General features: G+C 26.2%; 106 protein-coding genes, 9 tRNA genes, 2 pseudogenes and 2 riboswitches (1 of these 119 only partly in view). Of the genes and pseudogenes, 95 read left to right on the top strand and 22 right to left on the bottom strand.

The annotated features are described in order from the left end of the window. Positions 1 to 127: 127 nt before the first annotated feature. From murA to KYD98_RS02155, 5 genes are all read left to right on the top strand, one after another. On the top strand, positions 128 to 1,390 hold the full coding sequence (gene murA, locus KYD98_RS02175; protein ID WP_219777936.1) for a UDP-N-acetylglucosamine 1-carboxyvinyltransferase: 1,263 nt from the start codon (positions 128 to 130) through the stop codon (positions 1,388 to 1,390). 117 nt (positions 1,391 to 1,507) lie between these two features. Continuing rightward, positions 1,508 to 2,542, top strand: a complete 1,035-nt coding sequence (gene spoIID / locus KYD98_RS02170) for a stage II sporulation protein D (RefSeq protein ID WP_219777935.1) — start codon at positions 1,508 to 1,510, stop codon at positions 2,540 to 2,542. Positions 2,543 to 2,784: 242 nt separating this feature from the next. Beyond that, positions 2,785 to 3,528 carry a M23 family metallopeptidase gene (locus KYD98_RS02165; protein WP_219777934.1) on the top strand — a complete coding sequence of 248 codons (744 nt, stop codon included), beginning with the start codon at positions 2,785 to 2,787 and terminating at the stop codon, positions 3,526 to 3,528. 122 nt (positions 3,529 to 3,650) lie between these two features. Beyond that, positions 3,651 to 3,902 carry a sporulation transcriptional regulator SpoIIID gene (gene spoIIID, locus KYD98_RS02160; protein WP_219777933.1) on the top strand — a complete coding sequence of 84 codons (252 nt, stop codon included), beginning with the start codon at positions 3,651 to 3,653 and terminating at the stop codon, positions 3,900 to 3,902. Between the two features lie 82 nt (positions 3,903 to 3,984). Then, positions 3,985 to 5,019, top strand: a complete 1,035-nt coding sequence (locus KYD98_RS02155) for a rod shape-determining protein (RefSeq protein ID WP_219777932.1) — start codon at positions 3,985 to 3,987, stop codon at positions 5,017 to 5,019. 48 nt (positions 5,020 to 5,067) lie between these two features. Here the strand turns inward: KYD98_RS02155 and yyaC are convergent, their stop codons facing one another. Continuing rightward, positions 5,068 to 5,616 carry a spore protease YyaC gene (yyaC, locus tag KYD98_RS02150; protein WP_258049578.1) on the bottom strand — a complete coding sequence of 183 codons (549 nt, stop codon included), beginning with the start codon at positions 5,614 to 5,616 and terminating at the stop codon, positions 5,068 to 5,070. A 108-nt stretch (positions 5,617 to 5,724) separates the two neighbouring features. Between yyaC and KYD98_RS02145 the strand changes: the two genes are divergently transcribed. The 15 genes from KYD98_RS02145 to prfB all read left to right on the top strand — a co-directional run bounded on the left by KYD98_RS02145 (position 5,725) and on the right by prfB (position 17,909). Next, positions 5,725 to 6,135: a hypothetical protein gene (locus KYD98_RS02145; protein ID WP_219777930.1), complete on the top strand. Its 411-nt coding sequence runs from the start codon at positions 5,725 to 5,727 to the stop codon at positions 6,133 to 6,135. A gap of 158 nt (positions 6,136 to 6,293) precedes the next feature. Then, positions 6,294 to 6,378 (top strand) — tRNA-Tyr (locus tag KYD98_RS02140). A 6-nt stretch (positions 6,379 to 6,384) separates the two neighbouring features. Further along, positions 6,385 to 6,460, top strand: a tRNA-Val gene (locus tag KYD98_RS02135). A 24-nt stretch (positions 6,461 to 6,484) separates the two neighbouring features. Beyond that, positions 6,485 to 6,559 (top strand) — tRNA-Thr (locus tag KYD98_RS02130). Between the two features lie 8 nt (positions 6,560 to 6,567). Further along, a tRNA-Tyr gene (locus tag KYD98_RS02125) sits at positions 6,568 to 6,652 on the top strand. A 6-nt stretch (positions 6,653 to 6,658) separates the two neighbouring features. Then, positions 6,659 to 6,734: transfer RNA gene (locus KYD98_RS02120), tRNA-Val, on the top strand. A 24-nt stretch (positions 6,735 to 6,758) separates the two neighbouring features. Beyond that, a tRNA-Thr gene (locus KYD98_RS02115) sits at positions 6,759 to 6,833 on the top strand. 8 nt (positions 6,834 to 6,841) lie between these two features. Then, positions 6,842 to 6,926 (top strand) — tRNA-Tyr (locus KYD98_RS02110). A 215-nt stretch (positions 6,927 to 7,141) separates the two neighbouring features. Beyond that, positions 7,142 to 7,243, top strand: a riboswitch (SAM riboswitch). A 123-nt stretch (positions 7,244 to 7,366) separates the two neighbouring features. Further along, entirely contained in the window at positions 7,367 to 8,542 is a 1,176-nt protein-coding gene (gene metK / locus KYD98_RS02105; protein WP_219777929.1) for a methionine adenosyltransferase, read from the top strand. Between the two features lie 474 nt (positions 8,543 to 9,016). After that, the gene (recD2, locus tag KYD98_RS02100; protein WP_219777928.1) at positions 9,017 to 11,245 is read left to right on the top strand and encodes an SF1B family DNA helicase RecD2; all 2,229 of its coding nucleotides are present in this window, start codon (positions 9,017 to 9,019) and stop codon (positions 11,243 to 11,245) included. 95 nt (positions 11,246 to 11,340) lie between these two features. After that, on the top strand, positions 11,341 to 12,357 hold the full coding sequence (locus tag KYD98_RS02095; protein WP_219777927.1) for a hypothetical protein: 1,017 nt from the start codon (positions 11,341 to 11,343) through the stop codon (positions 12,355 to 12,357). After that, positions 12,330 to 12,986, top strand: a complete 657-nt coding sequence (locus KYD98_RS02090) for a ComF family protein (RefSeq protein WP_219777926.1) — start codon at positions 12,330 to 12,332, stop codon at positions 12,984 to 12,986. Before KYD98_RS02095 ends, KYD98_RS02090 begins: the two co-directional genes overlap by 28 nt. A 403-nt stretch (positions 12,987 to 13,389) precedes the next feature. Further along, complete coding sequence (gene hpf / locus KYD98_RS02085) at positions 13,390 to 13,917, top strand: ribosome hibernation-promoting factor, HPF/YfiA family (protein ID WP_219777925.1); 528 nt, start codon at positions 13,390 to 13,392, stop codon at positions 13,915 to 13,917. A 259-nt stretch (positions 13,918 to 14,176) separates the two neighbouring features. Beyond that, positions 14,177 to 16,687: a preprotein translocase subunit SecA gene (secA, locus tag KYD98_RS02080; RefSeq protein ID WP_219777924.1), complete on the top strand. Its 2,511-nt coding sequence runs from the start codon at positions 14,177 to 14,179 to the stop codon at positions 16,685 to 16,687. 126 nt (positions 16,688 to 16,813) lie between these two features. Then, positions 16,814 to 17,909, top strand: a protein-coding gene (gene prfB / locus KYD98_RS02075; protein ID WP_219777923.1) for a peptide chain release factor 2 whose coding sequence is annotated in 2 segments (ribosomal slippage) — positions 16,814 to 16,891 and positions 16,893 to 17,909 — 1,095 coding nt in all. Because the reading frame shifts where the segments join, the coding sequence is not laid out codon by codon here. A 236-nt stretch (positions 17,910 to 18,145) separates the two neighbouring features. Here prfB and KYD98_RS02070 read toward each other — a convergent pair. Together KYD98_RS02070 and KYD98_RS02065 are read right to left on the bottom strand one after the other, a co-directional pair. Further along, positions 18,146 to 19,513, bottom strand: a complete 1,368-nt coding sequence (locus KYD98_RS02070; RefSeq protein WP_219777922.1) for a M28 family metallopeptidase — start codon at positions 19,511 to 19,513, stop codon at positions 18,146 to 18,148. A gap of 172 nt (positions 19,514 to 19,685) precedes the next feature. Then, positions 19,686 to 20,018 carry a hypothetical protein gene (locus KYD98_RS02065; RefSeq protein WP_219777921.1) on the bottom strand — a complete coding sequence of 111 codons (333 nt, stop codon included), beginning with the start codon at positions 20,016 to 20,018 and terminating at the stop codon, positions 19,686 to 19,688. 517 nt (positions 20,019 to 20,535) lie between these two features. On the opposite strand from KYD98_RS02065, the gene KYD98_RS02060 reads away from it, so the two are divergent. Next, positions 20,536 to 22,713: a Tex family protein gene (locus KYD98_RS02060; protein WP_219777920.1), complete on the top strand. Its 2,178-nt coding sequence runs from the start codon at positions 20,536 to 20,538 to the stop codon at positions 22,711 to 22,713. A gap of 96 nt (positions 22,714 to 22,809) precedes the next feature. Here KYD98_RS02060 and KYD98_RS02055 read toward each other — a convergent pair whose 3' ends face one another. Beyond that, positions 22,810 to 23,190: a CBS domain-containing protein gene (locus tag KYD98_RS02055; RefSeq protein ID WP_219777919.1), complete on the bottom strand. Its 381-nt coding sequence runs from the start codon at positions 23,188 to 23,190 to the stop codon at positions 22,810 to 22,812. Between the two features lie 181 nt (positions 23,191 to 23,371). Here KYD98_RS02055 and KYD98_RS02050 point away from each other — a divergent pair, with 181 nt between their 5' ends. The 3 genes from KYD98_RS02050 to KYD98_RS02040 all read left to right on the top strand — a co-directional run bounded on the left by KYD98_RS02050 (position 23,372) and on the right by KYD98_RS02040 (position 27,092). Then, the gene (locus KYD98_RS02050) at positions 23,372 to 24,322 is read left to right on the top strand and encodes a DMT family transporter (protein WP_219777918.1); all 951 of its coding nucleotides are present in this window, start codon (positions 23,372 to 23,374) and stop codon (positions 24,320 to 24,322) included. Positions 24,323 to 24,583: 261 nt separating this feature from the next. Next, positions 24,584 to 25,939 (top strand): MATE family efflux transporter, encoded by a 1,356-nt coding sequence (locus KYD98_RS02045; RefSeq protein WP_219777917.1) that lies wholly within the window; start codon positions 24,584 to 24,586, stop codon positions 25,937 to 25,939. A 174-nt stretch (positions 25,940 to 26,113) separates the two neighbouring features. Next, positions 26,114 to 26,230: riboswitch (FMN riboswitch) on the top strand. A gap of 271 nt (positions 26,231 to 26,501) precedes the next feature. After that, on the top strand, positions 26,502 to 27,092 hold the full coding sequence (locus tag KYD98_RS02040; protein WP_219777916.1) for an ECF transporter S component: 591 nt from the start codon (positions 26,502 to 26,504) through the stop codon (positions 27,090 to 27,092). Positions 27,093 to 27,191: 99 nt separating this feature from the next. On the opposite strand, the gene rimI is transcribed toward KYD98_RS02040, so the two are convergent. The 3 genes from rimI to tsaE are packed head-to-tail and all read right to left on the bottom strand — an operon-like array spanning position 27,192 to position 28,799. After that, complete coding sequence (rimI, locus tag KYD98_RS02035; protein WP_219777915.1) at positions 27,192 to 27,641, bottom strand: ribosomal protein S18-alanine N-acetyltransferase; 450 nt, start codon at positions 27,639 to 27,641, stop codon at positions 27,192 to 27,194. Further along, positions 27,625 to 28,341, bottom strand: coding sequence for a tRNA (adenosine(37)-N6)-threonylcarbamoyltransferase complex dimerization subunit type 1 TsaB (tsaB, locus tag KYD98_RS02030; RefSeq protein WP_219777914.1), 717 nt, complete (start codon positions 28,339 to 28,341; stop codon positions 27,625 to 27,627). Before tsaB ends, rimI begins: the two co-directional genes overlap by 17 nt. Further along, positions 28,338 to 28,799 (bottom strand): tRNA (adenosine(37)-N6)-threonylcarbamoyltransferase complex ATPase subunit type 1 TsaE, encoded by a 462-nt coding sequence (gene tsaE, locus KYD98_RS02025; protein WP_219777913.1) that lies wholly within the window; start codon positions 28,797 to 28,799, stop codon positions 28,338 to 28,340. Before tsaE ends, tsaB begins: the two co-directional genes overlap by 4 nt. A 427-nt stretch (positions 28,800 to 29,226) precedes the next feature. Here tsaE and KYD98_RS02020 point away from each other — a divergent pair, with 427 nt between their 5' ends. Beyond that, a complete protein-coding gene (locus KYD98_RS02020; RefSeq protein ID WP_219777912.1) occupies positions 29,227 to 30,105 on the top strand; it encodes a metal ABC transporter substrate-binding protein in 879 nt (292 codons plus the stop codon). 40 nt (positions 30,106 to 30,145) lie between these two features. Continuing rightward, positions 30,146 to 30,220, top strand: a tRNA-Trp gene (locus KYD98_RS02015). A 168-nt stretch (positions 30,221 to 30,388) separates the two neighbouring features. On the opposite strand, the gene KYD98_RS02010 is transcribed toward KYD98_RS02015, so the two are convergent. Both KYD98_RS02010 and KYD98_RS02005 read right to left on the bottom strand, forming a co-directional pair. Then, entirely contained in the window at positions 30,389 to 31,246 is an 858-nt protein-coding gene (locus KYD98_RS02010) for a CsxC family protein (RefSeq protein ID WP_219777911.1), read from the bottom strand. A 128-nt stretch (positions 31,247 to 31,374) separates the two neighbouring features. After that, complete coding sequence (locus KYD98_RS02005) at positions 31,375 to 32,169, bottom strand: CsxC family protein (RefSeq protein WP_373368717.1); 795 nt, start codon at positions 32,167 to 32,169, stop codon at positions 31,375 to 31,377. 269 nt (positions 32,170 to 32,438) lie between these two features. Here KYD98_RS02005 and KYD98_RS02000 point away from each other — a divergent pair, with 269 nt between their 5' ends. The 7 genes and pseudogenes from KYD98_RS02000 (at position 32,439) to KYD98_RS01980 (ending at position 37,565) form a co-directional block, all read left to right on the top strand. Next, complete coding sequence (locus KYD98_RS02000) at positions 32,439 to 33,566, top strand: ROK family transcriptional regulator (protein ID WP_219777909.1); 1,128 nt, start codon at positions 32,439 to 32,441, stop codon at positions 33,564 to 33,566. A gap of 244 nt (positions 33,567 to 33,810) precedes the next feature. Then, a complete protein-coding gene (locus KYD98_RS01995; protein WP_258049576.1) occupies positions 33,811 to 34,620 on the top strand; it encodes a PTS transporter subunit EIIC in 810 nt (269 codons plus the stop codon). After that, positions 34,568 to 34,687: pseudogene (locus KYD98_RS18060) on the top strand (hypothetical protein); the annotation flags it as partial. The gene KYD98_RS01995 and the pseudogene KYD98_RS18060, both read left to right, overlap by 53 nt. 24 nt (positions 34,688 to 34,711) lie before the next feature. Next, complete coding sequence (locus tag KYD98_RS18055; protein ID WP_258049575.1) at positions 34,712 to 34,939, top strand: hypothetical protein; 228 nt, start codon at positions 34,712 to 34,714, stop codon at positions 34,937 to 34,939. Between the two features lie 149 nt (positions 34,940 to 35,088). Then, positions 35,089 to 36,138 (top strand): NAD(P)-dependent alcohol dehydrogenase, encoded by a 1,050-nt coding sequence (locus KYD98_RS01990; protein ID WP_219777908.1) that lies wholly within the window; start codon positions 35,089 to 35,091, stop codon positions 36,136 to 36,138. A 37-nt stretch (positions 36,139 to 36,175) separates the two neighbouring features. Next, complete coding sequence (locus KYD98_RS01985) at positions 36,176 to 36,562, top strand: VOC family protein (protein WP_444546594.1); 387 nt, start codon at positions 36,176 to 36,178, stop codon at positions 36,560 to 36,562. A 49-nt stretch (positions 36,563 to 36,611) separates the two neighbouring features. Beyond that, positions 36,612 to 37,565, top strand: coding sequence for a carbohydrate kinase family protein (locus KYD98_RS01980; protein WP_219777907.1), 954 nt, complete (start codon positions 36,612 to 36,614; stop codon positions 37,563 to 37,565). A gap of 152 nt (positions 37,566 to 37,717) precedes the next feature. Here KYD98_RS01980 and KYD98_RS01975 read toward each other — a convergent pair whose 3' ends face one another. Continuing rightward, a complete protein-coding gene (locus tag KYD98_RS01975; RefSeq protein WP_258049574.1) occupies positions 37,718 to 38,374 on the bottom strand; it encodes an HAD family hydrolase in 657 nt (218 codons plus the stop codon). Positions 38,375 to 38,866: 492 nt separating this feature from the next. Here KYD98_RS01975 and KYD98_RS01970 point away from each other — a divergent pair, with 492 nt between their 5' ends. The 5 genes from KYD98_RS01970 to KYD98_RS01950 all read left to right on the top strand — a co-directional run bounded on the left by KYD98_RS01970 (position 38,867) and on the right by KYD98_RS01950 (position 47,044). Next, positions 38,867 to 40,759 (top strand): endonuclease MutS2, encoded by a 1,893-nt coding sequence (locus KYD98_RS01970; protein ID WP_219777906.1) that lies wholly within the window; start codon positions 38,867 to 38,869, stop codon positions 40,757 to 40,759. Positions 40,760 to 41,179: 420 nt separating this feature from the next. Continuing rightward, positions 41,180 to 42,556 carry an NCS2 family permease gene (locus KYD98_RS01965; RefSeq protein ID WP_373368716.1) on the top strand — a complete coding sequence of 459 codons (1,377 nt, stop codon included), beginning with the start codon at positions 41,180 to 41,182 and terminating at the stop codon, positions 42,554 to 42,556. A 225-nt stretch (positions 42,557 to 42,781) separates the two neighbouring features. Continuing rightward, a complete protein-coding gene (gene ade, locus KYD98_RS01960) occupies positions 42,782 to 44,479 on the top strand; it encodes an adenine deaminase (RefSeq protein ID WP_219777905.1) in 1,698 nt (565 codons plus the stop codon). Positions 44,480 to 44,701: 222 nt separating this feature from the next. Beyond that, positions 44,702 to 45,535 carry a MerR family transcriptional regulator gene (locus KYD98_RS01955; protein ID WP_219777904.1) on the top strand — a complete coding sequence of 278 codons (834 nt, stop codon included), beginning with the start codon at positions 44,702 to 44,704 and terminating at the stop codon, positions 45,533 to 45,535. 213 nt (positions 45,536 to 45,748) lie between these two features. Continuing rightward, the gene (locus tag KYD98_RS01950; RefSeq protein ID WP_219777903.1) at positions 45,749 to 47,044 is read left to right on the top strand and encodes an MATE family efflux transporter; all 1,296 of its coding nucleotides are present in this window, start codon (positions 45,749 to 45,751) and stop codon (positions 47,042 to 47,044) included. A 98-nt stretch (positions 47,045 to 47,142) separates the two neighbouring features. On the opposite strand, the gene KYD98_RS01945 is transcribed toward KYD98_RS01950, so the two are convergent. Further along, positions 47,143 to 48,210, bottom strand: a complete 1,068-nt coding sequence (locus tag KYD98_RS01945) for an NAD(P)H-dependent flavin oxidoreductase (RefSeq protein WP_219777902.1) — start codon at positions 48,208 to 48,210, stop codon at positions 47,143 to 47,145. Positions 48,211 to 48,389: 179 nt separating this feature from the next. Here KYD98_RS01945 and KYD98_RS01940 point away from each other — a divergent pair. From KYD98_RS01940 to KYD98_RS01905, 8 genes are all read left to right on the top strand, one after another. After that, positions 48,390 to 48,464 (top strand) — tRNA-Trp (locus KYD98_RS01940). 403 nt (positions 48,465 to 48,867) lie between these two features. Next, positions 48,868 to 49,053, top strand: a complete 186-nt coding sequence (locus KYD98_RS01935; protein WP_219777901.1) for an alpha/beta-type small acid-soluble spore protein — start codon at positions 48,868 to 48,870, stop codon at positions 49,051 to 49,053. Positions 49,054 to 49,208: 155 nt separating this feature from the next. Next, positions 49,209 to 50,342 carry a metallophosphoesterase family protein gene (locus KYD98_RS01930; RefSeq protein WP_219777900.1) on the top strand — a complete coding sequence of 378 codons (1,134 nt, stop codon included), beginning with the start codon at positions 49,209 to 49,211 and terminating at the stop codon, positions 50,340 to 50,342. Further along, the gene (locus KYD98_RS01925) at positions 50,332 to 53,070 is read left to right on the top strand and encodes an AAA family ATPase (RefSeq protein ID WP_219778011.1); all 2,739 of its coding nucleotides are present in this window, start codon (positions 50,332 to 50,334) and stop codon (positions 53,068 to 53,070) included. Before KYD98_RS01930 ends, KYD98_RS01925 begins: the two co-directional genes overlap by 11 nt. Before the next feature lie 127 nt (positions 53,071 to 53,197). Then, positions 53,198 to 54,100 (top strand): metal ABC transporter solute-binding protein, Zn/Mn family, encoded by a 903-nt coding sequence (locus KYD98_RS01920; protein WP_219777899.1) that lies wholly within the window; start codon positions 53,198 to 53,200, stop codon positions 54,098 to 54,100. A gap of 379 nt (positions 54,101 to 54,479) precedes the next feature. Further along, entirely contained in the window at positions 54,480 to 56,273 is a 1,794-nt protein-coding gene (locus KYD98_RS01915; RefSeq protein WP_219777898.1) for a MutS-related protein, read from the top strand. A 50-nt stretch (positions 56,274 to 56,323) separates the two neighbouring features. Further along, positions 56,324 to 57,235 (top strand): 3'-5' exonuclease, encoded by a 912-nt coding sequence (locus KYD98_RS01910; protein ID WP_219777897.1) that lies wholly within the window; start codon positions 56,324 to 56,326, stop codon positions 57,233 to 57,235. Positions 57,236 to 57,320: 85 nt separating this feature from the next. After that, on the top strand, positions 57,321 to 57,743 hold the full coding sequence (locus KYD98_RS01905; RefSeq protein ID WP_219777896.1) for a CBS domain-containing protein: 423 nt from the start codon (positions 57,321 to 57,323) through the stop codon (positions 57,741 to 57,743). Between the two features lie 59 nt (positions 57,744 to 57,802). Here the strand turns inward: KYD98_RS01905 and KYD98_RS01900 are convergent, their stop codons facing one another. From KYD98_RS01900 to KYD98_RS01890, 3 genes are read right to left on the bottom strand one after another with little or no spacing between them, the layout of a single operon-like run. Continuing rightward, complete coding sequence (locus KYD98_RS01900; RefSeq protein ID WP_219777895.1) at positions 57,803 to 58,459, bottom strand: DUF1292 domain-containing protein; 657 nt, start codon at positions 58,457 to 58,459, stop codon at positions 57,803 to 57,805. Positions 58,460 to 58,467: 8 nt separating this feature from the next. Further along, on the bottom strand, positions 58,468 to 59,118 hold the full coding sequence (locus KYD98_RS01895) for a PspA/IM30 family protein (RefSeq protein WP_219777894.1): 651 nt from the start codon (positions 59,116 to 59,118) through the stop codon (positions 58,468 to 58,470). A 24-nt stretch (positions 59,119 to 59,142) separates the two neighbouring features. Beyond that, positions 59,143 to 59,964 carry a hypothetical protein gene (locus KYD98_RS01890; RefSeq protein ID WP_219777893.1) on the bottom strand — a complete coding sequence of 274 codons (822 nt, stop codon included), beginning with the start codon at positions 59,962 to 59,964 and terminating at the stop codon, positions 59,143 to 59,145. A 622-nt stretch (positions 59,965 to 60,586) separates the two neighbouring features. On the opposite strand from KYD98_RS01890, the gene rpsA reads away from it, so the two are divergent. Next, complete coding sequence (gene rpsA / locus KYD98_RS01885; RefSeq protein WP_219777892.1) at positions 60,587 to 61,735, top strand: 30S ribosomal protein S1; 1,149 nt, start codon at positions 60,587 to 60,589, stop codon at positions 61,733 to 61,735. Between the two features lie 252 nt (positions 61,736 to 61,987). On the opposite strand, the gene pyk is transcribed toward rpsA, so the two are convergent. Further along, positions 61,988 to 63,406: a pyruvate kinase gene (gene pyk, locus KYD98_RS01880; RefSeq protein WP_219777891.1), complete on the bottom strand. Its 1,419-nt coding sequence runs from the start codon at positions 63,404 to 63,406 to the stop codon at positions 61,988 to 61,990. A 202-nt stretch (positions 63,407 to 63,608) separates the two neighbouring features. Here pyk and KYD98_RS01875 point away from each other — a divergent pair, with 202 nt between their 5' ends. From KYD98_RS01875 to KYD98_RS01710, 35 genes and pseudogenes are all read left to right on the top strand, one after another. After that, positions 63,609 to 65,063, top strand: coding sequence for an aminoacyl-histidine dipeptidase (locus KYD98_RS01875; protein WP_219777890.1), 1,455 nt, complete (start codon positions 63,609 to 63,611; stop codon positions 65,061 to 65,063). Between the two features lie 158 nt (positions 65,064 to 65,221). Further along, positions 65,222 to 65,734, top strand: coding sequence for a GNAT family N-acetyltransferase (locus KYD98_RS01870; protein ID WP_219777889.1), 513 nt, complete (start codon positions 65,222 to 65,224; stop codon positions 65,732 to 65,734). 126 nt (positions 65,735 to 65,860) lie between these two features. Next, positions 65,861 to 66,520, top strand: a complete 660-nt coding sequence (locus KYD98_RS01865; RefSeq protein ID WP_219777888.1) for an SPOR domain-containing protein — start codon at positions 65,861 to 65,863, stop codon at positions 66,518 to 66,520. Positions 66,521 to 66,756: 236 nt separating this feature from the next. Then, positions 66,757 to 67,323: a Maf-like protein gene (locus KYD98_RS01860; RefSeq protein ID WP_219777887.1), complete on the top strand. Its 567-nt coding sequence runs from the start codon at positions 66,757 to 66,759 to the stop codon at positions 67,321 to 67,323. 38 nt (positions 67,324 to 67,361) lie between these two features. Then, positions 67,362 to 68,051: a RadC family protein gene (gene radC, locus KYD98_RS01855; protein WP_219777886.1), complete on the top strand. Its 690-nt coding sequence runs from the start codon at positions 67,362 to 67,364 to the stop codon at positions 68,049 to 68,051. Between the two features lie 20 nt (positions 68,052 to 68,071). Next, a complete protein-coding gene (locus KYD98_RS01850) occupies positions 68,072 to 69,166 on the top strand; it encodes a rod shape-determining protein (protein ID WP_219777885.1) in 1,095 nt (364 codons plus the stop codon). A gap of 3 nt (positions 69,167 to 69,169) precedes the next feature. After that, positions 69,170 to 70,015 carry a rod shape-determining protein MreC gene (mreC, locus tag KYD98_RS01845; RefSeq protein ID WP_219777884.1) on the top strand — a complete coding sequence of 282 codons (846 nt, stop codon included), beginning with the start codon at positions 69,170 to 69,172 and terminating at the stop codon, positions 70,013 to 70,015. A gap of 11 nt (positions 70,016 to 70,026) precedes the next feature. Further along, positions 70,027 to 70,518 carry a rod shape-determining protein MreD gene (gene mreD / locus KYD98_RS01840; RefSeq protein ID WP_219777883.1) on the top strand — a complete coding sequence of 164 codons (492 nt, stop codon included), beginning with the start codon at positions 70,027 to 70,029 and terminating at the stop codon, positions 70,516 to 70,518. Then, the gene (locus KYD98_RS01835; RefSeq protein WP_219777882.1) at positions 70,515 to 73,448 is read left to right on the top strand and encodes a penicillin-binding transpeptidase domain-containing protein; all 2,934 of its coding nucleotides are present in this window, start codon (positions 70,515 to 70,517) and stop codon (positions 73,446 to 73,448) included. The genes mreD and KYD98_RS01835 overlap by 4 nt, the downstream gene beginning before the upstream one ends. 436 nt (positions 73,449 to 73,884) lie before the next feature. After that, the gene (gene minC, locus KYD98_RS01830; protein ID WP_219777881.1) at positions 73,885 to 74,526 is read left to right on the top strand and encodes a septum site-determining protein MinC; all 642 of its coding nucleotides are present in this window, start codon (positions 73,885 to 73,887) and stop codon (positions 74,524 to 74,526) included. A 27-nt stretch (positions 74,527 to 74,553) separates the two neighbouring features. After that, a complete protein-coding gene (gene minD, locus KYD98_RS01825) occupies positions 74,554 to 75,351 on the top strand; it encodes a septum site-determining protein MinD (protein ID WP_219777880.1) in 798 nt (265 codons plus the stop codon). A gap of 11 nt (positions 75,352 to 75,362) precedes the next feature. Then, positions 75,363 to 75,629 carry a cell division topological specificity factor MinE gene (gene minE, locus KYD98_RS01820; RefSeq protein ID WP_219777879.1) on the top strand — a complete coding sequence of 89 codons (267 nt, stop codon included), beginning with the start codon at positions 75,363 to 75,365 and terminating at the stop codon, positions 75,627 to 75,629. A gap of 131 nt (positions 75,630 to 75,760) precedes the next feature. Continuing rightward, a complete protein-coding gene (gene rodA, locus KYD98_RS01815) occupies positions 75,761 to 76,894 on the top strand; it encodes a rod shape-determining protein RodA (protein WP_219777878.1) in 1,134 nt (377 codons plus the stop codon). 1 nt (position 76,895) lies between these two features. Then, a pseudogene (locus KYD98_RS18050) lies at positions 76,896 to 77,000 on the top strand (methylglyoxal synthase); the annotation flags it as partial. Positions 77,001 to 77,197: 197 nt separating this feature from the next. Then, positions 77,198 to 77,998 carry a M23 family metallopeptidase gene (locus tag KYD98_RS01810; RefSeq protein ID WP_219777877.1) on the top strand — a complete coding sequence of 267 codons (801 nt, stop codon included), beginning with the start codon at positions 77,198 to 77,200 and terminating at the stop codon, positions 77,996 to 77,998. A gap of 28 nt (positions 77,999 to 78,026) precedes the next feature. Then, a complete protein-coding gene (locus KYD98_RS01805; RefSeq protein WP_219777876.1) occupies positions 78,027 to 78,890 on the top strand; it encodes a site-2 protease family protein in 864 nt (287 codons plus the stop codon). Between the two features lie 319 nt (positions 78,891 to 79,209). Beyond that, positions 79,210 to 80,235, top strand: coding sequence for an ABC transporter substrate-binding protein (locus KYD98_RS01800; RefSeq protein WP_219777875.1), 1,026 nt, complete (start codon positions 79,210 to 79,212; stop codon positions 80,233 to 80,235). A gap of 161 nt (positions 80,236 to 80,396) precedes the next feature. Then, positions 80,397 to 82,094, top strand: coding sequence for an ABC transporter permease (locus tag KYD98_RS01795; protein ID WP_373368715.1), 1,698 nt, complete (start codon positions 80,397 to 80,399; stop codon positions 82,092 to 82,094). Between the two features lie 14 nt (positions 82,095 to 82,108). Continuing rightward, entirely contained in the window at positions 82,109 to 83,182 is a 1,074-nt protein-coding gene (locus KYD98_RS01790; protein WP_258049568.1) for an ABC transporter ATP-binding protein, read from the top strand. Between the two features lie 18 nt (positions 83,183 to 83,200). Continuing rightward, positions 83,201 to 83,908: an MgtC/SapB family protein gene (locus tag KYD98_RS01785; RefSeq protein WP_219777874.1), complete on the top strand. Its 708-nt coding sequence runs from the start codon at positions 83,201 to 83,203 to the stop codon at positions 83,906 to 83,908. 206 nt (positions 83,909 to 84,114) lie between these two features. Continuing rightward, entirely contained in the window at positions 84,115 to 85,842 is a 1,728-nt protein-coding gene (locus tag KYD98_RS01780; RefSeq protein WP_219777873.1) for a cache domain-containing sensor histidine kinase, read from the top strand. Next, positions 85,839 to 87,335 (top strand): response regulator, encoded by a 1,497-nt coding sequence (locus tag KYD98_RS01775; RefSeq protein WP_219777872.1) that lies wholly within the window; start codon positions 85,839 to 85,841, stop codon positions 87,333 to 87,335. The genes KYD98_RS01780 and KYD98_RS01775 overlap by 4 nt, the downstream gene beginning before the upstream one ends. Before the next feature lie 167 nt (positions 87,336 to 87,502). Further along, entirely contained in the window at positions 87,503 to 88,357 is an 855-nt protein-coding gene (locus KYD98_RS01770) for a Cof-type HAD-IIB family hydrolase (RefSeq protein WP_219777871.1), read from the top strand. Between the two features lie 346 nt (positions 88,358 to 88,703). Then, positions 88,704 to 90,557, top strand: coding sequence for a TIGR03960 family B12-binding radical SAM protein (locus tag KYD98_RS01765; protein WP_219777870.1), 1,854 nt, complete (start codon positions 88,704 to 88,706; stop codon positions 90,555 to 90,557). Continuing rightward, on the top strand, positions 90,541 to 91,254 hold the full coding sequence (locus KYD98_RS01760; protein ID WP_219778008.1) for a TIGR03936 family radical SAM-associated protein: 714 nt from the start codon (positions 90,541 to 90,543) through the stop codon (positions 91,252 to 91,254). The genes KYD98_RS01765 and KYD98_RS01760 overlap by 17 nt, the downstream gene beginning before the upstream one ends. A 96-nt stretch (positions 91,255 to 91,350) precedes the next feature. Next, positions 91,351 to 92,790 (top strand): Rne/Rng family ribonuclease, encoded by a 1,440-nt coding sequence (locus KYD98_RS01755; protein ID WP_219777869.1) that lies wholly within the window; start codon positions 91,351 to 91,353, stop codon positions 92,788 to 92,790. Positions 92,791 to 93,094: 304 nt separating this feature from the next. Beyond that, positions 93,095 to 93,406 carry a 50S ribosomal protein L21 gene (rplU, locus tag KYD98_RS01750; RefSeq protein ID WP_219777868.1) on the top strand — a complete coding sequence of 104 codons (312 nt, stop codon included), beginning with the start codon at positions 93,095 to 93,097 and terminating at the stop codon, positions 93,404 to 93,406. Between the two features lie 4 nt (positions 93,407 to 93,410). Beyond that, a complete protein-coding gene (locus KYD98_RS01745) occupies positions 93,411 to 93,797 on the top strand; it encodes a ribosomal-processing cysteine protease Prp (protein ID WP_219777867.1) in 387 nt (128 codons plus the stop codon). 4 nt (positions 93,798 to 93,801) lie between these two features. After that, a complete protein-coding gene (gene rpmA, locus KYD98_RS01740) occupies positions 93,802 to 94,101 on the top strand; it encodes a 50S ribosomal protein L27 (RefSeq protein ID WP_219777866.1) in 300 nt (99 codons plus the stop codon). A 625-nt stretch (positions 94,102 to 94,726) separates the two neighbouring features. Continuing rightward, the gene (gene obgE / locus KYD98_RS01735; RefSeq protein ID WP_219777865.1) at positions 94,727 to 96,013 is read left to right on the top strand and encodes a GTPase ObgE; all 1,287 of its coding nucleotides are present in this window, start codon (positions 94,727 to 94,729) and stop codon (positions 96,011 to 96,013) included. Positions 96,014 to 96,379: 366 nt separating this feature from the next. Then, entirely contained in the window at positions 96,380 to 96,676 is a 297-nt protein-coding gene (gene yhbY / locus KYD98_RS01730; protein WP_219777864.1) for a ribosome assembly RNA-binding protein YhbY, read from the top strand. A 440-nt stretch (positions 96,677 to 97,116) separates the two neighbouring features. After that, complete coding sequence (gene nadD, locus KYD98_RS01725; protein ID WP_219777863.1) at positions 97,117 to 97,719, top strand: nicotinate-nucleotide adenylyltransferase; 603 nt, start codon at positions 97,117 to 97,119, stop codon at positions 97,717 to 97,719. A 2-nt stretch (positions 97,720 to 97,721) separates the two neighbouring features. Next, positions 97,722 to 98,282 (top strand): bis(5'-nucleosyl)-tetraphosphatase (symmetrical) YqeK, encoded by a 561-nt coding sequence (gene yqeK / locus KYD98_RS01720; protein ID WP_219777862.1) that lies wholly within the window; start codon positions 97,722 to 97,724, stop codon positions 98,280 to 98,282. Between the two features lie 251 nt (positions 98,283 to 98,533). After that, a complete protein-coding gene (locus KYD98_RS01715; RefSeq protein WP_219777861.1) occupies positions 98,534 to 99,808 on the top strand; it encodes an LCP family protein in 1,275 nt (424 codons plus the stop codon). Positions 99,809 to 99,949: 141 nt separating this feature from the next. Then, positions 99,950 to 100,849 (top strand): RluA family pseudouridine synthase, encoded by a 900-nt coding sequence (locus tag KYD98_RS01710; RefSeq protein WP_219777860.1) that lies wholly within the window; start codon positions 99,950 to 99,952, stop codon positions 100,847 to 100,849. Positions 100,850 to 100,898: 49 nt separating this feature from the next. On the opposite strand, the gene KYD98_RS01705 is transcribed toward KYD98_RS01710, so the two are convergent. Continuing rightward, on the bottom strand, positions 100,899 to 102,212 hold the full coding sequence (locus tag KYD98_RS01705; protein WP_219777859.1) for a D-alanyl-D-alanine carboxypeptidase family protein: 1,314 nt from the start codon (positions 102,210 to 102,212) through the stop codon (positions 100,899 to 100,901). A gap of 422 nt (positions 102,213 to 102,634) precedes the next feature. On the opposite strand from KYD98_RS01705, the gene KYD98_RS01700 reads away from it, so the two are divergent. From KYD98_RS01700 to rlmD, 4 genes are all read left to right on the top strand, one after another. Then, a complete protein-coding gene (locus KYD98_RS01700) occupies positions 102,635 to 103,261 on the top strand; it encodes a helix-hairpin-helix domain-containing protein (protein ID WP_219777858.1) in 627 nt (208 codons plus the stop codon). Between the two features lie 163 nt (positions 103,262 to 103,424). Further along, complete coding sequence (locus KYD98_RS01695; RefSeq protein ID WP_219777857.1) at positions 103,425 to 104,114, top strand: hypothetical protein; 690 nt, start codon at positions 103,425 to 103,427, stop codon at positions 104,112 to 104,114. Positions 104,115 to 104,134: 20 nt separating this feature from the next. Then, positions 104,135 to 104,467, top strand: coding sequence for an RDD family protein (locus KYD98_RS01690; RefSeq protein WP_219777856.1), 333 nt, complete (start codon positions 104,135 to 104,137; stop codon positions 104,465 to 104,467). A 27-nt stretch (positions 104,468 to 104,494) separates the two neighbouring features. Further along, complete coding sequence (rlmD, locus tag KYD98_RS01685; protein WP_219777855.1) at positions 104,495 to 105,850, top strand: 23S rRNA (uracil(1939)-C(5))-methyltransferase RlmD; 1,356 nt, start codon at positions 104,495 to 104,497, stop codon at positions 105,848 to 105,850. Between the two features lie 64 nt (positions 105,851 to 105,914). Here rlmD and KYD98_RS01680 read toward each other — a convergent pair whose 3' ends face one another. The 3 genes from KYD98_RS01680 to KYD98_RS01670 form a co-directional block, all read right to left on the bottom strand. Then, positions 105,915 to 107,075 (bottom strand): site-specific integrase, encoded by a 1,161-nt coding sequence (locus KYD98_RS01680; protein ID WP_219777854.1) that lies wholly within the window; start codon positions 107,073 to 107,075, stop codon positions 105,915 to 105,917. After that, positions 107,059 to 107,220, bottom strand: coding sequence for a hypothetical protein (locus tag KYD98_RS01675; protein WP_219777853.1), 162 nt, complete (start codon positions 107,218 to 107,220; stop codon positions 107,059 to 107,061). The genes KYD98_RS01680 and KYD98_RS01675 overlap by 17 nt, the downstream gene beginning before the upstream one ends. 204 nt (positions 107,221 to 107,424) lie before the next feature. Further along, positions 107,425 to 107,799, bottom strand: a complete 375-nt coding sequence (locus KYD98_RS01670) for a helix-turn-helix domain-containing protein (RefSeq protein ID WP_219777852.1) — start codon at positions 107,797 to 107,799, stop codon at positions 107,425 to 107,427. Positions 107,800 to 107,997: 198 nt separating this feature from the next. Here KYD98_RS01670 and KYD98_RS01665 point away from each other — a divergent pair, with 198 nt between their 5' ends. The 6 genes from KYD98_RS01665 to KYD98_RS01640 all read left to right on the top strand — a co-directional run bounded on the left by KYD98_RS01665 (position 107,998) and on the right by KYD98_RS01640 (position 110,938). Beyond that, complete coding sequence (locus KYD98_RS01665; protein ID WP_219777851.1) at positions 107,998 to 108,222, top strand: helix-turn-helix transcriptional regulator; 225 nt, start codon at positions 107,998 to 108,000, stop codon at positions 108,220 to 108,222. 64 nt (positions 108,223 to 108,286) lie between these two features. Continuing rightward, on the top strand, positions 108,287 to 108,496 hold the full coding sequence (locus tag KYD98_RS01660; RefSeq protein ID WP_219777850.1) for a helix-turn-helix transcriptional regulator: 210 nt from the start codon (positions 108,287 to 108,289) through the stop codon (positions 108,494 to 108,496). A 17-nt stretch (positions 108,497 to 108,513) separates the two neighbouring features. Then, on the top strand, positions 108,514 to 108,738 hold the full coding sequence (locus tag KYD98_RS01655; protein WP_219777849.1) for a helix-turn-helix domain-containing protein: 225 nt from the start codon (positions 108,514 to 108,516) through the stop codon (positions 108,736 to 108,738). Position 108,739: 1 nt separating this feature from the next. Then, positions 108,740 to 108,958 carry a DUF5348 domain-containing protein gene (locus KYD98_RS01650; protein ID WP_219777848.1) on the top strand — a complete coding sequence of 73 codons (219 nt, stop codon included), beginning with the start codon at positions 108,740 to 108,742 and terminating at the stop codon, positions 108,956 to 108,958. Positions 108,959 to 109,158: 200 nt separating this feature from the next. Next, positions 109,159 to 110,262 carry a phage replisome organizer N-terminal domain-containing protein gene (locus KYD98_RS01645; RefSeq protein WP_219777847.1) on the top strand — a complete coding sequence of 368 codons (1,104 nt, stop codon included), beginning with the start codon at positions 109,159 to 109,161 and terminating at the stop codon, positions 110,260 to 110,262. Between the two features lie 49 nt (positions 110,263 to 110,311). Further along, positions 110,312 to 110,938 carry an ATP-binding protein gene (locus KYD98_RS01640; protein WP_219778007.1) on the top strand — a complete coding sequence of 209 codons (627 nt, stop codon included), beginning with the start codon at positions 110,312 to 110,314 and terminating at the stop codon, positions 110,936 to 110,938. Positions 110,939 to 111,168: 230 nt separating this feature from the next. Here KYD98_RS01640 and KYD98_RS01635 read toward each other — a convergent pair whose 3' ends face one another. Next, positions 111,169 to 111,387 carry a DUF2922 domain-containing protein gene (locus tag KYD98_RS01635; protein WP_219777846.1) on the bottom strand — a complete coding sequence of 73 codons (219 nt, stop codon included), beginning with the start codon at positions 111,385 to 111,387 and terminating at the stop codon, positions 111,169 to 111,171. Positions 111,388 to 111,428: 41 nt separating this feature from the next. Continuing rightward, positions 111,429 to 111,653, bottom strand: a complete 225-nt coding sequence (locus KYD98_RS01630; protein WP_219777845.1) for a DUF1659 domain-containing protein — start codon at positions 111,651 to 111,653, stop codon at positions 111,429 to 111,431. 215 nt (positions 111,654 to 111,868) lie between these two features. On the opposite strand from KYD98_RS01630, the gene KYD98_RS01625 reads away from it, so the two are divergent. The 3 genes from KYD98_RS01625 (at position 111,869) to KYD98_RS01615 (ending at position 113,703) form a co-directional block, all read left to right on the top strand. Continuing rightward, positions 111,869 to 112,261, top strand: coding sequence for a cytidine deaminase family protein (locus KYD98_RS01625; protein WP_219777844.1), 393 nt, complete (start codon positions 111,869 to 111,871; stop codon positions 112,259 to 112,261). A gap of 150 nt (positions 112,262 to 112,411) precedes the next feature. Next, a complete protein-coding gene (locus KYD98_RS01620) occupies positions 112,412 to 112,999 on the top strand; it encodes a flavodoxin family protein (RefSeq protein ID WP_219777843.1) in 588 nt (195 codons plus the stop codon). Positions 113,000 to 113,022: 23 nt separating this feature from the next. After that, positions 113,023 to 113,703: an FxLYD domain-containing protein gene (locus tag KYD98_RS01615; RefSeq protein WP_219777842.1), complete on the top strand. Its 681-nt coding sequence runs from the start codon at positions 113,023 to 113,025 to the stop codon at positions 113,701 to 113,703. A gap of 1,615 nt (positions 113,704 to 115,318) precedes the next feature. On the opposite strand, the gene KYD98_RS01610 is transcribed toward KYD98_RS01615, so the two are convergent. Continuing rightward, positions 115,319 to 115,343 carry the final stretch of an AP2/ERF family transcription factor gene (locus KYD98_RS01610; RefSeq protein WP_219777841.1) on the bottom strand. The gene runs 437 nt beyond the window's last position, so only the last 25 of its 462 coding nucleotides appear in the window; its start codon lies beyond the right edge, outside the window; its stop codon occupies positions 115,319 to 115,321.

Here is a 115,343-nt window from a genome sequence, read left to right as displayed (position 1 = left end):
ATTAATTTTTAATAAAGAAAGACTAGGATTATATACCCAATAGATAATAAAATTCTAGTTATTTTCTTGATTAAAAAAAGCATTGTGTCTAATTTTTAGTGTTTAACAATTATTTATGGAGGATAATATGGAAAAAATAATAGTTAAGGGTGTAAAAGAACTTAATGGTGAAGTTAATATAAGTTGTGCTAAGAATTCAATATTACCTATAATTGCAGCAACTATATTATGTCCAGAGAGTATTACTATAAATAATACTCCTATGTTAGAAGATGTAGAGGTCATTTGTAAACTATTAGCTAAGCTAAATTGTGAAGTCAATTTTTCTCAAATAGATAATAAATTAAAAATTAATACTAGTAATATAAGTCCTGAAAATACTAATACAGATTTAATAAAAAAAATGAGAGCATCTTTTTTAATAATGGGCTCTATGCTTGCAAGATTTGGGTATTGCAAGTTGTGTTTGCCGGGTGGATGCAATATAGGAAGTAGACCTATAGATTTACATCTTAAAGGGTTTAAACTACTTGGTGCAGACGTAAATATTGGATATGGATTTGTAGAAGTACAGGCAAAAAAATTAATTGGTAATAGAATATATCTTGACTTCCCTTCAGTTGGAGCTACCGAAAATATATTAATGGCAGCTGTTTTAGCTGAAGGAACAACAATAATAGAAAATGCAGCTGAAGAGCCAGAAATTGAAGATCTTGCTAGATTTTTAAATAAAATGGGTGCAAGAATAGAAGGTGCAGGAAGAGGAAAAATTATTATACATGGAGTAAGAAGTTTAAAAGGCATAGAGTATACTCCTATATACGATAGAATAGAAGCAGGAACATTTATGATAGCAGCAGGAATAACAAATAGTAAGATAAAAATTAATGGAATTAATGAAGAACATTTGAGACCTGTTATAGAAAAATTAAAAGAATGTGGATTTTTATTTAGCAAATATAATGAAAATTCTATTATAGTAGATGGAACAAAAATGAAAAAAGCGGTTGATATTAAGACATTACCATATCCTGGATTCCCGACTGATATGCAAGCACAAATTATGAGTCTTTTATCTATTACGCAAGGAATAAGTATTATAACAGAAACTGTATTTGAAAATAGATTTATGCATGTCACAGATTTAACAAGAATGGGAGCTAATATAAAAATTGATGGAAGAACTGCAATTATAGAAGGGGTATCTAGATTAACTGGATGCGATGTTAAGGCTACAGACTTAAGAGGTGGAGCGGCTATGATTTTAGCAGGGTTAGCAGCAGAGGGAGAAACTAGAATAGGTGATATATATCATATAGATAGAGGATATGTTAATGTAGAAGAAAAGTTTAGAAAATTAGGTGCAGAGGTTTATAGAATTGATGTATAAACTTAAAGGGCAAGATTAGATATCTTGCCCTTTAAGTTTATATTTTAATATATGCTTAACATAATTCTTAATATTAGAGCATATATTTATTTGTAGGGACTTAGAGAGGGGATAAGTATGAAGTATAAAATAAATAAGGATGTTAAGCTTATTGTTTTAACCACATTAATTATAGTATTAGTATTAATTTTATTTCCTATAGCTTTTTTAAAATTAGATTTTAATAAATTTAAGCCTTTTAATATTAATGATAGCGTTATAAAAAAATCAACAGAATTAGAACTTCCTAAAAATAAAAAAGTTAAGTTATATAGAAAGTCTGAAAATAAAGTTTATGAATTAGATTTGGAAGAGTATATTACATCAGTAGTTTCTGGTGAAGTACCCGCTAATTTTGATGAAGAAGCTTTAAAAGCGCAAGCTGTAGCAGCCAGGACTTATTATGTAAATAAAATAAATAATCCGTGTAAGGATGCAGAAAAAAATGGTGCAGAAATATGCGATACTACACATTGTCAAGTTTATATGGATAAAGAATCAAGGATGAAAAGTTGGAGCAAAAAAGAAGCTACAGATAATTGGGAAAAAATCAAAAAAGCAGTTGATGATACAAAAGGACAGATTCTTGTTTATGATGGAAAGGTATTAGAATATCCTCAATTTTTTGCAGTAAGTTCTGGAAAAACAGAAGATGCAAAAGATGTATTCTCATCAGATGTACCATATCTTAAATCAAAAGAAAGTAAAGGAGAGGAAATTGCACCAAAGTATAAAAGTTCAGTTGAAATCAAGATAAAAGAATTTATTAACAAAATTAACAGTAAATACTCTAAGGCAAAAATAACAGAAAAAAATATATCATCTGCTATAAAGGTAAAATCTTATACTGAAAGTGGGAGTGTAAAAGAACTTCAATTAGGAGATGAGGTGATAAAGGGTAAAGACTTTAGAACTTTATTTAATTTAAATTCAACTAATTTTAAATGGAATATAAGCAATAACTCTGTGAAAATAGATTGTACTGGATATGGTCATGGTGTTGGTATGAGTCAATGGGGAGCTAATGTTATGGCTAAAGAGGGTAAAAAATATGATGAAATATTAAAACATTATTACAATGGGGTAGAAATTGAAGAGATAAAATATAAATAAAGGATTATAACTACGTTTTATATATATGAAATAAAATAATAGATTAAGCATGAATTGAATAGTTTGTTTTAAATTAATGAAATAAACTATTTAATCATTTTAATCTATTATTTTTTTTATTCTTTTTGAAGATGCTTAAATACAAAGTTTTATTTAAATTTAAATTAATTTTTATTCATAAAAATCATTATTGGTGTATTAATTTCTATAAAAGGGAAATAATGAGAAAAGGAGGTGTTAATATGGACAAAAATTTTAAACATAAGTTTAGAGATTTATTTAGAAAGGAGAGCTTTTATATTGCTTTGTTTTTATGTCTTTGCATAATGGCAGCAGTAGGTACAGTTTCTTATAAAAGAATAAATAGCCATAAGCAATTAATTAAGACACAAGAACAACAAAAAGAAGTAGCATTAAATATTAATGATAAAAGCGTAACTAATGAAATTCCAAATGCGGAGAGAGTAGAGAATACAACTAATAAAAATAATACAAACAATACAAACAAAGAAGTAGCATCTAAAGAAAATTCTAAAACTGTTTCATCTACTAATGCAAGTAGTAAACTATCAAACCCAATAAATGGAACTATAAGTAGGGGATATACTTATCCAAAACCAGTAAAAGTTGAGGACAATGTATATAGAACAATTAGAGGAATAAATGTAAGTTCTAAGGCTGGAGCAGAGGTTAAAGCAGCATCAGATGGTGTTGTTGAGGCAGTAGAAAATTCAGGTGTTGAAGAAGGCGTAGTTGTACAAATTAAACACTCTAATGGATTAAAGACAAGATACGGAAATCTTGATAAGGATGTATCTGTTAAGATTGGTGATAAGGTTACTGCTAATCAAGTTATTGGTAAAGTAGGAAATAGTGCTAAATTATTTGATACTAAGAATTATGGAGAATTTTTAAATTTACAAGTAATTAATGCTAATGGAGAACAAGTAAATCCGGAAAAATATTTTAGTTTTAAAGCAAATTAAAGATTAATAAAAAGTATTAACCAGCTATTTTATTAATTTAAAATGCTGGTTAATACACAATTAGAATATGGAAATTAAAAGTTTATTTAATAAGAATATATTAATTTAAAGGAGGTTATATTTTGAAGGATTATATTGAAGAAAGGGTATTAGAAGTTGCAAAATATATTATAGATTCAAAAGCCACAATAAGAAAAACAGCCAAAGTTTTTGGGGTAAGTAAAAGTACTATTCACAAAGACATGACAGAAAGACTTCCTAAAATAAATCCTATGATTGCAAAAGAAACTCATTCTATTTTAGAATTAAATAAAGCTGAACGTCACATTAGAGGTGGAAAAGCTACTAAAATGAAATATAAAGCTATTGAATGATGCGAATATTGAGGTTATAATATAGTATTAGTAGAATTATGTTATTAATGGCAAGAATATACGTTTTAGGAGTGAATGAGGAATGTGGTTTTGGAGAACTGGGACAGACCTTGGAATTGATTTAGGTACAGCTACTGTATTGGTTTATGTAAAGGGAAAAGGTGTTATATTAAAAGAGCCTTCTGTAGTAGCAATTAATAAAAATAATAATAAATTATTAGCAGTTGGAGAAGAAGCAAGAAAGATGATAGGTCGTACACCTGGAAATATAGTTGCTGTTCGTCCACTAAGAGATGGTGTTATTTCTAATTATGATGTAACAGAAAGAATGCTAAAAGAGTTTATAAGAAAAGCATGTGGAAAGAGGAATATTACAGCACCTAAAGTTATAGTTTGTGTGCCTTCTCAAGCCACTGAGGTAGAAAAGAGAGCAGTTCTTGATGCAGCAAGAAATTCAGGAGCAAAAACAGTTCATTTAATTGAAGAACCATTAGCAGCAGCTATTGGTGCAGGTGTTGACATAAGTAAACCTAATGGAAATATGGTTGTAGATATTGGAGGAGGAACTTGCGATATTGCAGTTATTTCATTAGGTGGTATTGTTGAAAGAAGCTCAATTAAGGTTGCTGGAGATAAATTCACTGAAGCTATTATAAAGTATGTAAGAAATAAGTACAAAATAATGATTGGAGAAAAAACAGCTGAAGATTTAAAAATAAACATAGGTGCTGCTTTTAAAGGGTCTAGAAATTTGACCGCTATGATGAAAGGTAGAAATTTAGTAACAGGACTACCTGATGAATTAGAGATAAGCACAGAAGAAGTAAGAGAAGCATTAGAAGAGTCAGTAGAATACATAATTGATGCTGTAAAAGCTGTATTGGAAAGAACTCCACCTGAGTTAGCAGCAGATATTATAGAAAAAGGTATTTTAATGACTGGAGGTGGCGCATTACTATATGGATTAGATAAGCTTATAGAGTTTAGAACTGGTGTTGAAGTAACAATAGCTGAAAATTCTGTTGAATGTGTTGCTGAAGGGACTGGAGCTGTTTTAGGACAATTAGATAAATTAGATAGTGCTTTAAATTCACAAGAGATAGTTCTTATTGAATAAAGCAATAAAATCAAACCCTAAAATTTATATTTTAGGGTTTGATTTTATTTATATATTTTTATTAAAAGAAAAATTGTTTTTACTAAGATTATAAGCTTCAATTAAAGCATTTGATATTAATTTTGCCATATCCATGACTAACGATAATCTGATACTATATGATGAAAAGAGCTGAGAATTATTAACAGAATCTACTATACCTATTATAGAAGCAATACCAACTTCAGGTAAATCTTTACCAACTCCTTTACCAGGATGTATTGCATAATCTCTTGTATGAATTTCTCCTATAGCACTTCTATCACCTAAACAAGCATCCACTCCAATTATAGGTGAGTTAGGATGTTTTTTGTATATTTCATCTAAACGAGCATCTATATTTAATGCATGTATAGGATGTGATAATGTTCCATATATAGGTAAAGGGAATAAATTATCTATTAAAATTGATCCGACTAAAGGACCTAAACAATCCCCAATACATTTATCAGTACCAATACAAACTATTATAGTTTCATCACTCATATACTCTTTAAGTGCTTCAGAAATTTTACAACAAGCAATTGGTGATTTATAGTTTATTTTATGCTTTGTCAAATGAAATACCTCCTTCTTAAAATATATATATGATGTAACTGGATAAAAATGATAAAAATTAGAATAAAATTCCATAATGTGGGAAAAGATAAAATTAGAGGTGATGTTATGAGAAAAGTTATAACATATGTGTTTATGGGATTTGCAATAATAATGAATGCATATTTAATTTTTTATTGGAATCCTAAAGACTATGGTTATAAAATAGATAAATTAGATAATGATTGTATAAGTGTTATGTCATATTCAAAATCTATATATACAAAAAATAAAGATACAATAGAGAAAAATTTATGCGATGAAGATAAAAAAGATTTAAATAGAATAATATTAAAGTTATCAACAGCTGATATCGGAAGAATAAAAGAATGTTTAAAAATAAAAGATGATACTAAAAGTGTAGTTGAAGTTTTTAAAATACTTAGTACTAGATTATCATCAAATGATTATCTAAGAATTAGAGAGATATGTTCAAATTTTATAGATCTTAAATATTTAGATGAGAACTTAACAAAATAAATTTAAGTTATGCCTTAAAATAGAGTATTTTATCAAAAAACATAGATTGGTGGATTTAATTTGCTTAAATAGGCATATGTTATGCTTGAAATAAAATGATTTTGAATATATACTAGTCATTGTTGATCGACAGAAATCAACTGATAAAAAACAAATATGGAGGAATTCCCGAGTGGCCAAAGGGGGCAGACTGTAAATCTGTTACGTTTCGTTTCGATGGTTCGAATCCATCTTCCTCCACCAAATTATGGGCGCATAGCTCAGCTGGGAGAGCATCTGCCTTACAAGCAGAGGGTCACAGGTTCGAGCCCTGTTGTGCCCACCATAATTATAATAATTAAATATATATGCTGGCATGGCTCAACGGTAGAGCAGCTGACTTGTAATCAGCAGGTTGTAGGTTCGATTCCTATTGCCAGCTCCATTAAATACGGAGGAATTCCCGAGTGGCCAAAGGGGGCAGACTGTAAATCTGTTACGTTTCGTTTCGATGGTTCAAATCCATCTTCCTCCACCAAATTATGGGCGCATAGCTCAGCTGGGAGAGCATCTGCCTTACAAGCAGAGGGTCACAGGTTCGAGCCCTGTTGTGCCCACCATAATTATAATAATTAAATATATATGCTGGCATGGCTCAACGGTAGAGCAGCTGACTTGTAATCAGCAGGTTGTAGGTTCGATTCCTATTGCCAGCTCCATTAAATACGGAGGAATTCCCGAGTGGCCAAAGGGGGCAGACTGTAAATCTGTTACGTTTCGTTTCGATGGTTCAAATCCATCTTCCTCCACCAAAAGAACAAATTTTTGTTCTTTTTTTATTTATGCAAATATACAAAAAAATTATAAAGTTTTTATATTTGAAAATTTTATAGAAGTTTGATAAAATTTAGGTATATTTAAAATAAGTTAAGCTTTTTAATATATGTTAAAATTAATAAAAAATACAATTATAATATTGACCGTTTAAAATTAATATGATAAAATTGTTTAAAAATTAAATATTATACTCTTATCAAGAGAGGTGGAGGGAAAAGGGCCCGATGAAACCCGGCAACCTGTTATTTACAAGGTGCCAATTCCTGTAGAATTGTGTTCTACAAGATAAGAGAGATTATATTATATTCTCTTCTTATCTGAAGGGTTTTTTTTATGTATAATAATATCATTATTATAAATATTATTATATATAGAGGTTTTAACAATTAAGGCTTAAAAATGAAAGGAGAAAACTATGAAGAGATTATTTACTTCAGAGTCAGTTACAGAAGGTCATCCAGATAAAATGTGTGATCAAATTTCAGATTCTATTTTAGATGCTATTTTAGAAAAAGATCCTACTGCTAGAGTTGCATGTGAAACTTGCACAACAACAGGTATGGTTATGGTTATGGGGGAAATAACAACTAATTGTTATGTTGATATTCCTAAAGTTGTTAGAGAAACAGTAAGAAATATTGGTTATGATAGAGCAAAATATGGCTTTGATTGCGATACTTGTTCTGTTATTACAGCTATAGATGAACAATCAGCAGATATTGCTATGGGTGTAGATGAAGCTTATGAATCAAGAAAAGGTGATAAAGATGCTGTTGAAGCTGTAGGTGCTGGAGATCAAGGTATGATGTTTGGATTTGCTACAAATGAAACAGAAGAATTTTTACCACTTCCAATAGCAATGGCTCATAAATTATCAAGAAGACTTACAGAAGTAAGAAAGAATGGTACTTTGGGATACTTAAGACCAGATGGTAAAACTCAAGTTACTGTTGAATATAAAGATAATAAACCAAAAAGAATTGATACTATTGTTATTTCAACTCAACATGGAGAAGATGTATCATTAGAAACAATAGAAAAAGATCTTAAAGAACATGTTATAAAAGCTGTAGTACCAGCAGAATTATTAGATAGTGAAACAAGATACTTCATAAACCCAACTGGAAGATTCGTTGTTGGTGGTCCACAAGGAGATTCAGGATTAACAGGTAGAAAGATTATTGTTGATACTTATGGTGGTTATGGTAGACATGGTGGAGGAGCTTTCTCAGGAAAGGATCCAACTAAAGTAGATAGATCAGCTGCATATGCTGCAAGATGGGTAGCTAAGAATTTAGTAGCAGCAGGAGTAGCAGATAAATTAGAAATACAATTAGCTTATGCTATTGGAGTTGCAAAACCAGTTTCTATTGAAGTTGAAACTTTTGGAACAGGAAAAATGGGAGAAGATAAGATAGTTGAAATTGTAGAAAGAGTATTTGATTTAAGACCAGGTGCTATAATTAGAGATCTTGATTTAAGAAGACCTATCTACAAACAAACAGCTGCTTATGGACATTTCGGAAGAACAGATGTTGATTTACCATGGGAAAATTTAAATAAAGTTGAAGAAATAAAAAAATATATATAAGATATATAGAAAAATAATAGCACAAAGATAATGGTCTGTTATTTTTTATGAATAATATGATTTATTTTTTATTAAATAATTATTAGGGATTATTTTAAATGACATTTTTATGTATTTAAGATAGTCCCTATTTATTATAAAATATTTTAATTTTATAAAAGGTTTTATAAGTTTCTAATCTCTATTAAAATATAATTAACTTAGTTATGAAACTTAATAGCGGTTAATAAATAAAATGTAGAATGATTAGTTACTACAATTGTAGTTTTTAAAGAAATATAGCTTATAATATATAATAGTAGTAATTATATAAAATTTAACATAACAAGAATTTTTAATGATATATATTCTAATTAAGTTGATACATTTATAATCTTTATATAAATGTATATATTTAATTATCAATATATAATTAGAAATATATATAATAGATTTTAATAAGTATTTAGTTATCAGAAAGTTTGGAGAGATTATATGGAAATAATAAATGGCTTTGTTGAAAGCATTGTTTTTAAAAGTGAAGAAACAGGTTATGCAGTCTGTAAAATTAGAACTTCAAAAAATTTAATTAATGCGGTAGGAACAGTTCCGTTTATTAAAGAAGGCCAAAATGTAAAGTTGCAGGGGAATTGGATAGTACATAAACAGTTCGGAGAGCAATTTAATATATGTGAATTTGAAGAAATAATTCCAAATTCATTAGAAGGAATAGAACGTTATTTAAGTGCTGGAATAATACATGGTATAGGTCCGGTAACAGCTAAAAAGATAATTGATGAGTTTGGAGATCAAACATTAGATATATTAGAAAATCATATAGAACGCCTTATGGAAATAGAGGGTATAGGAAAAAAGAAATTTATGATTATCTATGAGTCATATATAGAACAGCATGCATTAAAAGATATTATGATATATTTTCATGAGTATGGATTAAGTAATAATCAGTGCGTTAATATATATAAAAAGCTAGGACCTAACGCAAGACAGATAGTTAAAGAAAATCCATATATATTATCTGAAGAGATTACTGGGATTGGATTTAAGACTGCAGATAGAATTGCTATGAATCTTGGGATTGAAAGTGACTCTAGTTTTAGGGTTCAAAGTACTATTAAATATGTTATAAATCAATTTTGTTTATTAGGTAATACATATATGCCTAAAGAAAAGGTAGTAGAGGAATGTAAGGATTTTTTATCACTATCTAATGAGTTAATAGAGGAAAATATAGATTTAATAGCTTCAAATAAAGAAATAGTTTTAGAAAAAGTAGATGATATAGAAGCTGCTTTTTTACTTCCATATTATTATTGTGAATTAGGTGTTACTAATAAAATAATTACTTTAGGTATGCAACAAATACAAACTATAAATTCTGATTTAGATTTTGAGGTAAATGTTTTTGAAAAAGAATATAATATTCAATTTGCTTCCTCTCAAAGAGAAGCAATAATAGGGGCATTTAGTAATGGAATTGAAATTATAACTGGAGGACCAGGAACAGGAAAGACTACAATAATAAAATGTATAATAGATATATATGAAAAAAATGGGATGAAAGTTATATTAGGAGCACCAACAGGAAGAGCTGCTAAAAGGATGACAGAATCTACAGGAAGAGAAGCAAAAACAATTCATAGATTATTAGAGATAGGTGTTTCAGAAGAAAATGATTCTGTATTTGGAAAAACAGAGGGATCGTTGCTAGATTCAGACGTTATTATTATAGATGAAGCTTCAATGATAGATATAGTACTTATGCATAATTTATTAAAGGCTATTAATTTAGGAACTAGACTGATAATAGTTGGTGATGTGGATCAATTACCATCAGTTGGAGCAGGAAATGTATTAAGAGATTTGATTGAGTGTGAATATATTAAAGTAGTACGATTAAAAGAAATATTTAGGCAGGGGAATGAAAGTTTAATAACAGTTAATGCACATAGAATAAACCAAGGAGAAATGCCTATTTTAAACCAAAAAAATAAAGACTTTTTCTTTATAAATGAAGAAAATCCAGATAAAACAGTAACAACAATTATAGATTTAATGAATAGAAGATTACCTAAATTTAATAATTCTTGGAATAAGCTTAGGGATATGCAAGTATTAAGTCCTATGAGGAAAGGTGTATTAGGAGTAAATAATTTAAATATAAAACTTCAACAAATATTTAATCCACCATCAAAAGATAAAAAAGAAAAAAATATAAAGGATGTTATTTTTAGAGAAGGAGATAAAGTTATGCAAACTAAAAATAATTATTCTTTAAAATGGTTTAGGATTAAAGGCTATGGAGAAAATGAAGGTGTAGGAGTTTTCAATGGAGATTTAGGATTTATTCAAAGTATAGACGAAGAACGAAAATGTTTAACGATTATATTTGATGATGAAAGAAAAGTTACATATGATTTTACATTTTTAGATGAATTAGATTTAGCTTATGCAACTACAATACATAAAAGTCAAGGAAGTGAATTTAAAGTAATTCTTATTCCTGTATTTATGGGAACACCATTTCTAATGAACAGGAATTTATTGTATACAGGAATTACAAGAGCTAAAGAACTTGTAGTTGTTGTTGGAATAAAAAAGGCACTAATGTATATGGTTAATAATACTAATAGTATGGAGAGACATTCATCATTAAAATATAGAATTAAAGATATAGTAAATAAGACATTTGAAGAAATTTAACAAAAAATTGTATAAGTGGCTTGGATAAAATATCTCTATATTAAAATTTAGTTCAAGAATACTTGAAATTACAGAATAAAAAGGAGCGTATTTAAATGAGCAAAGGTATTAATCTTAATTATGAGGAACTTGATTATGCAATAGGTAAAATAGCTCATTGGTATAAGAAAAATATAAGATTATTAACAATACTTACTGTACCTTTTAACACATCATATATTTTTGCTAATATAATAAATGAAATTGCAGAACAAGGCGGCAAGATTCTTTATGTATGGTCTAACAATAGAGAGAATAGAGAATTAATAACTTTATTAAAAGAGATTAATATAAATATAAGTTATTCATATATTGAGGGCGGGAATGGTACTACGGATTTAATATTTGTAAATGAGAAAATTTTATCTTTAATTAAAGGTGAATATGATTTAGTAATATTAGATGATATAACTTACTTTTCTAATATAGATAATATAAGCTCAAGAAAAAAAGTAGAGTTATGTTTAAAGCTAGGTAAAAAAGTAATTTATTATGGAATAGAAAAAAATTGGTTAAGTGGAGAAGCGATAGAAGTATCATCTTATAATTGTGACAAACCATTTGTAGAACCAAGGATTTTAACAACAAGAATAAATTTAAATACAGATATTCCTTATAATTTGTATGAATATTTAAAGTGGTTTGCAAAAAACAGAGATAAAATTGCTATATATACGCCAAATGAAGAAACTTTAAACTTGGTTTATGATTATTTTACTAATCAATTGGTAATGAAAGAAGTTAAAGTAATTAAGGTTTCTAAACAAGAAGAAATAAAGAAATGTGAGAGAGTATCAAAGTATAAAGATAAGGCAATATTTATAATAACCAATAAATTAGAGGAGTTAAGTGAATATTGCCTTATTAATAATGCTGTTATTTTATTTTGTGATAATAAAAGATATACGTATAAAAAATTACTATATTTATGTGGTAAGATAGGAAAAATAAATACTGATTTACCAGAAATAATATTAGTTTCTAATACTATTTCAGAAGATATGGATAAAGCAAAAGATTTGGCAAGAGAATTTAATAAGAAGATATGGGAAAAAAATTTAATAAGATTATAAAAAATATATATGATGGTATATGTACAGTAATTTATCCTATAGAAAATTATTGTATTTTATGTAATACAGAGGACTGTGTTGGAATATGTAATACTTGTAAGAGAAAGATTAAGAAAGTTCAAACCTGTTTAAGTGATGATATAATAAGCTATGGATATTATGGAGGAGTATTAAAAGAGTTAATACTTAAATTTAAGTATAAAAATAATTTTACTGCTGGGAATATATTAGCGAAACTTTTGGAAGAATATATAATCCAAAATATTAATTATAAAGATTATATAATTACGTATATACCTATTTCAAAAAAATCTAAAAAAATTAGAGGGTTTAATCAATGTGAATATTTAGCTAAAATAATATCAAAAGATTTATATGTTGAACATTTAGAAATATTAATTAAAGTTAAAGAGACAAAAGAACAAAAAACTCTAAAAAAACAAGAAAGAGCTGAAAATATTAAAGGAGCTTTTAATATAAAGCATCATATTAAATTAAAAAATAAAAAAATTATATTAATAGATGATGTAACAACTACAGGATATACAATAATGGAAGGCTATAATTTATTAAAAAAATATGGTGCAAAAGAAATAAAACTATTGACCTTAGCCAAAAGTCATATATAATATTATTGTAAAGCTAGGTTTGTGGTTGAAAGTCGATGCTAGTCGCAGGCAAAACGATCCACTTAAGTTAGATAAAATATCTAATGAGCATGGTGCGGTATAGAAGTGAGTCCTGCCATTCATGAAGAGTGAGAGGGTTAGTAGTGAGGGATTAATTTCTAGTAGCAAAAGCTCCAGCAGGCGGGTGTGGGGGCAAAAACCAGGTCAACTAGCTTTACTCTTTTATATTTTTTTACACTTAACAGGAATAATTTTGTAAAAATTCAAATAAATATAAAAATGGCATAATGTTCAGTAAATTCAGAAAATTACCCTTGTTAACTTTATTAATACGTAGTAGAATATAATTAATAAAACTATATTTTGTCTATAAAAGTTTTTATACAGAGAGGGGCTGGACTTTATGAAAGTAACAGTTATAGGAAAAAATATTGAAATAACTAATGCATTAAGAGAAATGGTGCAAAAGAAGATATCTAAATTAGGAAAATATTTTGATTCTGATATAGAAGCAAAAGCAACATTAAGCGTTCAAAGAAACAGGCAAATAGTAGAGGTTATGATACCTTTTAATGGAGTTTTATTAAGGGGAGAAGAATCAAATACAGATATGTACACAGCTATAGATTTGGTTGAAGATAAATTGGAAAGACAAATTAGAAAACAAAAAACCAAATTATCAAGAAAAAAACATGAATCTTTAAAATATGGAGAAATAGTTGATTTATTACCTAAAGAAGAGGAGCAAGCAAAACTTGTTAGAAGAAAGAAGTTTGGAGTTAAGCCGATGGATATTGAAGAAGCTATTCTTCAAATGGAATTAATAGGACATAATTTCTTTGTATATCAAGATGCAAAGTCAAGCAAAGTTAATGTTGTTTATAAAAGAAAAGATGGAGATTATGGTTTATTAGATCCTGAATATAGATAGATTACTTAGAGATCCTCCTAGTATAAAACTAGGAGGATTATTATATGTAAGAAATATTAAAAAATAATAGTTTTGTATAGTTTTATATCTTTTAATTATTATTTTATTTAATGTGTCTAAAATTAATTATACCTCAAACAAAAATTGTAAATTTTATTGAAAACAATGAATGAAAAATGTTATAATTACAGAATGTACGATTTGTAGTAAAAGAATTACACTTTTATTATCAAAATATGTAATTTGAAAGGATGACATTATGGGATTATTAAGTGCCGTATTTGGAACATATAGTGAAAGAGAAGTAAAGAGAATTAGACCTATAATTAATCAGATAAATGACTTAGATGAAGCAATGCAAAAACTTTCAGATGATGAGTTAAAAGCAAAGACTGCTGAATTTAGAGAAAGATTTAATAATGGAGAATCGTTAGATGATATTTTACCAGAAGCATTTGCAGTTGTTAAAGAAGCATCAACAAGAGTATTAGGAATGAAACATTATGATGAACAACTTATCGGAGGAGTTGTACTTCATCAAGGTAGAATAGCTGAAATGAAAACAGGTGAAGGTAAGACGTTAGTTGCAACATTACCAGCATATTTAAATGCATTAGCAGGTAAAGGCGTTCACATAATAACAGTTAATGATTATCTTGCAAAAAGAGATAAAGAACAAATGGGAGAATTATATGGATTCTTAGGATTAACAACTGGAGTTATTATTCATGATTTAAATAATGATCAAAGAAGGGAAGCTTATAATTCAGATATAACTTATGGAACAAATAATGAATTTGGTTTTGACTACTTAAGAGATAACATGGTTATATATAAAGAAGAAAGAGTTCAAAGAGAATTAAACTTCTGTATAGTCGATGAAGTTGACTCAATTTTAATTGATGAAGCTAGAACTCCACTTATAATATCAGGTCAAGGAGAAAAATCTACAGAATTCTATAAAGTAGCAGACTATTTTGTTAAGAAGTTAGTACAAGAAAAAGATTATACAATAGATGAAAAAGCTAATGCAGTAATGTTAACTGATGAAGGTGTTCATAAAGCTGAACAAACTTTTAAGGTAGATAATTATGCTGATGCTGAAAATATAGAGTTACAACATTATGTTACTCAAGCTTTAAAAGCTAACTATGCAATGAGAAGAGATAAAGATTACATGGTTAAGGATGGCGAAGTAATAATTGTTGATGAATTTACAGGAAGACTTATGGAAGGTAGAAGATATTCAGATGGTCTTCATCAAGCAATAGAAGCTAAAGAAGGGGTTAAGATAGCAAGAGAATCTAAAACTTTAGCTACTATTACATTCCAAAACTACTTCAGAATGTATCAAAAGTTATCAGGTATGACAGGTACAGCTTTAACTGAAGAAAATGAATTTAGAGAAATATATGGATTAGATGTTATTGTTGTTCCAACACATAGACCTATTGCCAGAATAGATAATCCAGATTTAGTATTTAAGACTGAAGATGGAAAAATAAAAGCAGTTATTGAAGAAATAATAAAAGCCAACCAAAAGGGTCAACCTGTGTTAGTTGGTACAGTAAGTATAGAGAAATCAGAATTAATTTCAAGTAGGCTTAAGAAAAGAGGCGTAAAACATCAAGTTTTAAATGCTAAATTCCATGAACAAGAAGCGGAAATAATAACTCATGCTGGAGAAAAAGGTATGGTTACTATAGCTACTAATATGGCTGGTAGAGGTACAGATATTAAACTTGGTGAAGGTGTTGCTGAACTAGGTGGGCTTAAAATTATAGGTACTGAAAGACATGAATCAAGAAGAATAGATAACCAATTAAGAGGACGTTCTGGTAGACAAGGAGATAATGGTGAATCAACTTTCTTTATTTCATTAGATGATGATTTGATGAGAATATTTGGATCAGAAAGAATTCAAGGTGTTGTTGATAAACTAGGTTTAGAAGATGATGAAGCAATTGAAAGCAAACTTGTTTCTAAATCAATAGAAAATGCTCAAAAGAAAGTTGAAGGTAACAACTTTGATATCAGAAAAACATTATTAGGATATGATGATGTAATGAATAAGCAAAGAGAAGTTATCTATAAACAAAGATCAGAAGTTCTTGAAGGTCAAGATGTAAAAGAAGAAATACTACATATGTTGAAAGATGTAATAAAAGATGCTGTTTATACTCATATAAAGGGTGAAGCAGAAGATTGTAGAGAAGAATTCTTACATTTAATGGTAAGCTTAAATGATTTATGTATACCACCAAATTCTGTGAATTTACCAGCACTTGAAAATCTTTCAAAGGATGAAATAACAGAAAGTTTATATGAAACAGCAGTTAAGTTCTATGAAGAAAAAGAAAATGAATTTACTTCTGAAAGATTAAGAGAAATAGAAAGAGTTGTACTTTTAAGAGCGGTTGATACTAAATGGATGGATCATATAGATAATATGGATAATTTAAAACAAGGTATCGGCTTAAGAGCATTCAAACAAGTAGATCCTGTTCAAGCATACCAAATGGAAGGTAGTGAAATGTTTGAAAACATGATTGATGCTATTAAAGAAGAAACTATTAAGTTATTATTCCATGTAAGAGTAGAAAAAGCTCCAGAAAGAGAAAGAGTTGTTAAAGAAACAGGAGCAGTTCATGGAGATTCACCATCAGCACCAGTAGGTCCAGTTAGAAATCCACAAAAGTTTGGAAGAAATGATTTATGTCCATGTGGAAGTGGAAAGAAATTTAAGAATTGTTGTGGTAGAGAAGCTTAAAAGTATATTAGTTTTATTGAAAGGGTTGGCATGAAGCCAACCTTTCATATTATAAAAATTAAATAAAAAACTATAAATATATTAAATTAATTAAAATATATATAATCAATGAAAGAGGTGAAGTAGATGATTATTGAATTAGAAAAAGAATTAATGAAACTTTCTAACTTAAAAGAATCTATAGTTGAAATGAGTGTTTCACTTTGACAAAGAATCATTAGAAAAACAACTAAATGAATTAGAATTTCAAATGCAGGAAAATGGATTTTGGGATGATGTCAAGAGAGCAGAAGAGGTTACTAAAGAAAGTAAAAGAATAAAAGATAAAATTCAAAGAGTAGAAAATTTACAATCAAAAATCGAAGATATTGAAGTATTAAGAGAAATTATGGAAGATGATGATGAAGAATCTTCTATAGAGATAATAAACACTATAAAGGAAATAGAAAAAGAAATTGATGATTATAATATAGAAATAATTTTATCAGGAGAATATGATAGAAATAATGCTATATTAACACTTCATGTTGGTGTTGGTGGAACCGATGCAAATGATTGGACAGAAATGCTATTAAGGATGTATACAAGATGGTGTGAAAAGAAAGGATATAAGGTAGATATTCTAGATTTGCTTCAAGGTGATGAAGCAGGAATAAAGAGTGTTACCTTAAAAGTAACAGGTGAGTATGCATATGGATATCTTAAAGCAGAAAAAGGGATTCATAGATTAGTTAGAATTTCTCCATACAATGCAAATGGTAAAAGACAAACATCTTTTGCATCTATGGAAGTTTTGCCAGAAATAACAAAGGAACAAGATATTGATATAAAATCAGATGATATTAAAATTGACACTTATAGAGCATCAGGGGCAGGTGGTCAACATATCAATAAAACAGATTCAGCAGTAAGAATTACACATATTCCTACAGGTATAGTTGTCCAATGTCAAAATGAAAGAAGTCAATTTGCTAATAAAGATACAGCTATGACTATGTTAAAATGTAAATTGATAGAATTAAAAGAAAGAGCTCATAAAGAAAAAATAGAGGATTTAACTGGAGAATTAAAAGATATGGGATGGGGAAGTCAAATAAGATCTTATGTATTTCATCCTTATAGCCTAGTTAAAGATCATAGAACTAATGTTGAAACATCAAATACTAATGCAGTTATGGATGGAGAAATAGATTCATTTATTAATGCTTATTTAAAAAAATAATTATTAGAAAAATATAATATGCTTTAAAATATTATAGATACTCTAGTATAAATATTGATTAAAATATAGTAAATATAAAAGACTATCTCAAAAAATATATTATGTATTTGATATAGTCTTTTTAATATTTAGTAAAGTATAGAATTTTGAAGCCTGGAAGCTTGATAAAATCTAAGCAAAGGAGATATCTTGAATTGTCGATTGTCTATTGAAATGTAGCATAGACACTTTTATTCTTATTTAAGTTTATTCTTATTAATATATAATTTAAGTTTTTTCTTAAAGATAGGGAAAAAGAATACTATAATAAAAGCTATAAACAAAAATAAAATTAAATTGGGATTATATAAATAGAGTATAAAATCATTATAAGCATAATTATAAATCTCATCTTCAACGATTGAATAAACTTCGTTTATAGCAGATGTATCTATAAAATCAACTGTATCATTAGGAGTATGAATTTTAGATGTATCAGAATGACATAATGTTACAGAGTCTATTCCTTCTTTTACAAAGCTAGCATGATCGCTACAATCAGCAAAAGTTATTTTATAAGCTATATTTTTTTTATCACATATTTCTTTTAAAGAATCTAAAATTTCGCTATCCTTATCTTTATTGCATGATCCGCCCATTAATGATAGCGGAGTATTAGGTGCACCTATCATATCAAAGTTAATTACTTTGCTGTCTTTTATTAAATCTTTATATTCATTGGCAAACTGTGAAGAACCTAAAAGTCCAAATTCTTCTCCAGTTAAAGCAACAAATATAATATCTCTTTTAGGCTTCATAAAACTAGATAGATTTTTTGATAGTTCTAATAAAAATGCTGTACCAGAAGCATTGTCTAAAGCCCCATTATAATAATTATTTAAATTATCTACACCTATGTGATCAAAATGAGCAGTAAGAATAAGTGGTGGCAAATTTTTAGAGTAACCTTTTATTCTACCGATTATATTTGATGTAATACATTTTTCTTCAGAATAAGGAATCGTTATACTTACTTCTTTATCATCTCTTAAAGAATCTAAAATGTCATTAAACAATTCTGTAGTTATAGCAATAGAAAATTGATATTGTGCATTATCATCAAAAGAACTTCTAAAAGAAAACCCTTTTTCTAATGAGACATAAAACAGATATTGTTTTCCATTATGTTTAATTACTAATGAACTTGGTAATATATCAACTATATCTTGTTTGGTGAAAACAACTGAGTTTTCATCAAAATTTAGCATGTCTTCTTTAAAGTCAATTCCATATTTATATTCATGCAAAGTTACATTATTTTTACCTATTTTAAGTTCTGGAGTTTTATTATTTTTTATTGGAGTTGTTACTTCAAAACTTTCTTTATAACTATCATTAAGGGGTGCGAGTTTATTATTTTTAAAGAAGTTTTCTATTAAGGAGGCTGCCTTTTCATTTCCACATGTTCCTGTAAGTCTTCCTTCATATTCATTGGAAGAGATTAATTTAATATTATATTTAACATTTGAAGGATTAAAGTGATAGTATGTAGTTTGTATAAATACTGAAAAAGTTAAACAGATAAATAATACAAATAAACTACTATGATAAATAATTTTTTTCATGTTTTACCTCTCACAAATTATTTTATATAGTAGATTTTATTAATTATTATTTAACAATATGAACTTTATCTTAATAATATGTAAAAATAATAACCATTTGTAAAAAGTAAATGGTTATTATTTTATGAAAATATTTTTAGGAGATTTTATTAATTATTTTTCATCAGGTGATTTAAGCCTTTCTATAAAAAATATCAAGTGTACAATATATTGAAGTTAAAAGTAAACAAATATAAATATATATATTTAGTCCTGGTTTTAAAATTGATATTATACCACCCATTATTAAAGCTAAGATAATAATAGCGTTAACAAATTTTAAAAAGCCTGATTTACTTGTTATAACTACATTAGTAGATGAAAATAATGTTAAAATAATAGTTAAAAAATAGAATATATTTTTTAAATTCTCAGAGTAATCAATTACTTTAACTTTATTTAATAAAAGTACTAAAATAAAAAATAATAATAAAAATGAGGTAACTTTATTTATGACTTTAATCATGAACACACCACCTTTACCAAATATTTACAATTTAATTATACAGTTAGGTTTACATAAGGGCAATATAGAAAAAGAAATATATTAAAAAGAGGTATATCAATATTGTTGTCACTACAAATAAGTTATAATATATATATAGGGTAATAATAATAATTCAATAAATTAGTCATATGAAAATAAATAAAAAGTTCAAAGTTACAATAGATATTTTTTAATTAGCTAAGAAAATAAATTTTCTTAATAGTGTTCTAATAGGGAAATCTTACTTTTTGAAGATTTAAATTTGCAAGATATAATATTATTAATTCTAGTTTTAGATTAATATTGTTATTTGATGTTAAAAATAATACTAATTGGAATTTGAGCGAAATATTAATATATATGTTCTAATTAAGTTATTACATTTATACTTTTTATATAAAATTATATCTTTAATTAACAATATCTAGTTAGAAGCATATATATTATTTAAATTAAAGACATTACTAAAAATGATATGGACATATAGGAGGATTCAATGAGATCAATAGAAGAAAGATTATCTGAAGAATTACAATTAAAATTAAGTCAAGTCAAAAATGTTATTCAATTATTAGATGATGGAAATACAGTTCCGTTTATATCAAGATATAGAAAAGAAGCAACTGGTGGACTTTCTGATGAAGTTTTAAGAAAGTTATTTGAAAGACTTAATTATTTAAGAAATTTAGAAGAAAGAAAATCAGATGTTGTAAGATTAATTAAAGAACAAGAAAAATTTACTGAGGAAATAGGGTTAGCGTTAGAAAAAGCAACTACTTTAACAGAAGTAGAGGATATATATAGACCATATAAACCTAAAAAGAGAACAAGGGCTATCATTGCACAAGAAAAGGGATTAAAGCCTTTAGCAGAACTGATTAAAGAAGGAATCTTTAATGGAGATATAAATGCTGAAGCTTCAAAATATATAAATGAGGATAAAGGTGTAATGACTAGTGGAGAAGCAATACAAGGAGCACTAGACATAATAGCTGAAAATATATCAGATGAAGCTAAGTATAGAAAATATATAAGAGAATTAGTTATAAGAGAAGGTAATATAGAATCAAAAGGAGATTCTGATCAGCCAACTCCATATGAAATGTATTATGATTATTCTGAAGCAGTTAATAAAATTCCTCCACATAGAATACTAGCTATTAATAGAGGAGAAAAAGAAAAGATATTAAATGTTAAGATTACTATAAATGAAGAAAAAATTATAACATATTTAGAAAGAAACATATTAAAAGGAAATTTAACTTTAGATGAACAATTAAAATTAGCGATAAAAGATTCATTAAAAAGATTAATTTATCCTTCAATAGAAAGAGAAATAAGAAGTGAATTAACTGATATTGGTGAAGAAGGTGCTATTAAAATTTTTAAAGAAAATTTAAAAGCATTATTATTACAAGCACCTATAAAAGGTAAGGTAGTTATGGGATATGATCCAGGATTTAGAACAGGATGTAAGATTGCGATATTAGATGCTACAGGAAAATTTTTAGAAAATACAGCAGTATATCCAACATTACCTAAAAAGGATATTGAAGGAACTAAAAAAATATTAAAAGCTCTTATAGCTAAACATAATGTGGATGTAATTTCATTAGGAAATGGTACAGCATCAAGAGAATCAGAAGAGGTAATTGCTGAAATGATAAGTGAAATAAAAAAAGAAACTGGAAAAGAATTAGCTTATGTAATTGTATCAGAGGCAGGGGCTTCTGTTTATTCAGCATCTGAACTTGCAACTAAAGAATATCCTGATTTAGACGTTACAGTTAGAGGAGCAATTTCTATAGGAAGAAGATTACAAGATCCTCTTGCAGAATTAGTAAAGATAGATCCAAAGGCCATAGGTGTAGGTCAATATCAGCATGATGTTACTCCTAAAAAGTTAGAAGAATCTTTAGCAGGCGTAGTAGAAGATTCGGTAAATACTGTTGGAGTAGATTTAAATATAGCAACTCCTTCACTTTTAAATCATATTTCAGGTATAAATGCAACTATAGCTAAAAATATTGTTGAGTACAGAGAAGAGGTTGGAAAGTTTACATCAAGAAAAGAATTATTAAAAGTAAAAAGATTAGGTAAAAAAGTTTATGAACAATGTGCAGGATTTTTAAGAGTTGATGATAGTAAGGAACCATTAGATAATACATCAGTTCATCCAGAATCTTATGATATAGCTAAGAAATTAATAGAGTTATTAGGATATGATAAGAAAGATTTAAAAAATAATAATTTAATAGATATTGATGAGAGAGCTCAAGCTAAAGGGTTAAAAATTTTAAGTGATACTTTAGAAGTTGGAGAGCTTACATTAAAAGATATAATTAAAGAATTAAAGAAACCAGGAAGAGATCCAAGAGAAGAAATGCCAAAACCAATACTTAAAACGGGTATAATAGAAATTAAAGACTTAAAGCCAGGGATGGTTTTAGCTGGTACAGTTAGAAATGTATCTGATTTTGGAGCCTTTGTAGATATAGGGGTTCACCAAGATGGATTAGTGCATAAGAGTCAAATGGCAAATAGATTTGTAAAACATCCATTAGATATAGTAAAAGTTGGTGACATAGTAAAGGTAGCTATTATAGAAGTTGATGAAAAGAGAAAGAGAATATCTTTAACTATGAAAGATATTGATGAATCATTAGATAAATAAATATAGAACTAAAAACTATTAATTTTAATTATATAAAGATAGAAAAAGGGGTGTCTCGAGATATGGTATATTGATTTCGAGATGCCCCTTATTATATTAGTTATTATTAGTTAAAAAATAGTCTAATAAATTTTCAATAGTAATAATGCCAACAAGTTTTTCATCTTGAAGAACAGGCATTGCAATAATCTCATTTTTTCTTAAACGGTTAGCTACAGTTATTAAATCTTCATTTGCTTGGGCAGTAATTACTGATTTAGACATAACCCATTCAACTGGACAGCTAGAATAATGTCCAGGTTGCATCATAAATCTATATATATCAGCTTTAACAACCATACCTACTAGTTTTGAGTTATCATCCACAACTGGCATACCATTAATATTAAGATTACCCATTAAAGTTAATACATTATCTATAGGATCATTGATATTAACAGTATGAAAATTTGGTTTTATAATTTCGTTTATAATCATTATTTTATCCCCCTTTTTAAATATTATGTATAATCAAAGTTTACTATAGAATGACATAAATTTAAAGAAATAATGAATAAGAAGAATGTACTTAAATAAAATATTTTAAATTTATAATGTTAAGGCGTATAATATAATGGCTAAAATATTTTACATTCATATATTAGAAATGGAGGATTAAATGAATAAAAATACATTTTATACCAATAGAAGAAACATTGTATTATTAGCAACATTATGTTGCATACTATGGGGAAGTGCTTATCCAGCAATAAAAGTTGGATATTCACTATTTAATATAAATTCAAATGATATAGGATCTAAACTTATATTTGCTGGATATAGATTTGCATTAGCAGGAATACTAGTTTTATTATTAGAAAGGTTAAAAAAGAAAAGTATATTTAATTTTTCTATAAAACAATTTGGAGAAATAACATTGCTTGGTTCAATGCAAACAGCACTTCAATATATATTTTTTTATGTAGGGTTATCTTATACTACTGGTGTTAGAGGTTCTATAATCAACGGAACAGGTACTTTTGTGAGTATTATTTTAGCACATTTTATTTACAAAAATGACAAACTAAGTTTTAATAAAATATTAGGTTGTATTATAGGATTTTTTGGAGTAGTTATTGTTAATTTAAATGGACAATCAGTTGTAGGAAATTCTTTCACATTTAAGGGGGAAGGTTTTATGATGATTGCAGCAATTATTTTTGCAACTTCTGCAATATATGGGAAAAAGATTACTCAAAATAAAGATGCTTCTATAGTTTCAGGTTATCAATTATTTATAGGTGGAGTTATATTAATAATTTTAGGCAGTATTTTGGGTGGAAAATTAATAGGATTTACTTTTAATTCTATAATATTATTGTTATATATGGCTTTATTATCATCAGTATCATTTGCTGTTTGGACACAATTATTAAAATATAATAAAGTTGGAGTAATATCAGTTTTTAATTTTTTAGTACCTGTATTCGGAGCATTATTATCTGCAATATTTCTTGGAGAAAATATTTTTGATATTAAAATATTAATAGCATTAATACTTGTATGCTTAGGAATATTTTTAGTTTATAAAGAAAAGAAAGATAAAAAGATATTAGGTACATTAAAATAAATAACATAATTCACATTTTTATAATTTTGATTGTATCTTAAACAATGAAATATAATTAATTTACTATTTTAAATGATGGCTGTCTTAAAAACATTTTTATGTTCTTAAGGCAGCTTTTATGTTTTTGAGACAGTTTTTATATTTTATTAAAATAAATTTGTAAAAATTTAGATTCAAAATATTGACATATTAAGAGGAGCGTTTTATTATATTAGTAGTACAATAAGTACTACTAATATAAAAGGGGAAGAAGGATAAAAAATGGTCAAGAAAATATTTAATAATAATACATACTTAGGTGCTATGTTAGCAATTGCAATACCAGTGTCTATTCAAAGTTTATTTCAAGCTTCTCTGAGCATTATTGATCAAATTATGGTTGGACAACTTGGAGAAAATGCGATAGCAGCTGTAGGTTTAGGATCTAGATTTCCTAATATCTTTATAATAACTTTAAATGCTATTGGTGGAGCAACTTCTATTATGGTATCTCAATTTTGGGGTAAAAAAGATAAGGAGAATATAGCTCGTTCATTTGGAGGGAATTTATTTATTGGACTTGCTATAACATTAATATTTTTAATACTTTCATTGTTTTTTTCACATCAAGTTCTAGCTTGTTATACAAAAGATATACAAATAATAGAATTAGGAAGCGAGTATCTTAGAATTACTGCAGTTGGATATATACCAATACTTTTAATTACTATGTATTCATCAGTTTTAAGAAGTACAGAACATGTTAAGTTGCCAATGTTTGCAGGAATATTTGGAATAGTAATGAATACTTTTTTAAATTATATCTTTATATTTGGTAAATTAGGATTTAATAAGATGGGAGTACAGGGGACTGCATATGCTACAACTATAACTAGAACTATAGAAATTTTAATTATTGTTATTTATGTATATGCTAAAAAATATCCAGGAGCGTTTAAATTAAAACAAATATCTGATTTATCAGTTGAATTTATAAAGAAAATAATGATTATAAGTACTCCAATATTAATAAATGAATTTTTATGGGCAGTAGGAGAAACAATGTATTCTATTGTATATGGAAGAATGGGTACATCGGAAGTTGCTGCAATGACATTAACATATCCAATACAAAATTTAAGTATAGGCTTTTTCTCAGGGGTTAGTGTTGCAGCAGGAATTATGGTAGGAAATAAATTAGGTAAGAATGAGAATGAACAGGCTTTTAAATATTCGAAAAAATTTGTTAAGCTAGGTTTTGTTGGTTCAATGATTTTTGGAGTTTTATTAGTAATATCATCTAAATTATATGTAGTTATATTTAATATATCTGATGATTTGAAGGATTATACAATTAAACTTCTAATAATGTTTTCAATAGTATTATGGGTTAAGGTTTCAAATATGATTATTGGAGGAGGTATTTTAAGAAGTGGTGGACAAACTAAATATACCTTATATTTAGATATGTTTGGAACTTGGGGAATAGGTGTTCCAATGGGATTTATAGCAGCATTTGTTTTTAAATTACCTATACAATGGGTTTACTTACTATTATCAAGTGAGGAACTTGCAAGATTAATAATTGGACTTAAATTAATGTATTCTAAGAAATGGATGGTAAATATAACTGAATAATAAAAATAAGTTATTATTTTAAAATTACGCTATGTTTTAAAGTAGTGTTTATATTGTAGTATAAAGATTCATTTAAAAGAGAGTCTACATTTAAATGAGAAAATTTTAATTAATATATAAGTATTGTCAAAATAATAACAAAGTTATATAATAAAAATGTAATGAAAATTAAAAATATATCTTCAGGGCAGGGTGAAAATCCCTACTGGCGGTACAGCCCGCGAGCTTAGTTTAAGCAGATTCGGTGTAATTCCGAAGCCAACAGTATAGTCTGGATGAAAGAAGGTAACCTATTAGGAATTAAGAGTTTTATATTCTTATTTGTTTGAGTACATGCCCTGATGTTTTTACATCAGGGTTTTTTTATTCTTTAGACCAGTTATACAAAAAATAAAAATTTTTAAAATTATTTTTAAATCTGTGGATAATTTAGATTATATTTTGCTTAAAGATTAAAAAATAAAACCTAAAGAATAAAAAAGAATTATATAAAGCTAATAAGATGTTAAAATTATAAGCCTAATAAGCTACACCGAGGAGATAATCTTTTGGGAGGCGAAAAATGAATAAAAACACAAACAAATTAATTAAAATTTCTTTATTATCAGCAATAGCACTTATACTTATGTATTTTGAATTTCCAGTGATTCCAATATTCCCATGGCTTAAAATAGATTTAAGTGATGTACCAGCATTACTTGGAGCCTTTGGATTTGGACCATTAGTAGGAGTATTAATAGAATTTATAAAAAATATATTGATATTATTGATAAAAGGGAGTCAGAGTGGTTTTGTAGGAGAACTTGCAAATTTTTTAATAGGAGTATCATTAATATTACCAGCGGGTATAGTGTATAATAGAAATAAGAGTAAAAAAACTGCCTTATTAGGGATGATTTTAGGTAGTGCTTGTATTCAAATAGTAGGAATATTAGCTAATGTATACTTACTATTACCGGCATATGGAATGCATTTAGAAAGTGCTGAATTATTAAAATATGTTACTTGGGGATTGCTACCTTTTAATGGCATAAAAGCAATTTTAGTTTCAGTATTAACATATATTTTATATAAAAAAGTATCAGTTTCTATTTTTAAAGTTGATTCTAATTTTGGAAGTAAAGAAAATAATAAAAATACAATAATACAATAATATATAAGTTTCAATAAAGTTTGTTTATTAATATAAATAGTACTATTACTCACTATAGTGAGAAACTTATATAGAAAAACAGTAAGGATTAAAAAATTCTTACTGTTTTTTATCTATACGCCACATTATTATAGCGTCTTCTTTATTATCTTCATAGTAATTTTTTCTTATACCATTTTCTCTAAAATCGAATTTATGATATAAGTTTTGAGCAATAATATTTCCTGCACGTACTTCTAAAGTATATGATTTACATCCTTTATTTTTAGTATAATCAATTAAAGCTTTTAATAATTCAGAACCGACATTTTGTTTTCTATACTTAGGATGAACTGCAATATTAGTTATATGTGCTTCATCAAGTATTAGCCAAGCACCAGCAAAACCTATAACTTTGTTATCAATCTTTGCAACAATATAATTAGCTAAAGGATTAGATAATTCATCTAAATAAGATTTTTTACTCCAACAAACTGAAAAACTTAAAGAACTAATTTCTAATACCTCATCAATATCCTCTTCATTTAATAAACTAGTTTGTAGTTGCATTACTTAGTTTCATCCTTTGCTCATATTCTCTTTCAGCTTGTGGCTTTTTTAGATAAAATGGAGCAGAATTAGAATCATCGTAGTCACCATTTTTTAATATTTTTATTCCTAATTCTCCTAAAGAAGAAGCTCTTATTATGTTTAAATGATTTGATGGAAAATTACAATTCAAACAATTTTCTAATAAGTATTCTTTATTATTTGGTACACCATCTCCAATAAACATAACTTTTTCACCTTTAGCATTAAGAATATCAACTAACTCGTTAATATCAATAGCTGAATAATCCATAATTTTTTCTAATTCACCATTACAACTTTTATATAATGCAGTATATACATTATTTCTTAGTGCATCCATTATAGGGCAGATAATTCCATCAAATGAAGCTACAGTAAATGCAAGAGCATCTAAGCTAGAGATACTAACATAAGGTTTATTACTTCCAAAGCTTAAACCTTTAATAGTAGCCATTCCTATTCTTAATCCTGTAAAAGATCCAGGGCCTTTAGAAACAACAAAACCATCAATATCATCAATATCTAGATTGTTACTTTTCAATAGATCTTGAATTATAGTCATCAATACAACAGAATGTTCTTTTTTATCATTTAATGTGATTTCTCCTAATAATTTATCTTCATCCATTAAAGCCGCAGTAGCAACTTTTGAAGATGAATCTACACTTAATATAATCATAATTCCAACTCCTTAATATATTCATATCTCTTACCATAAGGTGTTAATGTTATTTTTCTGTAATCATCACCCTTACTTAAATCTTTTTCTATATTTATATGTAAAAAATCATCTGGTAGAATTTCTTCAATATAATTTGCCCATTCAATAATAGAAACACTTTCAGAAAAAATATAATCATCAAATCCAATTGCATAAATTTCATCTGGATCATTTACTCTATAAACGTCAAAATGATTTAATTTTAATCTACCATCTTCATATTCATTTACAATTGTAAATGTTGGACTTGTAATATCATCTTTTATATCTAATCCAAGTGCTATACCTTTTGTAATATGTGTTTTACCAGTGCCTAAATCTCCAGTTAAACAAATTATGTCACCGGAATTCACTGATTCACCTATTTTTTTTCCTAATTTAGTAGTATCATCTATACTATAAACATTAAATTCCATTTAATTACTTACTCCTTTCTAAGTGAGTATATAAAATATATAATTAATATCATCTTTTTATTTTATCCAATTTTTTTTATAAAAGCAAAGCTATAACTAACATTTATAATAAAAGCAAAGTAAAATTAAAGAAAATTTCCACTTTAATTATAACTAAAATTCAATTATTATAATTATAAAAGAATTGTAATATAAATTTTGTAATAATTTTGTATACATTTTTTTTTATTAATTGGTATAATAGAATATGTAATGTATTATTATATTTTAATATAATAACTAAAAATTATATTAATTTTTTAATAATTATATAAATTTCAATAAAGTTTGTTCGTTAATATAAATATAATAGGTAACAAGTTTTTTATAATTTAGAACATATATATTAAAATAAAGAGAATTTAAGAAATTTTCGGAGGTGAATAATTTGAAAAAGATAACATTTGTTATGATTATAATAACAATTGCTTTTTCATTAGGAATAGGTTTATTTTCTAATCCGTTGTTAGCGAATACTGAAAATAATCCAAAAATTTTGAGAGATAAGTATTTAAATATAATAACAGTTAACAAACCACAGTATCAAATGGTGAAAAAAATCGTAAAAGATAAGCATAATGTACAATATATGTTTTCTAATGAGAACGATATTAAAGAATTTAAATATAATAAAGATGTTATTGAAAATGTGTCTAATATGGATCTTTTTATATACACAGGTACAACATTTGAACCATGGGCAAATAGCTTTATTGGTGAACTTGAAAAAGGTAATATTGGAATAATAAATCTATCTAGAGGAATGAGACTTTTAAATTATGATGTAAATGGGTCATCAAAGGAAAATCCTTATTATTTTGAAGGAATAGAAGCTTATAAAATAGCGTTATATAATGTTAAAGCTGCAATCCAAGATAGAGATCCAGAAAATAGAGAATATTATGAAGAAAACTATAATAATGCAATAAAAGAATTAAATGATAAAATAGATGTTTATTCAAAAAAAATAGAAAGTTTAAATAGCTATACATTTTTAACATTAAATAATAACTTTGATTATTTAATTAAAGATTTAGGGTTAAATGTATTAAAACTTGATAATCGTGAAATATCTGAATTCATAAAAATTAATAATTTGGATAAAAATAAACTTGTTATATTAAAAGATGGAACAGAGCAAACAAGTATGGATTTATCTAAATATTCAGTGGTGAATTTATGGAAATATGATGGCAATATGTCTTTTGATGACTTAATTTTATATAATGTAGAAGTATTAACAGATTTAATTGTAGAAAATAGTTGATTTTTTTATAATTGTGTTATATAATAATTATTGTCTTTGAAGGGGTATGGCTCAACGGTAGAGTAGTGGTCTCCAAAACCATTGGTTCTGGGTTCAAATCCTAGTGCCCCTGCCAGAATTGTCGTAGCACGTTGTGCTACGGCTTTTTTTATGAACTTATATTGCTAAATAATCTGTGTATAATTTATAGAATATTTTGTTTTATAAGTATGATAAGTACTATCCAAAACATAAAAATTAATTTATGAAAATAAATGTTCCATAAAATATATGGAACATTGCTTTAGTTTGAAATTATGACATTTTGTTTTTGTAATAATTTTAGTGTTAAAAATAACACTACTTTTTCATTAATATCGTGAAATGTTTGTTCATTATGATGTTTACTCTTTTTATTTGTTGTATTTTCAAGAACAGCTGATTCAAGAAATTCAGCACTAATTAATTTACAGAATACTTTTTCATTAAAAAATTGAATTGATCTAAAGTTTTGCTCTTGTAAATTTCTTCCGTTCATATCTTCTTTATAAGGTTTGCATACTCCAAGGTTCGTTTGTAATATTTCAGATTTATCATGATAAGTATTTATTTTAAACTTAGGTGGAGTTTTAAATATAACTCTAGTAGTACATTTAAAAGGAACATCAACTGTAACATGTTTCAATTTTCCATTGAATACTCCCATAAAATTATACTCATTAGTAGAGTATTCTATGTTCTTTCGAATAAAACCGGATAGAAACAATATTCCAGTATTGGGATTGTCATTTTCAGAATTTGGAATAAGTTTGCACTGATTTAAATAAGCATTTTTTCTAATGTGTTTAATTTCTAATATATTATCATCTAGTTTAAGTACAGATTGAACAGTTATAGTTATATTACATTCTGTTAATACTACTGGGATATTTACAGTTATAGGTAAAGTAGCTGTATCTGATGCATGAGGGATGTTTTCACAAATAGGCAATGTTTCAGAAGAAACAGTTGTTTTGCAAATCTTAATATTACCCCTATTATTTTGATTTATATGAGTATTATATTTATATGAATAATATTGATTCTTTCTTTTAAGATATTCTTCATACTGCTTTGCTTTAAGTTGATTATAATATTGTCTTGAGCAGTGCATTTTTGTCATAATTTATCCTCCTATTTTAAAACAGACCTAAAACTCTCTTAGTAAGTTTTAGGTCTGTAAGATAGTACTTAATATATAATTCTGAGAGAGTACTTTATATTAAAATTTCAATTAATTTCTAAAATCTTTTATAATCCTATAGCTGCAACTCTTACTTGTTGTTGTTGTAATACTTTTAGTGTTAAATTAACAACCAATTTTTCAGTAAGTGTTGTGAATGATTGTTCTGTAGGAAGATTACAATTAGTAGTTGGATTTGTGTGAATATCAACCTCAGTAACAAATGCATTTACTAATTCAGTAAAAGGTTTTTCATTAAAGACTTCTGTAAATGAGAAACTTTGATCGCAAGGATTACGTCCGATTACTGGATCTGCACAAATATCACAACCTCTAAGTGTATCAGTGAAATATTCTAATTCACTTGGAATAGTATTTTCAGCTAAAACAGGTGGTCTAATAAAAGTAATTCTAGTAGTAAAGTTAAAAGGTACTTCAACTGTACAATGTCTTATATCTCCACAAAGATTTGGACTATCAGTTGCAGTACAAGTTTGAGTAGCATATTCAATATTTTTTCTTATAAAACCTGCTATAAATAATATTCCAGTATTAGGAGTTGCGTCAGTTGAAGAAAATGGAATAAGACGAGATTGAGTCAAAAATACATTTTTTTTGATTCTTTTAATTTCTATAGCAGCTTGATCTAATGTTATAGTAGCTTCAACAGGAATTGTTATATTTGTTTCTGCTAATACAACAGGAAGCTTAAGAAATACAGGTCCTGCTGGAATAATAGCAGGAGTCACAGCAGTTTGTTCAGTTAATGGTTCTATTTGAGTAGCAACAGTTGCACAAGTCTCTTGTTGTAAAGTTCCACAATCATTTGTATTTTCTACATTTAATCCTTTGTTAGTATTCACAATATATTCCTCCATTTATCTATTTAATAAATATCTCAATAATATATAATATGCAAGTATATAATTTTTGTCCTAGTTAATAGAAGTTTTATAAAAAATAATTTTAATAATATGTTTTATTTTTTATATTTTGATAAAATAAATTATTATATTAAAAAATTACGTAATTATATTATTATAAGTTTGTATGTTAAAATATTATTGTAAATATTATTTTGATTAAGCAAAATTTATATTAAAGTAAAAAGATATTGGAGAGAGTATTTTTTATGTTATATGAAAAAACAACTAATATAGAAGTGAGAAAATACAATAGAAATACTATTTATAGATTTATATATAATAGTAAAAAAACATCAAAACAGGAAATAGCTAAAAATTTGGGAGTTAGCTTACCTACTATTGCTCAACATTTAAAGACTTTAGCAGAAGAAGGATTAATTAGTGAAGATGGAGAATTTAAATCTACTGGTGGAAGAAAAGCAAAGGCTATAGTCTGTGTGAAGGATTCAAGAATTTCGGCAGGTCTTGATATTACTCAAAATCATATAAGTATAGTTTTAGTAGATTTAGGAGGAAACATTTTAAAAAACATAAGAATAGAAAAACACTTTGAAAATAGCCATAAATATTATAAAAGTGTCGCAGATATATTATGTGAATTTATAGAAAATAGTGAATTCAGAAATTCAAAAATCTTAGGTGTTGGAATTTCTATTCCTGGAATTATTTCTTTAGATAAGAAAGAAATAATGGATTCTCAAGTTTTACATATAAAAAATACAAGGTGTGAAGAATTAATTAAACATATACCTTATGAATGTATATTCTGTAACGATGCAAATGCAGCAGGAAAAGCAGAACTATGGAATGAGGATAGTGGAAAAAATATAATATATCTTTCACTGAGTAATAGTGTAGGAGGATCAATATATTATAATGAAAAAATGTATCTTGGAGATACTCAGCGTGCTGGAGAATTTGGGCATATGGTAATAATGCCAGATGGAAAACAATGTTATTGCGGACAAAAAGGATGTGTAGATGCATATTGTTCAGCTAAGGTCTTGTCAGATAGTGTTAACGGAAAATTATCAGAATTTTTTACTTTACTTAATAGTAATAATAAAGAACAGGTTGAAATTTGGAAAGAGTATATTAATAAGCTTTCTATTGTTATTAATAATTTAAGAATGGCATTCGATTGTAATATTATATTAGGAGGATATGTAGGAGCATATTTAGATGAATATATTGATGAAGTTAAAAAAAGTATATCTAAATATAATACATTTGAAATAGATACTAAGTATTTAAGAGTTTGTCATTATAAATTAGAATCTAGTGCAGTAGGAGCAGCGTTGTTACATATAGAAGATTTTATAAAGCAAATTTAAAAATATAGAAGAATTTAAGAAAATAGTCATTATATATAATGGCTATTTTTTATTTTTTATAAAAATTCTAATTTTTTTTAGTAACCTTTAGAATGTTGCCTTTAAAAGGTTTTAGGAATGTAACTAAAGAATAATAAATATTATTTTATAAAAAACTATTGACAAATAAAGAAAAGGTTTTTAATATAATATTAAATAACTTTTATAAAACTAATTTAAAAAGTAAGTGGCAAAGGGGATTGAAATGAGAACTGAAAAAATAAGAAGTGGAAGAATTATGTCAAATAATTATGTATTAAAAGTAAACGATTTACTGCAGAAAGCTATAGATATTATATCGGGTATGTTTATACCTATTATTAATGTAATGAGTGCCGCAGGAATTTTAAAAGGAATTGTTGCCATATTAGAGGCTACTAATATACTATCAACAAGCAGTGATACATATATAATTTTTAATGGTATAGCAGATGCATTTTTTTATTATATTCCAGTATTTTTAGCATTTACTTGTGCTAAAAAGTTAAAAGCGAATAAATATACAGCTGTTTTTATAGCAGTTATAATGTTACATCCTAATATAACAAATTTATTTAAAGAGAAAAGTATAGTAGATTTTATAGGGATTAATATTAATTCTGTAACTTATTCATCAAGTGTAATTCCAATAATATTAGCAATTGCACTTTTGCATTATGTTGAATGTATTTTTAACAAAATTATACCAAATGTAGTAAAAGAATTTTTTACTCCACTATGCTCTGTTTTAGTAGTAGTTCCAATAACATTTATAATATTTGGACCTATTGGAACTGTAATTGGAAATATTTTAGCAAATGTATACACAAATATTTATGAATTAAATTCAATTTTAGCAGGAGCATGTTTAGGATTTTTGATTCAACCTATGGTTATTTTTGGATTTCATTGGAGTCTTGTTCCTTTAGCAATTAATAATATTGCTTTAAATGGATCTGATACAATTTTAGCTTTAATGGGGCCTGCTGTTTTTTGGACAAGCTGGGGCAGCTTTAGCAGTATTTTTTATTACTAAAAATAAAAAGTTAAAGACGGCAGCAGCATCGGCATCAATCTCAGCCATATTTGGAGTAACAGAGCCAGCATTATTTGGTGTAAACCTTTTATTGAAAAGACCATTACTTTTTGTTTGTATAGCTGGTGGAATAGGTGGTGCTATAGTTGGAGCAAGTGGTTCAAGTGCGATATCTTTTGCATTTCCAGGCTTAGGAACAATACCAGTTTTTTTAGGAATGGGATTTAAAGGTTTTCTACTTGGATGCATAATTGCTTTTATAATAAGTTTTTTATTAACAATAATATTTAAATTTAAAGATATAGAAAATCAAAATTAAATAGAAAAATATTTTATCTAAAAATAGATGAATTATTAATTATAAATGAATGACTATGTTTTAGAAATATATTTATATGCTCAGAAGAAAAATATGATGAGCAATATTAAGACATAGCATAATATGAAAATTTGAAAGGATGATTAAAGATGAAGGGAAAAATGAAAGTAGCAGTAATGAATGGAATTGGAAAAATGGGCTTTGAAGAAAGAGAAATACCTAAGGTATTAGATAATGAAGTCCTTGTGAAAATAGATTATGTTGGAATTTGTGGATCAGATCTTCATTATTATGAAACAGGAAGAATTGGTGATTATATAGTTGAACCACCATTTGTATTAGGACATGAACCAGGTGGAGTTGTAGTTGAAGTTGGTAAAAATGTATCACATCTAAAAGTAGGTGATAGAGTAGCATTAGAACCAGGAAAGACATGTGGTCATTGTGAATTTTGTAAAACAGGAAGATATAATCTTTGTCCAGATGTAATATTTTTTGCAACACCACCAGTTGGAGGAACATTTCAAGAATATGTAGCTCATGAAGCAGACCTTTGTTTTAAATTACCTGATAATGTAAGTACTATGGAAGGAGGATTAATAGAACCACTTGCTGTAGGTTTTCATGCAGCAAAACAAGGAGATGCTCATGCAGGACAAAGTGCAGTAGTATTAGGTGCAGGTTGTATTGGACTTGTTACAATGCTTGCATTAAAAGCAATGGGAGTAACAGAAATATATGTTGTAGATATTATGAAAAATAGATTAGATAAAGCATTAGAATTAGGAGCAACTGCTGTAATAAATGGAAAAGAAAAAGATGCAGTAAAGACTATTTTGGAATTAACTAACGGCAAGGGCTGTGATTTGGCATTTGAAACAGCTGGAACAGATATTACTTCTCAACAAGCAGTTAGTATGGTTAAGAAAGGTTCAAACATAGTATTGGTTGGATATGGAAAAACTGGTATGATTAATATGCCAATGAGTTTAGCTTTAGATAAAGAGATTACATTTAAAACTGTATTTAGATATAGACATATTTATCCAATGGCGATTAAAGCTGTAGAAAGTGGGGCAGTAAATTTAAAGGGAATTGTTACAAATATTTTTGAATTTGATGATATTCAAAATGCAATGGATTATAGCATAAACAATAAAGCTGAAATTGTAAAAGCAGTGGTAAAAATCTCTAAATAGACAATAGTTAAGGCAAGCAAGAAAGAAGGTTAGAAAATTGACTGAGAACATGCTAGGAATGGCTCATATAGGACTTCCAACTAAAAATATAGAAAAAACTAAAGAATTTTATAAAAGTTTAGGTTTTAAAGTTTTAATGGAAACATTTAATGAAGAAGCACAGGAAAAGGTAGCATTTCTTGAATTAAAGGATATAGTATTAGAAACTTATGAAACATTAAATGTAGCTGGAAAATCAGGTGCAATAGATCATATAGCTATAAGCGTTGATAATATTGAAGAATTATTTGCAGAAATTAAAAGGAGCGGATATTGTTTATTACATGATAGTATTCAATATTTACCTTTTTGGAAAAATGGTGTTAAGTTTTTTATGATAAAAGGTCCATCAGAAGAGAAAATAGAATTTTGCCAAAAATTATAGTTTTTATAGAAATAATTTAAAAATAGTTGTTAAAAGAGAGGTAGTAATAATGTTTGATGTAGTTGCAATAGGTGAATTATTAATAGATTTTACATTTGGTGGGAAAGACGATTCAGGTAATACTGTATTTTGTCAAAAAGCAGGAGGAGCTCCAGCGAATGTTTTAGCAGCAAATAGTAAGTTAGGTGGAAAAACAGCTTTTATAGGAAAAGTTGGACAAGATTCATTTGGAGAATTTTTAAAAGAAACACTTGAAAATTTAAGGATTAATATAAATGGATTAGTAAGAACTGATGAGGTAAATACAACTTTAGCTTTTGTAAATATAGATAAGAATGGGGAACGTTCATTTAGTTTTTATAGAAATCCAGGAGCAGATATGATGCTACAATATGATGAGGTCAATAAGGGGGTCATTGATCAGTGTAATATTTTTCATTTTGGATCTGTATCTTTAACTAAAGGGCCTTCACAAGAAGCAACTTTAAAATCTGTTGAATATGCAAAGAGAAAGGGAAAAATTATAAGTTATGATCCTAATTATAGACCTCTTTTATGGGATGATAATAAATATGCAAAAGAAATGATGTTAGAAGGATTAAAATTTGCAGATATTATTAAAGTTTCAGAGGAAGAACTAGAATTATTAACTAATGAAACAGATTTAATACAAGGTTCAAATATGTTATCTAAAAATGGTGCTAGCTTAATATTAATTTCACTTGGAGAAAAAGGATCATTTTATAGAAAAGGCGATATTTATGGATTAGTTAAACCTTATAAAGTTAAGGCAATAGATACAAATGGAGCAGGGGATTCTTTCTTTGGGGCATTACATTATAAGTTGAAAGGAAAAAGCTTATTAGATATTAAAAAAATGTCAAGAGAAGAAATTGAAGAAATCATTAAGTTTGCTAATGCTGCAGGAGCTATTACTACAACAAGAAGTGGAGCAATATCAGCTTTACCTGAATTAAAAGAAGTCGAAAATATGATGTTATAATATAAAAATAGTTTACTCTAATAATATTTAGTATAAATAGAATATTAGAGTAAACTATTTTATAATAGATTTATGTATTGTATTATATATTGAAACATACTGTTGCTAAAATAAATTTTAAAAAATTGTATTATATGTTTAAATATTTAACATTATTCAAATAAAAGCTTTTCAAGGTCATCAACTTTATTGAAATAATAATCACAATTTTTTTTCATAAAGTCTATAATTAATTTATTTGTATGTGACCAACCAGCACCAACAAAATCAACTTTACAACTCTTTGCCATATCAAGGCCTGGTTTTAAATCATCAATCATTATTAATTCATCAGGAGTAAGTTTGTACTTACGCATAATTTCTTTAAGTGGATAAGGATTAGGCTTACGTTCCTCTTCACAGCGTTCCCAACCAAATATTATATCTGGAATAATGCCACAATTTTTTAAATAGTCACGGTTTATATTTTTACTATATGAATGAGAAACAACACAAACTAGTCCACCTTCTTCTTTCTGCCTTTGGATAATTCTTTCAAAACCATTATAGAAAGAAGGGATATTGTATTGGACATAATCATTCCATTTAGTAACTTGATACTTCATTTCATCATCTGTAAATTTTAAAATATCAAAGCATAAAGAATTAAAGCCAGGATCAAAACAATACATCATAAATTCATCTAAAGTTATTTTTGTATTTGGACGAAGTTTAGATAATGTATTTTTAAATACTGGGAAGTGTATTTCAGGTGTACTTCTAACAACTGTATCATCGTGATCAAGTACTAAACATTTGTATTTCAACATAGCTTGACTCCTTTTTATAGTTATTATTTTTAACTTATTGATATTATATATTATATATGAATACAGAGATATTTTCATATTGAGAATATCTTTAAATTTAAAATAAATTGTTCAATATAAAAGTGTAACAAAAGACTATGTTAGTATATATAATAACATTGACAATTAAATTATATTTAATGTATATTATATTTAAGATAGATTTCAAAAAAGAGAGGTATTTTTGTGAGTGTTTAGTATCTAAAAATAGTTAAGTTAATATTAATTCTAAAAAATAGAGGTGAATTGGACCTTTTATTTGTTATGGAATTAATTTGTACTATTAAAGATACGAGTCCACAAATTTACTTTAGAAGGTAATTTTATTACCTTTATTAATTGTTGAATTTTAAGCTGTGGATGTATCCATAGCTTTTTTTATTGTATAAAAATAGAAATCTATCAAGAGTTTGTAGACTTGTAGTGTAAAAAAATTCGAGAAAGGATGTTAGTATGAATAAAGTAACATTAGAAAAATTACATTACTATGAGTTGAAAGAAATAATAAAAGGATATTGTGTTAGTGGATTAGGGAAAAGATTGATTGATAAATTAGAACCGAGTAATAATATAAAAGTTGTAAATCAAAGATTAAATGAGACATCTGAAGGTAGAAGATTATTAGATGCTTCTTATAATATACCACTAGATGGGATTTTTAATATATTACCTTTTATTGAAAAAATAGAAAAGGGAGCAATTTTAGATGTATCTGATTTGACTATGATTTCGGATTTTTTAAGAGGCTGTAGGAAAGTCAAGGTATTTATGAAGGACAAAGAGGGATATGCCCCTACATTAAGTTCTTACGAGCAAAACATTTCTGATTTGAAATATATTGAAGATGAAATAAATCTATCAGTTAAAGGAAGTGTAGTTGATTCAAATGCTAGTAAGGAGCTTAAAAAAATAAGAAGACATATTGATATATGTGAAGGTAAAATAAAGGAAAAATTAGATAAATTCCTTAAAAATAGTGAAAATAAAGAATATATTCAAGAATTTTTTATTAGTAAGCGTAATGGAAAATATACTATTCCTATTAAGATAGCATATAAAAATCAAGTTCGAGGAAGCATTATAGAAACATCTTCAAAAGGAACTACTGTTTTTATGGAACCAAATGTTATCTCAAAGTATACAAGAGATTTAGATGTATTAAAGTCAGAAGAAAGTATGGAAGAATATAAAATATTATCTACTTTAACAGATATGATTTTTGAAAGAATAAAAGATTTAAAGATTAATATTGATGTTATATCTGAATATGACATGATTTGGGCAAAAGCTAAATACAGTAAAGCAATAAATGGAATTAAACCTAAGCTAAATGATTATGGCTATGTAAAAATAATAAAAGGAGAATATCCTCTTATTAACTGTAGTGTACCATTAGATTTTGAGATTGGTAAAAATTATAGAGGTTTAATAATAACGGGACCAAATGCAGGAGGCAAAACTGTAGTATTAAAGACAATTGGATTATTAACATTAGCAGTACAATCTGGTTTTCATATAAGAGCAGAAGAGGGGAGTGAGTGTTCAGTATTTAAAAAAATATTTGTTGATATAGGTGATGATCAAAGTGTTGAAAATGCATTAAGTACATTTTCATCTCATATAAAAAATTTAGTTGAAATAATTAAAGAAAGTACAAAATCAACATTATTATTATTTGATGAAATTGGTAGTGGAACTGAACCTAATGAGGGGTCTGCTATAGCTATTTCTATATTAGAAGAATTATATCATAAAGGTTGCATAACCATAGCGACTACTCATTATGGAGAAATAAAAAATTTTTCAAAAGAACATCCTGATTTTGAAAATGCAGCTATGGAATTTGAAAGAGAAAGCTTAGAGCCACTATATAAGCTTAGTATAGGCAAAATAGGTGCTAGCAATGCTTTATATATTTCTAGAAAAATGGGATTATATGATTCAATTATTTATAGAGCAAGGGAATATATGAATAATAAAAATTATAATTATAAATTAATAAAAGGTAGTAAAGTTATAAAAAATAAGAATTTTCAAGAAAAGGAAGAAGTTTATGAATATTCTGTAGGTGATAAAGTTATTTTATTAGACAATAATCAATCTGCTATTGTGTATAAGGAGAGAGATAGATTAAATAATGTTACTATATTATTTAATAATCAATTTATTGAAGTTAACTATAAAAGAATAAAATTAGAATTAAAGGCAAGTGAACTTTATCCAGAAGGTTATGATTTAAATCAGTTATTCATTGAATTTAAAGAAAGAAAGTTAAAAAAAGATATTGAAAGAGGTTCTAAAAAAGCATTAAGAAAAATAAGAAAAACTATAAAATCTTTCAAATAAATTAAAATAATAATGGTAGCTATTAAAGTTACCATTATTATTTTATTAGAAAATATTTTTAGTATATATTAAAAAATTAATAATATATATATTATAAGATTTTTATATCTTTAGTAAAAAGTATAATTTTATATAAAATTCTGAGAGTTTATATAAGATTGTTAGGATGAAATCACTTTGTGATTTCTAAAATATATATTTTTCAGAAAGCCTAAGAATTTCAATCAACATTGTCAACTGAAATGTGGCATAGTTACATTTGCTCTTAATTATTTTTATTTCACTTTTATGTAATCGATTAATTAAAGAAGACTCTTATTATTTGAGTAAAAAATACTGTATTAAAATTTAATATATAAAATCAACGCTTTTAAAAGAGCTTGATATATAAGGGTTAAATATATATAAGGGGTGATTTTAGTGAAGAGAGGCACTGAATCTGTTAATGTAGAAAATGGATTTCTAGAAAGGACGTTTAAACTGAAGCAAAGTAATACAACTGTTAAGACAGAAATTATTGCGGGAATTACTACATTTTTAACTATGGCCTATATTATTGCAGTAAATCCAGATTTTTTATCACAAACAGGAATGGATAAAGGTGCTGTTTTAACAGCGACATGCTTAGCAGCTGGTCTAACAACAATTTTTATGGGGATTTATGCAAATTTACCTTTTGCATTAGCTTCAGGTATGGGTCTTAATGCATTCTTTGCATTTACAGTATGTGGTGCAATGAAAGTGCCATGGCAAGTAGCTTTGACAGCAGTATTTTTAGAAGGTATTATATTTATCATTCTTTCACTAACAAAGATAAGAGAAATTGTTGTAAATTCTATACCTACATCATTAAAGATAGCAGTAAGCGCTGGTATTGGACTATTTATAGCATTTATAGGATTTCAAAATTCAGGTATAGTTATAAAAAATGATTCAACATTAGTTGCTTTAGGAACATTAAAAGATCCAAGAGCAATAATTGCTGTTATAGGAATTATAATTATTGGTATATTGGTTCATAAACAAGTAAAAGGGGCAATGCTTTGGGGTATTTTAAGTTGCACAATCATATCATGGATTTACGCTCTTATAATAGGTCCAGCAAAAGCAACAGAAATGTATAAAATTTTCTTACCTACAGGATTATTTGGAATACACAGTATGGCACCAATAGCAGGAAAATTAGATTTTTCAGTATTTGCAACTGCTAAAGGTGTGGGTATGATTATTTCTGTATTACTTACGTTTTTATTTGTTGATTTTTTTGATACAGTAGGCACATTAGTTGGAGTTGCTTCAAAAGCAAATATGGTAGATGAAAATGGAAATGTATTAAGAGCTAAACAAGCATTATTAGTGGACGCATTAGGAACAACTATGGGAGCTATAATGGGAGTTTCAACTGTTACAACATATGTTGAAAGTTCAGCAGGTGTTGCAGAAGGAGGAAGAACAGGTCTTACAGCTATAATGTCAGGAATCTTATTTTTACTTGCAGCTTTTTTTGCACCAATATTTATGTCAATTCCTAGTTGCGCAACAGCACCAGCACTTATTATTGTTGGATTATTTATGATGCAAAATATAACTAAAATTGATTTCTACGATTATACTGAAGCAATACCAGCTTTTTTAACAATAATATTAATGCCATTAACTTATAGTATAGCAACAGGATTGATGTTTGGTGTTATAGGTTATGTATTATTTAATTTCTTCTGTGGTAAAAAAGAAAAAATTTCAATTACTTTAATTATATTAGCTATTATTTTTATACTAAGGTTTATTAGCATATAAAAATATAAACAATTTTATTGGCTTTAGGTAGAGATTAATCCTAAAGCCAATGCTTTATATGTTTATAAGAATATACTATAAATTCAAGACATAATTTTTTATAAAAGCTTATAAATGTAATAAATTATAGACTACATTGTTTATATGTAGTCTATGTATAAAATAAATAAAATCAACCAGTGTACAAGCGAGTACACTAGATATTATTAGAAAGGATATAATATAATGGATAGATTAAAAGATAATATTGAAAGTGCTTTAAGGAGTAAACAAGCAGATATTGTTTTAAAGAATGCTTTTATTATAAATGTATTCAATCAAAGTATAGAAAAAGATGATATAGCTATAAATGGAGATACAATTGTTGGAATAGGAAAATATAGTGGTAAAAAAGAAATAGATTGCACTGGGCGTTTTGTTTCTCCAGGATTTATAGATGCTCATGTACATATTGAGTCATCAAAAGTAATACCACAAATATTCTCTGATATATTATTAACTAGAGGAGTTACCACATGTATAGCAGATCCACATGAAATTGCTAATGTTTTAGGCAAAGATGGAATAAAATTTATGATTGAAGATAGTAAAAAGAGTGAAATGAGTATATTCTTTATGATGCCATCATGTGTACCAGCATTAACGATTGAAGATAATGGAGCAATATTGACAGCAGAAGATTTAAGTGAGTTTATCACAAATCCAAAAGTTTTAGGTTTAGGAGAAGTTATGGATGTTTTATCTGTAATTGGATATAGAGATAATATGATAGACAAGCTAAAACTTTTTAAAAATAAAATAATAGACGGTCATTGTCCTATGATAGATGAATATTCATTAAATGCATATATGAATTGTAATGTAAAAACAGATCATGAGAGTACAACATGTGATGAAGCACTTAAAAAAGTTAAAAAAGGTATGTATATAATGCTTAGACAAGGTTCTGCAGCAAAGAATTTAGTAGAACTATTGCCAGCTGTAAATTCTAATAATTTTCATAGATTTCTTTTTTGTACTGATGACAAGGACATAGTTGATTTAATTGAAAAAGGTTCTATTGATGATAGTATAAGAATTGCTATTAATAAAGGATTAAATCCAGTAATGGCAATTACTATAGCAACTTTAAATGCAGCAGAATGTTATGGACTTAGAAAATTCGGAGCTATTGCACCAGGATATAAAGCTGATTTAGTTATTTTAGAAAATTTAGAAAATCTTGAAATTAAGAGTGTTATGAAAAGTGGAAAGATATATATAAGAAATGAAGGAGTAATTTTTAATACAAATGTTGATTCATCAATGAATATAGAATTTATTAAAGAAGATGTTTTTAAAATTAAGGCAGTATCAAATAAAGTTAATGTAATAAAAGTTAATCCTGGTTCTATTGAAACTACTAAAGTAATAAGAGAACTTGAAGAAAATAATGGTTATATAAAAAGTGATGTATTAGGAGATATCCAAAAGATTGGAGTATTTGAGAGACATAAAAATACAGGCAAATACTCTATTGGATTTATAGAAGGTTTAGGTTTAAAAGGATGTTCTATAGCTCAAACAATTGCTCATGATTCTCATAATATTATAGTAGTAGGTAGTAATGATAATGATATGAAGATAGCTGTAAATAGTGTTATAAGTATGGGGGGAGGAATGGCTATAGTATCAAAAGGAAAAATTATAGAAGAATTAAGTTTACCAATTGCAGGACTTATGACTTATGAAGATTCTAAATCTGTATCAGAAAAAATAAAAAGTTTAAATATTAGATGTAGTGAGTTTGGAGCTACAGAAGATATGGATATATTTTTAACTTTAGGATTTATGTCTCTTCCTGTTATACCTGAAATAAGAATTACAGCAAGAGGAATATTTGATTTTAAAGAGAATAAATTTATAAACTTATTTTGTATTTAAAAATAAGTTTATATTTTAAAAGAGTATTGATATTTTAGTATAGAATTTATCAAATAAAATTTATGTGTAATAATATAAAAGTAGAGTAGTTTAATATAAGTTTTGCATTAGATTACTCTACTTTTAGAATTTATATATAGATTTATTAATGATATCATCTATGTTAATTATTATTTTAAAATTATAATAGTTAATATTGATACGATTAAAGAAAGGTATATTATGGATAAATATTTTTCAATAGGAGAAATTTCTAAATTATCTAATCTGTCTGTTCAAACACTAAGACATTACGATAAATTAGGACTTTTAAAACCAAGTTTAGTTAAAAAAAATGGTTATAGATATTATTCTTTAGAACAATTTTATAAGTTAGACTTTATAATATTTTATAGAAAATTAGGATTATCTCTTTTGGAAATAAAAGAGATAATGTTAAATAAAATAACAATAGAGGGTACAGTAGATTTGTTACAAAATCAAGAATATGAAATAGATAGGCAGATTAGGGAATTACAAAAACAAAAAAAATTAATTCAAAAGAAAAATCAACATATAAAGTCTATGCTTATGAAACCTTTAGGAATACCATTTCTGAACGAAAAACAAAAGAAGAAGATTGCTAAGGTAAATATGTCAAATAAAGATTTAGAAGATGCGGAAATGAGCTTTAGAAAGGTAGTTAATACACTTCCTAAGTTAAATGATATTTTTAATTTAGAATTATTATATGAAATAAACTATGAAGAATTTAATAAAAAAAGAGAAGTAAAATATAATATTTATTTTAATATTATAGATAACAACATAGAAGATGATAAAAATATTAAAATTTGTGAACTAAAAGAAGGGGTATATGCATCTATCTTTTGCATTGATTATTATGAGAATTATGAAAAATATATAAAACAACTTTTAAAATTTATTAAGGAAGAAAGTTTAAAAGTTGAAGGACCTTTATATGAAAGTTACATAGCTTCAGAGTTTTGCGATGATAAAGAAAAAGGATTTATGGAATTATTCATAAAGATAACTAAGGCACATTCAAAAAAATAATAGACCAGTATGCTCGTCTATTTTGCATGATACTGCGTCAGTAAATTTAGCTAATAGTTTGTTATTAACTAAATTTACTTCCTTATCTGACACAAAATATACAACGCCTCTTTGATCTATTATTTAATTTCATGTGACTAAATAAAAAATCCTCTTGACTCTATAATAGTTGTAGAGTATATAATTTTCTTCTGGAGGGAGGGGGTTGTATTGATGAAAAAATTTTTTAACTATATAATTCCAGCAGTGATCGGGATGTTAGTTACATCATTATATATTATTGTAGATGGAATGTTTGTAGGAAAAGGTGTTGGAAGTAATGCATTAGCAGCAGTAAATATAGCATTTCCACCAAATTTAATAGCTACAGCATTGGCTCTAATAATTTCTGTTGGTGGATCTACATTAGTTTCAATAAAGCTTGGAGAAGGAAAAAAGGAAGAAGCAATAGATAAATTTAATGAATCTATTATAATTTTAATTATAATGGCAATAGTGCTATTTATAATAGGGATGTTCTTATCAAAACCTATAGCTTATATTTTAAGAGCTCCAGATTCTTTAATGGACGATGTATATAATTATATAAAGTTTAGTTTTATGTTTTCTATTCCTCTAGTATTAAGTCAAGGGTTAAATTGTTTTTTAAGGAATGATGGAGCACCCAAAATTGCTATGTTCGCAATGATATCTGGATCATTAACCAATATGTTATTAGACTATATATTTATTTTTATATTTAAATGGGGAGTTACAGGAGCAGCAATAGCTACAGGTTTGGGAGAATTTGTAAGTATGTTTATTGCAATTATTTATTTTTTAAGCAAAAAGGGGACATTAAAATTTAAAAAATGTAAAATATCTATTAATGGAATTAAAGAAATAGCGATAATAGGATTTCCATCATTTTTGACAGAAAGTACTATAGCAGTTTTAACAATATCATTTAATTTGGTTATACTAAACAGAATTGGAGAAGAAGGTGTTGCAACTTATAGCATAATTAATTACATTATAACAGTAATAAGTATGATAACTTTTGGTATAGCTCAAGGGATGCAACCTTTATTAAGCTTTTATTATGGAGCTAAAGAGGAGAGTAAAGTTAGATATTATTATTCATTAGCATTTAAAAGTGTAATTATAGTAACAGTTATTAATTATATAATATTTATATTATTTGGAAAAAATATAATATCATTTTTTACTTCTGATGTGGAATTAATAAACTACACTTATACAGCTCTTAAAATATTTGGTTTAGGAACTTTTTTTGCAGGAATAAATATACTTAAATCATCTTATTTTCAATGTATAAAACTAAGTAAAGTATCAACTACTATATGTGTACTTAGAGGTTTTATAGGTATACAAATTTCATTACTTATATTGCCACAAATTATAGGAAATAGTGGAATTTGGCTTAGTAATTTATCAGGAGAGTTGTTGGTTTTCTTAGTAGTGAAAATGTTTTTTATCATAAAAAATAAAAATTTAGAGTTAGTTTAGATGATAAAATATATGTATTTAAAAGGAAGGACAGTAGATAATTTTGTGTAAAAAACAAAATTATCTACTGTCCTTTTAATTAAAATAAAAAATTGCGATTAAGCATTTTTAAGATTATTTTCTAATTCATCCATTAGTTCTTGTACAGTAACTATTTTATTAATTCTACTTGCATTTTCACCACAGAAAATAAGACCTTCATCAATGTTTCCTTTTACAGAATTTATTAAAGCTTTGCTTATACAATATGGAGTATTAGCAGGATCACATGGAATTAAACAATTATAACATTTAGTTATTTTTTCTTTACCTAAAAGAGTGTTTTCAACAAATTTATTTTTAATAGCTCTACCTGGCATTCCTACAGGACTTTTTACTATTGAAATATCATCTTCTTTACAATTTACATAAGCATTTTTAAATTCTATTGATGCATCACATTCTTCAGTAGCAACAAATCTTGTGGCCATTTGTACACCGCTCGCACCTAATTTTAAGTATTTAGCAATATCATATCCATCATAAACACCACCAGCAACTATTACTGGAATATCTTTATCATATTTTTGACTATATTTTTTTGTTTCTTCAATTATACTTACAATAATTTCATCAAAATTTTTATTAGCCACGTCAATTTCATCGGCTTTAAATCCAAGATGACCACCGGCCTTAGGTCCTTCAACGACAATTAAATCTGGAGCTACATTATCATGTTTATCCCATAATTTTAAAATTACTTTAGCTGCTTTTAAAGAAGAGACAATAGGAGCAATTTTTACATTTGAACCTTTAACAATTTTAGGAAGCATTGTTGGAAGCCCAGCTCCTGATATTATTAAATCTATACCTGAATCAATAGCAGCTTTTATATGTTCAGCATAATGATTACTTGCTACCATAGCATTTATTCCGATTATTCCATTAGGTGCTTTTGATTTTGCAATATTTATATGTCTTTTTAAAGCTTCTAAATTAGCCTTTAAAGTATCTTTTTCAAAATTAGCATCATTAAATCCTAATTGAGCAGCAGAAATAATTCCTATCCCACCAGCATTAGCAACAGCTGCTGCAAGATTTGATGCCGATACACCAATTCCCATACCACCTTGTATTATTGGAAGACGAGAGATTAAATTTCCTATTTTAAGTGAATTAAATTTCATTACTCACATATCCTTTCATGTAATTTTGATTATTAAATATTTTGATAATCAAAGTAATTTTTATTATATTATAATTGAAAAATTAAATCTATACAACCCTATAAAAAAAGATTATAGTATTAATAGATTAAATTTTTGTTGACATAAGTAATATTAATCTGTATAATAGAAAATGATTTAGGGGTATGGCTCAACGGTAGAGTAGTGGTCTCCAAAACCATTGGTTCTGGGTTCAAATCCTAGTGCCCCTGCCAAGAAGAAAGCTAGAATTATTTTATTCTAGCTTTTTTTATTTTTATACAAAAATTTATAGAATTACTCAAAACTAAAAGGTTGATAAAATCTAAGCTAAATGATATATTTTGAAAGGACAATGTAGAACCAAATCTCTAAAATATATATTTTTGAGAAAGCCGAGATTTTTAACCACAAATGACATTGCACATATATAATTAAGGTTAAAATATTAAAGCATTAAGTAGCCATTTTTTATACTTAAAACATAAGTTGAATTTATTTATAAAAAATTAAATTCATTTATTTACCAAGAATATATTTAATAATATCGGATAATATAATAGTGTAGTCAATAAGAATTAATTATTTAAATCTTTTTGACTACACATTTAATATACCAAAAGCCGAGGAGGGATTCTTATGTCAAACAGCGTATTAGTTCCAGAAGCAAAACAAGGTTTGTCTAGATTCAAGAACGAAGTAGCTAGAGAGCTAGGAGTGCCATTCAGTGATTATAATGGTGATCTAAGTTCAAGACAATGTGGTTCCGTAGGTGGCGAAATGGTTAAAAGAATGGTAGAACAATACGAACATACAATTGAATAAGAAGATTGGTAAACTATTAAAAAATAGTTAATTCGTATTGAAAGCCGGAGGGTACACTACATTTTGATGTGGTGTACCCTTTGTTTTTACGTTTCTTTATAGTTGTAAGAATTTATGGTAAAATGGGAACTGAAGTTCGATAAAAAGGTGATAATATGAATAAAATAAAAATTTTACATACAGCAGATTTACATTTTGATACACCATTTAGTGGAATGGATAATAATCAAGCTTTAAAAAGTAGAGAAGAATTAAAAGAGGTTTTTGACAAAATAATTAACATTGTTCTAGAAGAAAAAGTGGATATCTTATTAATTGCTGGGGATATTTTTGATAATTTATCTGTAAATAAAAGTACATTATATTTTATTAAAAATGCTTTAGAAAAAATAAGTAAAGTTAAAGTATTTATAAGTCCAGGAAATCATGATCCTTTTAATGAACGGTCATTTTATAACATTGTAGAATGGCCTAATAATGTTTATGTTTTTAAAGGTGCAATGGAAAAAATAGTATTAGAAGATTTGAAAACAGTAGTATGGGGAGCAGCTTTTACTAATAATTACGAAAATAAATCATTATTAAAAAATATAAATAGAGTTGAAGGATATAACAACATAATGGTTATGCATGCTGAAATCACTTCATTAAATGAAGGAAATGAATATAATCCTATTACTGAAATAGAAATTGATGAAAGTAATTTAGATTATATAGCACTAGGTCATAGACATAAATTTTCTGACATTAAAAAGATAAGAAATACCTATTATAGTTATAGCGGATGTCCACAAGGAAGAGGATTTGATGAATTAGATGATAAGGGGATTGTTATTGTTGAAGTTTTTAATAGGCATTGTGAAGGTAAATTTATAAAGACATCTATTAGAAATTATTATGAAAAAGAAATCGATATAAGTGAATGTTTTGGTTACAAAGAAATAAGTGATAGAATATTAGTTTCTATAGAAGATGCAGATATAAAAAATAACTGTTATAAAATAATCCTAAAGGGTGAATTATCAGAAGAATTTAATTTAAATGAGGATGTACTTGAAGGGATATTAAAAAAAGACTTTTACTTTGTAAAGATAGTAGATAAGACTGAAATTAAATTAGATTTTCAAGAGTTATTAAAGGGATATTCTATAAAAAGCATATTTGCAAGAAAGATGTATGAGGAATTAAAAAATGCAAAGACAGAAGATGAAAAAGAAATAATAAAATTAGCATTAAAGAAAGGTCTACAAAGCTTATCAGGAGAAGAGGTGAAGTCTTATAATTATTAAAAAAGCTAGTATTGAAAGTTTTGCTGGAATAAAAGGCAAAATAATAGAATTTAAAAATGGATTTAATTTAATATATGGAGAAAATGAAAAGGGAAAAAGTACAATAGAAAATTTTATTAGAATATGGCTTTATGGATTTGATAATAGTAGAGGAAAACTTAATGATAGAAGAAGATATTCACCTTTAAGCGGAGAAAAAATGTCTGGTGAGCTCACCATAGAACATGAAGAAGAAGTATATACAATTAGGAGAAGTTTTGGATTAACTAAAAAGGAAGACGTATGTGAGATAGTAGATGATATTACTGGAGATAAAATAGAATTATTTTATGAGAATGAACCAGGAAAAAATTTTTTGAAAATAAATTCTTCAACATTTTCTAAGACTTTGTTTATAAATCAATTAGGTGTTGCTGTAAATAAAGATAAAGAAGAAGAAATAATGGAAAAGATAACTAATATATATAACTCAGGGGAAGAAAATATATCTGTAAAAAAAGCCATTGAAATATTAGAAAAAGGTAAAAAGCAATTAATTACTAGCAGGAAATTGGGTGAATTAGATTTACTTAGAGAAAAAAGGGATTCTCTTAAAGAAGAATTATGGGAAGGTTATAAACTTGCAGAAGAAAATATAGAAAATGAAGAAGAGTTATTAAAAAAAATAGAATATAAGGCTGAAATTAAGGGGCAAATTGAAAATTTAGAGTTATATAGAAAATATATTAAAAAAATTAAACTACAAAAAGATTATAAAGAAATTGTTGAGTATTTAAAAAAGGGTGAGGAACTTAAAAAAAGAGAAAAAGAAATAAGTGGAGAATTAAGAACAAGTGATAAAATTTTAACTCAAGAATTTTTAGAGGAAATAAATAAGGATTATACTAGATATTTGAGTTTAAATGATATGAGAGAAGAAAAGCTTCAAGAAAAATATAATTTAGAAAATCAATATGAAGAGAAAAAGGAAGAATATAAAGAGTTTAATGTATTTAATTCTATAGAAGATGATGATATAAAAGAGAAAGTATATATTCTAAAAATGGAAAAAGAAAATTTAGAAGAAAAAATAAATAATATAAAAGATATTAAATATTCAATAGAAGAATTACAAAAAGAATTAAACTATAGAGAAAGAGAAATAGTTAATTTAGAATGGATATCTAAAAATAGAGATAATATAGATGATATAATAAGTTCTTATAAAGAAGGTTTAAAGGAATTAAAGTATAAATTAGAAGATGATACAAATAAGTTAACAAATGTATCAAGTAAAGATATTAAAAATAAGTTGATAATCATATATATATTATCAATTATAGGAATTATAGCATTTATATTTTCTATTATTAAAGGGATTTTTCCATTAAGCATAAGTTTAATTCCTATTTTTATAGTTTTAATTAAATTTTATTTAAAATATTCTTTAGAAATAAAAACAAAAGAAAATTTAAAAAAACAAAGAGATGGAATAGAAAATTTAAAAGAAAAAGTAGATCAAGATGAAAAAAAATTAAAAAATTATGTGCAAGAATTAAAGTGTAATAATTTTGAAGAGTTTATGAATAAGTTAAAACAATATGATTCTTATAAAATTTATAAAGAAAATATAATGTTAACTATTAATACTAAAAAAGAGACTTTAAATAGTATTAATTCGAATGAGTTAAAAGAAAAATATAATAAAAATAATAGTATAATATATTCTCTTTTTAATGTCTTTAGTTGTAATTCACTTGAAGAAATCATTGGAAAAATAAATTTATATGAAAATTTAAAAAAAGAATTATTACCATTAGAATATGAAATCTCAAAACTTAAATCTGAAATATTAAATATAAATATTCAATTAAAAGAGCGTGAAGAAGATTTAAGACAAAAAACATCTGGAATGGATTTAGAGAAAATAGAAATATTAGATTTTCATATAAAATTGAAAGATTTTAGAGATAAGATTAGTAAAATGCAAGAAATCAAAAATAATCTTAACAGTGTAAATGAAACATATAAAGTGTTATTAAAAAACAGAGATATAAATGAAATAAAAGAAGAAATGAAAGAAATAATAAATAATAATATAAAATATTCATATGAATCTGAAGAAGAGATAGATAAAGAATTAAAAAATAAATCAGATGAGTTACTAAGTTTAGAAAAAGATATAAAAGATTTAGAACATAATATAGAAAAAAGATATTTAGGAAAAAGAGAAGTTTCAGTTATAGAGGAAGAAATAAGTATAGTTGAAGAAAAAATATCTAAAGCAGAAAAAGAAGCGAGTGCTTTAGAATTAGCAAGTTCAAAATTACAAGAGGCTTTTTTAGAAGTAAGAAAGAATATAGCACCCGAGTTAAATAATACAGTTTTAAATAAGTTTAATTATTTAAGTTCTGGAAATTATAAAGAGGTTAAAATTTCAGAAGAATACAAGTTAAAAGTTAAAAATGATAATAATTTATTTGATATAGATATATTAAGTAATGGTGCTAAGGATCAATTATATTTATCATTAAGATTATCATTTGTTGAAATGTTGTTTAAGAATAAAGATGTTTCATTGTTTTTAGATGATGCATTTGTTCAATATGATGATGAAAGAAGAACTAAAGCTTTAAAATTATTGATTGCAGAAAAATTTAAGCAAATATTATTTTTTACTTGTCAAAGTATAGATAAAGAAATTTTGGATAAAAATAAAATAAAGTACAATTTAATACAATTAAGTTAAAAGAAGAATCAGCTTTAAATATTAATAATATATTTAAAGCTGGATTTTTTATTATAATTTGACAAGAATATATTAATAAGGTAAAATAATTAATGAAAATGCAAATCATATGCAAAAGGAGAATGTTATGGGGAAAAAAATTATTTCAGTATTATCATGTATATTAATAGGGGCCTTATTAGTAGGATGCAATCAAAAAGGAAAAACTAAAGATTTAATTAATGATGAGAATAAAGATAATAAAATAAAAGTTATGGTTTCAATATATCCATTGAAAGAGTTCACTGAAAAAATTGGTGGAAATAATGTAGAAGTAAATTGTTTGGTACCAGATAATATGGAGCCACATGATTATGAACCGAAAACTAAGGACTTTGAAAATTTAACAAAGAGTGATATGTTTATTTATAATGGATTAGGGATGGAATCATGGATAGATTCAGTAAATAACGTAATAGATGAAAAAAAAGTGCTAAAAGTAAATTCAAGTGAAGGAATAGATATTAGAAAAGAAGGAGAGTTAATAGATCCACATTCATGGTTAAGCTTGATACAGGTACAAAAGCAATGTGAGAATATAAAAGATGCTCTTATAAAATTAGACGAAAAAAATACTCAAAAATATGAAGAAAATTATAAAAAATTTAAAGATGAATTAAATTCACTTTATAATGAATATTCGGGTAAATTTAATCAGTTAGAGAAAAAAGATTTTATAACTGGTCATGCAGCTTTTGGATATTTATGCAGAGATTTTGGATTATCACAAAAATCAGTTGAAAATTTATATGGGGAAGGTGAACCTACACCAAAGCAATTGGAAGAATTAGTTAATTTTTGTAAAGATAATAACATAAAAAATATATTTTCAGAATCTTTAGCAAGCCCTAAAGTATCAAAAACACTAGCTAGTGAAGTTGGTGCTGATGTTGTTCCAATATATACTTTGGAATCGAATGAGGATAATAAGGGTTATATAGATGCTATGAGAGAAAATCTAGAAAGAATATATGATTCTTTAAATAAATAATAAGTTAATTAGCTATGTTAAAAAATACATTTAGGCAAAATTAAAAAAATAACAAGTCTATTTATTAACTTATTTTTGATATGTTTTATATAAAAAATATAGATTAATTTTAAACTTAATGAACTGTCTTAATTATAGCAATTTATTTTATAAGACAGTTCATTTTTTATCCATATTAATGCTATATATGGTAAAATTATATTATTATTTAAGCAAATAATATACATGAAATAAAATAATATTTGTAAAAATATATTTTAAAATATATATAGTCAATAGCGTATAAGTTATTAACTAAATTTTAATAAAATATTTAACTATATAGTACTAATAACAAGTATTATTTTTTTAGTGTATAAATAATATAGAAGGAGAGAATATGGATATATCGAAAAAATTTTATGAGGATAAGATAGCGGAAAACGTTAAAACAAGCAATATACTTTTAAAACAAATAAATATAATATCTTGGAGTAGACTAATAATATTAATATTAATGTTATTAATAGATTATTTATTATATAAAAATGGAGAGTATACATCATTAATAGTTAGTAGCATTATGTTTATTTCAGGTTTTATAGGTGTTGTTATATATCATTCTAATAAATTAGAGGCTAAGAAACGTTCAGATATTATAATTAATATTAATAAAAGAGGATTAGATAGATTATCAGGTGAATTTAAAAAGTTTAAAGATAATGGAAGTGAATATTTAGATGAAAATAATCCGTTTATAAATGATTTGAATGTTTTTGGACAAAATTCAATTTTCCAATTTATAAATTCAACAGTAACTAAAGGTGGGAGAGAGAGATTAGTTAATATATTAGGCTTAAAAGAAGAAGTAAATAAAAAAAGTATAGTAAACAAACAATTTGCAATAAAAGAACTTGCAGATAAAGTTGAGTGGAGACAAAAATTTATACTAGAAGGATCAATGAGAAAATCTTCTGATAGAGCTATAAGAGAATTAATTGGATGGGGCAAAAAGGGAAATTCAATAAAATTTATAAGTGTAATAATTAGTTATACTTTTATATTTGTAAATTTTGTTTCAATACTTTTAAGTTTAATGAATATATTACCATTATCATTTATTTTACTTGTATTCATGATTGATTTTATTGTTATCAAAATGTTAACTAAAAATATGATTGAAGATATTAATTTATTTAATGATATAAAAAATGATGTTAAAGAGTATAGTGAAATATTATCATTAATAGAAAATGAGACTTTTGAATCAGAACACTTAAAGGAATTAAAAGATAAGTTAATCAATAATCAAGTAAGTAGTAAAATAGAAATGAAGAAGATTTCGAATTTATTAGATTGGATTGGAGATAGTTCATATAATGCTGTTTATTTTGTGTTAAATGTATTAGTGTTTTCTGATGTATTTATTATGAGAAAATTGGATTTATGGAAAAATAAAAATGGTAAATATTTAGAAAAATGGTTAGATGTTATGAATGAATTTGATGCTTTAAGTAGTATATCAAATCTTGCTTTTGATTACAAAAATTGGAGTTATCCAATAATATTAGATAATAGTTATATATGCGGTGAAGATATAGCGCATCCATTGCTTGGAGAGAAAGCAATTAAAAATAATTTTTCGATTAAAAATTCTGAAAAGGTAGCATTAATTACTGGCTCTAATATGTCTGGTAAGAGTACTTTTTTAAGAACATTAGGATCAAATTTAGTACTTAGTTATATAGGGGCCCCAGTTTGTGCTAAAGAATTTAGTTGTGGAATAATGAAAATTTATACATGTATTACGACCAGAGATAATTTAGAAGAAAATATTTCTTCATTCTACGCTGAAATATTAAGAATAAAAATACTAATTGAAGCATGTAAAAAAGAAGAAAAAGTATTCTTTCTTTTAGATGAGATATTTAAAGGTACAAATTCTAAAGACAGACATACTGGTGCAATTGTATTAATTAAGCAATTAATAAAGTATGGTGGAATAGGGCTTGTTTCAACACATGATTTAGAACTATGTGATTTAGAAAAAGAAGATGATAGAATAATAAATTATAATTTTAGAGAATTTTATAAAGACAATAAAATAAATTTTGATTATAAGTTAAGACAAGGTAAAAGTGAAACACAAAATGCAATTCATTTAATGAAGCTTGCAGGAATAGAACTATCATAATTATCTTTTTTTAGAACTTATATTATTACTTGGTAAAAGAGGGATTTAAAATGGGGTATATAATAATTGATTTAGAATTTAATAATTTAAAAAACATAGTTAAATATCAAGAAAATTTTTTTGAAAAGCATAAGGATTTAAAACAGATAGAATTAGAAAATGAAATTATAGAAATTGGAGCAATAAAAGTAGATAAATATATGAAACCAGTATGTGAGATGAGGGAATATATTAAGCCAACTGTATTCCCAATTATTAATCCAGTGGTTACAGATATAACAAAAATAACAATGGATATATTAAATAACAAGGGCATTCCATTTATTGAAGGCTTAAATAAATTAAAAAGTATGTTTGAAGATGGCGATATTATTTGTTCTTGGGCAAAGGATGATATTGTAGAATTGATTATGAATGCTGATTATCATAATTATGGTGATTTAAGTTGGATTAAAGAATATTTAGATATACAAGAATATTCAACAAAAATATTAGCACATAAAAAGGCATTAGGCTTAAAAAATGCGTTAGAAGAATTAAAAATAAAAGTAGATGATAGTAAATTACATGATGCATTAAATGATGCACAATATACATTACTTGTATTTAAACACATTTATAATTCTAGAATAGTTAAAAATTATATAGTTAAAGATATATATAATATGCCATCTATACAAATAAGTGATTTAGATAGTATTAAAATAGATGAAAAAAAGTTAGCATTAAAATGTCCGAAATGTAAAAGTAAGGTTAATTTAGAAGAAGAATTTAAACTATTAAATTGGAGATTTGCTTCAGTTGGATCATGTCCAAAATGTAGAAATAAAATTTTAAGTGAGATAATAGTTAAAAGAACTCTTCAAGGAAATGATGTTTATAATGAAGTAAATACAATTTTAAAAGAAGAGGCTTATTTAAATTACGTTTACAAACTTGAAAAGATAAATAGTTCTAAATAAAAGGTTTTCACTAAAGCATTTTTAATAAAAATATGTTAAAATACAAATAGAGATAAATTTAATAATTACAAGAGAGGATTTAATTATGAATATAGCCTTTTTTCTTACTCCAAAAAATGAAGTGGTGTATGAAAATGAAGACACAACAATGAGACAAGTTATAGAGAAAATGGAAAGACATGGTTATACAGCTATTCCACTTATAAATAAAGAAGGAAAATATGTAGGAACTTTAACAGAAGGAGATTTATTATGGAAATTAAAAAATACTCCAGATTTAAATTTTAAAAATACAGAATCTGTAAAAGTTAGAGATATACATAGAAGAATATCTCATAAGTCTGTTTCTATTAATGCTGATATTGAAAGTTTAATATCATTAGCAATAAGTCAAAACTTTGTATCTGTAGTTGATGATAATGGAATATTTATAGGAATTATTAAGAGAAGTGATATAATAAACTATTGTTTTAATGAAATGAAAAGAAGAAAAGTTATAAATTTATAAATAAGAAGAGGACTATCTTAAAAATATTTATGTATTTAAGATAGTCCTTTTAAATGTGTCTAATAATCTGAAGATTGATAAGTTTCAACTATAAAATCAAATTCTTCTGCATCTGTTATTTCACCATAAGAAGTTTCTTTAATTCCAGGATAATAATATAATACTAATTTATCATCAATATTAATAATGTTTTCTAATAGTATATATTGTTTGTCTAAGATGCAATCTTCTATTGTGGCTAGAACTCTATATTTTGCAGAACAACCTGTATCATTATTGGTTAAGTCTACAATAAAATTATCATGTTTTCGTACATTTACTCTTTCTTTATCACAAGAGTGTATATAGGAATTTTCTCTACAGCTTGAACATGATTTGAATTTACAATCAAAGGCACAATTTAGGCATGTACATTTAGCACATTTTTCTAAATCTTTAAATGCTTTTTGATTTTTGATTTTATAGTTTTTAGCTTTATTTATAGAAGGAGCTGTTTTAAATAAACTTAAAAAGCTTACTTTTTTAACATCTAATTCAGCTGAATCTAAAAGTTTAATATAATCTTGTAATACAGAAGACTTAATGTAGTATTTTCGTGATTTTAATTTATTTTCAGAAAGGAAAGGTGAAATTTCGCTAATAGCGTAAGCTATATCTGTATATATCTTCCCCCAATAGTCCTTTTCTCCATTAATAAATTCCATATCTTTATTCATAGTTTCACCTAATTGCTTTTATATTTTTCTAATTCAAGATCTAAATCAACTTCATTTAATTTTTCAAACTCACTATCAAAATCATCTAGGTCTTTTAACTCTTTTAATCCTTCAGCAAGAGATTCTTTTCTTTGAATTTTTCTTTCAATACTATCTATTTGAATTGAATTATCTTTAGTTTTTACATTAGCAAGAATTTCATTTACTTTTTCAGAAGCTTGAGCATTTGAATATCTTGCAGCAGCTTCATCTCTATAATTTCGAGTTTTCGTTATTTCTTCTTCTAATTCACGTAAATTTTTCTTTAACATATCTGCTTGAGCTTTTGAATTATTATAACTTGATTGTAGTGAATCATATTTTTTATCAACTTCCATTTTTCTAGCTAATGCTTTTTTAGCTAAATCTTCATTACCTTTAGATAAAGCTAATTTAATTTTTTCTTCAAAATCAGTTGACTCTTTTTTTGCAGCATTCATTTTCTTTTCGATTTCATGAACATTTCCTAAAATTTGAGCAGAATTTAATTTGGCTTTACTAAGTTGATCTTCCATATCTCTTAATTTTTGATCTAAAAGTTCTATTGGATTCTCCATTTCATCTAAGGCATTGTTTACCTTAGCTTTAAACATATTTGACATTCTTGAAAAAATTCCCATAAAAATACCTCCTAAAGTATCTAATTATTTTCTATTTCTTTTTAAATATATCTTGATTACTGTAATAATTAATATAAATATTGCACCTAGTGTTAAAGCATTAAGTATTAAGCTTGAAGTAGATCCAAAATAGAATGGCCTGTAATAGTTACTACCACCAAACCAATTAAAGCCTCTAGATTGTGATGGTGAATTGTAAGTTTGGGGACTACTTTGTTGCGTGCTACTATTTGTATCTGATGAATCAGAGTCACTTTTTGATTTATCAGTAGATGAATATGTTCCACTACTAAATCCTTTCGAAGCACCTGTACTAGAGTTAGTAGTTTTTTCATTTGTATTAGAAGAACTCTTGTTGTTATCTTTTGTGGTAGAAAAATTCCCTGATTTAAATCCTTCAGAACTCTTATTACTAGTATTTTTTTCTGTGTTAGAAGAATTTTTAGTATTATCATTTGTAGTGGAAGAGTTTTTAGTAGTATCTTTTGTATTAGAAAAATTTCCTGATTTAAATCCCTCAGCACTTTTATTACTAGTACTTTTTTTGGTTGAAGTTGTACTTTTAGTAGAACTGGAAGAAGTAGAACCAGATGAACTTTTAAATCCTCCAGATTTAAAACTACTAGAGCTAGATCGAGAAGAAGAACTTCTACTACTACCACCTTTAGCTAACAAATTATTTGTTGAAGTTTGAATAAAATTACTGTTAGCATAAACTATTGTATTATCTTTTTCAGTTATATTTGCTACTGATAAAATATCTAAAGGAAGACTTGTAATAGCAAATAAAATAACTAAGAATAAAGTGAAAATATACTTATTTTTAATCTTAAAAATAGTGAGCACCCCCTAAAAGACTATGTATTTATTATATTGAAAAGCTTGTTAGTATACAATATTGAAAATAGATGAAAAATAACTAAAAATAATAATGAGATAATGCTAACTCTTTAATTCTCAATAAGGCTAATGCATAGTGGTAATATTAATTATATTAAAGGTTATAAAATAACTTTTAATATAATTAATATTATTCTGTTCAAACTGTTAAAATATAGGATGCTTGTATAAATCATATTATTGCATTAAAATTATATATAAGTTCTAATAAAGTTTGTTCATTAATATAAATCTTAGAATATTTCTAAATGATGTGATTTGCGAGTATAGAGAGAAACTTATATAGAAAATTTATGATGTATATGATTCTAAATAGATACTATTAATAAAGATATAATTTTATATGTAACTTATATAAAAGATTATAAATGCAATAACTTAATTAGAATATATATTAATTAACTTTTGGCATTGATATTAAATACTAGGTAAGATTAGTATTTATTCAATTTAAAATAAATATTGTATACTTATAGATAACGGTTTCTGAATTTTAAATTTAGTAAAAATAAGCTTATTTTAGTATTTACTTTAAAAATGCCGTAAATATTATTAAGGAAGTGGTAATATGTCAGAAAATATAAAGGATAATATTATGAATGAATTTTTAAATGGGTATGATGTAAAAAGAATAAGTACAGGAGAAATTTTAAGAGGAAAAGTTATAGAAGTTAATGATAAAGAAGCGATAGTAAATATAAATTATGCTTTTGACGGTTTAATAACTAAGGAAGAATTATCATTAGATGATAAAAATCCAAGCGATGTGCTTAAAGTAGATGATGAAATAGAAGTGTATGTTGTATCACCTAATGATGGGGAAGGGTATGTTAAACTTTCACTTATAAAGGCATTAGCTATTAAAGAAAAGGATGAAATAAATAAAGCATTTAAAGGAGAAAATAACATAACTGTTTATGTTAAAGAAGAAACAAAAGGTGGATTAATTGCTTACTATGGAAATATAAGAGTATTTATTCCAGGATCATTAGCTTCAAGAGAAAGAATAGAATTAAATATATTAGTAGGCAAAAGTTTAGAAGTTAAAATTATAGAATTAGATTTTAGAAATAATAAAGTAGTTGCTTCAAGAAGAATTATTGAAGATCAAGAATATGAAATTAAGAGAAATAAATTATGGAGTTCTTTAAAGGAAGGAGAAAAGAAAACTGGGATTATAAAAAAACTAGTTAAATATGGTGCATTTGTTGATATTGGAGGAATAGAAGGGTTAATTCATATTTCAGATTTATCTTGGAATAAAGTAAATAGACCTGAAGAAGTAGTTAAAGAAAATGATAAGGTAGAAGTCTACATAGGATCTGTAGATCCTAAAAAACAAAGATTATCATTAATATTAAAAGATGTAAATAAAGAGCCTTGGACTTTACACCAAGATGAAATTAAAGAGGGGAATATATACGAAGGGAAAGTTGTAAGACTTACTTCTTTTGGAGCTTTTGTTGAGATATTTGATGGAATAGAAGGGTTAGTTCATATTACTGAAATAACAGATGATAATATTTCTAAACCATCAGATGTTCTAGAAATAAATCAAAAATTAAAAGTAAAGGTATTAAATTTTGATAAAGAAAACAAAAAAATTTCATTAAGCATAAAAGAAGCAATAGAAGGAAGTAAAGAATATCTTAACTATGTAGATAAAGAAGAAGGATTATCTTTAGGAGAATTATTTAAAGATTTTAAATTTGAATAAGTATATATAATAAATACTTATTCAAATAAGAGTTATTTAGTAAGTTAAAGAACTTTATATAGTTTGTTGCAGAATTAAATTTGTAATATATAAATAAGCTGTTTTAAATACAAAGAAAATTGTATTTGAAACAGCTTAAATGATTTAAAGTTTTATAAAATATTTAATATAATATCGTTATTAAACTATATAAGTTTCAATTAAAATCTAAGTATTAATTAATAAGTCTATTAAGTAAACTTATATTAAAGCTTAAAGTTTTTCTATTTTTAACATATTTGTACCACCAGTTTGAGTTGTAGGCATTCCAGCAGCAACAACAATATCTTCACCAGGTAAAGCAAAATTTAAATTAAATACAGCTCTTCTAGCCTCTGTTAAAATATCATCAGTAGTATTATACATATCACAAAGAACTGGTAATACTCCAAAATTTAATGCTAAACTTCTTCTAACCTTTTCATAAGGAGTTATTGCTATAACAGGTGATTTTGGTCTATATCTTGAAATCATTGTAGCAGTAGCACCACTTTTAGTAGCAGCAACTATTGATGAAGCATGTAATAAATTTGAAGTTCTACAAGCGGTATAACTTATTGCACCAGCATAATCAGTAAGAGATGGTTCTCTTAATCTTGCAGTTAAATGGTTATAATCTAAATGTGCTTCGGCTTCTTTTGCAATTTCTGACATTATAGTAGCAGCTTCAATTGGAAAACTTCCAGATGCACTTTCTCCACTTAACATAATAGCATCTGTTCCGTCAAATATAGCATTACATATATCACTAGCTTCAGCTCTAGTAGGAATAGAATTTCTAATCATTGAATCAAGCATTTGAGTTGCAGTTACTACAACTTTACCGGCATCATTACATTTTCTTATAATCATCTTTTGAATTATAGGAACTTTTTGGATTGGAATTTCTACACCCATATCTCCTCTTGCAACCATTACACAATCAGTTGATTTGATAATATCATCAATATTATCAACACCTTCTTGATTTTCTATTTTTGCTATTACCTTAATATGTTTTCCGTTGTTTTCTGCTAGAACTTTTTTTACATCAAGAACATCACTAGCTTTTCTGATAAAAGAAGCAGCTATAAAATCTACGCCCATTTCGCAACCGAATTTTATGTCTTCAATGTCTTTTTCGGTTATTGATGGTAATTTAATTACTACATTAGGAACGTTTACACCCTTATGATTTTTGATTTTTCCGCCAACAGTTACGATACAGTTAATACGTTTCCCTTCAACCCCTGTAACTTTAAATCTTAAAAGTCCATCATCAACAAGAATTTCTCCACCAACTTTTATGTCTTGATAAAGTTCTTCATAAGAAATTGAACATTGAGTTTCATCACCTAGAATTTCTTCTCCACAAATAAAAGAAAAACCTTGTCCTTCCTTAAGGTCTACTCCATCATTTATAAAATTATGGGTTCTAATTTTAGGACCTTTAATATCTAATATCATTGCAGTAGGAGTTCCCATATCTTTTCTGATTTTTTTTATTAAATCTATTTTTTCTTTGTGAGTTTCATGAGTACCATGAGAAAAATTTAATCTTGCAGCACTCATACCAATTTTAATAAATTTTCTTAACGTTTCTTCATTATCACTTGACGGTCCAATTGTAAAAATCATTTTAGTTTTTTGCATATTAACACCTCTTCTATAAATTTTAAATAACCTTATTCTAATTATGTAATACTAAAATAAAGAATAAATTTAATTGAATAATATTATTTAATTTATATTTTATGGTAAAATTAAAATAATATTATTTAATTTATATTTTATAATTAATTTAAATTAGCATATATGTTAATTTTATCACATATTTAGGAAGGAAAGAACAATTATGAGAAAATTTAAACAAATTAATTGCGAAAAAGTTTTTTACTACTTTGAAGAAATATCAAAAATTCCTAGAGGATCAGGGAATGAGAAGGGTATAAGTGATTATTTATTAAGTTTCGGTAAAGGGTTAGGTTTAGAAACAATTCAAGATGAAGCATTAAATATAATAATAAAAAAACCAGCATCACCAGGATATGAGGATGCACCAACCGCAATAATTCAAGGTCATATGGATATGGTCTGTGAAAAAAATAACGAAACTATACATGATTTTACTAAAGATCCAATAGAATTAGTTACTAAAGATGATTTTATTTATGCAAATGGAACTACTTTAGGTGCTGATGATGGTATTGCAGTAGCATATGCAATGGCATTATTAGAAGACAATACTTTGGAACATCCGGCACTTGAAATATTATTAACAACAGATGAAGAAGCAGGTATGACTGGAGCAATGGCACTAAAGCCAGATAGCTTAGATGGAAAAATTGTTTTAAATTTAGATTCGGAAGAAGAAGGAAAACTTTTAGTTAGCTGTGCAGGTGGAATAAGAACAAAATCTACTTTAACTATAGAATGGGAAGAAGCTAAAGCTGATACAAAAGAATATGAAATTACAATTAAAGGTTTAAGTGGAGGACATTCGGGTTCTGATATACACTTAGAAAGAGGAAATTCAAATAAATTAATAGGAAGAGTTTTAAAGAATTTACTTAATAGTTTAGACTTTAGAATAATTTCATTAAATGGTGGTTCTAAAAATAATGCTATACCTAGAGAAGCAATAGCAAAAGTATTAATAAATTCACAAGATGAAGAAAAATTTATTAATATAATATCAACATTAAGAGAAGATTTTAAAAATGAATTTAGAGTAAAAGATCCTAATATTAAATTAGAGACTAAAGTATTAGAAGAAAAATCTAAAAAAGTATTTTCTAAAGATACTACTAATAAGGTTATTAATCTATTATATTTATATCCAAATGGAGTAAATACAGTAAGCTCTGATATAGAAGGCTTAACAGAAAGTTCAACTAATATAGGTGTTGTTACAACTAATGAAACTTGTATAGAATATGATAGTGCGGTAAGAAGTTCTGTATTTTCATTAAGAGAAGAAATTGTTGAAAAAATTAAGTGTTTAACTGATGTATTTGAAGGCACTGTTTCAAATACAGCTGGATATCCAGAATGGCAATTTAAAGAAGATTCAAAAATAAGAGAAATATGTAAAGATGTTTATAAAGAATTATATGATGAAGAACCAGAGGTTGTAGCTATTCATGCTGGTGTAGAATGTGGATTATTTAAAGAAAAATTAGGAGATCTAGATATGATAAGTTTTGGGCCAGATTTATTTGATGCACATACTCCAAATGAACATATGAGTATTTCTTCTGTAAAAAGAGTTTGGGAATATCTATTAGAAGTATTAAAGAAAATTAAATAGTAAAAAATTAATAACAATAAAGTATTTAGCTATGTTTTAAAAAGATATTTTTAAAACATAGCCTTTTTGATTTATTTTTAGATTTCATAGAGGAAATATTATGTAAAATGAAGAATAATTATAATTAACATTGAAATTAATAAGGAGGAACAATCAGATTGGTAAATATTGAGTTTTATTGTGAGGAGTTTAAAATAACTAGTGTTAAAAGAGATGATATAGATAAATTAAATGAATGGATTAAATTAAATGATAATTTTAATGAAGATGTTTTTTCCTTAGATAAACAATTATTTTATAGAAGATTTTTAGAGTATTATTTAACAGAAGAAGAGTTATTTCTTAAAATAGAAAAAGATAATCATATATATGGTGTTTTTAAAGGTCGTTTTGAATTAGAAGGAAAATCAGAATTGTTTATTTGGTTATACTTAATAGATTTTAGATTTAGAAATATGGGATTTGGAAATAAAATATTAAAAGAAATATTAGATTATTTTAAGAGTCTTTATTGCGTAGAATATTTTAAAGTAGGAGTAAATTCAGAAAATAAAAAAGCAATTAAATTTTGGAATACTATGGGATTTGATAAGGTTAGGATATCAAAAAATTTTTTTGAAGATAATAACTATAATTCAACAGATTTATTAATATTAAGTAAATCAGCTTAATTTAAAAATGTATAACATAATTCATATAAATCTAACCTAGAGAATAATTATAATACATAAGAAATAAAGCTACATAATTAATATTATTTAGTTAGTAATCTAATTATAAATTTAGGAGGTATTTATATGAGATATACAAGATATGAGTACAAAAAACACAGGAAATTTAAATTTTTGTGTGTAATATCAATAATAGTAGGAGTATCTATTGTAATTGGATTATATTTTAGCAAGATTGTATTCAAAGGTGATGTTAATATTAATTCTTCAAATGAGTGTATTGTTACTAATAGCAATGAAAATTTTATGGCTTTGCAATTCGGTTATTATGCAAATAAAGAAAATGCTGATGCAGCAGTTAATACTATACCTTCTAAATATAACAGCTATATAATTGAAAATGAAAATAAATATAGAGTTGTAATTGGTTTATATTCAGAAGATGATGGAACAAAAAAATTAGAAGAGTTAACAAGTCAAGGTATAAATGTTGTTAAAATTAATTTTAAATTTCCTAATGATACAATAGAACAAAAAAAGATTAGTAAGATAACTGAAGGATTTTTAATTATAAGTGATAAGTTAGAAGAACCAGATGTTAAAAGTGTAAAAACATCTGATTATAAAACTTGGTGTTTAAAAATAATTGGTAGTGAGCAATCTAGCAATGATGAGTTAAACAATGTTAAAGAGTATGTAGATAATTTACCAGATGAAATAGATAAAACTAATGTTAAAGTTCATTTAAAATATTTTTATGAAATTATTGAAAAGTATAAAGTGTAAGAATTATTACAATAAAATTAATTTTTTATAAAAACATTACAAGTTACTTTAACGTACTTGTTTAAGAACTGGTTAAATGTTAAACTATATTGGTGTAGTGATGGTTGTCAGCTTTTGGGGATCATAACTACACCTTAAGTGTTTATGACTAATTTTAATTACTTAAGGGAATTTATGTCTATAATTATATGAATTGGGGATAATTATTAAGGACAGTTTTTAGAGGATGTGAGTATATGAAAGTTATATTAGCTTCTGCTTCAGAAAGACGACAAGAATTATTAACAAGACTTATAAAAGATTTTGATATAGTAGTTAGTAATTTTGATGAAAGTGAAATAATTTTTGAAGGCTCTATTGATAAATATGTTCAAGATATAGCTTTAGGAAAAGCTATTAGTATTAAGAACAATATTCATGAGGATGCAATAATAATATCGGCAGATACTATAGTTACATTAGATGGTAAGATATTAGGTAAACCAAGAGATGAAAAACATGCATTTGACATGATAAAATCTCTTCAAGGAAGGAAACATTTTGTTTATTCTGGAATTGTAGTAATTAATACAGCTTTAAACAAGACTGTTAAGGAAAGCTTGTATACAGAAGTAACATTTGCATCAATGAGTGATGAAGAAATTAGAGAATACATAAAAACAAAAGAACCTTTGGATAAGGCTGGAGCTTATGGAATACAAGGCATAGGTGGAACATTTATACAAGAAATAAAAGGATGCTATTATAATGTAGTTGGTCTTCCTTTAAATAAGTTAAAAACTATGCTTGAACAAGTAAAATAAAATGGGGTGGGGTATCCAATATTAAGAGGAGGATATTTATGTATAATAATCTTAAAATTAAGGATATACCTGAAAATGAAAGGCCAAAGGAAAAATTGCTATTATATGGAGCTGAAACTTTAAGTAATTCAGAATTGTTAGCAATTATATTAAAAACTGGTACTAAAGGTGAGAATGTACTTGCATTAAGCACTAGACTTTTATCAGAATTAGAAGGGCTAGATGGAGTATTAAATGCATCTTTTGATAATATAACCTCAATAAAAGGAATAAAGGATGGCAAGGCTTCACAAATATTAGCTTTGGCTGAACTTTTTAAAAGATTTAAAACTTTAAAATCATCAGATAAAAAGTTTAAAATTACATCTCCTAATGATGTAGCAACATTAATTAGTGGAGAGATGTGTGGATTAAAACAAGAAATATTAAAAGTTATATTTCTGAATACAAAAAATATTATTATTGGCACAAAAGATATATTTAAAGGAACTTTAAATTCATCTATTGTTCATCCAAGAGAGATATTTAAGCATGCAATAAATAAAAGCAGTGCAAAAATAATTATATCTCATAATCATCCATCAGGAGATCCAACACCTAGTAAGGAAGATATAAATATTACAGTAAGAATTAAAGAATGTGGTAGTATTATTGGAATTGAATTAATTGACCATATAATAATAGGAAAAGAAAATTTTATTAGTTTAAAAGAAAAAGGATTCATATAATCGAAAGGGGAAAAAACACAATGGGATTTTTTGGTTCTGGAAAAGACATGGGAATAGATTTAGGAACAGCGAATACTTTAGTTTTTGTAAAGGGTAAGGGAATAGTTTTAAGAGAACCTTCAGTTGTTGCTATGAATAATGTAACTAAGAAGCCTTTAGCAGTAGGAGCTGAAGCAAAGCTTATGATAGGAAGAACACCAGGAAATATAGTGGCTATAAGACCACTAAGAGATGGTGTAATTGCAGATTTTGATGTTGCACAAACAATGCTTAAAAAATTAATAGAAAAGGTATCAACAAAAAATGCCTTTAAAAGTCCAAGAATAATAGTTTGTTATCCTTCAGGAATTACTGAAGTAGAAAAGAGAGCCATTGAAGAAGCTACTAAACTTGCAGGTGCAAGAGATGTTATATTGATGGAAGAACCAATGGCAGCTGCAATTGGAGCAGGATTACCAGTAAGTGAACCAACTGGTAGTATGATTGTAGATATTGGTGGGGGAACAACAGAAGTTGCAATTATTTCTTTAGGTGGAATAGTAACTAGTAGATCATTAAGAGTTGCTGGAGATGAGTTAGATCAAGCAATAATTTCTTATATTAAAAAAGAATTTAACTTAATGATTGGAGAAAGAACAGCAGAACAAGTTAAAATGGAAATTGGTTCAGCACATCCAGTAAAAAATAGGGTTGTTGAATTTAATAATGAAGATAGCGATGAAAATGAAGATGATTCAAATAAATCAATTAGTATAGATAATTTAAATAACAAAACTATGGAAATAAAAGGAAGAGATATGATATCTGGTCTTCCTAAAGTTATTGAAATAACAGAAGCTCAAATAAGAGAAGCATTAAAAGAACCAGTATGTGCAATTATAGAAGCGATTAAAATAACTTTAGAAAAGACGCCACCAGAATTAGCAGCAGATATAATGGAAAAAGGAATTATGTTAGCTGGTGGAGGAGCTTTATTAAAAGGATTAGACGTATTAATAAATGAAGAAACTAATATGCCTGTACATATTGCAGAGGCGCCTCTTGACTGTGTTGTTTTAGGAGCTGGAAAAGCTTTAGAAGATTTTGATAAAATTAGCAGAGATCAAAGAGGATAAAAAGTGAAGTTTCTTAAGAATAAACTGGCAGTAACTATTATAGTGCTGTCAGTTAGCTTTTTAGGGTTAATAGTTCATACAGTCAAGAGAGAAAATAAAAATATAGTTGAAAATGGGGCAAGTAATACTTTAAAACCAGCACAAACGCTAATTTATAAAGCTACAAATACAGTAAAAGAAACATTAGATTTCTTTTTAAATTTTTCAGAAGTTAAAAATCAAAATAGAGACTTAACAACAGAAAATGAAGAACTTAAAAGTAAATTATTACAGTATTCTGATTTAGAACAAGAAAATGAAAGATTAAGAGATGTATTAAATTTCTCAAAGCAAAATAATAACTATAATTATATAGGCTGTGACATTATTGGTTATAGTGGAGGAAGTTTTTTAGATGGATATATAGTAAATAAAGGGGAAAATGAAGGTATTAAAAAAGGAATGATTGTAATTTCAGCAAAAGGGCTTGTAGGTCAAGTTACAACAGTAGGTAGTAACTGGAGTATTATTCAATCATTAATTAATGAAAATATAGCTGTAAGCGTTATGGTAGAGAGTACAAGAGAAAGTACAGGATACTTAAAGGGATATAAAGATAATAAAAATAGAAATTTAGCAAAGGTATATAATCTTCCTATGGATTCTGAGATAAAAGAAGGCGATGTTATTATGACTTCAGGAGTCGGAAGAATTTATCCTAAGGAAATTAAAATTGGAGAAGTTATCTCTGTAGAGGAAGATAAAATTAAAGTAATGAAGACAGCGCTTGTAAAGCCATATGTGGACTTTAATAAATTAGAAGAATTATTTATTGTATCTCCTAAAGATACAAGAGAAATTAAATATTAGGAGTTTTTATTATGGAAAAGTTAATAGTAATTTTAGTTTCTATAGTATTAGTAATTTTAGATAATTCTCTTGTGCCATTTTTTTCGATTAATGGTGTATATCCAAGTTTATTATTTACATTTGCTATTGCATATTCTATTATAAATGGAAGAGAAAAGGCTGTATTTATTGGTGCAATAAGTGGTATTTTACAAGATTTGTTCTTTTTTTATGGATTTGGAGTAAATTCACTATTAAATCTGTTTTTATGTATAGTAGCAAGTTTGATAGGAGAAAACATTTTTAAAACTAAGAGATTAATACCTGTAATTTCTACTTTAATCTTAACTATATTAAAAGCTATAGGAATTCTTATAATATTTTATTTCTTAAAAATAAAAATGGATCTTTCGAAAAGTTTAATTATGGGAATATATAATGCAATAATAATTTTTTTATGTTACAAGTTAGTAATGAATATTCCTAACGAAGAATATAAAAAACGTCCATGGAGGTTTAAATGATAGTAAATAAGCCAACAAAGAAAAAGAAAATTTCACGATATAAAGTTTTAAGTATTATTATGTTTATAATCTTTGGTGCTATTACTATGAAGTTAATATATCTTCAAATATTAAATTATGATAATTATAAAGAGAGAGCAAATGCTAATTCAACTAGATTTGTATCAGAAAAAGCTCCTAGAGGGAAGATATATGATCAAAACGGTAATATATTAGCTACAAATATACAAACATATACAATCACATATACAAAGACACCAGAAACTGAAAAAAATTTTTATTCGACAATGAGTGAACTTTTTAAGATTTTAAGTGAAAATAATGAGAGTTTTCAAGATACGCTTTCATTAAAGTTAAATGAAAATAATGAGATTTATTTTGATTATAAAACATCAAGTAGTGAATCTAGGAAATATGAAGAAATAAGATTTAAAAGAGATAGAGGATTAAATCAAGCAGTTGAAAATAAATTATTTAAAGGTAAAGAAGAGTTAAATGATAAAGAAATTGAACAAGTAAATAATGAGTTAGTAAAAATAAGTTTAGAAGATACTTTTTATTATTTAGTAAAAAGTTATAATCTGATAGAATGTGTTGATCCTAATCCTACAAAGCAACAAAAAGAATTATATAGTGAAATGGACGGTAAGGAATTAACAGATATCTTACTAAAAAATGGATATTCGTTAAATGATATTAGAAACTTTATTGTTATAAAGGATGCAATAAAGATGCAAAGTTTTAAAGGATATAAAGCTGTAACTATTGCAGGAAACATCAAAAAAGATACTGCTTTTATAGTTTATCAAAAACTTAATGATTTACCAGGTATAGATGTTAGTTTAGAACCAGTAAGATATTATCCTAATAAGGAGTTAGCATCATCAGTTTTAGGATATGTATCATCAATTGATAGTTCAAAAACTGAAAAGTATGAATTAAGAGGATATGATGTTTCATCAGACTTAATTGGTAGATCTGGAATAGAGTCTTCTTTTGAAGAACAACTTAAAGGAGTTAAGGGTGGAACTACTGTTAAAGTTAATTCTCAAGGAAGAGTAACAGAAGAATTATTTAAACTTGAGACACATCCAGGAAATGATGTTCACCTTACAATAGATAATAATATACAGTATGCAGCAGAACAAAGTTTTGCTGATACGTTGAAAGATTTAAGAGAAAATCAAATTTATTCTGATGGTACAAGGTTTGTAAATGCTACAAGAGGAGCTTTAATAGCTGTTGAAGTAAACACAGGAAGAATTTTATCATTAGTTAGTTATCCTGACTATGATCCCAATATATTTACGATACCCGGAACAATAAGTGAAGAAGAGCGTAAAAATTATTTTAATCCTGATTATGAAGCTTTTGCTAAAGAAATGATACAAAAAACAGGAATAAATAAAACTGTAAATAACTTATTTCCACTAGATGAAAATGGAAATAGAAAAGATAATTATGATTTATATCCTAAACCATTTTATAATTATGCTACAATGGGTTTAATTCCGCCAGGATCAACATTTAAACCATTAACTGCTGTAGCAGGTCTTGAATCTGGAGTTGTATCACCAACTGATATTATTGTTGATAGAGGAATATTTACTGAACATCCAGAGACATTCGGAAAAGGATTTGCACCAAAATGTTTAATTTATAGTAATGGTGGAGGAACACATGGAAATGTAGATGTAGCTAAAGCTATACAAGTATCATGTAACTATTATTTTTATGAAGTTGCATATAGATTATATAAATATAATGGTGGAAACCTTGATGCATTAAATTCTATTGCAAAATATGCTTGGCAATTTGGATTAGGAGTTGATCCAAATTCTAATGCAAAAAAGACAACAGGTATAGAAATAGAAGAAAATTTTGGTCAAACTTATAATTTTGATTCATCTAAAGAGCAAGCAATACTTTATGCAAAATTTTATTTAGTTAATTACTTAGAATCTGGAGATTATAATGGTATTGATAAATTTGTAAAATTTGATATACAATATTCAGAAGATGATAATGAAGTTGTAAAAGCAGCCAAACAGTCTATAAAGGATAAAGTCACTGATATCCTAAAAAAAGTAGGTACTGATGAACAAAATTTAAATTTTGATGAATTTTCTAAAGAAATAAAACCAGATGTTCAAAAGATAATTAATAATTCAGATGTATATAAAGCAAGAGTTGCTGAAGCGGAGAATAATGGTAGAAAAGTAAACTTAGAAGAACAGGCTTCTATAGTTAGTAGAGTTATTGCAAAATATACAATAAATGATAAAGCAGTAGAAATAAAATCACCAGCACAACTTGTAAGTGCTTCAATAGGTCAGGGATTAAATTTATTTACACCTATGCAATTAGCATCATATGTTTCAACACTTGCAAATGGAGGAACAAGATATAAATTACATTTGGTTGATAAAGTGACTGATAATGATGGAAATATAGTACAAGAATATAAGCCAGAAATTTTGAATAAAGTTACTATGAAAGATAGCACAATTGCAGCAATAAGAGATGGTATGTCTAGAGTTAATAATGAAGAGGGTGGTACTGCAACCGCAACATTCAAAGGTTTTCCAATAAAAACAGCTGGTAAAACAGGAACAGCAGACTTTCAAGAGCATCAAGAGGAAATAGGAAGAAAACCTTATGCAACATATGTAAGTTATGCACCGGCAGATAATCCACAGATAGCAGTTGTAGCTGTTGGATTTGATGGAGGACATGGTGGAGCTGTTGCACCAGCTGTAAAAGCCGTATATGAAGCTTATTTTAAAGATCAACTTATGAAAGAGCATCCAGAGTATGTAAATTCATCACAATCATTTAAGAAATATATACTAGGAAATCCTAATAATAATGCAAAGCAAGAAATTTCAAATAGTCAACAAGAAAATATAAATAACAGCATAAATGATTAATTATATGTTAAATAGAGTCTTTTAACTAGTAGGTTAAAGGCTCTATTTGTTTATAATAATTATGATGTTTTAAAACAGGGTTAATATTTTTTTATATATCTAAAACTAATTAAAAATGTATACAAAAAATATCAGAATAATGTTATAATTTAACCTAGGTATAGTATTTACAAAAGAGAATATTTTAATATATAGAATTTATCCTATCGCTATCATTACTGATATTATTGATTAAAAATAAGAATATAAAAGTAATGCTATGCGTCTGGGTAATAGGAATTTAAAAATTGTAATAATAAATCTTATATTTAGATTTTTAAACTTATTTTGACAATAAATATGACGCAGAAAATTCTTCTAAGACTCAGGGGTTAGGAAGAAGAAATTATTACGACTACTTCATTTGAGCCTAAGAACCAATTGATTGGAGGTAGCAATGCATAATGATGGTGTTTTGATAAAAGGTAATAAAGAAGGCATAAACGCGACTATCTATATGGAGAAATTTAGTTGTTTCGATGAAATGTTAGAAAGTTTAATAAAAAAACTATCTAAAGGAAAGCATTTCTATAAGGGAACAACCTTAATTGTAAATATAAATTTAAGTTCAATTAATAAAAAAAATATTCAAAAGCTTAAAGAAGCTCTTTTAACTGAGATAGAATTAAAAGAAATTGTTTTAGAACAAATAGATCAAGAAAATGATAAACAGGTAAAAATATTCAACGGTGTATATGAAGGAAAAACTAAATTTATAAGGCGTACTATAAGAGGTGGACAATCCATAAGTTACCAAGGTAATATTGTTATAATTGGTGATATTAATAGTGGTGCTGAGGTACATGCAGGTGGAAATGTAATTGTTTTAGGAGCAATAAGAGGTTGTGTTAATGCAGGAAATACAGGAAATAAAAAGTCTGTAATAGCAGCTTTTTTATTAGAACCAGAAATTTTAAAAATTGCTGATGTAATAACTATTTCACCGGATAATATAGAAAAGCCTAAATATCCTGAATTAGCAAAGATAAAAGATGGAATGATTATAGTTGAACCATATTTGCCAAATAAGTATATATAATATTATAAGGTCGGAGGAGAATGTTAAATGGGAGAATCTATTGTAGTAACTTCAGGTAAAGGTGGAGTTGGAAAAACAACGACTACAGCTAATATAGGGACAGCTTTGGCTGAACTAGGAAAAAGAGTAGTGGTTATTGATGGGGATACAGGACTTAGAAATTTAGATGTATTATTAGGATTAGAAAATAGAATAGTATATACGATAATTGATGTAATAGAGGGAAGATGTAGATTAAAACAAGCTCTTATTAAAGACAAAAGATTTCAAAATTTATGTTTATTACCTACAGCTCAAACAAAAGATAAGGATGATATAAGTCCACAAGAAATGTTAAAGATAGTAAATCAATTAAAAGAAGAATTTGATTATGTTTTAATAGATTCACCAGCAGGAATAGAACAAGGATTTGAAAATGCTGTTATAGGTGCAGATAGTGCAGTTGTAGTTGTAAATCCAGAAATAACATCAGTTAGAGATGCTGATAGAGTTATTGGTAAATTAGATGCAAAAGGTTTAGAAGATCATAAATTAATAATAAACAGATTAAATTATCAAATGACTAAGAATGGTGATATGCTTGACATAAGTGATATTATAGAGACTTTATCAGTTGAGTTATTAGGTGTAGTGCCAGATGATAAGAATATAACTGTTTCTACAAATAAAGGGGAGCCTATAGTTTTAGAAGAAGGATCTTTTTCTGGAAAGGCTTTTAAAAATATAGCAAAAAGAATTACTGGTGAAAAGGTTGAAATTATGAATTTACATCAAGAACAAGAAGGATTTTTTACATCATTAATCAAGCTATTTAAGCGTAAATAGGAGGCAGAGAGATGGGTTTTTTTAAGGGGTTAAGCAGTAAACCAACACCTAAAGAGGTAGCAAAAGATAGATTAAAACTTATTCTTATACATGATAGAGGAGAAATTCCTACAGATACATTAGAGAAGATAAGAAAAGAAATATTAAATGTAATATCTAAATATATAGAAATACAAGTAGATGATGTTGAAATATCAGTAAACAAAAGCGATGATATGGAGGGTGAAAAATCTTCTGCATTAATTGCTAATATTCCTATTAAAAGTATAAAAAGATAAATTTAATTTATAATAATAGTTATTAAAAATATTAAGAATTTATTATAATTTCCTGAATGAATAGATTTTTATAGAGAAAGGTAAGATAATATAATGTGTGCTAAAAATCTCTATGTATTTGGGGTGATAAATTGTTTAGAAACTTTAAAATAGATTTAAGACTAATAAAAGAAATTGATAAAACAATGTTAATTTCAATGATGCTTTTAATTTTAGATGGTGTCTTAAATATATATCTATGCACAAAAGGTAATTATGGATTATCATTTGCTAAGCAACAATTTTCTTGGTTTATATTATCCATGATAGCGCTATACTTTTTTGTAGCAATAGATTATACAATAATTTTTAATTATGTACCAGTTTTTTATTGGGGATCTGTAGTTCTTCTTTTATTAGCTAAAATACCAGGCATTGGTGTTGTTGTTAATGGTGCTAGAGGATGGATTAGAATTGGTGGATTCCAATTACAGCCTGCAGAACTTGCGAAACTTGGGATAATACTTATGTTAGCTAAAAAGTTAGATGAAATGGATGGAGACATAAATAATGTTAAAAATTTTTTTACATTAGCATTATATGCAGCAATTCCAGTTGTATTTATAGTAACACAACCTGATATGGGAATGACTATGGTTTGTTTCTTTATAGTATTAGGAATATTTTATACTTCGGGATTAGATATAAGAATTATTGGTGGAGGTCTTATATCATTAGTATTAGCAATAATAATAGTATGGAATTCAGGTATTATTGCATCATATCAAAAACAAAGATTCACAGCTTTTTTAAATCCAGAAGCTGCTGATGCAACATCTGGGTATCATTTGACTCAATCTTTGATAGCGATAGGTTCAGGTGGGATACTTGGTAGTAGACCATCACTAAAACTTGAAGGAACTACAGGATATGCTGCTCAAAATGTTCCAGAAGTTCAAACAGATTTCATATTTGCAGCTATATCAGAACAATGGGGATTAATAGGTGCATTAATTTTATTAACTCTTTATGGATTTCTAATTTATAAAATGATTACTATTGCAAGAACTTCAAAAGATATTTTTGGATCTGTTATATGCATTGGTATAACTTCGTATTTTTTATTTGCTATATTACAGAATATAGGTATGACAGTAGGGTTATTACCAATTACAGGAATAACATTGCCATTAATAAGTTATGGAGGAAGTTCGTTGTTAACTACTGTTATGTCACTTGCATTAGTTTTAAATGTTGGAATGAGAAGGAAAAAAATATATTTTTAAAGCACAACCACATGGATCTTATGTATTAGCATTAATAAGAGTATGTGATGTACATAATGTGCCTGTAGTTACTAATTTAGCTACTGGCAATCTTATAATTAAATAATTCTAAATTTAAGATTTAAAATATTGACTGTTGTTAGAAGGCAACAGTCTTTTATTTTATGCAATTATATAAATTATTTTAATGAAAATAAAACTTATAATAAATCTTCATAATTAGTATTATATGTAAATATAATCTAATAAAGAGTTACTTTTTTGTTTGTATTATTAAATATATCTAAATAAAAGGAGGTCGTTATGAGTGATTATAGATCAGAGTATGAGAAGTATTATAAAAACATTATGAAACAAGGTAAAAATACTAATGTTAAGACATATCTTCCTTCAAAGGGTAAAAATATTTCTCTAAATAATATATGTGGAAGTATGGGTAATGAAGTTAAAAATAAAACTACAACTTTAACTACAAAATTTATAAGACAATTAATAGCATCACTAATATTAATTACATTAATGTTTTCATTTAAGGTGATATCACTTTCAAAAAACAAAGAATTATATATAGTATCAAAAAATATAATAAATCAGAATATTACTTATAGTAATGTTATTCAAACTATTAATAGTTTAAAAGGTTTAAATGTTAAAGAAAAAGCAGAAGAATACATTAATGTATTTAAAACAAAAACTAAAGAAATAGGGAAAATAAGTGTAAAAGAGAAAATAAAAGATAAATATTGTTTGCCAGTGCTTGCTTCTTATATGAAATTGCAAGGAGATATTAAAGGTGTTTTGATACAAGGTCAAGAAGGACAACAGGTAGTTTGTAGTATGGATGGTGTTGTGAGAAAAGTTTCTAATGATGAAGGGTGCCAAAATATTTTAATAGATCATGGTGATGGAATTGAGACATATTATGGAGTACTTAAAAACTCAAATATAGTAGAGGGGGACCAAGTAAAAAAAGGAGAGTACTTAGGGGACTGTAATAAAATTTCAGGAAGCGGAAAAAATGGAGTAATATTTAAATTTATTTATATGGGAAAGGAGCAAGATCCTACAGAATATTTAGATTTTTCTAATCTTCAAAATGTATAGTGCCATAGTAATGACATAGGAGTTGAACATGAAAAAATGGTATAAAATTTTTATAATAGAACTTTTAATATTACTTGCTATTTTAGATTTTAAAAGTACAATTTTTATTAGCTTTTTTTGGATAATATTACATGAACTAGTTCATATTTTAGTGGCAAATAAATTAGAATGTAAATTTTATAATTTTAATCTTAGCATATTAGGAGCAAATGCTGAATTAAGTGATATTGATGATTTATCAGAAAAAAATAAATTAATATTATATTTATCTGGCCCTTGTTTTAACTTATTTATGGCAGTAATTTTATGCTTTTTTTATGAAGAATTTGATATACTTTTTATAAAAAATAGTATAGATATTAATTTAAGTTTAGGCATTTTTAATTTATTACCTGCATATCCTTTAGATGGTGCTCGAATATATGAAATACTATTATCAAAAAAATTTTTATATAAAGAATGTAAAAAAATAACAGAAATTTGTAGTTTATGTATTTCTACTGGATTATTTATAGTATTTATCATAATGTTATTTTTACATAAAGTAAATATAAGCCTATTTTTATCATCAATTTTAATGACATATACTACATTTTTAGAAAAAGAAAAGACTATGTATATAATTATGAGTGATCTTATTAAAAAGGTAAGAAGGCTAGAAAAGTATGGATATATAGAGAATAAAAGTATTTCAGTATATTATAAAAAAGGTTTAGTTAATGTACTTACTTTATTAGATAAAAATAAATTTAATAAATTTTATGTTCTTAATGATGATATGGAAGTATTAGATATAATTCACGAAGATGAGCTTATAAAAGCATTAAAAGAATATGGAAATATTACTTTAGAGGAATATGTTATAGGAAAAAATAAAATTAAAAAAATATAAAAAATTAGAAGTGATCTTTATAAACTATTATATAAGGAACTTTAAATTTTAGATTAAGCACATAAAATAATAGATTAAATATATGATAATACTAATATATTACTTTTTTTAATGTACCTTAAGTAATAAGCTAAAAATAGAATTTAGGATTCTACTGATAGAAAAGTTTCTACCTTAAGTGTAATAAGGTAGAAACTTTTTGTGTATTGACAACGAAATTTTTACATATAGGTAAGAAATATTTACTTATATTCAAATTCGGAAAATGTTTACATTATAATGAAATTATATTTAGAAGAATTCTGAGGGGGAATAATTAATGAATAAAAAGAGACTACTAGCGCTTTCAATGGCAACTTTAATGATGGGATCTATATTTGCAGGATGTGGAAAAACAAATGATACAGCTAAAGAACCCGAAAAATTAACTATTTATTGTGGATTAATGGAAGACCACATGGTTAAAGTTGTGGAAGAATTTAAAAATGAAACTGGAATTAATGCTGAGGCAGTTAGAATGTCTTCAGGTGAAATTCTTGGAAGATTAAGAGCAGAAAAAGATAATCCTAAAGCTACAGTATGGTATGGTGGACCAGCAGATGCGTTTGTACAAGCAAATGAAGATGGATTATTAGAAAACTATGTTTCAGAAAATGCAAAAGATATTCCAGATAAATATAAAGATAAAAATGGAGCATGGACAGGAATTTATGTTGGCTATTTAGGATTTGCTTCAAATAAAAAATTATTAGCTGAAAAAGGTATAGAAGCTCCAAAGAGTTGGGAAGATTTATTAAAACCTGAATTTAAAGGACAAGTATCAATTGCTAATCCGGGATCATCAGGAACAGCTTATACAGCACTTGCAACAATGGTTCAACTTAAAGGAGAAGAAGAAGGTCTTAAATACATGAAAAAACTTAATGAGAATATTAAGTCTTATGAAAAATCAGGAACAGCTCCAGCAAGACTTGCAGGTCAAGGAGAAGTAATGGTTGGAGTTTCATTCTTACATGATGGAATTAAATATAGAGAAGAAGGTATGAAGGATATTGTTTTAACAGGACCTAGTGAAGGTACAGGATATGAGATTGGAGCAACTGCAATAATAAAAGGTGGCCCAGATCAAGAAGCTGCTAAAAAATTCACTGATTTTGTTTTAAGTAAAAAAGGACAAGAAATTGGTCAAACAGTTGGATCATATCAATTTTTAACTAATGAAACTGCTAAAGCACCTGAACTTTCAAATGAAATTAAAGATACAAAATTAATAGACTATGATTTAGATTGGGCAGGAAAAGTAAGAAGTGAACTTGTAGAAAAATGGAATAACGCAATTAAATAATAGATATGTTTTAAAGTAGTGTTGATATTGTGGTATAAAGCAAATTTTAATGTCAGTTAGTCATTATACTACAGTATCAACATTCTTTTAAAATATAGAAAATATTAAAGATATATTGAGACAAGGTCATTTTTATAACAATTAATATGAGGTGATATATAGTGAAAGTTAGTAATTGTAAAATGAAAGCAAGACATGATTTAGATAATATGAAAAAGATAGTTAGAGATCCTATATTGCTAACAACTATAATATTTTTAATAATTACATTAGCGATATTTATACTTTATCCTTTATATTCTGTATTAAAAGTTAGTTTTATTGAAAATGGAGGATTTTCACTTAGTGCATATAAACAAACATTAAAAGATATAGAATTTAAAGAGGCATTAACAAATACTTTACTTTTAGGTGTGACTGTAGGAGCATTATCAACATTAATAGGATTTATTTTTGCTTATGCAGATGCATACTTAAAATCTCATTTCAAAAAGCTTTTCAAAGTTGTATCTATATTACCAATAGTTTCTCCACCTTTTGTTTTAGCTTTATCAGCTATAATGTTATTTGGTCAATTTGGTATTATAACTAGGCAACTATTAGGAATTACAGACGCGAACATATATGGTTTTAAGGGGATTGTAATGGTTCAAACTATGACATTTTTCCCAGTTGCATATCTTTTATTAATTGGTTTATTGAAGAAAATAGATCCATCTTTAGAAGAAGCAGCTAGAAGCATGGGATCATCTAGATGGAAGACGTTCACAACCGTAACAGTGCCATTAATGCTACCAGGACTTGCAAATGCATTTTTACTTACATTTATTGAAGTTGTTGCAGACTTTTCAAATCCTATGGTTATAGGGGGAAACTTTTCTACTCTAGCTACTAAAATTTATATGCAAGCTATAGGTAATTATGATATGAGCGGCGGAGCTGCAATAGCAGTAGTATTATTAACATTATCAATATTACTTTTTGTAATAGAAAAATTTTGGATAGAAAAGAAGTCATATGTTACAGTTACCGGAAAGGCTTCAAGAGAAAGAGAGTTAATAACAGAGAAGAAAATTGTTTGGCCAATTGATATAGTATGTTTATTAATTGCAGTATTTGTAATTTCATTCTATATATTAATTCCATTAGGTGGAATATTTAAAGTAATGGGAATAGATTATACATTTACATTAGATCATTTTAAATATGTATTTAATCTAGGTATAAAACCATTAAAAGACACTACATTATTATCAATTTATGCAACTCCAATAACAGGAGTTCTTGGTATGATTATTGCTTTTTTAATAGTAAGAAAGAAGTTTATAGGAAGAAGCTTTATAGAATTTACATCACTTTTAGCAATGGCAGTACCAGGAACAGTATTAGGTTTAGGTTATATAAATGCTTATAACACAAAACCATTAATATTAACTGGAACAGCTTTTATAATAGTTATAGCATTTATTGTAAGAAGTTTACCAGTTGGGGTTAGATCAGGTATTGCATCATTACAACAAATAGATCCAGCAATAGAAGAAGCAGCTCAAGACTTAGGTGCTAATTCTACAAAAATATTTACTTCAGTTACATTACCATTAATAAAATCAGCATTTTTTAGTGGATTAGTTTATACATTTGTAAGAAGTATGACAGCAGTAAGTGCAGTAATCTTTTTGGTAACACCTAAATATCAATTACTTACAGCATCAATATTATCTCAAGTAGATAATGGAAGATTTGGTGTAGCATCAGCATTTTCAACAGTTTTAATTGTAATAGTATTGATTGCTATAGGATTTATGTATTTTTTATTAGATAAATTTGGTGTAAGTAAAAATGATGATAATTTATTATAGTAGGAGTGATAGAAATGCAAAGAAGTAAGGGTGTAAATATAAAAAATTTAACAAGAACATATATAATTCATGGTGGAAATTCTGAATTTAAAGCAGTAGATAATATTTCAATTGATATAAAAGCAGGAGAGTTTGTAACGCTACTTGGCCCATCAGGTTGTGGAAAAACTACTACTTTAAGAATGATAGCAGGATTTGAAATACCTACAGAAGGAGAGATATTTTTAGGAGGAGATAAAATAAATAATTTAACTCCTGATAAAAGAGATACAGCTATGGTATTTCAAAGTTATGCATTATTTCCTCATCTAAATATTTATGACAATATAGCATATGGATTAAGAATAAAGAAAATGAATAAAGAAGAGTTAGATAAGAAGGTTAAAGATATAATAGAATTAGTTGGATTAAACGGAATGGAGCAAAGGTATCCTAATCAATTATCTGGAGGACAACAACAAAGAGTGGCTCTTGCAAGAGCTTTAGTTATGGAACCAGGAGTTTTATTATTTGATGAACCTTTATCTAATTTAGATGCTAAATTAAGAGTATATATGAGAACTGAAATAAGAAAGATTCAGAAAAAAGTTGGTATTACAGCTATTTATGTAACACATGATCAATCAGAAGCTATGAGCCTTTCAGATAGAATTATAATAATGAATAAGGGAATAGTTGAACAGGTTGGAACACCTAAAGAAATTTATTATACTCCAGCAACTCAATTTGTAGCAGACTTTATAGGAACAGCAAATTTTATAGATGGTAATATAATATCAATAAAGGATAATAAAGCTGTTATAAAAGTTGGAGATGTAGAATTAAATTTACCTTATAAAGGAACTAAAAAAGAGGGAGACTCATGTAAAATAGTATTAAGACCAGAAGCAATTCAAATAGATAAAAAAGGATTATTTAAAGGAAAAATAATAGCATCAACATTTATGGGAGCATTTCAGGATTATACAATACAATTAGAAAATTCAGTTTTGAAATGTGAAGATTTTAATCCACAAATTAAAAAGATATATGAAGAAGATCAAGAGGTATTTATTAGTTTTCATGAAGATAATGTTCACATCATATAATTAATAAAGGGAAAATCTATGACCTTACAGGAAATTATATTAAAATTAATATTATCAATTTTAATTGGTGGAGTTATAGGATCTGAAAGAGAAGCTACAAATAGTCCAGCAGGGTTTAGAACACATATATTAGTTGCATTAGGTGCTACTGTAATTTCATTAATACAAGTTGAAATGGTCAATGAATCTATAAAACTAATAAATGGAGATGAGGCTTTAGCTAATGCTATAAAAATAGATATGGGAAGATTAGGAGCTCAAGTTATAAGTGGAATAGGTTTTTTGGGAGCAGGAACTATAATTCATACTAAAGGTGCAATAAAAGGCCTTACTACTGCAGCATCATTATGGATAGTAGCTTGTATTGGTTTAGCTATTGGATTAGGTTACTACTCTATAAGTATATTAGCAGGAATTTCAGTAGTATTAGTATTGGTAAGTTTAAAAAGATTTGAAAAGAGATTTATAATTAATGCTGGTAATTATAAAATTTATATAGAGTATACTGATAAAGGTGAAACTATGAAATATATTCAAGACTCTATATTAAACAATGGTATAAAGATAATAAATTTAGAATTTTATCAGGAAGAAGATGAAGATAAAAAGAAGATAAAAAGTTGCTTACTTACTGTGAAAATTCCTAAATTTTATACTTTAAATGAATTTTTATTACAGTTAGCAGCTAATGAGTATATAAATCAAATTTATGAGGTAAAAGACTAATTTATTAGGCTATGTTTTAAAATGCTAGTATTCACTTAAAATATAGCGATTTATTATAATTTAAAATTGAATAATCAATTAAAAAGATAGTGATTTAGGATTTTTTAAGTCTCTATCTTTTTTTATGGAATTAGTTTATTATGGTAATAGAAAAATAAGTTGAAATTAAAGGTAAAGTGATACAAGTTAATAGGGGACCTGATAGAATGAATAAGAATTTTAGTTTCAAAAGGAAATTACTTATTATATTTTTGATTGTAGGAATGATACCATTAATATTACTCTGGATATATGATACTGTGTTTATTATAAAATCTACATATGAAAAAATATATTCTTTTACAAATAGTAATACAAAAATAGCATCAGAATTGATAGAAAGTAATATTAGTACATATGAGAAGATTGTTAATTATGTTGCAGATAATTATGATGTTCAAAGAATAATGAAAAAAGGAAATAGTAAGGGAAATAATATAGATGATAGATTTTATGATACACAAGAATTATATAAAATATCAACTGCTATATTAGCTACGCAAAGTACAGAAGTACCACTGCATATTATAAATCTGGACAAGAGTAGTAGATTTTCAACTACAAATTATTATTATCCAATTTATAAAGATTCAAGAGGTGATTTTTACAAACAATTAAGTGAAAATGAAGATGTCGTTATAAATAAAATTCATAGGAGAGTAGATGGAGAAAATTCTAAAGATACTGTTCTTTCTATTGGAAAAGCAATAATAGATAAAGAAACAAAGCAGATAATAGGGTATGTTGTTTTAGATGTTTATGATAGTTATTTTGATGAGATTTTTGAGTTTACATCATTTATTAAAGAGTCAAATGTTATGGTTTTTGATGATAACGGTTTTATAATTACTGATAAGAATAATAAAAATTCTACTGGTTTTAAATTAAATTCTGAGTATTTACTTCAAATGAATGATAAGTCTGGTGTGATAGATATATCAATGGATGGAAAAAATTATTTAGGTTATTATACAAGTGCTAATAAAAAAAAGATACGAGTTATGGAATTAATACCTAAGAAATATTTTTTAGAAGAATTTTTAAATAACATAAAACTGATAATCATATTAACGATGTTTGTAATAATAATAGCTATATACTTTGCTATCTTTATGTCAAAAAAAATATCTAAACCAATATTAGAGATTAAATCATTAATGAAGGAAGTTGAAAAAGGAAATTTAGAAGTATCCATAAAAAATCATACTAATGATGAGATTGGAGAATTATCAAGAGGTTTTAATCATATGGTAAAGAAGTTAGATAGGCTTATCCTAGAAGATTACAAAAAGGAACTTTTAGTTCAACAAGCAGAATTTAATGCTTTAAAATCTCAAGTGAATCCACATTTTCTTTATAATTCATTAGGGGTAATAAGTTGGATGGCAAGGCTTGGAGAAGATGATTCAGTAATTAAAGCTACAGATGAGTTAGCTAAATTTTTTAGATATAATGTCAATAGTAATGAAGATACTGTAAAAGTTAAAAGAGAATTAGAACAAATAAATAGTTATTTAACTATACAAAATTATAGGTATAAAGATAGGTTTGAAAGCATTATTAACATAGAAGAAGATATTTTAGATTGTATGATATTAAAATTAATGCTCCAACCATTAGTTGAAAATGCTATTGTACATGGATTAGAAGAAAAGTTGGGAAATGGAACTATAATTATTAATGGATTTAAAAGTAATGATAATTTATGCTTTCAAATTAAAGATAATGGAGTTGGTATTGAAAATAGTAAAACAAAGGGTGAGGGAATTGGACTTAAAAATCTTGATAAAAGAATAAAATTATTTTATGGAGAAAGTTATGGTGTATTTCATTCTAAAGAAAAAGAATTTACTATATTTACTGTAATAGTCCCTAAGAAGGAGGAAAATAGATGATTAAAGTAATCATAGTTGATGATGAATACTACTCTAGAAAAGGACTTAGATGTATAATTCCATGGGAAAATATGAATTGTAGTGTTTGTGGGGAGGCAACAAATGCTTATGAAGCCATAGAATTGGCAAAAAAGATTAATCCAGATATTATAGTTACAGATATAAATATGCCAGAAATAGATGGAATAGAAATGGCTAAAATAATTAAACAATTTTTGCCTAATGTAAAATTTATAGTTATAACTGGACATGATGAATTCCAATATGCTAGAGGTGCGGTAAAAATAAATGCTTTGGATTTTATTTTAAAACCAATTCAAGTAACAGAATTTACAGAAGCAATTATGAAAGCAGTAGAACTTATTAAAAAAGGGAAAGAGTATGATGAATTAGCAGTTGAAAAATATTTCTTAAGTATTATGCGAGGCCAAAGTTCTATTAAGGGAGTGGACAAATATTTAGATATTTCAAAGAATGTTAGATTAGTACTTATAAATAATGATAGTTATGAAGAGTTTATAAATGCTAATAAAGAAAATTTAAATATACAAATTATAAAGAAAATAAAAGAATGGGCAATAGAGAATATAGAAAATTGTTATATATTTGTAGCTCATAGTAATATAATTGGATTAATATTTTATGAAAATAAGGATATAGATTTTGAATTATTGATTAAAGGTATTAAAAATAGTACACAAGGAATAATTACAATAGCTATAACTAAACCTAGATCGCCAATAAAATTAAAGGAATTATATAAAATAGCTAAGGAAGTATATAGTACATGTTTTTATAAGGGATACGGTAAAATTATAGAAGAGGAAGAACAAAATAATATACATAATAATTTTCAGAGCAGTTATGAAAAAATTAACAATATAATTACAGAGATAATATTTAATATATCAAATATAGATATAAAAGAATTAAATAGAAATATTAATAAATTGTTTAAGATATTTAATTATTATATGATAAGGAAAAATGTGATAATTAAAGTTGTGTTTGAATTGATATTAAAAATCAAGGAAAAACTTAAAGAATTAGATATTTCGATTGATAATCTAGAAAATATAGAGTTAGAAAATGATTATAAGCAAATAAGCTATTTAAAAAATGATTTAGAAAAATTTATAGATGCAGCAATAGAAAATATAAGAGACTACAGAGGGGAACTAGAAGATAACACTATAAAAAGAGCTATTAAATTTATAAATGATAATTATAATAAAGATATATCATTAACAGTTGTAGCAAATAGTGTTTATTTAAATGAAAGTTATTTATCTAGAGAATTAAAACAAGCTCTAGGTATTGGATTTTTAGAATATATAAGAAAACTTAGAATGGAAAAGGCTATAGAGTTATTAAAAGCGGGATATTCATTATCAAGAGTAGCTGAAAAGGTAGGGTATAATGATTATAGAAAGTTTACTTATAATTTTAAAAAATACACAGGAGATATTCCTAGCAATTACAAGATAAAATAATTTAAAACATAGCTAGATTTTTTTATAGATGGCTTATTAGTTTTTTTATGATAGAATTAAATGATATACGGTTATGATAATGCATATGAAATAAAATAATAGACTAAAGAGGTGAGTATACCGGTCTATTATTTTTTGAATGTGCCTAAATAAGAGGAGGGGTTCTAATGATAAAAATTATCGCATCAGATATGGATGGAACATTACTTAATGAAAAACATATTATAAGTAAAGAAAATATAAAGGCTATAAATAAAGCAGAACAAGCTGGTATTATATTTACTATTTCAACAGGAAGAGAATATGATAGTGTTAAACCACTTCTTGAAGAAAGTAAAATAAGATGTCAATGTATTCTTATGAATGGTGCTGAATATAGAGATGAAGATGGAAATATATTAGAATGCATAAACATAGATAAAAACAAAGCTATCAAAATAATAGAAATATTAAAAAATATAAATATATCATTTAGAATTATGACCAATAAAGGGGTATACACTACTGATACAAGAGAAAAGGCTTTAGAAGAAATTGCGTACAGAATTCAATCATTTGAACCAGGTACTAGTTTTGAAGAGGCATTAAGATTAGCAGAAATTAATCCGTTTTTCTTAGAACTTAAATATATTTCTAATATAGAGGAATTCTTTAATAGTGATATAGAATTTAGAAAATTTGTTGCCTTTAATAGTGATTTATCTATTCTTAAAGAAGCTAGGGAAAGATTAGAATCTATAAATGGATTAGCTATTTCATCATCTTTTGAAGATAATATAGAGATTACTGATGAAAAGGCACAAAAGGGAATTATGTTAGCAAAAGTAGTAGATAATATGGGGATAAATAGAGATGAGGTTTTAGTACTTGGGGACAGTTTTAATGATTATTCTATGTTTATGGAATTTACAGAATCTGTAGCTATGGGGAATGCTATACCTGAAGTAAAAGAAATAGCTAAATACATAACTGATACTAATATAAATGACGGTGTTGCTAAAGCTATATATAAAATTTTATAGACAGATTAGGCATATGAATTTATTGTTTTCTGATTATGCCTTATATTAATATCAGATTGATTAAGTATATAAAAGAAAATAATAGTTTAAGTATATTGATCGATTATTTTTTATGCTTTTTTGTATATATAGATTTAAATAAAAGAAACCATTTTATAATTATGGTTATTATTGGGATGAATAAGATTGTTTTAAATACAAGGTAATTGTGTTAGAATAGGGATATTAAATAAGAAGTATACGCTTAGCATACTTCTTTTATTTTATTTAAAATTGACCAAAATTTAGAATATACAGTTAGATAAATATAAGCACATATTAGAGTGTTTCAAGGAGGAAATTTTTAATGAATAAAGTTTCAGATGATATTTTATTTAAAGTAGAAAAGCCAAGTAGATATACTGGTGGAGAATTAAATGAGATTATTAAAGATCCAAAAGAAGTTGATATAAGATTTGCATTTTGTTTCCCTGATGTTTATGAAGTAGGGATGTCACATTTAGGAAGTAGAATATTGTATCATACTATAAATCAAAGAAAAGATACATATTGTGAAAGAGCATTTGCACCATGGCCAGATATGGAAGAACAAATGAGAAAAAATAATATACCATTATTTACTTTAGAAACAAAAGATTCTTTAGATAAGTTTGATATATTAGGGTTCACTTTACAATATGAAATGAGTTATACAAATATATTAAATATGCTTGATATGTCAGGTATAACACTTAGAGCTTCTGAAAGAGGAGAAGATGAACCTATAATTATGGCAGGGGGACCTTGTGCATATAATCCAGAGCCTTTATATGATATAGTAGATTTCTTTGAAATTGGTGAAGGCGAAGAAATGATGAATGATGCCTTAGAACTTTATAAAAAGTATAAAGGTAAGGGGAAAAAGAAAGAATTTTTAAGAGAACTATCAAAGATTCAAGGGATATATGTGCCATCTTTATATGATGTTACTTATAATGAAGACGGTACAATAAAAGAATTTACTCCAAAGTATGATGATGTACCAAAGGTTATTACTAAGAGAATTATCAATAATTATACTAAGGTAGATTTCCCAGATAAGTTTATAGTACCTTATTCAGAAATAGTACATGATAGGGTAGTATTAGAAACTTTTAGAGGATGTACTAATGGATGTAGATTCTGTCAAGCAGGAATGATTTATAGACCTGTTAGAGAAAAGAAGAGAGAAGACTTAGTAAAACAAGCTAGAGAATTAGTTAATAATACAGGATATCAAGAAATTTCTTTAGCATCATTAAGTACTTGTGATTATTCTGAAATTGAATATTTAATTAAGGATTTAATGAATGAACATGAGAAAAATAAGGTTGCGATAGCTCTTCCATCAATAAGAGTTGATGCATTCTCAGTGGACTTAATTAAAGAAATTCAAAAGGTTAAGAAAACAGGATTAACTTTTGCTCCAGAAGCAGGTTCTCAAAGAATGAGAGACATAATTAATAAGGGATTAACAGAAGAAAGAATATTAGAAGCAGCTAAAAGTGCATTTGAATCAGGTTGGAGTTCAATAAAACTTTACTTTATACTTGGTTTACCATATGAAAATATAGAAGATTGTATAGCTATTGGTGAATTAGCTGAAAAGATAGTTGCTAAATATTATGAAGTACCTAAGGGTGTTAGAAATAAAGGTTTAAGAGTTACAGTAAGTACTTCAATTCTTGTTCCAAAACCATTTACACCATTCCAATGGGCTCCTATGGAAAGAATGGAGATTGTAAGAGATAAGATTCAAGCTGTTAAAGGTTCACTAAAATCTAGAGCAATAAATTATAATTATCATGCTCAAAAAACATCATTTATGGAAGCTCTATTTGCAAGAGGCGATAGAAAACTATGTGATGTTTTATTAAAAGCTTTTGAAAAAGGTGCAAAATTTGATGGATGGTCAGAATATTTTAACTATAATGCATGGATGGAAGCATTAGAAGAATGTAATATAGATGGTGATTTCTATGTTTATAGAGAAAGAGACTATTCTGAAATATTACCTTGGGATTTCATTAATATAGGTGTTAATAGAAAATACCTAGAGAATGAAAATGAAAAAGCTAAAAGAGGAGAATTAACTCAAAACTGTAGAAAAGGATGTACAGGATGTGGAGTTAATGTGAATTTTAAAGAAGGAGAATGTTTTGAAGGTGCGATACTTAATTAAATATACTAAAGAATCAAATGTTAAATTCATTTCTCATTTAGATTTAATGAGAACTATTCAAAAAAATATTAGAAGAGCGGAATTACCTATACAATATTCAAGAGGGTTTAATCCACATATGACTATGTCTATTGCACAACCTTTAGCAGTAGGAGTATATTCAGAAGGTGAATATATGGATATAGTACTTGTAGAAGAAGTAGATGAAAAAGAAATAGTCGATAGATTAAATGCGGTATCATCAAGTGGAATAAAATTTAAAACAGCAACTAAAATACCTTATGTTGAAGGTGAAAAAAAGGTTCCACAAGGTATGGCTTTAATTGATGCTGCTAGATATATAGTAAAGGTTTCTTATGAAAGTGTTGATAGTTTAGAAGAAGAACTTAATAATCTTCTTAATAACCAAAAAGAATGGGTGACTATAAAGAAAAGTAAAAAAGGCGAAAAAGAAGTTGATATAAAATCAATGATTAGAGAATTTAAATTTTGGCTTAAGGATAATGATCTAATACTTAATATGGTATTAAATTCAGGAAGTAGAGAACATTTAGCACCAGAATTGGTTGTTAAATATATTCAAGAAAAAACTTCAAATTCAAAACTAGAATCATTTGTTGAAATAAAAAGAGAAGAAATGTACTTTTTAAATGGAGAAAAGCTGTTGCCTTTATATAAAGCAGCAGAATTTAAATAAATTCTATAAGTAAAATAATGTTTGGTTATGTTTTAGAATATCAACATTCACTTAAAACATAACATGATATCTAAATGCATTTAGGATGTGATCAAGGTGAAGGAAATTTTCATAGAAAGAAAAGAATTCTTATTACGTATTGGTATAAGAGAAAACGGAAAGTTAGTAGAAAGTATTGTTGAAGAAAAGAAAAATGAACCTATAATAGGAGAAATATATAAGGGAAGAATAAAAAATATTCTTCCTTCAATAAATTCTGTCTTTATTGATTTAGGATTAAATAAAGAAGGATATATGTATTATAGCGAGGAGCTTAAAGCTAAAGGGCTAAAAAAAGGTCAAGATATATTAGTTGAAGTTATTAAAGAACCTTTAAATGATAAAGGTGCAAAGTTGAGCTCGAAAGTTAGTATTCCCGGGAAATATATTGTCTTAAATTGTTATGAAAAGGGGATAAATTTTTCTAAGAGAATAACTGATAAGCAAAAGAAAAATGAAATATTAGATAATATAAAATTAATTGATAATGTTGGGATAACTATTAGAACAGAAGGGGCTAATGCTAGTATTGAAGAAATTAATAAAGAGCTTAATAAGCTATATTTAGAATTTGAAAATTTAGATAGAAATATGAAATACTCACCTGACATAAAAAAGCTTTATGGAGAAGATTTAAGTTTATTTAAGATTTTAAGAAATTCTATTGGTAAAGAATCAATTAAGATATATGTCGATAATAAAAACGATTTTGATAAAGTGGGTTCTTTTATTGAAGGGGAAGAAAACTTAACTTTAGAGATGTATTCTGGAATAAGAAATCTTTTTGATGTTTATGGACTGGAAAAAGAACTTTTGAAATTAAGACATAATAAGGTTAACCTTCCATGTGGAGGATATATAGTTATAGATAAAACAGAAGCTATGTACGTGATTGATGTTAATAGTGGAAAGAACGTAAAAGGTAAAAGTTTTAATAAGACTATATTAGAAACTAATTTAGAGGCAGCAGAAGAAATTGGAAGCCAGATAAGAGTTAGAAATTTAAGTGGAATTATTCTTATTGATTTTATAGATATGAGAGATAGAAACCAAAAAAGTATTGTTATGAATACTTTAGAAGAAAGTTTATCATCAGATAAGGGTAATATAAAAATATTCCCATTTACAGAACTTGATTTAGTTCAAATAGCTAGAAAAAGACAAGGAAAAAGCATATATGAATATATGGAAGAAAACTGTGGATTATGTAAGGGGAATGGTATGATTTTAAAACTTTCTTATATTCAAGGTCTTATAAGAAATGAAATTTTAAGGATACAAGAAGAAAATTCAATAGAGTGCTTTTATATAGAAGTTGATAGTATTTATAGAGAAAGAATTCAGGGAGATTTATTTAATTTTATAACAGAGATTGAAGGACTTAATAAAGAAATTTATTTAAATTATGTAGATAATATAGAGGGATTTAAAGTTGAGCCATTAATTTTTCAAAGTCAAAAAGACAATGTTTCGAGTTATAGAGTAAGTTTAAATTAACGTTTATATATTTAAATTTTCAACATATTATTAATTATATAAATTATGTATATAAAGAGGAATGTAAGTTATATAAATTAGTTTTTGGAATTAAAATTTTAGTTTGTTTTTATATTAAAATATCAAGATTTACTTAAATTTAATATATTATGTATAAAAAATATATAAAATCGTAGATTTTAATTTACAAAGAAACAATAATGTGATAGAATGGCTTTTGTAGACCGCTCACATAAGGTTTTTTAGTAAACAAAATAATATTTTGTACCGAAAGTGGCGAGACCGTTATTGAGGAGGTGTTTTAATGTACGCAGTATTAGCAACAGGAGGAAAGCAATACAGAGTTCAAGAAGGAGACGTAATATACGTTGAAAAACTTAACGCTGAAGTTGACTCAACAGTTGAATTAACAGAAGTTCTAGCAGTAGGAAATGGTGAAACTATAAAAGTAGGTGCACCAGTTGTCGAAGGAGCTAAGGTTGTAGCTAAAGTTGCAGCTCAAGGCAAGCAAAAGAAAGTTGTAGTTTTCAAGTATAAAGCTAAGAAAGACTATAGAAGAAAGAATGGACACAGACAACCTTACACTAAGTTAGTAATCGAAAAGATAGAAGCTTAATATTATGATTAAAGTAACTTTTAGTTATGATAGTAGTAATATTGTTGGATTTGTAATCAATAATCATGCATTGTCAGCTGATAGAGATTTCAGAAATGATGTTTCTTTAGTTGGTGAGACCTTTGATATGATATGTAATTCTGTTTCAGTTTTATCACAAAGTGTAATTATTGGATTGGATGAAGTTTTAAAACTTAATTCAACTTATGAAATCAATGATGGATACTTAAAGTTAGATCTTAATGATTTTAACAAAGAAGAAATAGAACAATCGCAGGTTTTACTGAAAACTTTTGAAAAAAGCTTAGAAAGTGTAATTTTAGGTTTAGATCAAATGTTTGGATGTAAGAAACGTAAAGAGTATATAACTTTATTGAAAGAGGAGGTGTAGTCACATGTTAATTATGAACCTTCAATTATTCGCTCACAAAAAAGGAGTAGGTAGTTCTAAGAATGGTAGAGACTCAGAATCAAAGAGATTAGGAGTTAAATCTGCAGACGGAGAATTTGTTCTTGCTGGAAATATCATAGTAAGACAAAGAGGAACTAAGGTACATCCAGGTAACAACGTTGGAAGGGGTAAAGATGATACTTTATTCGCAAAGATCGACGGAATAGTTAGATTTGAAAGAATGGGTAGAGATAAGAAAAAAGCTAGTGTTTACCCAACAGACGTTGAAGCAATAGCTGAATAATTATTTTTAATAAAGCACCCTTTTTAAAAGGGTGCTTTTTAAGTTATATATATATTATATTTTTAGGCACATTAGAAAATAACAGACCAGTGCAATTCTTAGTTAGTTTATACTATTTTAGCAATTTAAACTTACATACTTGTCTGATACAAAATATTAAAGTATCTTTAATCTGTTATTTTATTTTATGTGCCTTAATTTACATAAATATCGTGGATTATAATTTATTAAAGCATAATTTAAAAAAGATAATAAATATTATGCTTTAATATTTTAATTTAAGATCATACTTTGTGAGTAAATTCAGCTGATAGTTTGTTGTTAACTGATTTTGTTTACTTGTTTGAAATAAAAAAATATATATATTAGAATTATTTAATAATTTCAAGATATATATAGAATCATTAATAAACAAAATATATATTAATAAATAAAATATATTTTTGGATAAAAGTAGTTTTAGTCAAAAATTCTTTAATGATTTAAATAGTATATTTATGTTAAGAATTTAATTAGATTTTAGTGTATGATAATAAAGTATAAACTCAAATGAAATACTAAGTAATAAAAATATATTTTAGATATATTATTTGTTTAAGATAATTTATTTAAGGAGGGTGATTATATGTTTATAGATAAATCCAAGGTCTTTATAAAATCAGGAAAAGGCGGAGATGGAGCCGTTTCATTTAGAAGAGAAAAATATGTACCACTTGGAGGCCCAGATGGTGGAGATGGTGGAGATGGTGGAAGTATCATATTTAGAGTTGATACTGGAATTACTACATTATTAGATTTTAAATATAAGAAGAAATTCATAGCAGAGGATGGTCAAAATGGAGGCGGTTCTAAATGTTATGGTAAAGATGGATCAGATCTTATTATAAAAGTACCTATGGGAACTATTATAAGAGAAGAACAAAGTAATAAAGTAATTGTAGACCTTTCACATAAAGATCAAGAATTCGTATTGTTAAGAGGCGGAAAAGGTGGAAAAGGAAATGCAAAATTTGCTACTCCAACAAGGCAAGCACCACATTTTGCTGAACCAGGAATGCCAGGAGAAGAAATATCAATAATTTTAGAATTAAAATTATTAGCTGATGTTGGTTTATTAGGATTCCCTAATGTTGGAAAATCAACATTATTATCAATGACAACAAAAGCAAAACCAAAGATAGCTAACTATCATTTTACTACTATTAAGCCAAATTTAGGAGTCGTTGCAGTGGATGGTATAGAGCCATTTGTTATGGCAGATATCCCAGGTATAATTGAAGGTGCAGCAGAAGGTGTAGGTCTTGGAATACAATTCTTAAAACATATAGAAAGAACAAGACTATTAATTCATATAGTTGATATTTCTGGAGTTGAAGGAAGAGAGCCTTTTGAAGATTTCGTTAAAATAAATGAAGAATTAAAGAAATATTCTGTTAAGCTTTGGGATAGACCACAAATTGTTGTAGCAAATAAAACAGATTTACTTTATGATGATGAAGTTTTTGAAGACTTTAAGAAGAAAGTTCAAGAATTAGGAGTTAAGACTGTTTTCAAAATGTCAGCAGCAACAAGAGATGGCGTAGATGAAGTTATAAAAGAAGCAGCAAGAATGTTAAAGGATATTCCAATTAGAGAATTAGAAATTTCAGAAGATGAAATGTATATACCAGAAGAAAAGAGATTTACATACACTATTTCTATTGAAGAAGGAGAAGAATTTGATACTTATGTTATTTCAGGTTCATTTGTAGATAGATTATTAAGTGCTGTAAATATACATGATTCAGATTCATTAAGATACTTCCATAAAGTACTTAGAAATAAAGGTATTATGGATGAATTAAGAGAAATGGGCATACAAGATGAAGATGTAGTAAGATTAAATGATTTTGAATTTGAATATCTACTATAATAAAAAAGGGCTATATTTTAAAGCACTGTTGATATTATAGTATAAAGCTCATGGACAGAGGAATTTACTTTAAGAACTCTAAAATAAAGCTTAGTTCAATTAATGCATGCTCCCAATCACAGATTGATGACAAGCAATTAATTGTAAGACTAAAAGGAAACTCGACTCATGTACATTCGCTGAGTAAGTTCAAGTAACAAAATATAAAATTTTGACTTTCACTTAAGAGTTCTAAAAAGCAAATTCCAATGCCACTTCGCCCTTATACTAAAATATTAACATTCATTTAAAATATAGAGTAAAAACAAATGGTTTCGAACTACATAGATTAAGTTATAAACTATGTAGTTTTAAGGAGGAAAATAAATGTTAACAGGAAAACAAAGAGCATATTTAAGAGGTTTAGCTAATGATATAGTTCCAATATTCCAAGTTGGGAAGAATGGAATAGAAGAAAACTTCTTAAAACAAGTTACACAAGCTTTAGAAAAAAGAGAATTAATAAAAATAAAAGTTTTAGAAAATAGTGGTTTAGATACAAGAGAAACTTCAGATTTAATATGTAAGAGTATTAGATGTGAAGGCGTTCAAGCAATAGGAAATAAAATGGTTTTATATAAAAAATCAAAAAATAAACCTAAAATAGAATTACCTACAAAATAAATATTTTAATTACAATATCAATAATATTTATATCACCTTCTTTTCAAATAAGAATTAAATTTGAAAAGAGGGTGATTTTTTTAATTCATAGGAAATTATAGAATTTTTGAAGCTTGAAAGGCTGAAAAAATCTAATGTTATGGAGATATTTTTGAATTGACAATGGACAATTGACAATGTAGGATGAAATCACTCAGTGATTTATAAATAATATATATTAAAGAAAGCCTGTGACTTTCAACAATAATTGTCCATTGTCAACTGTCAATTGTTCATTGAAACGTGGCGTAGCCACTTTTTTTATGGTTAATATATAATATTACTTCGTGATATAATAAACAATAGAATGAAACTATAAATAGAATTCTTGATTTTAGATGTAGATTTTCTTTAACTAAGAGATAGAATTCTTTATTTACAGGTGTGTAGGAGGCAATACAATGAAACGATATGGTATAATAGGAGGTACATTTGACCCAATCCATTATGCACATTTATATATAGCATATGAAGCTAAAAAACAGTTGGATTTAGATGAAGTAATTTTTATGCCAGCAGGTAATCCACCACATAAAGATGGAAAATGTATTACTGATGCTTCTTTAAGGTATGATATGGTTAACTTAGCAATACAAGATTATAATGAATTTTCTATCTCAAGTTATGAAATAGAAAAAAATGGGTTAAGCTTTACTTATCAAACATTAGAACATTTAAAATCTAAAGATAGAGAGTTATTTTTTATTACAGGAGCTGACTGTTTAATAGATATAGAAAAGTGGGAAAATGTCTCCAAAATATTATCGCTATGTAATCTTGTGGTTTTTACAAGAGGTGGAATAAATAATGATGAATTAATTAAGCAAGAGAAATACATTCAAAAGAAATATGAGGTAGACATAACTGTTTTAAAGCTAAATCAACTTGAAATATCATCTACAGATATAAGAAAAAGAATAAAAGATAAAGAAAGAATAGATTTTTTTGTGCCTAATTCAGTTGTAAATTTTATAGAAAAAAATGAATTATACAGGGAGGACTAAGCTTGTTATCTATAAAAGAAATAAATAAATATCTTAAAAATAATTTAAAACCTAGTAGGTATGAACATACATTAGGAGTAGTAGAAACTGCAAAAGCTTTAGCTAAACTTAATGGTATTTCAGAAGAAAAGGCAGAAATTGCAGCACTTGCACATGATGTAGCTAAGAATTTAAGTAAGTATAAGATGGAAGAAATAATAAATGAAAATAATATTTTATTATCAGAAGTTGAGAAGAAAAATTTTAATTTATGGCATAGTATAATTGCACCGATAGAAGCAAAAGAGAAATTAAAAATTGAAGATAATGAAATTTTAGATGCAATAAGATGGCATACAACTGGTAAAGAGAATATGTCTATTTTAACTAAAATAATATATATATCTGACATGATTGAACCTAATAGAAATTTTCCAGGAGTAGAAAAAATAAGACAACTTACATTTGAAAATTTAGATAAAGGTGTTATATATGGTTTATCTGAAAGTATTAAAGATTTATTAAATAAAAATATGCTAATTGATTTAAATACAATTAAAGCAAGAAATTATTTTATTCTTTAAGAATTTATATTTTTAAAAATATATGGATAATTTAGATTATATTATTACTTAAAGATTAAGAAATAAAACCTAAAGAATAAAAAATAATCATATGCTGCACCATTATTCCTGCACTACGTTTGGAAAGGGTGCATGCCTAAAAAAATTGATGCTGCACAGTCGCTTAGCGATTTTTTTGTTATTTAGAATTTATAAAAATTTATATTAATATAGGTAAGTAATATAATATTTTTTGTATAAGGGGGTATAACGTGGGGAAGAAAAAATTAAAGAAAAATAAAAAAAAGTTTAGTTTAAAGAATTTTACATTTAAAAATATTATAGAAAATTTAATTTTAGCATCAATAGCATTAGTAATAACTTTTATTATAGTATTTTTTATTTCAGCATTTTTATTTTTGGGAAAAATAAATGATAATAATATGATAAAAGCAACTAAAGTATCCTCTAGTAAACCTATAAATATTCTTTTACTTGGAACGGATATAGGAGATCCAAATCAACCAGAGAATGCATCTATAAAGAGAACAGATACTATAATGATATTGAATTATAATCCAGATAATAAAAAGTTACAGTTAGTTTCAATTCCAAGAGATACATTAATAGAAGTTAATGGAAAAAAATTTAAAATAAATTCTGCTTATGCTATAGGAGGAGAAAAACGAATAAAAACAGAAGTGGAAAAACTACTTAATGTAAATGTAAATTATATTGTTAAAATAGACTATAATGCATTTAGGGAATTTATTGATTCAATTGGAGGCATCAAGATGCCAATAGAAAGAAATATGATATATGATGATGAGGGACAAAATCTTCATATTAATTTTAAAGCAGGAGAAACTGTTAAATTAGATGGGCAAAAAGCAGAAGAATTTTTTAGGTGGAGAAAAAATAATGATGGTTCTGGATTTGCAAATGGAGATTTAGATAGAATAGAAAACCAACAAAAGTTTATTTCAAAAGTAGTAAAAAAATGTACAAGTCCATTAATTTTATTTAGATTACCTAGTATTTTTAAGGCTTTAGGTGATAATATAGAAACTAATATGCCACCTAGTAAGATAATGTATTATGGATTTAAATTCACGGGATTAAAGCTTGAAGAAATGACAATGAAAACAGCACAAGGAATACCAAAAACAATAAATGGAGAGTCATTTTTGATATTTGATAAAAACTTAAATAAGGGTACAATAACATCATTATCATCATCTGGAGAAGATATTTCTGAGTTATCAAAGAAAGATATTACAATAAAAATATTAAATGCTACAAAAATAAATGGACTAGCAGCAGGGTTAAAACAACAATTAAATGGACTTGGATATACGAGAATTGATACTGGAAATATTGAAGAAAGAACTAAAAGTTCTATCTTATCGAATAATGAAGTTATACTAAATATGATTGATAAAGATATAAAAATTGGAAAACATGAAGAAAAACCAGATAAATTAGAATACAAAGATTATGATATAGTCATAATATTAGGTAAAGATTTTAAAAACTTTGGAGAATAAACAAAAATGCTTTAATAAAATACTTATGCTTTAAGTAAATATTGATAATATAGTGATAGTTTGCTCTATACTATAATATGAAGAATATTTTAAAATATGGATTATTAGTAAAGCATTCTTAAGAGGGAGAATTTTAATTATATGAGTATTTTACAGGAAAAAGTTAAAGGTGTTGAAGAGAGAATTAAAATAAAGGAGTATTTAAAAGAAAATCTTGGATTATCTACAAGATTAATAAGAAGTGCTTCAAAAGATCAAAGAATATCTGTTAATGATGCAGTAGTTAGAATGAACTACATGATTAAAAATGATGATATTATAAAAATAGATTTAGAAAAAAATGAAGGTCAGGATATAACTCCAGAAAAAATGGATTTAGATATTGTTTATGAAGATGATGATATTTTAGTAATTAATAAGAAACCTTTTATGATAGTTCATCCAACCAAAAATTATCAAAGTGGAACATTAGCAAATGGAGTACTAAATTATTTTCAAGAAACAGATCAAAAATGTATAGTTAGACTAGTTTCAAGGTTAGATATGAATACTTCAGGACTTATTATTATAGCTAAGAATCAGTTTTCACATGGAATGTTATCTAAAAATATGAAAGAAAAAGTGCAAAAAAGATATTTGGCTATCGTTCATGGTAATTTAAAAGATAAAGAAGGAACAATAGATTTACCTATTTATAGACCAGAAGGAATAGAATATGGAACTATGAGAATAGTTGATGAAAGAGGACAAAAAAGTATAACTCACTATAAAGTCATTGAAAGCTTTAATGGAGGAGATTTAGTAGAATGTCTTTTAGAAACTGGTAGAACACATCAAATAAGAGTTCATTTAAGTCATTTAGGACATCCAATTTATGGGGATATTTTATATGGATATGGTGAGGATGAAGATGATTTAATAAAGCGTCAAGCATTACACGCTTATGGATTAGATTTTAATTCTCCAAGAACAGGTGAGTTACTTTCTTTAAGAGCAGATTTGCCAGATGATATGAATGAGTTATTAAAAAAAATAAGATAAATAATAAAAGAGGATTTTATTCTAGAATTAGTGTAAAATCCTCTTTTATTTATTTATTAATTCTTTTATTAAAATTATCATTAATTTTAGGTAAAGAACTAGTTATTTCTAATAGTTTTTTTTTTCTTTTCTTCTTCTTCTTTCTTTCTATTAAATAAGTTGATATTCCAAGTAATGATATTCCTAAAACACTACCTCCAACTATTAAATTTGTTTTATATTTATTAAAAAAGTGTTTTATATCGTCTTTAATATCATATTGTCTAGAAATAGCAGATGCTAGATCTACCGAGCATAATTTTTCATTATTTAAATAAACATTTCCTTTTAAAATTACATCCCCTTTATTAAAAGAGGTTTTAGATAAGTTCTTTTCTTCTATATCAATATGAGGAGTTGCGTTTTTATTCTCATCTTTAGGAACAACATAATCTATGTCTTTTGTAGCAATTAGAGGAACTGTAAGTTCTTCATTAATTTTGTAACTATCTATTTGCTGTCCTTCTTTATAGAGATTAATAAAATCAAAATTATCAAACCCATAATTTAAAATATCTTTCATGTCTTCAAAGTTCTTATTTTTGTCTAAAGCATTAAGAAAGGAAGCAACTATTATATGTCCATTTTTTTCAGCAGATATTGTATATGTATGATTAGCTTTAGTAGTATAGCCGTTCTTACCAGCTATAGTATAAGGATAATAATATTTTGACATAGGATTTATCATATGATTTTTATTATTAACCCAAATAGTTCTAGATGAATCATTTTTAATTTTAATTTCATAACATTTTACATTACAAATATTTAATAATTCTTTATTTTTAATAGCTTCTCTCATAATTAAAGATAAATCTTTTGATGTAGTTAAGTGCTCAGGATCTGGCAAGCCACTAGGATTTTTAAAATGTGTATTTAAGGCACCAAGTTCTTTTGCTTTTTTATTCATAAGTACTGAAAAATCTTCAATTGATGAAGAAACATGACAAGCTAAAGCATTAGCAGCATCATTTCCTGATTCTAATAATAGTCCTAATAAAAGATCTTTTATAGTTACGATATCACCTTTTAAAAGTCCTATAGTTGTACCATCAACTTTTGTGAAGTCTTCTTGAACAGTAACTTCCTCATCTAATGAACAATTTTCTAGAGTTATTAATGCAGTCATAACTTTAGTAGTTGATGCAGGTTCTAATAATTTATCACTATTTTTACTATATAATATTTTCCCAGTAGAAGCATCCATTAATGTGCATCCTTCAGCATTTATTTCTGGAGGAGTTGCAAGTGCATAAGAGTTTATAGCTGGAAATAAAAATAAACTTAAAATAAGTATATTAAGTACTTTCAAAATGTATTTCATATTCTTCTCCATAATATATTACATATTTTTATTATATATATTGCAATTTAAATTCTATATTTATTTAAATCATTTTGTTAAATATAATTTAAATTTAAACTTAAAATTTGATTGTAGAAATTATATTACAACATAAATATTATAAATTTTATTATTATAAATTTTATTTTACCAAAAAAAACATTAATACGCTATAAAAATCTTATTTTATTACATTAAATGGTATATAAGTAATATTTTAAGTGAAGAATTAATATTAAATACTTAATAAATAGACTTAATATTGAAAATATATAAGTTACAATAAAATTTGTTAATTAATCTAATAAGAACATATACATTAATGTTTACTTAAAAATAAAATATAAAAGGAAGGAGAGTATTGCTTAAATATATAAGTTAGTATTTAAGTAAAAATATATATGGATAAAGAAAAAAAGAAGATAGGTATAATTGCAATAATAATTATAATATTAGCAATAACTATATTTACATATATTAGGGGTGGAGCTAAAGAATTAAAGAAAAATGATAATACTTCTATATTTGTTGAAAATAATGCTTTAGAAACTGAAGCAGACAATGATAAAAACTTTATTAAAGAGATAAAGAATAAAAAAATAGTTGTAGAAATAAAAGGAGAAGTAAATAAACCAGACGTTTATGAATTAAACGATGATTCTATAGTTAAAGATCTTATTGATATTGCTGGTGGAATTACAGAAAAGGCTGAAATATCAAATATAAATAGAGCTAAAAAACTTCAAAATCATGAATTAATATATATAAGTAATAAAAATGAGATATTAAACAAAGGAGAAAGCTTAAATAACACTGGAACTTCTTTAAAGAATAATGGAAAGATAAATATAAATTCATCCTCAATGGAAGAATTAAAGAAAATACCAGGTATAGGAGATGCTAAAGCAAAAAAGATAATTGAATATAGAGAAAATATTGGCTTATTTAATTCAATTGAAGATCTAAGAAATATAGATGGCATTGGGGAGAAAATGTTTGAGAAATTAAAAAATGAAGTTGAAGTTTAAAAATGTAATGTTTCAATTATAACATATTTATTAAATATTTTTTTATTGTCACATATTTGAAATATAATAATGATACAATATATTTTTGTAATGTGGTATTCTAGATAGGGAATGTATTTAATAATCTAGTTAAAAAATTTATAAAATTTAGGGGGATTTTCTAATGTCCAAAAAAATCTGCAGTATAATAATTACCCTATTAATTTCCACATCATTAGCAGGGTGTATTAATATTAAAGGTAATGATAAAGAAAAAGATATTAATTCTAAAACAAAAACAGAACAAAAGAGTGAAAATTTAGAGGGGTCATGGGCAAAAAATTATAGCTTAGATCAAACTAAGAGTTTTTTCAATTCTTATTTATATAAAATGGAACAAATAACAAAAGAACTTGAGTTAGATTACTCTAAAGAAGATGTAGTAAAAGAAGAAAAGGATCAAATTATAAATACAAAATCAATATATTTTGATAATAAAGATCCACAGGCTAATAAGATGGAAAGTATGTATTTTGGAATGAAAATATTTGATGAAGATTTATCATCAGGAGAAATAGAATTAAAGTTAAGCTTAAAATTTGATAGCAAGGGAGCTATCGAAAATGGTGATTTTGATTTAGGAAAGACATCTTTTAAACGATATATAGAAACATTTACTGGTAAAATAGATAGAGATTATTCATCAATAAATAAGCAAATAATTGATAGATTAAAAAATGGTGAATCAGAATTTATTATAGAAGATAATATAGATGGTTTAAAAGAAGAAATTATGGTAAATAAAGAGTACATAATATATAAATTAGCTACTAAAAAATATGATTTTAAAAATCCAGATATGATTGTAGAATAGTAGCACAAGGGGGAAGAACTATGAATGAAGAAAATAATAATATGAATGAATTTGAAACAGAAGAGAATGAAGTAAAAACTGAAGAAACAAAATTAGAAAAAGTACAAAATAAAGAAGTTTCGTTTTTTAAGAAAATCCTTTCTAATATAATCGATCAATTAATAGTACTTGCAATGTCAGGTATAATATTATTAATTTTTAAGTTTATATTAAAATTAATAGGATATAATGTGATAATGCCACTAGGATTTTTACTAATATTTTATTATATAATTAATGTTTTATATTCATCAATAACAGAAAATACTAAAGGTAAGAGAAGTATAGGAAAAAAAGTTTTTAATATAGGTTAAAGAATTTTAAATTATAGGAGAGAGCAAATGAAAAGAGGTAGTGAAGTAAAGGTTAAAATAGAAAAATCACAATTTCCATCTATGGGAATAGGAACTTTAGAAGATAAAATTATATATGTAAAAAATACTTTTCCAGGTCAAGTTATAACAGGAAGAGTTAAAAAGAATAGAAAAGAGTATTCAGAAGTAAAATTAATTGGTGTGGATGAAAGAGCAGAGTATGAAATAGATGCACCATGTCCGCATTTTGGAGTATGTGGTGGTTGTTCATCACAAACTTTACCTTATGAAAAACAACTAGAATTTTTGGGTGAAGAAGTTAAGGCATTATTTAACGAGGCTGATGTAACTACAGGAGAATATTTAGGGGTTTTAGGTAGTGAAAACCAATGGGAATATAGAAATAAGATGGAGTTTACATTTGGAGATGAAGAAAAAGGTGGAGATCTTTCGATAGGAATGCATATGAGAGCTAAATCTTTTGGAATAATGACTGTAGACCATTGTAAAATAGTTGATGAAGATTATAGAAAAATAATTAAATTAACAGCAGATTATTTTGGTAAACAAGATTTACCTTACTATAGAGTTATGAAAAGAGAAGGATATTTAAGACATCTTGTAATAAGAAAAGCTCAAAATACTGGAGAAATATTAATAAATTTAGTAACAACAACTCAAATAGATTTTGATTTAAGTGAATATGTTGAATTATTAAAGTCACAAGAGTATAAAGGTACATTAGTATCAATACTTCATACAGAAAATAATTCTTTTTCTGATGCTGTAATTCCTGAAAAAGTTAATCTTTTATATGGAAGGGACTATATAAAAGAAACAGTATTAGGACTAAAATTTAATATATCACCATTTTCATTTTTCCAAACTAACACAAAAGGTGCAGAAAGTCTTTACTCAATAGTTAGAGAGTTTATGGGAAGTGCAGAAAATAAAGTGGTATTTGATCTTTACTGTGGAACAGGAACAATAGGTCAAATAGTAGCACCAACTGCTAAGAAAGTTGTAGGAATTGAAATTATAGAAGAAGCAGTAGAAGCAGCAAAAGAAAATGCTAAACTTAATGGATTAAATAACTGCGAATTCTTAGCAGGTGATGTAGCGGAAATAATAAAAACAGTTAAAGATAAACCAGATATAATAATATTAGATCCGCCAAGAAGTGGAGTACATCCAAAGGCTTTAAATTACGTAATAAAATTTAATGCAAAAGAAATAATATATGTTTCATGTAATCCTAAGACTTTAGTTACTGATCTTAAAGTACTAACTGAAAGAGGGTATAAAATAATACAAACCAAAGTGAAAGATATGTTCCCAAATACCCCTCATGCTGAATGTGTGGTTAAATTAATTAAGGAATAGAGCCATTTGTAAAGAAAAAATATTATTAAAATAGTATATTTGCCAACATTTTGCCGACATAAAATTAGAATGTCGGCATTTTTGATATTATTTGGGTTTCAAAAATATTAACGCTGTCTTCTGACATTTTTTTAGTTACATGAGAATATGTATCCATAGTAGTAGCTAATTTACTATGGCCTAACCTTTGCTGAATGTCTTTAACATTTGCTCCAGCTTCTAATAACATAGTTGCATGAGTGTGTCTTAAGGAATGAAATTTAAAATCTATACCTAGTTCATAATTTACAACTTTACTTAAATATTTAAGACTATCTGTTGTTAATAACTCTCCATTTTCTTTTAAGCATACAAAATCATAATTATGTTTAGTATAATATTTACCATATCTTAATTTATTTGATTTTTGATCTATATAAAATTTTTTAAGAAGAAAAATTAGAGTATCACCAATTCTTATTGTTCTATAACTACTTTTAGTTTTGGGAGTACCAAATACCCACTGTTTAAATTCATTTCTATATAATATTTTTTCAACTTTTATTGTTTTAGCTTCAAAATCTATACAATCCCAAGTTAAAGACATTACTTCAGCAGCTCTCATTCCTGTATTAAAACCAATTTGAAGTGGAATATACATATTACTTCCATAAGGAAAACGTTTTAATATAGTGTTAAAATCATCAATTGTTATGATTTTTAAATCATCTGGATTATTAATTAGTTTTGTATTATATTTTGGCATTTGAACAAAGAGCATAGGATTTTCTTTTATAAACTGATAAGGATAAACAGCACTTTTAAATGCACCACTTAATACTCCATATAAACAACTTAAGTAGTTCTTGCTAAAACCATTTCTATATTTCATATTTAAGAGTTCTTGTAATCTAGCAGTAGTAATTTTTTTTAATTTATAAATACCAATTTCAGGTTTTATATGATTTTTAATAAGTCGTTTGTATGCTACTTGTGTATTATACTTACAGTTTATAACTACATATTCTTTAAACCAGTAGTCAAAGTAATCACTAACGCTAATATCATTTTCGGTTATAACACTACCAGAACTTTCGTATTCCAGAATAGCTTTTCTTAAAGCTTCTAAGGCTTCCTTTTTAGTCTTACCACCAGTTCTTTCAATTCTTTTTCTTTTACCGTTTTCTTTGGCAATTTCAAAACTGTAGTACCAATAACTACCTCTTTTTCTAACACTTCCTTGCATATTTCAGCACCTCCTCATTAGATAATGTTCCACAAGTTTTATTATTATTAACATTTAGGTGCTTTTCTTTGTTCTGTGTACAGATATCTTTTATGTAAATAACTTTATTATTTAATTTTATTTTTAAAATATAATTCCATATCATTTCCCAATCCTCCCCTAGGAAAAGTAGAACTTATGTTCTGTAAAAAGTATAACATTTTGAAAATATGATTTCAATATTTCAAAAATAATTTTTGAATAATTTAAATATTTTAGATATAATTACCAAAAATATAAGTTTATTCGACAATAAAAAACATATAAAAAGAACCATAAATTTTTTATGGTTCCTAAGAAATTACTTAATTTATTTGTTTTTAGCATTTTCAATTAGTTTATTTATATCTAAACCAACTGCATCTAATTGTTTAAGTATATTTTTAACATCTTCTGGTGTTAATTCATGGGGGTAATTATTATCTATTTCTATTTCAACAGTTTGATTATTTAAAACACCTGAATAAATTTTTACTCCAGGATTGTCAGTTCTTCCTAAAAGGTAATCTATACTGCAGTTAAAAAAATCAGCAATTTTTATTAAAGTATCATCTTTAGGGAATCTATTTCCTTTTTCCCAATTTGTTACAGTAGCAGGTTCAACATTCATTATTTTAGCAAAATCTTTACTTAATAAATCTTTATCTTCACGTAATGCTTTAAGTCTACTAGCAAATTTACTCATAATATCACCTCCAAACTATATTATAAGCTATTTGCTAATTTATAAATTGAAAATTAGCAAAACGAAAATTTATTTTTAAAAAATTGAAAAAATCTATTGAAATTAACTAAACGTTAATTTATAATGAGTTTAAATTATCAAAAAGTTAATTAATAAAAAATAATTATCTAATTGAAAATGTAAAAGGAGGAGTCATAAATGTACAACAGATTAAAAGGTCTTATGACAGAAAAAAATATTACTCAAAATGAATTATCCAAACTTCTTGAAATATCAATAAGTACATTAAATTTCAAAATAAATGGAAAATCTGATTTTAGTATAAAAGAGGCTAAAAAGGTTTCAAAATTCTTTAATAAGCCTATTGAAGAAATATTTTATACAAATGAAGTTAGTAGAATTACTTCTAATTGTAATATGTAGTTAAGTTATGAAATTGAATGCTTTTATGTTAGGAGTTTAAAAACTATCATGGAGGCTGCTTACAATGAATGAAATTTTAAATATAAAAAAAATTAGAAAAGAACGAAATTTAACAGTTTCACAACTTTCATATAAGAGTGGTGTGAGTAGAGGATATATTACAGAACTTGAAAATGCTAAATATGAAAATCCGAGTTTGCAAATTATATGTAGTTTGAGTAGAGCCTTAAGGGTAACACCAAATGATTTAATAGATAAAAGGTTATGGGAATAAAATTAGGGGGTATGGTTATGGAACCAGTTTTATATACTGTTTCAGAGGCAGCAGAATTATTAAAAGTAAATAAAAATTCAGTTTATGATTTATTAAAGCATAATGTGATTAAAGGACTTAAACTTGGAAGTTTAAAAATAACAAGATATGAACTTTTAAAATTTTTAGAAGAGAATAATGGCATGGATCTATCAAATTTAAAAGAAATTAAAGAATTATCTTTTGAAAAAGGAGAAAGTTAATTTGAAATCAGGGATATTAAAACACAATAAAAGTGGCAGATATGAAATAGATAATAGTGTATATTTTACATCCGGTGATTCAATAGAAATATTTAAAGATAATGAATGGATTAAGGGAAGAATTGAATATTCTCATGATGAATTAGATTATTATTTTATAAATGAATCTAAAGGATTATATATTTATTTTTTAACTGGATTAAAAGCAAGGTGTAATTAGTTTATTAACTTAAAATTAGATAATGTGAACAGTTTAAATAAATTAAAAAATATATAAATAGGTGCTTTAGAAAGAGAGTTTTAAAATGGATTTTAATATTTTTAAGTGCTATATAAATATTTGTATTTTTATGAATTTTATTCCTTAATGGAAGGGGTTAGAGAAGTTTAGATTATTTTGTTTATGGGAAGGTGAGAATAATGGCAGATATTAAATGGATTAAGATAACTACAAATATGTTTGAAGATGAGAAAATTAGATTAATAGATGCAATGCCAGAAAGAGATACTATTCACTATATATGGATAAGGCTTTTAGTGCAAGCTGGTAAAAACAATTCAAATGGCCTTATATTTTTAAGTGAAAATATTCCATATACTGAAGAAATGTTATCTACAATATTTTGTAGACCACTTACTTCTATTAGGCTTGCCTTAAAAATATTAAGAGATTTTGGGATGATAGAAGTAGATGAGGACAATCTTATTAAAATTACAAATTGGGAAAAGCATCAAAATGTTGAGGGAATGGAAAAGGTAAGGATCCAAAATAAAACTAGAGCTAAAAAGTTTAGGGAAAAGAAAAAGTTACTTAAAGAAGGTAGTGATAATGATGCACAAGAAAAGGAAGATGTTTTAGAACAAAAAGAAGATGTTTTAGAAGAGGAAGAAAATAAGTCTGTCCAAAATTCAGAAAATATAGAGCATAACGTTACTGAAAAAAAACGTAACGTTACTCAAAATAAAAATAACGTTATGGTAACGGAACAGAATAAGAGAGAGAATGAGAAAGAGAAGAAGAATAAGAACTCTATCGTAGATAGAGAGAAAGAGAGTGATAGTACTGGAGATATAAATATAAAAGATTTATATCCTGGAGATTTAGAATCTCACTCTCTAATTGGAGAATCATCGGAATTAAATAATACCTCTTCTGAGGAAAATCAAAAAGAAAATATTAATATTAAAGCAATTGAGCTATTAAAGTATCATGAACAGATAACTGGAATAGTAGGAGGTCTTAATTTAGGACCTATAAAATTAGCTATTTCAATGCATGGATTTGAGAATGTAAAGATGGCTATTAATAAAGCTATTGAAGTTAATAAACCTAATATGACATACATTAATGGCATACTTAAAAACTGGAGAAGAGAGGGATATCCAAAGGAAAAGGAGGGAGTTTTAAATGGAACTAGGGGTAATGAAAAATCAAATTCAAATGGATTTAAGAACTTCAAGCCTAAAAAGCCAAAGAACCTTAGAGAAAAAGAGTCAAAATCGAATAAAGAAAACCTTATATAAATGTGATAAATGCAAAGATACAGGGTGGATTCTTATTCCTCAAGAACATATGCAGCCACTTGCCGTTAGTTGTGAATGTAGAAAAATTGAAAAATTAAAGAATGAGTGGAAATCATCTGGTATTAATACAGAAATGAGTACACAAACCTTTTCTAATTTTGAAGTTTGGAATGAAAGTTCAGAGTTTGCTAAGGAAGTAGCAATAGCATTTTATAATGACTTTAAAAATATAAGAAACAATAGACAAAATAGTATTTTATTTTGTGGCCAAGTGGGAAGTGGAAAAACGCATCTTTCAGTAGCTCTTGGAATTAACCTTCTTGATAAAAAAATTAAGGTTGTATATATGTCATATAGAGATGTTTTAACAAAAATAAAAAGAAATATGCTTGATGATGAATACTATACAAAAATAATTTCAAAATACCAAACATGTGATGTTTTACTTATTGATGATTTATTTAAAGGAAAAGTTAATGAGAGTGATATTAACATAATGTTTGAAATAATAAATTATAGATATTTAAATCATCTACCAGTTATAATAAGTACTGAATTTACAGTAGATAGATTACTTTATTTTGATGAGGGGATAGGCTCTAGGATTTATGAAATGTGTAAAGATTATGTGGTGGAGATAGAGAAGAGCCAAGAGAATAATTATAGATTAAGGTGAGGATTAAATAAGGTTTAGGATAATGAAAGGTGAACCGTATCATAAATAAAATACAAATTTTGATTATTTATAAAATATAAAGTTTAACTTTAAATGATAATATATTAAATATAATTTTTAGATATTACAAGGAAATAAAATTAACTAATATAACAAAACACCCATGTATAAATAATTATGCATGGATGTTTATATTATAAAAGAAAGAGTTTTTTATTATGAAAGAAATATTATTTTAAATCAAATTTTGTTATAGCTCTGTGTGTTATTTGAGCAGAATCAATTGCTTTTAATAATCCACCATTAACGAAAAAGACTTCTTTTTCGATTATAAGGTTCATTAATGCTTTAACTTTATCTGCATCAATATCTTCTTTAACTCCATTTATAGTTATTGAAGTCTTTTTACCTGTTTGTGTTAAAAATGCCATTGTTAAAATATGCTCCATTTAGTATAACCCCCTTTTTTATTAATTATTGCTTATTGTTTTTAAGCTTTCATTAGCTTAGATGATACAGTGATGAAAGTAGATCTAGTTTCACCATCCATAATGTCTTTAATAGCTTGAGCTACATCATAGACATTTTCTTCAGATGCATCTTCTTTTACACTAGAAAAGTTCTTTTTTGTAAATACTGGATCACCACTTTTATCAACACCTTTTTGAATTTCAATGCTCATGATAGTGTCTTTTACAAATTTGTTTATAGCCATTAGTTTAACCCCCTTTAATTTGATTTCACATAGGATATATGTTTTAGAATTAAGAATTACAAGATTAGAAGAAAAAAATTATATATTTTTTTATAATATGTAAAGTTGTAGTCATTAGTAAAATACTCTTAAAAGATTTATAAGGGTGTATTTACAAAATATGATATAATTAACCAAAAGATAAATAGTAATTTGTAATATATTAGGAGGTAAATATGGAACTAATATGGGAAAAACTTTATAGAGAAGCTATGAATGTAATAAATCCACATGAAGTTTCAAGTAATATGTGGGTTGGAAGCGTTGCTTCAGCTATATTAACAAAAAAAGGCAATGTTTATACAGGTATCTGTGTAGATACAAACAGTTCATTAGGAATGTGTGCGGAGAGAAATGCTTTATCAACAATGCTAACTCATGGAGAAAATGAAGTAGAGAAAGTCGTTTCTGTCTATAAGGATGGAAAAGTGATACCTTCTTGTGGTGCATGCAGAGAATTTATGATGCATCTTGGAAAAGATGCAGATAGTATTGAAATGTTACTTGATAATAAAGGGAAGACAATCAAGCTAATTGAATTACTTCCAGAATATCCGAGATATAAATAACTTTATTACATCTGAATAATAAGGTTATTTTGACAGGAGGATTTTAAATGAATATTGACCTTTGGATTGCAATAGGTGCTACTTTTTTATGTAAATTTAATGAAGTGAAATATAGGAGTTTATAAGAAGTGAAATATAGGAGTTTATAAGATGAGGGAAAGATGGATTGTAGTAATTGGTAGCCCTCGAAAGGGACAAAATACAGATTTAATAGTAGATTATGTAGTTGAAGGATTAAATAGAAAAGATATTAGAGTAGATAAATTTTTTTTAAAGAGTAGTAATATTTCAACTTGTACAGGCTGTGAATGTTGTATAAAGACAGGAATTTGTAATATTAAAGATGATATAACTGAAATTATAGATAATATGAAAAAGGCAGATGGATATATATTTGCTTCTCCATCATACAATTATAATATGACTGCACAAATGAAGTGCTTATTAGATAGAACATTTTGTTTAAATGATTATACTAATGGATGGGAAAGTAGGATTTCAGCAGATAAAAAAGCAATCATTATTGGTGTTTGTGCAGGTAAAACTAAAGAATCTATGGGATATACAGTAGAAGGTATGATTAAGCCTCTTTCTGAATTAGGTGTAAAAATTATTGATGTAATAGAGTATTATAATACTAAGTATATACCAGTTAGCGATAATGTTAATATTAGAGAAGAAATAATTGAACGAATAATAAATAACGATAAATTTAGTAATATATGTTACAAAAAGTAAAAGAAAATTAAGGGAGAATAATAATGGGGGAAAACAAAAAAAATAAAATCAATCTAAAAGCTATTTTTTCTAGTAAAAAAAATATAGCTATTGCAATTGTTGTATTTATAATTATTTGTGGTGGCACATTTGGATATTTAAAGTATGACAATAATAGATATCAAACAGGACAAGGATTAACAGATAAGGAAAAAAGGGAAAATATAGAAGACTTAGTTAAAAAAGAGGATTATGAAGGTGCAAACACTTTAGCAGAGAATTACTATTACTATGATAAAAATATCGATAATTTAAAAGATTACAATCTTAATATAAAAATATGTAAAGAAAAAAAGTTGAAATCTTTTGATGAAGCTGAAGATTTTAAACAAAAAAGTATGTTTAATAGTAAACCAAGTATACCTATAGTTAATGATGAAATAAAACCACCAGTAATTGAAAAATTTGATATTGTTTCGCAAGATGATAGAAATATGTGGTTAGAATTACAAGTAACAGTAACTAATCCTAATAAAAATAAGACTATAGATTATATAGAAATTGGATTTGATTTTTTAGATAGTAATAAAAATCTTGTAGATACAAATTGGACAAATGATACTAACATACAACCTAATTCTAGAAGAATAATTACTAAAAGTATAAAAAATAATAATAAAGGACTTACAATAACTCCTAAAATTATAAAATATACAAGTAATTAATAAAGTAACAATTAAATATGATATAAGAAGTTTAACTTAACTTTTAAGATCCTAAAATATGGTCTAACTATATAGAATATGAAGATTTTTTTCTATAATCTTTTTAAATACAAATCATCTTATATAAAGGCAAGTCTACTTCCGGCAAACAAGACGTTATCCCGTAAATGATACAAGCCTAAACAGGCTAGTACACTTCGGGAAACTTTGTTTACCTAAATAGACATGCCTATATTCTTGAATACAATAGATATCCTTTAAGATAAAAAAATCCTAATTTATAAACTTAGTTAGTTTATAGATAATATTCTGGAAGAGGAATAAAACAACCAGGAGATAGAACATCCAAGCCACTCATACTTCATTTATGGATATTCTATCTCCAATTTGTTCTATTCCTATGTAGTTAATTTATAGATGTTAGGTATAAGAGCTGCAGCTAAAGCAGTAGTAATTTTAAGAGCAGCTCCTATACTATCTAAGCTATTCTCTGGGGTCAAGGTAGGGTATGGACTAACTTAATCAAAAGTATCAAGTATATTTATATTTTTAAAGTTTATATTACCTTTTCATTAATCTAGTCCAACCCATGAATATAATTAGGCAGATGCCTAAAACTCTTTTTTTAGGGCATAAGTTAAACCTAATGGACAGGCAACGCGCTAGTCCATTAGGCATTAACCTATGCCTATTGTATTTTTAGATGTTCTTTTATTTTATAGATGAATTAGTAGATAAGATAATATTTTTATTAAAGACAATTTTAGATTTTATCTAATAATATTTTAAAGTTAATTTATTTAGATATCATAAGTAGTAATAAGAATATCAATAAGTGTATTATTAAGTATATGTTATAGGTATTTTTATTAAATCGATTACTTCTATACTGTATATACTAGAAACTTTAATTAATACTGGCACCTATCCATCACCCAAAATAGTACAGGTCATTAGCTATAAATTCTAAGCATCTTAATGTTTTACGGCAAGCTCCAACCATTAATCTACTAAGAATTTCTACGCATAAGACTAGTCCTATATTTGGGTACCCGATTGGGGTGCTGAATGTATAAGAGCTACCTAAAGAAGAGGTGCTAAAGAAGAATAGCACCTATACATTCTATCTTAGATTTGTATAAGAGTTGCTATGCTAAAGCAGTAGGAATAATAAGAGCAGCTCCTATACTTATTATAGATGTACTGGAATTTATTCGATAAAGGATGATTAATCTTGATGCACAACATTAACCATCCTTTAACGAATACAGATGGTATTAAAAATTTTTACCACCACTTATTATATTGTAATTTCAGATATTTTAGATTTTTAAATATTCTTTTAAAATAACACTCTAAAAAATTCGATAAATTGATAGCACTAAATTTAACGAATTTTTAGAGTGTTTATATTTTCTAGATATACCCCGACCACCACCCCTTATTTAATATATTATTATCTGTAGTTTGAAAAGCAAAATTATATCATAAAAAAAGTTAATAATGTCAAGGAGTTAGGGTTGTGGGGCAGATTGACATTATTAATTTTTTATAATACTTTTGTAGCTAGGTCAAACATACCTAAGGCTTGTCCTTATAATTATGTGGTTAATTTTTAATCATTTTTATTTTTAAATTCT

The sequence above is a fragment of the Clostridium weizhouense genome (assembly GCF_019431045.1).
GTDB lineage: Bacteria > Bacillota > Clostridia > Clostridiales > Clostridiaceae > Clostridium > Clostridium weizhouense.
The sequence above is the reverse complement of the archived record's forward strand: the minus strand, read 5'-3'. Positions and strand labels throughout refer to the sequence as shown.

Bases quoted from the DNA above. Each gene is read 5' to 3' on its own strand.
- murA (WP_219777936.1), top strand. From the start codon at position 128: ATGGAAAAAATAATAGTTAAGGGTGTAAAAGAACTTAATGGTGAAGTT.
- spoIID (WP_219777935.1), top strand. From the start codon at position 1,508: ATGAAGTATAAAATAAATAAGGATGTTAAGCTTATTGTTTTAACCACA.
- KYD98_RS02165 (WP_219777934.1), top strand. From the start codon at position 2,785: ATGGACAAAAATTTTAAACATAAGTTTAGAGATTTATTTAGAAAGGAG.
- KYD98_RS02155 (WP_219777932.1), top strand. From the start codon at position 3,985: ATGTGGTTTTGGAGAACTGGGACAGACCTTGGAATTGATTTAGGTACA.
- KYD98_RS02145 (WP_219777930.1), top strand. From the start codon at position 5,725: ATGAGAAAAGTTATAACATATGTGTTTATGGGATTTGCAATAATAATG.
- metK (WP_219777929.1), top strand. From the start codon at position 7,367: ATGAAGAGATTATTTACTTCAGAGTCAGTTACAGAAGGTCATCCAGAT.
- recD2 (WP_219777928.1), top strand. From the start codon at position 9,017: ATGGAAATAATAAATGGCTTTGTTGAAAGCATTGTTTTTAAAAGTGAA.
- KYD98_RS02095 (WP_219777927.1), top strand. From the start codon at position 11,341: ATGAGCAAAGGTATTAATCTTAATTATGAGGAACTTGATTATGCAATA.
- KYD98_RS02090 (WP_219777926.1), top strand. From the start codon at position 12,330: ATGGGAAAAAAATTTAATAAGATTATAAAAAATATATATGATGGTATA.
- hpf (WP_219777925.1), top strand. From the start codon at position 13,390: ATGAAAGTAACAGTTATAGGAAAAAATATTGAAATAACTAATGCATTA.
- secA (WP_219777924.1), top strand. From the start codon at position 14,177: ATGGGATTATTAAGTGCCGTATTTGGAACATATAGTGAAAGAGAAGTA.
- KYD98_RS02070 (WP_219777922.1), bottom strand. From the start codon at position 19,513: ATGAAAAAAATTATTTATCATAGTAGTTTATTTGTATTATTTATCTGT.
- KYD98_RS02065 (WP_219777921.1), bottom strand. From the start codon at position 20,018: ATGATTAAAGTCATAAATAAAGTTACCTCATTTTTATTATTATTTTTT.
- KYD98_RS02060 (WP_219777920.1), top strand. From the start codon at position 20,536: ATGAGATCAATAGAAGAAAGATTATCTGAAGAATTACAATTAAAATTA.
- KYD98_RS02055 (WP_219777919.1), bottom strand. From the start codon at position 23,190: ATGATTATAAACGAAATTATAAAACCAAATTTTCATACTGTTAATATC.
- KYD98_RS02050 (WP_219777918.1), top strand. From the start codon at position 23,372: ATGAATAAAAATACATTTTATACCAATAGAAGAAACATTGTATTATTA.
- KYD98_RS02045 (WP_219777917.1), top strand. From the start codon at position 24,584: ATGGTCAAGAAAATATTTAATAATAATACATACTTAGGTGCTATGTTA.
- KYD98_RS02040 (WP_219777916.1), top strand. From the start codon at position 26,502: ATGAATAAAAACACAAACAAATTAATTAAAATTTCTTTATTATCAGCA.
- rimI (WP_219777915.1), bottom strand. From the start codon at position 27,641: ATGCAACTACAAACTAGTTTATTAAATGAAGAGGATATTGATGAGGTA.
- tsaB (WP_219777914.1), bottom strand. From the start codon at position 28,341: ATGATTATATTAAGTGTAGATTCATCTTCAAAAGTTGCTACTGCGGCT.
- tsaE (WP_219777913.1), bottom strand. From the start codon at position 28,799: ATGGAATTTAATGTTTATAGTATAGATGATACTACTAAATTAGGAAAA.
- KYD98_RS02010 (WP_219777911.1), bottom strand. From the start codon at position 31,246: ATGACAAAAATGCACTGCTCAAGACAATATTATAATCAACTTAAAGCA.
- KYD98_RS02000 (WP_219777909.1), top strand. From the start codon at position 32,439: ATGTTATATGAAAAAACAACTAATATAGAAGTGAGAAAATACAATAGA.
- KYD98_RS01995 (WP_258049576.1), top strand. From the start codon at position 33,811: ATGAGAACTGAAAAAATAAGAAGTGGAAGAATTATGTCAAATAATTAT.
- KYD98_RS01990 (WP_219777908.1), top strand. From the start codon at position 35,089: ATGAAGGGAAAAATGAAAGTAGCAGTAATGAATGGAATTGGAAAAATG.
- KYD98_RS01980 (WP_219777907.1), top strand. From the start codon at position 36,612: ATGTTTGATGTAGTTGCAATAGGTGAATTATTAATAGATTTTACATTT.
- KYD98_RS01975 (WP_258049574.1), bottom strand. From the start codon at position 38,374: ATGTTGAAATACAAATGTTTAGTACTTGATCACGATGATACAGTTGTT.
- KYD98_RS01970 (WP_219777906.1), top strand. From the start codon at position 38,867: ATGAATAAAGTAACATTAGAAAAATTACATTACTATGAGTTGAAAGAA.
- ade (WP_219777905.1), top strand. From the start codon at position 42,782: ATGGATAGATTAAAAGATAATATTGAAAGTGCTTTAAGGAGTAAACAA.
- KYD98_RS01955 (WP_219777904.1), top strand. From the start codon at position 44,702: ATGGATAAATATTTTTCAATAGGAGAAATTTCTAAATTATCTAATCTG.
- KYD98_RS01950 (WP_219777903.1), top strand. From the start codon at position 45,749: ATGAAAAAATTTTTTAACTATATAATTCCAGCAGTGATCGGGATGTTA.
- KYD98_RS01945 (WP_219777902.1), bottom strand. From the start codon at position 48,210: ATGAAATTTAATTCACTTAAAATAGGAAATTTAATCTCTCGTCTTCCA.
- KYD98_RS01935 (WP_219777901.1), top strand. From the start codon at position 48,868: ATGTCAAACAGCGTATTAGTTCCAGAAGCAAAACAAGGTTTGTCTAGA.
- KYD98_RS01930 (WP_219777900.1), top strand. From the start codon at position 49,209: ATGAATAAAATAAAAATTTTACATACAGCAGATTTACATTTTGATACA.
- KYD98_RS01920 (WP_219777899.1), top strand. From the start codon at position 53,198: ATGGGGAAAAAAATTATTTCAGTATTATCATGTATATTAATAGGGGCC.
- KYD98_RS01915 (WP_219777898.1), top strand. From the start codon at position 54,480: ATGGATATATCGAAAAAATTTTATGAGGATAAGATAGCGGAAAACGTT.
- KYD98_RS01910 (WP_219777897.1), top strand. From the start codon at position 56,324: ATGGGGTATATAATAATTGATTTAGAATTTAATAATTTAAAAAACATA.
- KYD98_RS01905 (WP_219777896.1), top strand. From the start codon at position 57,321: ATGAATATAGCCTTTTTTCTTACTCCAAAAAATGAAGTGGTGTATGAA.
- KYD98_RS01900 (WP_219777895.1), bottom strand. From the start codon at position 58,459: ATGAATAAAGATATGGAATTTATTAATGGAGAAAAGGACTATTGGGGG.
- KYD98_RS01895 (WP_219777894.1), bottom strand. From the start codon at position 59,118: ATGGGAATTTTTTCAAGAATGTCAAATATGTTTAAAGCTAAGGTAAAC.
- rpsA (WP_219777892.1), top strand. From the start codon at position 60,587: ATGTCAGAAAATATAAAGGATAATATTATGAATGAATTTTTAAATGGG.
- pyk (WP_219777891.1), bottom strand. From the start codon at position 63,406: ATGCAAAAAACTAAAATGATTTTTACAATTGGACCGTCAAGTGATAAT.
- KYD98_RS01875 (WP_219777890.1), top strand. From the start codon at position 63,609: ATGAGAAAATTTAAACAAATTAATTGCGAAAAAGTTTTTTACTACTTT.
- KYD98_RS01865 (WP_219777888.1), top strand. From the start codon at position 65,861: ATGAGATATACAAGATATGAGTACAAAAAACACAGGAAATTTAAATTT.
- KYD98_RS01860 (WP_219777887.1), top strand. From the start codon at position 66,757: ATGAAAGTTATATTAGCTTCTGCTTCAGAAAGACGACAAGAATTATTA.
- radC (WP_219777886.1), top strand. From the start codon at position 67,362: ATGTATAATAATCTTAAAATTAAGGATATACCTGAAAATGAAAGGCCA.
- KYD98_RS01850 (WP_219777885.1), top strand. From the start codon at position 68,072: ATGGGATTTTTTGGTTCTGGAAAAGACATGGGAATAGATTTAGGAACA.
- mreD (WP_219777883.1), top strand. From the start codon at position 70,027: ATGGAAAAGTTAATAGTAATTTTAGTTTCTATAGTATTAGTAATTTTA.
- KYD98_RS01835 (WP_219777882.1), top strand. From the start codon at position 70,515: ATGATAGTAAATAAGCCAACAAAGAAAAAGAAAATTTCACGATATAAA.
- minC (WP_219777881.1), top strand. From the start codon at position 73,885: ATGCATAATGATGGTGTTTTGATAAAAGGTAATAAAGAAGGCATAAAC.
- minD (WP_219777880.1), top strand. From the start codon at position 74,554: ATGGGAGAATCTATTGTAGTAACTTCAGGTAAAGGTGGAGTTGGAAAA.
- minE (WP_219777879.1), top strand. From the start codon at position 75,363: ATGGGTTTTTTTAAGGGGTTAAGCAGTAAACCAACACCTAAAGAGGTA.
- KYD98_RS01810 (WP_219777877.1), top strand. From the start codon at position 77,198: ATGAGTGATTATAGATCAGAGTATGAGAAGTATTATAAAAACATTATG.
- KYD98_RS01805 (WP_219777876.1), top strand. From the start codon at position 78,027: ATGAAAAAATGGTATAAAATTTTTATAATAGAACTTTTAATATTACTT.
- KYD98_RS01800 (WP_219777875.1), top strand. From the start codon at position 79,210: ATGAATAAAAAGAGACTACTAGCGCTTTCAATGGCAACTTTAATGATG.
- KYD98_RS01790 (WP_258049568.1), top strand. From the start codon at position 82,109: ATGCAAAGAAGTAAGGGTGTAAATATAAAAAATTTAACAAGAACATAT.
- KYD98_RS01785 (WP_219777874.1), top strand. From the start codon at position 83,201: ATGACCTTACAGGAAATTATATTAAAATTAATATTATCAATTTTAATT.
- KYD98_RS01780 (WP_219777873.1), top strand. From the start codon at position 84,115: ATGAATAAGAATTTTAGTTTCAAAAGGAAATTACTTATTATATTTTTG.
- KYD98_RS01775 (WP_219777872.1), top strand. From the start codon at position 85,839: ATGATTAAAGTAATCATAGTTGATGATGAATACTACTCTAGAAAAGGA.
- KYD98_RS01770 (WP_219777871.1), top strand. From the start codon at position 87,503: ATGATAAAAATTATCGCATCAGATATGGATGGAACATTACTTAATGAA.
- KYD98_RS01765 (WP_219777870.1), top strand. From the start codon at position 88,704: ATGAATAAAGTTTCAGATGATATTTTATTTAAAGTAGAAAAGCCAAGT.
- rplU (WP_219777868.1), top strand. From the start codon at position 93,095: ATGTACGCAGTATTAGCAACAGGAGGAAAGCAATACAGAGTTCAAGAA.
- KYD98_RS01745 (WP_219777867.1), top strand. From the start codon at position 93,411: ATGATTAAAGTAACTTTTAGTTATGATAGTAGTAATATTGTTGGATTT.
- rpmA (WP_219777866.1), top strand. From the start codon at position 93,802: ATGTTAATTATGAACCTTCAATTATTCGCTCACAAAAAAGGAGTAGGT.
- obgE (WP_219777865.1), top strand. From the start codon at position 94,727: ATGTTTATAGATAAATCCAAGGTCTTTATAAAATCAGGAAAAGGCGGA.
- yhbY (WP_219777864.1), top strand. From the start codon at position 96,380: ATGTTAACAGGAAAACAAAGAGCATATTTAAGAGGTTTAGCTAATGAT.
- nadD (WP_219777863.1), top strand. From the start codon at position 97,117: ATGAAACGATATGGTATAATAGGAGGTACATTTGACCCAATCCATTAT.
- KYD98_RS01710 (WP_219777860.1), top strand. From the start codon at position 99,950: ATGAGTATTTTACAGGAAAAAGTTAAAGGTGTTGAAGAGAGAATTAAA.
- KYD98_RS01705 (WP_219777859.1), bottom strand. From the start codon at position 102,212: ATGAAATACATTTTGAAAGTACTTAATATACTTATTTTAAGTTTATTT.
- KYD98_RS01700 (WP_219777858.1), top strand. From the start codon at position 102,635: ATGGATAAAGAAAAAAAGAAGATAGGTATAATTGCAATAATAATTATA.
- KYD98_RS01695 (WP_219777857.1), top strand. From the start codon at position 103,425: ATGTCCAAAAAAATCTGCAGTATAATAATTACCCTATTAATTTCCACA.
- KYD98_RS01690 (WP_219777856.1), top strand. From the start codon at position 104,135: ATGAATGAAGAAAATAATAATATGAATGAATTTGAAACAGAAGAGAAT.
- rlmD (WP_219777855.1), top strand. From the start codon at position 104,495: ATGAAAAGAGGTAGTGAAGTAAAGGTTAAAATAGAAAAATCACAATTT.
- KYD98_RS01680 (WP_219777854.1), bottom strand. From the start codon at position 107,075: ATGCAAGGAAGTGTTAGAAAAAGAGGTAGTTATTGGTACTACAGTTTT.
- KYD98_RS01675 (WP_219777853.1), bottom strand. From the start codon at position 107,220: ATGATATGGAATTATATTTTAAAAATAAAATTAAATAATAAAGTTATT.
- KYD98_RS01670 (WP_219777852.1), bottom strand. From the start codon at position 107,799: ATGAGTAAATTTGCTAGTAGACTTAAAGCATTACGTGAAGATAAAGAT.
- KYD98_RS01665 (WP_219777851.1), top strand. From the start codon at position 107,998: ATGTACAACAGATTAAAAGGTCTTATGACAGAAAAAAATATTACTCAA.
- KYD98_RS01660 (WP_219777850.1), top strand. From the start codon at position 108,287: ATGAATGAAATTTTAAATATAAAAAAAATTAGAAAAGAACGAAATTTA.
- KYD98_RS01655 (WP_219777849.1), top strand. From the start codon at position 108,514: ATGGAACCAGTTTTATATACTGTTTCAGAGGCAGCAGAATTATTAAAA.
- KYD98_RS01645 (WP_219777847.1), top strand. From the start codon at position 109,159: ATGGCAGATATTAAATGGATTAAGATAACTACAAATATGTTTGAAGAT.
- KYD98_RS01640 (WP_219778007.1), top strand. From the start codon at position 110,312: ATGCAGCCACTTGCCGTTAGTTGTGAATGTAGAAAAATTGAAAAATTA.
- KYD98_RS01635 (WP_219777846.1), bottom strand. From the start codon at position 111,387: ATGGAGCATATTTTAACAATGGCATTTTTAACACAAACAGGTAAAAAG.
- KYD98_RS01630 (WP_219777845.1), bottom strand. From the start codon at position 111,653: ATGGCTATAAACAAATTTGTAAAAGACACTATCATGAGCATTGAAATT.
- KYD98_RS01625 (WP_219777844.1), top strand. From the start codon at position 111,869: ATGGAACTAATATGGGAAAAACTTTATAGAGAAGCTATGAATGTAATA.
- KYD98_RS01620 (WP_219777843.1), top strand. From the start codon at position 112,412: ATGAGGGAAAGATGGATTGTAGTAATTGGTAGCCCTCGAAAGGGACAA.
- KYD98_RS01615 (WP_219777842.1), top strand. From the start codon at position 113,023: ATGGGGGAAAACAAAAAAAATAAAATCAATCTAAAAGCTATTTTTTCT.